103 protein-coding genes and 1 pseudogene are annotated in these 115,343 nt (G+C 55.7%); 58 read left to right on the top strand and 46 right to left on the bottom strand.

The annotated features are described in order from the left end of the window. The first annotated feature begins 298 nt into the window (after positions 1–298). The 3 genes from secM (at position 299) to mutT (ending at position 4,138) form a co-directional block, all read left to right on the top strand. Positions 299–805, top strand: a complete 507-nt coding sequence (gene secM, locus GVJ63_RS07370; protein ID WP_231113919.1) for a secA translation cis-regulator SecM — start codon at positions 299–301, stop codon at positions 803–805. Between the two features lie 74 nt (positions 806–879). Then, positions 880–3,588, top strand: coding sequence for a preprotein translocase subunit SecA (gene secA / locus GVJ63_RS07365; protein ID WP_010671827.1), 2,709 nt, complete (start codon positions 880–882; stop codon positions 3,586–3,588). A 154-nt stretch (positions 3,589–3,742) separates the two neighbouring features. After that, a complete protein-coding gene (gene mutT / locus GVJ63_RS07360; protein WP_010253900.1) occupies positions 3,743–4,138 on the top strand; it encodes an 8-oxo-dGTP diphosphatase MutT in 396 nt (131 codons plus the stop codon). A 35-nt stretch (positions 4,139–4,173) separates the two neighbouring features. On the opposite strand, the gene yacG is transcribed toward mutT, so the two are convergent. Genes yacG through coaE form a run of 3 tightly spaced genes read right to left on the bottom strand, consistent with a single transcriptional unit; the run spans position 4,174 to position 5,736 of the window. Beyond that, the gene (gene yacG / locus GVJ63_RS07355) at positions 4,174–4,371 is read right to left on the bottom strand and encodes a DNA gyrase inhibitor YacG (protein WP_010253903.1); all 198 of its coding nucleotides are present in this window, start codon (positions 4,369–4,371) and stop codon (positions 4,174–4,176) included. Between the two features lie 8 nt (positions 4,372–4,379). Continuing rightward, positions 4,380–5,123, bottom strand: a complete 744-nt coding sequence (gene zapD, locus GVJ63_RS07350; RefSeq protein ID WP_033767916.1) for a cell division protein ZapD — start codon at positions 5,121–5,123, stop codon at positions 4,380–4,382. Between the two features lie 4 nt (positions 5,124–5,127). Further along, positions 5,128–5,736, bottom strand: coding sequence for a dephospho-CoA kinase (gene coaE, locus GVJ63_RS07345; RefSeq protein WP_159226639.1), 609 nt, complete (start codon positions 5,734–5,736; stop codon positions 5,128–5,130). Positions 5,737–5,970: 234 nt separating this feature from the next. Between coaE and GVJ63_RS07340 the strand changes: the two genes are divergently transcribed. Beyond that, a complete protein-coding gene (locus GVJ63_RS07340) occupies positions 5,971–7,011 on the top strand; it encodes a GMP reductase (protein ID WP_159226638.1) in 1,041 nt (346 codons plus the stop codon). A 25-nt stretch (positions 7,012–7,036) separates the two neighbouring features. Here GVJ63_RS07340 and hofC read toward each other — a convergent pair whose 3' ends face one another. The 4 genes from hofC to nadC all read right to left on the bottom strand — a co-directional run bounded on the left by hofC (position 7,037) and on the right by nadC (position 11,127). Continuing rightward, positions 7,037–8,236 (bottom strand): protein transport protein HofC, encoded by a 1,200-nt coding sequence (gene hofC, locus GVJ63_RS07335; RefSeq protein WP_159226637.1) that lies wholly within the window; start codon positions 8,234–8,236, stop codon positions 7,037–7,039. Next, a complete protein-coding gene (gspE, locus tag GVJ63_RS07330) occupies positions 8,229–9,614 on the bottom strand; it encodes a type II secretion system protein GspE (protein WP_033770961.1) in 1,386 nt (461 codons plus the stop codon). Before gspE ends, hofC begins: the two co-directional genes overlap by 8 nt. After that, entirely contained in the window at positions 9,601–10,056 is a 456-nt protein-coding gene (gene ppdD, locus GVJ63_RS07325; protein WP_010253922.1) for a prepilin peptidase-dependent pilin, read from the bottom strand. The genes gspE and ppdD overlap by 14 nt, the downstream gene beginning before the upstream one ends. A 174-nt stretch (positions 10,057–10,230) precedes the next feature. Then, complete coding sequence (gene nadC, locus GVJ63_RS07320; protein WP_010671835.1) at positions 10,231–11,127, bottom strand: carboxylating nicotinate-nucleotide diphosphorylase; 897 nt, start codon at positions 11,125–11,127, stop codon at positions 10,231–10,233. 197 nt (positions 11,128–11,324) lie between these two features. Here nadC and ampD point away from each other — a divergent pair, with 197 nt between their 5' ends. Continuing rightward, positions 11,325–11,876 (top strand): 1,6-anhydro-N-acetylmuramyl-L-alanine amidase AmpD, encoded by a 552-nt coding sequence (gene ampD, locus GVJ63_RS07315; RefSeq protein WP_010671836.1) that lies wholly within the window; start codon positions 11,325–11,327, stop codon positions 11,874–11,876. A gap of 16 nt (positions 11,877–11,892) precedes the next feature. Then, positions 11,893–12,747 carry a beta-lactamase regulator AmpE gene (gene ampE / locus GVJ63_RS07310; RefSeq protein ID WP_031593556.1) on the top strand — a complete coding sequence of 285 codons (855 nt, stop codon included), beginning with the start codon at positions 11,893–11,895 and terminating at the stop codon, positions 12,745–12,747. On the opposite strand, the gene GVJ63_RS07305 is transcribed toward ampE, so the two are convergent. The 3 genes from GVJ63_RS07305 to aroP all read right to left on the bottom strand — a co-directional run bounded on the left by GVJ63_RS07305 (position 12,729) and on the right by aroP (position 16,651). Continuing rightward, positions 12,729–13,688 (bottom strand): family 43 glycosylhydrolase, encoded by a 960-nt coding sequence (locus GVJ63_RS07305; protein ID WP_129062789.1) that lies wholly within the window; start codon positions 13,686–13,688, stop codon positions 12,729–12,731. The two genes, ampE and GVJ63_RS07305, sit on opposite strands and share 19 nt — an antisense overlap. Continuing rightward, on the bottom strand, positions 13,685–15,097 hold the full coding sequence (locus GVJ63_RS07300) for a glycoside-pentoside-hexuronide (GPH):cation symporter (RefSeq protein ID WP_010671837.1): 1,413 nt from the start codon (positions 15,095–15,097) through the stop codon (positions 13,685–13,687). Before GVJ63_RS07300 ends, GVJ63_RS07305 begins: the two co-directional genes overlap by 4 nt. A 198-nt stretch (positions 15,098–15,295) precedes the next feature. Further along, on the bottom strand, positions 15,296–16,651 hold the full coding sequence (aroP, locus tag GVJ63_RS07295; protein ID WP_033756570.1) for an aromatic amino acid transporter AroP: 1,356 nt from the start codon (positions 16,649–16,651) through the stop codon (positions 15,296–15,298). A 515-nt stretch (positions 16,652–17,166) separates the two neighbouring features. Here aroP and pdhR point away from each other — a divergent pair. The 8 genes and pseudogenes from pdhR (at position 17,167) to GVJ63_RS07255 (ending at position 26,350) form a co-directional block, all read left to right on the top strand. Then, positions 17,167–17,931, top strand: a complete 765-nt coding sequence (gene pdhR / locus GVJ63_RS07290) for a pyruvate dehydrogenase complex transcriptional repressor PdhR (protein ID WP_010253942.1) — start codon at positions 17,167–17,169, stop codon at positions 17,929–17,931. A 101-nt stretch (positions 17,932–18,032) separates the two neighbouring features. Next, positions 18,033–20,699: a pyruvate dehydrogenase (acetyl-transferring), homodimeric type gene (gene aceE, locus GVJ63_RS07285; protein ID WP_010253944.1), complete on the top strand. Its 2,667-nt coding sequence runs from the start codon at positions 18,033–18,035 to the stop codon at positions 20,697–20,699. Between the two features lie 14 nt (positions 20,700–20,713). Beyond that, on the top strand, positions 20,714–22,615 hold the full coding sequence (aceF, locus tag GVJ63_RS07280) for a pyruvate dehydrogenase complex dihydrolipoyllysine-residue acetyltransferase (protein WP_159226636.1): 1,902 nt from the start codon (positions 20,714–20,716) through the stop codon (positions 22,613–22,615). Positions 22,616–22,775: 160 nt separating this feature from the next. Further along, positions 22,776–24,200, top strand: a complete 1,425-nt coding sequence (gene lpdA, locus GVJ63_RS07275; RefSeq protein WP_010253950.1) for a dihydrolipoyl dehydrogenase — start codon at positions 22,776–22,778, stop codon at positions 24,198–24,200. A gap of 181 nt (positions 24,201–24,381) precedes the next feature. Next, entirely contained in the window at positions 24,382–24,561 is a 180-nt protein-coding gene (locus GVJ63_RS07270; protein ID WP_071941068.1) for a type II toxin-antitoxin system HicA family toxin, read from the top strand. A gap of 26 nt (positions 24,562–24,587) precedes the next feature. Further along, positions 24,588–25,013 (top strand): type II toxin-antitoxin system HicB family antitoxin, encoded by a 426-nt coding sequence (locus tag GVJ63_RS07265; protein WP_010253955.1) that lies wholly within the window; start codon positions 24,588–24,590, stop codon positions 25,011–25,013. Between the two features lie 81 nt (positions 25,014–25,094). Beyond that, positions 25,095–25,184 (top strand): annotated as a pseudogene (locus tag GVJ63_RS22330) (CRISPR-associated protein Cas1); the annotation flags it as partial. A 236-nt stretch (positions 25,185–25,420) separates the two neighbouring features. Continuing rightward, entirely contained in the window at positions 25,421–26,350 is a 930-nt protein-coding gene (locus GVJ63_RS07255; protein ID WP_045140772.1) for an Rpn family recombination-promoting nuclease/putative transposase, read from the top strand. Between the two features lie 428 nt (positions 26,351–26,778). On the opposite strand, the gene GVJ63_RS07250 is transcribed toward GVJ63_RS07255, so the two are convergent. Further along, the gene (locus tag GVJ63_RS07250) at positions 26,779–27,678 is read right to left on the bottom strand and encodes a LysR family transcriptional regulator (RefSeq protein ID WP_159226635.1); all 900 of its coding nucleotides are present in this window, start codon (positions 27,676–27,678) and stop codon (positions 26,779–26,781) included. Between the two features lie 105 nt (positions 27,679–27,783). Here GVJ63_RS07250 and GVJ63_RS07245 point away from each other — a divergent pair, with 105 nt between their 5' ends. The 3 genes from GVJ63_RS07245 to yacL all read left to right on the top strand — a co-directional run bounded on the left by GVJ63_RS07245 (position 27,784) and on the right by yacL (position 32,012). Continuing rightward, positions 27,784–28,293, top strand: a complete 510-nt coding sequence (locus GVJ63_RS07245; RefSeq protein ID WP_010253965.1) for a phenolic acid decarboxylase — start codon at positions 27,784–27,786, stop codon at positions 28,291–28,293. A 553-nt stretch (positions 28,294–28,846) separates the two neighbouring features. Beyond that, on the top strand, positions 28,847–31,444 hold the full coding sequence (gene acnB, locus GVJ63_RS07240; protein WP_159226634.1) for a bifunctional aconitate hydratase 2/2-methylisocitrate dehydratase: 2,598 nt from the start codon (positions 28,847–28,849) through the stop codon (positions 31,442–31,444). Between the two features lie 190 nt (positions 31,445–31,634). Next, the gene (gene yacL, locus GVJ63_RS07235; RefSeq protein ID WP_010253973.1) at positions 31,635–32,012 is read left to right on the top strand and encodes a protein YacL; all 378 of its coding nucleotides are present in this window, start codon (positions 31,635–31,637) and stop codon (positions 32,010–32,012) included. Between the two features lie 61 nt (positions 32,013–32,073). On the opposite strand, the gene GVJ63_RS07230 is transcribed toward yacL, so the two are convergent. The 5 genes from GVJ63_RS07230 to GVJ63_RS07210 all read right to left on the bottom strand — a co-directional run bounded on the left by GVJ63_RS07230 (position 32,074) and on the right by GVJ63_RS07210 (position 37,491). Further along, complete coding sequence (locus GVJ63_RS07230) at positions 32,074–32,745, bottom strand: SDR family NAD(P)-dependent oxidoreductase (protein ID WP_157353553.1); 672 nt, start codon at positions 32,743–32,745, stop codon at positions 32,074–32,076. A gap of 8 nt (positions 32,746–32,753) precedes the next feature. Beyond that, the gene (locus GVJ63_RS07225) at positions 32,754–33,950 is read right to left on the bottom strand and encodes an exo-alpha-sialidase (protein WP_124889696.1); all 1,197 of its coding nucleotides are present in this window, start codon (positions 33,948–33,950) and stop codon (positions 32,754–32,756) included. A 1-nt stretch (position 33,951) separates the two neighbouring features. After that, positions 33,952–35,367: a sodium:solute symporter family protein gene (locus GVJ63_RS07220; RefSeq protein ID WP_031292876.1), complete on the bottom strand. Its 1,416-nt coding sequence runs from the start codon at positions 35,365–35,367 to the stop codon at positions 33,952–33,954. Between the two features lie 79 nt (positions 35,368–35,446). Continuing rightward, entirely contained in the window at positions 35,447–36,331 is an 885-nt protein-coding gene (locus tag GVJ63_RS07215) for a dihydrodipicolinate synthase family protein (protein WP_159226633.1), read from the bottom strand. An 11-nt stretch (positions 36,332–36,342) separates the two neighbouring features. Beyond that, positions 36,343–37,491 (bottom strand): iron-containing alcohol dehydrogenase, encoded by a 1,149-nt coding sequence (locus GVJ63_RS07210; protein WP_159226632.1) that lies wholly within the window; start codon positions 37,489–37,491, stop codon positions 36,343–36,345. 187 nt (positions 37,492–37,678) lie between these two features. Between GVJ63_RS07210 and GVJ63_RS07205 the strand changes: the two genes are divergently transcribed. Genes GVJ63_RS07205 through GVJ63_RS07195 form a run of 3 tightly spaced genes read left to right on the top strand, consistent with a single transcriptional unit; the run spans position 37,679 to position 40,682 of the window. Beyond that, positions 37,679–38,938 carry a four-carbon acid sugar kinase family protein gene (locus GVJ63_RS07205; protein WP_159226631.1) on the top strand — a complete coding sequence of 420 codons (1,260 nt, stop codon included), beginning with the start codon at positions 37,679–37,681 and terminating at the stop codon, positions 38,936–38,938. After that, entirely contained in the window at positions 38,931–39,911 is a 981-nt protein-coding gene (locus GVJ63_RS07200) for a D-threonate 4-phosphate dehydrogenase (protein WP_022625433.1), read from the top strand. Before GVJ63_RS07205 ends, GVJ63_RS07200 begins: the two co-directional genes overlap by 8 nt. 6 nt (positions 39,912–39,917) lie before the next feature. Further along, on the top strand, positions 39,918–40,682 hold the full coding sequence (locus tag GVJ63_RS07195; protein WP_159226630.1) for a DeoR/GlpR family DNA-binding transcription regulator: 765 nt from the start codon (positions 39,918–39,920) through the stop codon (positions 40,680–40,682). A gap of 248 nt (positions 40,683–40,930) precedes the next feature. On the opposite strand, the gene speD is transcribed toward GVJ63_RS07195, so the two are convergent. From speD to GVJ63_RS07180, 3 genes are all read right to left on the bottom strand, one after another. Continuing rightward, complete coding sequence (gene speD / locus GVJ63_RS07190; RefSeq protein ID WP_010253978.1) at positions 40,931–41,740, bottom strand: adenosylmethionine decarboxylase; 810 nt, start codon at positions 41,738–41,740, stop codon at positions 40,931–40,933. 28 nt (positions 41,741–41,768) lie between these two features. Next, entirely contained in the window at positions 41,769–42,632 is an 864-nt protein-coding gene (speE, locus tag GVJ63_RS07185) for a polyamine aminopropyltransferase (RefSeq protein ID WP_010253980.1), read from the bottom strand. A 102-nt stretch (positions 42,633–42,734) separates the two neighbouring features. Further along, positions 42,735–43,082, bottom strand: a complete 348-nt coding sequence (locus GVJ63_RS07180; RefSeq protein ID WP_003854673.1) for a YacC family pilotin-like protein — start codon at positions 43,080–43,082, stop codon at positions 42,735–42,737. 182 nt (positions 43,083–43,264) lie between these two features. Here GVJ63_RS07180 and cueO point away from each other — a divergent pair, with 182 nt between their 5' ends. Further along, the gene (gene cueO, locus GVJ63_RS07175; protein ID WP_159226629.1) at positions 43,265–44,860 is read left to right on the top strand and encodes a multicopper oxidase CueO; all 1,596 of its coding nucleotides are present in this window, start codon (positions 43,265–43,267) and stop codon (positions 44,858–44,860) included. On the opposite strand, the gene GVJ63_RS07170 is transcribed toward cueO, so the two are convergent. Continuing rightward, entirely contained in the window at positions 44,861–46,144 is a 1,284-nt protein-coding gene (locus tag GVJ63_RS07170; RefSeq protein WP_022625436.1) for a cystathionine gamma-synthase family protein, read from the bottom strand. Between the two features lie 235 nt (positions 46,145–46,379). On the opposite strand from GVJ63_RS07170, the gene hpt reads away from it, so the two are divergent. After that, entirely contained in the window at positions 46,380–46,916 is a 537-nt protein-coding gene (gene hpt, locus GVJ63_RS07165; protein ID WP_010254010.1) for a hypoxanthine phosphoribosyltransferase, read from the top strand. An 80-nt stretch (positions 46,917–46,996) separates the two neighbouring features. On the opposite strand, the gene can is transcribed toward hpt, so the two are convergent. Beyond that, positions 46,997–47,653, bottom strand: coding sequence for a carbonate dehydratase (gene can, locus GVJ63_RS07160; protein ID WP_029519477.1), 657 nt, complete (start codon positions 47,651–47,653; stop codon positions 46,997–46,999). A 108-nt stretch (positions 47,654–47,761) separates the two neighbouring features. Between can and GVJ63_RS07155 the strand changes: the two genes are divergently transcribed. From GVJ63_RS07155 to GVJ63_RS07145, 3 genes are all read left to right on the top strand, one after another. Further along, entirely contained in the window at positions 47,762–48,691 is a 930-nt protein-coding gene (locus GVJ63_RS07155; RefSeq protein WP_010254017.1) for an ABC transporter ATP-binding protein, read from the top strand. Next, positions 48,688–49,458 (top strand): ABC transporter permease, encoded by a 771-nt coding sequence (locus GVJ63_RS07150; protein ID WP_010254018.1) that lies wholly within the window; start codon positions 48,688–48,690, stop codon positions 49,456–49,458. The genes GVJ63_RS07155 and GVJ63_RS07150 overlap by 4 nt, the downstream gene beginning before the upstream one ends. 424 nt (positions 49,459–49,882) lie before the next feature. Beyond that, positions 49,883–50,896, top strand: a complete 1,014-nt coding sequence (locus GVJ63_RS07145; protein WP_010671846.1) for an acyltransferase family protein — start codon at positions 49,883–49,885, stop codon at positions 50,894–50,896. 65 nt (positions 50,897–50,961) lie between these two features. Here the strand turns inward: GVJ63_RS07145 and panD are convergent, their stop codons facing one another. The 9 genes from panD to thpR form a co-directional block, all read right to left on the bottom strand. Next, positions 50,962–51,342 (bottom strand): aspartate 1-decarboxylase, encoded by a 381-nt coding sequence (gene panD / locus GVJ63_RS07140; RefSeq protein WP_010254022.1) that lies wholly within the window; start codon positions 51,340–51,342, stop codon positions 50,962–50,964. 47 nt (positions 51,343–51,389) lie between these two features. After that, positions 51,390–52,244, bottom strand: coding sequence for a pantoate--beta-alanine ligase (gene panC, locus GVJ63_RS07135; protein WP_022625439.1), 855 nt, complete (start codon positions 52,242–52,244; stop codon positions 51,390–51,392). 15 nt (positions 52,245–52,259) lie between these two features. After that, positions 52,260–53,054: a 3-methyl-2-oxobutanoate hydroxymethyltransferase gene (panB, locus tag GVJ63_RS07130; protein ID WP_010254026.1), complete on the bottom strand. Its 795-nt coding sequence runs from the start codon at positions 53,052–53,054 to the stop codon at positions 52,260–52,262. Between the two features lie 83 nt (positions 53,055–53,137). Next, positions 53,138–53,623 carry a 2-amino-4-hydroxy-6-hydroxymethyldihydropteridine diphosphokinase gene (gene folK / locus GVJ63_RS07125; protein ID WP_159226628.1) on the bottom strand — a complete coding sequence of 162 codons (486 nt, stop codon included), beginning with the start codon at positions 53,621–53,623 and terminating at the stop codon, positions 53,138–53,140. Beyond that, the gene (gene pcnB, locus GVJ63_RS07120) at positions 53,620–55,038 is read right to left on the bottom strand and encodes a polynucleotide adenylyltransferase PcnB (RefSeq protein ID WP_203583884.1); all 1,419 of its coding nucleotides are present in this window, start codon (positions 55,036–55,038) and stop codon (positions 53,620–53,622) included. Before pcnB ends, folK begins: the two co-directional genes overlap by 4 nt. A gap of 86 nt (positions 55,039–55,124) precedes the next feature. After that, positions 55,125–56,003, bottom strand: coding sequence for a tRNA glutamyl-Q(34) synthetase GluQRS (gluQRS, locus tag GVJ63_RS07115; RefSeq protein WP_010254032.1), 879 nt, complete (start codon positions 56,001–56,003; stop codon positions 55,125–55,127). 73 nt (positions 56,004–56,076) lie between these two features. Beyond that, entirely contained in the window at positions 56,077–56,532 is a 456-nt protein-coding gene (gene dksA / locus GVJ63_RS07110) for an RNA polymerase-binding protein DksA (protein WP_010254035.1), read from the bottom strand. A 247-nt stretch (positions 56,533–56,779) separates the two neighbouring features. Further along, complete coding sequence (gene sfsA, locus GVJ63_RS07105; protein WP_050679564.1) at positions 56,780–57,484, bottom strand: DNA/RNA nuclease SfsA; 705 nt, start codon at positions 57,482–57,484, stop codon at positions 56,780–56,782. Next, the gene (thpR, locus tag GVJ63_RS07100) at positions 57,462–58,019 is read right to left on the bottom strand and encodes an RNA 2',3'-cyclic phosphodiesterase (RefSeq protein ID WP_010671851.1); all 558 of its coding nucleotides are present in this window, start codon (positions 58,017–58,019) and stop codon (positions 57,462–57,464) included. Before thpR ends, sfsA begins: the two co-directional genes overlap by 23 nt. A 36-nt stretch (positions 58,020–58,055) precedes the next feature. On the opposite strand from thpR, the gene hrpB reads away from it, so the two are divergent. The 6 genes from hrpB (at position 58,056) to fhuB (ending at position 69,284) form a co-directional block, all read left to right on the top strand. Further along, a complete protein-coding gene (gene hrpB, locus GVJ63_RS07095; RefSeq protein ID WP_159226627.1) occupies positions 58,056–60,539 on the top strand; it encodes an ATP-dependent helicase HrpB in 2,484 nt (827 codons plus the stop codon). Between the two features lie 98 nt (positions 60,540–60,637). Further along, the gene (mrcB, locus tag GVJ63_RS07090) at positions 60,638–63,178 is read left to right on the top strand and encodes a bifunctional glycosyl transferase/transpeptidase (RefSeq protein ID WP_010671853.1); all 2,541 of its coding nucleotides are present in this window, start codon (positions 60,638–60,640) and stop codon (positions 63,176–63,178) included. A 199-nt stretch (positions 63,179–63,377) separates the two neighbouring features. Next, positions 63,378–65,582, top strand: coding sequence for a ferrichrome porin FhuA (gene fhuA / locus GVJ63_RS07085; RefSeq protein ID WP_159226626.1), 2,205 nt, complete (start codon positions 63,378–63,380; stop codon positions 65,580–65,582). 39 nt (positions 65,583–65,621) lie between these two features. Further along, positions 65,622–66,416, top strand: coding sequence for a Fe3+-hydroxamate ABC transporter ATP-binding protein FhuC (gene fhuC / locus GVJ63_RS07080; protein WP_159226625.1), 795 nt, complete (start codon positions 65,622–65,624; stop codon positions 66,414–66,416). Positions 66,417–66,426: 10 nt separating this feature from the next. Then, on the top strand, positions 66,427–67,305 hold the full coding sequence (gene fhuD, locus GVJ63_RS07075; protein WP_022625447.1) for a Fe(3+)-hydroxamate ABC transporter substrate-binding protein FhuD: 879 nt from the start codon (positions 66,427–66,429) through the stop codon (positions 67,303–67,305). Then, positions 67,305–69,284 carry a Fe(3+)-hydroxamate ABC transporter permease FhuB gene (gene fhuB, locus GVJ63_RS07070; RefSeq protein ID WP_159226624.1) on the top strand — a complete coding sequence of 660 codons (1,980 nt, stop codon included), beginning with the start codon at positions 67,305–67,307 and terminating at the stop codon, positions 69,282–69,284. The genes fhuD and fhuB overlap by 1 nt, the downstream gene beginning before the upstream one ends. Positions 69,285–69,639: 355 nt before the next feature. Here the strand turns inward: fhuB and hemL are convergent, their stop codons facing one another. After that, a complete protein-coding gene (gene hemL / locus GVJ63_RS07065) occupies positions 69,640–70,920 on the bottom strand; it encodes a glutamate-1-semialdehyde 2,1-aminomutase (RefSeq protein ID WP_010254062.1) in 1,281 nt (426 codons plus the stop codon). A gap of 203 nt (positions 70,921–71,123) precedes the next feature. On the opposite strand from hemL, the gene erpA reads away from it, so the two are divergent. Beyond that, positions 71,124–71,471 carry an iron-sulfur cluster insertion protein ErpA gene (gene erpA / locus GVJ63_RS07060; protein ID WP_010254064.1) on the top strand — a complete coding sequence of 116 codons (348 nt, stop codon included), beginning with the start codon at positions 71,124–71,126 and terminating at the stop codon, positions 71,469–71,471. A gap of 30 nt (positions 71,472–71,501) precedes the next feature. On the opposite strand, the gene GVJ63_RS07055 is transcribed toward erpA, so the two are convergent. From GVJ63_RS07055 to mtnN, 3 genes are all read right to left on the bottom strand, one after another. Then, positions 71,502–71,753: a hypothetical protein gene (locus tag GVJ63_RS07055; protein WP_010254068.1), complete on the bottom strand. Its 252-nt coding sequence runs from the start codon at positions 71,751–71,753 to the stop codon at positions 71,502–71,504. A 123-nt stretch (positions 71,754–71,876) separates the two neighbouring features. Then, entirely contained in the window at positions 71,877–72,671 is a 795-nt protein-coding gene (gene btuF / locus GVJ63_RS07050) for a vitamin B12 ABC transporter substrate-binding protein BtuF (RefSeq protein ID WP_159226623.1), read from the bottom strand. After that, positions 72,664–73,362, bottom strand: coding sequence for a 5'-methylthioadenosine/S-adenosylhomocysteine nucleosidase (gene mtnN, locus GVJ63_RS07045; protein ID WP_010254075.1), 699 nt, complete (start codon positions 73,360–73,362; stop codon positions 72,664–72,666). Before mtnN ends, btuF begins: the two co-directional genes overlap by 8 nt. 92 nt (positions 73,363–73,454) lie before the next feature. Between mtnN and dgt the strand changes: the two genes are divergently transcribed. The 3 genes from dgt to GVJ63_RS07030 all read left to right on the top strand — a co-directional run bounded on the left by dgt (position 73,455) and on the right by GVJ63_RS07030 (position 77,867). Further along, positions 73,455–74,945: a dGTPase gene (gene dgt, locus GVJ63_RS07040; RefSeq protein WP_010254077.1), complete on the top strand. Its 1,491-nt coding sequence runs from the start codon at positions 73,455–73,457 to the stop codon at positions 74,943–74,945. A 134-nt stretch (positions 74,946–75,079) separates the two neighbouring features. Next, positions 75,080–76,525, top strand: a complete 1,446-nt coding sequence (gene degP / locus GVJ63_RS07035; protein ID WP_010671858.1) for a serine endoprotease DegP — start codon at positions 75,080–75,082, stop codon at positions 76,523–76,525. Between the two features lie 184 nt (positions 76,526–76,709). Further along, complete coding sequence (locus GVJ63_RS07030) at positions 76,710–77,867, top strand: CdaR family transcriptional regulator (RefSeq protein WP_010254083.1); 1,158 nt, start codon at positions 76,710–76,712, stop codon at positions 77,865–77,867. Positions 77,868–77,927: 60 nt separating this feature from the next. On the opposite strand, the gene GVJ63_RS07025 is transcribed toward GVJ63_RS07030, so the two are convergent. From GVJ63_RS07025 to map, 4 genes are all read right to left on the bottom strand, one after another. Then, positions 77,928–78,320, bottom strand: coding sequence for a DUF3461 family protein (locus GVJ63_RS07025; RefSeq protein WP_010254085.1), 393 nt, complete (start codon positions 78,318–78,320; stop codon positions 77,928–77,930). A gap of 224 nt (positions 78,321–78,544) precedes the next feature. Continuing rightward, positions 78,545–79,369, bottom strand: a complete 825-nt coding sequence (dapD, locus tag GVJ63_RS07020; protein ID WP_159226622.1) for a 2,3,4,5-tetrahydropyridine-2,6-dicarboxylate N-succinyltransferase — start codon at positions 79,367–79,369, stop codon at positions 78,545–78,547. Between the two features lie 83 nt (positions 79,370–79,452). After that, on the bottom strand, positions 79,453–82,107 hold the full coding sequence (gene glnD, locus GVJ63_RS07015; protein ID WP_010671860.1) for a bifunctional uridylyltransferase/uridylyl-removing protein GlnD: 2,655 nt from the start codon (positions 82,105–82,107) through the stop codon (positions 79,453–79,455). 66 nt (positions 82,108–82,173) lie between these two features. After that, the gene (map, locus tag GVJ63_RS07010; RefSeq protein WP_010254092.1) at positions 82,174–82,968 is read right to left on the bottom strand and encodes a type I methionyl aminopeptidase; all 795 of its coding nucleotides are present in this window, start codon (positions 82,966–82,968) and stop codon (positions 82,174–82,176) included. 318 nt (positions 82,969–83,286) lie between these two features. On the opposite strand from map, the gene rpsB reads away from it, so the two are divergent. The 21 genes from rpsB to GVJ63_RS06905 all read left to right on the top strand — a co-directional run bounded on the left by rpsB (position 83,287) and on the right by GVJ63_RS06905 (position 107,313). Beyond that, a complete protein-coding gene (rpsB, locus tag GVJ63_RS07005; protein WP_008925636.1) occupies positions 83,287–84,012 on the top strand; it encodes a 30S ribosomal protein S2 in 726 nt (241 codons plus the stop codon). A gap of 181 nt (positions 84,013–84,193) precedes the next feature. Further along, entirely contained in the window at positions 84,194–85,045 is an 852-nt protein-coding gene (gene tsf / locus GVJ63_RS07000; RefSeq protein ID WP_010254097.1) for a translation elongation factor Ts, read from the top strand. A gap of 157 nt (positions 85,046–85,202) precedes the next feature. Next, positions 85,203–85,928 (top strand): UMP kinase, encoded by a 726-nt coding sequence (gene pyrH / locus GVJ63_RS06995; protein WP_010254099.1) that lies wholly within the window; start codon positions 85,203–85,205, stop codon positions 85,926–85,928. Positions 85,929–86,071: 143 nt separating this feature from the next. Further along, positions 86,072–86,629, top strand: coding sequence for a ribosome recycling factor (gene frr, locus GVJ63_RS06990; protein ID WP_010254103.1), 558 nt, complete (start codon positions 86,072–86,074; stop codon positions 86,627–86,629). A gap of 111 nt (positions 86,630–86,740) precedes the next feature. After that, positions 86,741–87,937 (top strand): 1-deoxy-D-xylulose-5-phosphate reductoisomerase, encoded by a 1,197-nt coding sequence (gene ispC, locus GVJ63_RS06985; RefSeq protein WP_010254105.1) that lies wholly within the window; start codon positions 86,741–86,743, stop codon positions 87,935–87,937. Positions 87,938–88,118: 181 nt separating this feature from the next. Continuing rightward, positions 88,119–88,871 carry a (2E,6E)-farnesyl-diphosphate-specific ditrans,polycis-undecaprenyl-diphosphate synthase gene (ispU, locus tag GVJ63_RS06980; protein WP_010254107.1) on the top strand — a complete coding sequence of 251 codons (753 nt, stop codon included), beginning with the start codon at positions 88,119–88,121 and terminating at the stop codon, positions 88,869–88,871. Positions 88,872–88,889: 18 nt separating this feature from the next. After that, positions 88,890–89,747 (top strand): phosphatidate cytidylyltransferase, encoded by an 858-nt coding sequence (cdsA, locus tag GVJ63_RS06975; RefSeq protein ID WP_010254111.1) that lies wholly within the window; start codon positions 88,890–88,892, stop codon positions 89,745–89,747. 12 nt (positions 89,748–89,759) lie between these two features. After that, a complete protein-coding gene (gene rseP, locus GVJ63_RS06970) occupies positions 89,760–91,106 on the top strand; it encodes a sigma E protease regulator RseP (protein ID WP_010671861.1) in 1,347 nt (448 codons plus the stop codon). A 51-nt stretch (positions 91,107–91,157) separates the two neighbouring features. After that, the gene (gene bamA, locus GVJ63_RS06965; protein WP_010254119.1) at positions 91,158–93,569 is read left to right on the top strand and encodes an outer membrane protein assembly factor BamA; all 2,412 of its coding nucleotides are present in this window, start codon (positions 91,158–91,160) and stop codon (positions 93,567–93,569) included. Between the two features lie 110 nt (positions 93,570–93,679). Continuing rightward, complete coding sequence (gene skp / locus GVJ63_RS06960) at positions 93,680–94,177, top strand: molecular chaperone Skp (protein WP_010254125.1); 498 nt, start codon at positions 93,680–93,682, stop codon at positions 94,175–94,177. A 3-nt stretch (positions 94,178–94,180) separates the two neighbouring features. After that, on the top strand, positions 94,181–95,206 hold the full coding sequence (lpxD, locus tag GVJ63_RS06955) for a UDP-3-O-(3-hydroxymyristoyl)glucosamine N-acyltransferase (protein WP_010254128.1): 1,026 nt from the start codon (positions 94,181–94,183) through the stop codon (positions 95,204–95,206). A gap of 152 nt (positions 95,207–95,358) precedes the next feature. Beyond that, on the top strand, positions 95,359–95,814 hold the full coding sequence (gene fabZ / locus GVJ63_RS06950) for a 3-hydroxyacyl-ACP dehydratase FabZ (RefSeq protein WP_003852639.1): 456 nt from the start codon (positions 95,359–95,361) through the stop codon (positions 95,812–95,814). A 3-nt stretch (positions 95,815–95,817) separates the two neighbouring features. Then, entirely contained in the window at positions 95,818–96,606 is a 789-nt protein-coding gene (lpxA, locus tag GVJ63_RS06945; RefSeq protein WP_010254134.1) for an acyl-ACP--UDP-N-acetylglucosamine O-acyltransferase, read from the top strand. A gap of 3 nt (positions 96,607–96,609) precedes the next feature. Further along, positions 96,610–97,758, top strand: coding sequence for a lipid-A-disaccharide synthase (lpxB, locus tag GVJ63_RS06940; protein WP_010254138.1), 1,149 nt, complete (start codon positions 96,610–96,612; stop codon positions 97,756–97,758). Continuing rightward, positions 97,751–98,377, top strand: coding sequence for a ribonuclease HII (gene rnhB / locus GVJ63_RS06935; RefSeq protein ID WP_022625455.1), 627 nt, complete (start codon positions 97,751–97,753; stop codon positions 98,375–98,377). The genes lpxB and rnhB overlap by 8 nt, the downstream gene beginning before the upstream one ends. Positions 98,378–98,408: 31 nt before the next feature. Further along, positions 98,409–101,891 (top strand): DNA polymerase III subunit alpha, encoded by a 3,483-nt coding sequence (dnaE, locus tag GVJ63_RS06930; protein ID WP_159226621.1) that lies wholly within the window; start codon positions 98,409–98,411, stop codon positions 101,889–101,891. 12 nt (positions 101,892–101,903) lie between these two features. Beyond that, positions 101,904–102,860: an acetyl-CoA carboxylase carboxyl transferase subunit alpha gene (gene accA, locus GVJ63_RS06925; protein ID WP_010254150.1), complete on the top strand. Its 957-nt coding sequence runs from the start codon at positions 101,904–101,906 to the stop codon at positions 102,858–102,860. Between the two features lie 168 nt (positions 102,861–103,028). After that, positions 103,029–105,179, top strand: a complete 2,151-nt coding sequence (locus GVJ63_RS06920) for a lysine decarboxylase LdcC (RefSeq protein WP_159226620.1) — start codon at positions 103,029–103,031, stop codon at positions 105,177–105,179. 64 nt (positions 105,180–105,243) lie between these two features. Then, the gene (locus GVJ63_RS06915; RefSeq protein WP_010671867.1) at positions 105,244–105,633 is read left to right on the top strand and encodes a VOC family protein; all 390 of its coding nucleotides are present in this window, start codon (positions 105,244–105,246) and stop codon (positions 105,631–105,633) included. 52 nt (positions 105,634–105,685) lie between these two features. Continuing rightward, positions 105,686–107,005: a tRNA lysidine(34) synthetase TilS gene (tilS, locus tag GVJ63_RS06910; RefSeq protein WP_159226619.1), complete on the top strand. Its 1,320-nt coding sequence runs from the start codon at positions 105,686–105,688 to the stop codon at positions 107,003–107,005. Further along, the gene (locus tag GVJ63_RS06905) at positions 107,005–107,313 is read left to right on the top strand and encodes a cytochrome c (RefSeq protein ID WP_033787335.1); all 309 of its coding nucleotides are present in this window, start codon (positions 107,005–107,007) and stop codon (positions 107,311–107,313) included. Before tilS ends, GVJ63_RS06905 begins: the two co-directional genes overlap by 1 nt. Before the next feature lie 40 nt (positions 107,314–107,353). Here GVJ63_RS06905 and rof read toward each other — a convergent pair whose 3' ends face one another. Further along, entirely contained in the window at positions 107,354–107,614 is a 261-nt protein-coding gene (gene rof / locus GVJ63_RS06900) for a Rho-binding antiterminator (protein WP_010254167.1), read from the bottom strand. Continuing rightward, positions 107,601–107,801, bottom strand: coding sequence for a YaeP family protein (locus GVJ63_RS06895; RefSeq protein WP_010254172.1), 201 nt, complete (start codon positions 107,799–107,801; stop codon positions 107,601–107,603). The genes rof and GVJ63_RS06895 overlap by 14 nt, the downstream gene beginning before the upstream one ends. A gap of 217 nt (positions 107,802–108,018) precedes the next feature. Between GVJ63_RS06895 and arfB the strand changes: the two genes are divergently transcribed. Beyond that, a complete protein-coding gene (gene arfB / locus GVJ63_RS06890; RefSeq protein WP_010254175.1) occupies positions 108,019–108,429 on the top strand; it encodes an alternative ribosome rescue aminoacyl-tRNA hydrolase ArfB in 411 nt (136 codons plus the stop codon). A gap of 232 nt (positions 108,430–108,661) precedes the next feature. Here arfB and proS read toward each other — a convergent pair whose 3' ends face one another. From proS to metN, 6 genes are all read right to left on the bottom strand, one after another. Next, positions 108,662–110,380: a proline--tRNA ligase gene (gene proS / locus GVJ63_RS06885; protein WP_022625458.1), complete on the bottom strand. Its 1,719-nt coding sequence runs from the start codon at positions 110,378–110,380 to the stop codon at positions 108,662–108,664. An 89-nt stretch (positions 110,381–110,469) separates the two neighbouring features. After that, complete coding sequence (gene tsaA, locus GVJ63_RS06880) at positions 110,470–111,174, bottom strand: tRNA (N6-threonylcarbamoyladenosine(37)-N6)-methyltransferase TrmO (protein ID WP_010254180.1); 705 nt, start codon at positions 111,172–111,174, stop codon at positions 110,470–110,472. Beyond that, positions 111,171–111,569: an Rcs stress response system protein RcsF gene (rcsF, locus tag GVJ63_RS06875; RefSeq protein ID WP_010254182.1), complete on the bottom strand. Its 399-nt coding sequence runs from the start codon at positions 111,567–111,569 to the stop codon at positions 111,171–111,173. The genes tsaA and rcsF overlap by 4 nt, the downstream gene beginning before the upstream one ends. 128 nt (positions 111,570–111,697) lie before the next feature. Beyond that, on the bottom strand, positions 111,698–112,513 hold the full coding sequence (locus GVJ63_RS06870) for a MetQ/NlpA family lipoprotein (protein WP_010254184.1): 816 nt from the start codon (positions 112,511–112,513) through the stop codon (positions 111,698–111,700). A 34-nt stretch (positions 112,514–112,547) separates the two neighbouring features. Then, entirely contained in the window at positions 112,548–113,201 is a 654-nt protein-coding gene (locus GVJ63_RS06865; RefSeq protein ID WP_003852613.1) for a methionine ABC transporter permease MetI, read from the bottom strand. Further along, on the bottom strand, positions 113,194–114,225 hold the full coding sequence (gene metN / locus GVJ63_RS06860) for a methionine ABC transporter ATP-binding protein MetN (protein ID WP_033756655.1): 1,032 nt from the start codon (positions 114,223–114,225) through the stop codon (positions 113,194–113,196). The genes GVJ63_RS06865 and metN overlap by 8 nt, the downstream gene beginning before the upstream one ends. 189 nt (positions 114,226–114,414) lie before the next feature. Between metN and gmhB the strand changes: the two genes are divergently transcribed. Further along, positions 114,415–114,975: a D-glycero-beta-D-manno-heptose 1,7-bisphosphate 7-phosphatase gene (gene gmhB / locus GVJ63_RS06855; RefSeq protein ID WP_031591190.1), complete on the top strand. Its 561-nt coding sequence runs from the start codon at positions 114,415–114,417 to the stop codon at positions 114,973–114,975. Positions 114,976–115,343 lie beyond the last annotated feature (368 nt).

The following is a 115,343-nucleotide window of genomic DNA, read 5'->3' as shown; positions in this document are numbered from 1 at the left end:
ACCCCGGAACGTGAAACGGCTGGTTATGCTGACACCCTCTCCGGTCAGCGGCGCCAGCCGTTTTTTATTGCCTCTTATCACACGCCTGATGACTGCGACCTCGCTCGCAAAGCGTTGTCTGTTCTGCTGATTTGCTGAACAATCACACGCGTTTTCTCTCGCCATCACTTTAATCCCAGGTGTGGATGCCCCACATTAATGATACTATCTGTGGCGCTTTTACAGGCCGAAATCCGTTGCGGCTCGCGGCGGGTACCAGAAAACAAGAGCGCAACAGAGCATGCGCGATGGAAAGGTTGTGATCGGGATTCTTCTGCGCTGGCGACAATTAGGTAGACGCTACTTCTGGCCTCATCTCCTGTTAGGGATGGTAGCGGCCAGCTTTGGCCTGCCAGCCTGTGCGCAAAGCTCCGAACTCAACGCGTCGTCTGAATCTCCGGCCAGCAGTCTCTTTCTTGGCAATGCCACACGCTTTGATCACCTGATCCGGCTGCAGGAAGCGTCCCGACGCCCGAGCTTCAGCGTGGATTACTGGCATCAGCACGCCATCCGCACCGTTATTCGTCATCTCTCTTTCACGCTGGCGCCCCAGGCGCAGGCGGAGCAACAGGCATTACCGCTGGCGGCACAAAAGCTGGCGCTGATCGACTCACTGCATAGTTTACTGACATCACATTCTGCGCTGCACACTGCACCGCAGCAGATCTCTACGCCGCCTCTTTTCACGGCCGTTACCCGTTCATGGGTAGAGTGGCATGCCAGCGTGCATGGCATTCGCGCCGGACCTGCCCGATTGTTCTGCTAATATTTTTGGTTTTATTCACTCTGTTAAGATTTCGCAGTCCGGAATGCTCCGGCTGAATTGAGAATATATTTACTATGTTAAGCAAAATTTTAACCAAGGTTTTTGGTAGCAGTAACGATCGTACCCTGCGTCGTATGCGTAAAGTGGTGGATGTCATCAATAAGATGGAGCCCGATTTTGAGAAGCTCTCTGATGATGAACTGAAAGCGAAAACTGATCTGTTCCGCGAACGCCTGAAAAAAGGTGAATCGCTGGAAAGCCTGATCCCGGAAGCGTTCGCAACCGTGCGTGAAGCGAGTAAACGCGTGTTCGGGATGCGTCACTTCGACGTGCAGCTGATCGGCGGTATGGTGCTGAACGATCGCTGCATTGCTGAGATGCGAACCGGTGAAGGTAAAACGCTGACCGCAACGCTGCCAGCCTACCTGAATGCGCTGTCCGGCAAAGGCGTTCACGTGGTTACCGTCAACGACTATCTGGCACAGCGTGATGCGGAAAACAACCGTCCGCTGTTTGAGTTCCTGGGTTTAACCATTGGTATCAACATGTCGGGCCTGCCGGCGGTGGCAAAGCGTGAAGCTTATGCAGCAGACATCACCTACGGCACCAACAACGAATATGGCTTCGACTACCTGCGCGACAACATGGCTTTCAGCCCGGAAGAGCGTGTACAGCGTAAACTGCACTATGCGCTGGTGGATGAGGTCGACTCCATCCTGATCGATGAAGCGCGTACGCCGCTGATCATCTCTGGTCCGGCGGAAGACAGTTCTGAGCTTTACACCAAAGTGAACAAGATCATCCCTCATCTGGTGCGCCAGGATAAAGAAGATACCGAAACCCATCAGGGTGAAGGCGACTTCTGGGTCGATGAAAAAGCGCGTCAGGCTCACATGTCTGAGCGCGGTCTGGTCAAAGTGGAAGAGCTGCTGGTCAGCGAGGGCATCATGGAAGCGGGCGAGTCACTCTACTCTCCGACCAACATCATGCTGATGCACCACGTCACCGCGGCGCTGCGTGCGCACGCACTCTTTACCCGCGATGTTGATTACATCGTGAAAGATGGCGAAGTGGTGATTGTTGATGAACACACCGGCCGTACCATGCAGGGTCGTCGCTGGTCTGATGGTCTGCATCAGGCGATTGAAGCGAAAGAAGGCGTTGAGATCCAGAACGAGAACCAGACGCTGGCCTCTATCACCTTCCAGAACTACTTCCGTATTTACGAGAAGCTGGCCGGTATGACAGGTACCGCAGATACCGAAGCATTTGAATTCAGCTCCATTTATAAGCTCGACACCATTGTCGTGCCGACCAACCGTCCGATGGTGCGTAAAGATCTGGCTGACCTGGTCTACATGACCGAGAAAGAGAAGATCGATGCCATTATCGAAGATATCCGTGAGCGCACCGCCAATGGTCAGCCGGTGCTGGTGGGAACCATCTCGATTGAGAAATCAGAAGTGGTCTCTAACGAACTGACCCGTGCCGGTATCAAACATAACGTTCTGAACGCCAAATTCCACGCCCGCGAAGCGGATATCGTTGCGCAGGCCGGTCAGCCGGGTGCGGTCACTATCGCCACCAACATGGCCGGACGTGGTACAGATATTATGCTGGGCGGCAGCTGGCACGCTGAAGTGGCCGAACTGGAAGAGCCAACTGAAGCGCAAATCGAAGAGATTAAAGCGGCATGGCAGATTCGTCATGATGCGGTTCTGGCGTCAGGTGGTTTACACATCGTTGGTACTGAGCGTCACGAATCGCGTCGTATCGACAACCAGCTGCGTGGTCGTGCAGGTCGTCAGGGTGACGCCGGTTCTTCTCGCTTCTACCTGTCGATGGAAGATGCGCTGATGCGTATTTTTGCCTCAGACCGCGTCTCGAATATGATGCGTAAACTGGGCATGAAGCCAGGCGAAGCGATTGAGCATCCGTGGGTCACCAAAGCGATTGCCAATGCCCAGCGCAAAGTTGAAAGCCGTAACTTCGATATTCGTAAGCAGCTGCTGGAATATGATGATGTGGCTAATGACCAGCGTCGCGCCATCTACAGTCAGCGTAACGAGCTGCTGGATGTGTCTGACGTTAGCGAAACCATCAACAGCATTCGCCACGACGTCTACAAAGTCACCATCGATACTTACATTCCGCCGCAGTCGCTGGAGGAGATGTGGGACGTGCCAGGCCTGGAAGAGCGTCTGCGCACTGACTTCGATCTGAACCTGCCGATTGCAGAGTGGCTGGATAAAGAGCCTGATCTGCATGAAGAAGTGCTGCGTGAGCGCATCATGACCCATGCTATGGAAAGCTACGCGGAGAAAGAAGAGATCGTTGGCGCAGAGATGATGCGCAACTTCGAAAAAGGCGTGATGCTTCAGACGCTGGATTCGCTGTGGAAAGAGCATCTGGCCGCGATGGACTATCTGCGTCAGGGCATCCATCTGCGCGGCTATGCGCAGAAAGATCCGAAGCAGGAGTACAAGCGTGAATCCTTCGCCATGTTTGCCGCGATGCTTGAATCACTGAAATATGAAGTGATCAGTACACTGAGCAAAGTCCAGGTGCGCATGCCAGAAGAAGTTGAAGCGATGGAGCAACAACGTCGCGAAGAAGCTGAACGTCTGGCACAGCAACAGCAACTGAGCCATGTTGAAGAGGATCTGCTGGCAGCCGCAGAGCCTGTGGCGGAGCAGAGTGGTGAACGCAAAGTCGGCCGCAACGATCCCTGCCCATGTGGTTCCGGTAAAAAGTACAAGCAGTGTCATGGCCGCATCGCCTGAGACTGAATGCTAATAAAAAAGGAGCCGCTGGCTCCTTTTTTCATGGTCTCTGCCACCCAGGCAACAGCGACTCCGCTGAGCTAAAGCGGTTAACATCCGCTACGGCATGCTCTAAAATCAGGCTTCATTCACCCATTACTACCGGATAGTCTCCATGAAGCACCTGCAGGTTGCAGTTGGCATCATTCGCAATGCCAGTAAACAAATTTTCCTTGCCCAGCGCGCGGCGACCTCTTACATGGCGAACAAGTGGGAGTTTCCTGGCGGTAAGATTGAAGCGGGCGAAAGCGCCGAACAGGGATTGATAAGGGAACTTCAGGAAGAGACCGGGATTGAGGTCACCGAGGCACGCCCGATTGGTCATGCAGACCACAGCTATGACGATCTGCGCGTGACGTTGCATTTCTTTCTGGTTGAAGGGTGGAAAGGAGAGCCGTGGGGCAAAGAGGGTCAGCCGCAGCGTTGGGTTGATCAGCATGCGTTGGTCGCGGAGGAGTTTCCGCCCGCGAATCATCAGCTGATTGCGCGTCTGATCGCCGGCGAACTCTGAGCGGATGGGGCAGCGCGCCCCATCCGGTTCGGCTATCAGCGATCTTCTTCACTCCAGTTGTCACTGTCGTTCATATCGTCGCGGCTGGGAATGCGTTTCTCTTCTGCGGCCCACTCACCTAAATCAATGAGCTGGCAGCGCTTACTGCAAAAGGGGCGCCACGGGCTGAGTTCATCCCAGATCACATCTTTGCCGCACTGCGGACAGGCAACGGTCATCACTTCTTGCTGCATTTTTACCTCTAACAACAGGCCAGTTGAAAATTAAGGCGGGCCGGAACTTCACCACGCTCATTATCAAGCGGCATAAAACGAATGGCGTAGCGGCTTTTATGTCCGGACACCTGTGGATAGAGCGCATCCTCCAGCGACAACTGCAGTCGCAATAGATCGGCGCCTTCGGCATTATCCTGATAAAAACCATTAAGGCTGGTCTGCACATGAAACGCGCCGGACTGGCGGATCAGATCCAGTATCATCGCCAGCGCATGATGCAGTGGCTCCAGCGTCAGCATCCAGGCTTCGACCTGCGCATCGCGTGCTTCCTGCGGCAGATGGAGCCAGATGTGCAAACCTGGCAAATCAAAGCTGCAGCATCCTCCAGGGATGCTCAGACGCTGCCGCACCAGGGCAATCAGACGGTCCTCGCGGAGTTGCTGGCCCATACGTGGGGCATTCATCAACTGCGTTGACTGAATTTTGAGTTTATCGCGCAGGGCATTAACCAGCGTCATATCAACACCTGGCACATCAGCCCATGCACGTAACTTTTGCTGCTGACGCTCCAGCTCTTTTAACAATTCAGTACGCATATCGCCCCGCTCAAAAATGTCGAGCAGCTCGCTAATCAGGCGAAAAAAGGTCAGCGCATTAACGGTTTTATCCAGTGGGACAATTTCATCTAACTGATTGATTAAAAACTCAACCCGTAACCAGGTTCGCATTTTTTCATTCAGTGGGTGTTCAAACAGAACGGGTGTGCTCATGGTATTAATCCTGTTTCGTTGCCGCCAGCCTGAGATAGCGCTGATGGAGTTCGGCAACCTGCGGCAAGGCGTCGTCGGGCTCGCCACTGTTATCAATAATGTCATCGGCACAGGCGAGGCGCTGCTGGCGCGTCGCCTGTGCGGCAAGAATGCGTTTCGCCTGCGCGTCGGAAAGATGATCACGCTGCCGGGTGCGCGCTAACTGCGTTGCCTCATCAACATCCACCACCAGTACCCGATCAGCCTGGTGCTGTAACTGATTTTCCACCAGTAGCGGCACCACCCAGAGCACATAAGGTGTGGTGGCTTCGGCGATCAATTTACGCGTCCGGGCATTAATCAGTGGATGCAGCAGCGCGTTTAACCAGCTTTTCTCTTCCGGCTGCTGAAAAATAATGTCGCGAAGCCGGCTACGATCAAGCTTCCCCTCATCAGTCACTATCGACGAGCCATAGCGCGCCTGAATGGCCTGCAAAGCGGGTGTGCCGGGTTCGACAACTTCACGTGCTATCAGGTCAGCATCAATAATTTCCACGCCAGACGCTGCGAATGCCTGGGCAATCGTACTTTTACCACTGCCGATCCCCCCTGTAAGCGCGACGATATAGGGCATGTTTCTCACCTGACTTCTCTTTTCGACAGGGCTTCAGGGTAATGATCTGTATAAAAAACGCAAAAATGCGCGTCAGATCACACCGATAAACCACAATTAAATTTAACGGATTGTAGCGTAAATAAAGTGAAATTCGCAGTCTTGTCGCGCAGCGAGAGGCGCGTATCATAACGTCACTGGAGCTGTGCTTACTTCGTGAACGACGATTCATTGCCACTTACCAGGACACTGTTTATGCGTATTGAAGAAGATTTAAAACTGGGCTTTAAAGATGTCTTAATCCGCCCCAAACGCTCCACGCTGCAAAGTCGCTCACAGGTTGAGCTGGAACGCAGCTTTACCTTCAGACATTCGGGCCTGAGCTGGAGCGGCGTACCGATTATCGCCGCCAACATGGATACCGTCGGCACATTTTCAATGGCTGAGGCGCTGGCCAGCTTCAATATCCTTACAGCAGTCCATAAGCATTACATCGTAGATGAGTGGCGCGCGTTTATTCAGCGCGTCCCCGCGACGGTATTGAAACATGTGATGGTTTCAACCGGCACCTCGGAGGCCGATCTCAATAAACTGGTCGCGATTATGGCGCTGTCAGACGATCTGCAGTTTATCTGCATCGACGTGGCCAACGGTTACTCTCAGCATTTTGTTGATTTTCTGCAGCGCGCCCGTGAAACCTTCCCGGCTAAAACCATCTGTGCCGGTAACGTGGTAACGGGCGAAATGGTGGAAGAGCTGATTCTCTCTGGCGCGGATATCGTTAAAGTCGGCATTGGCCCGGGTTCGGTCTGTACAACCCGGGTGAAAACCGGCGTGGGCTATCCGCAGCTTTCCGCTGTCATTGAATGTGCCGATGCGGCGCATGGCTTAAGCGGACAGATTGTCAGTGATGGCGGCTGTTCAGTGCCTGGCGATATTGCGAAAGCGTTTGGCGGCGGTGCCGACTTCGTGATGCTGGGTGGTATGCTGGCGGCACATGATGAGTGTGAAGGGCAGGTGGTCGAAGAGAATGGCGAAAGCTTTATGCTGTTTTACGGCATGAGTTCCGAATCGGCGATGAAGCGTCACGTTGGCGGTGTGGCGCAATATCGCGCAGCAGAAGGTAAAACGGTGAAGCTGCCATTGCGTGGCCCGGTAGCTGACACCGCGCGCGATATTCTGGGTGGACTGCGTTCCGCCTGCACCTACGTGGGCGCGGAGCGGCTGAAAGAGCTGACCAAGCGCACCACCTTTATCCGGGTTAATGAACAGGAAAACCGCGTTTTCAACCGATAGTCATCCGGGGCGCAGCCTGCGCCCCTTAATGCATCGCATCACCCAGCCCGAACACTGGCAGATACATCGCAATCACCAGCGTGCCGACAATGCCGCCAATCACCACCATCATCATCGGTTCCAGCGAAGCAGCCAGTGTGTCAGCGCGCTCACGGGTTTCTGCCTCATGCCATTCCGCCAGACGAGCCAGCATTAAATCCAGCGCGCCCGCCTCTTCGCCGACGCGAACCAGCTGACCGCATAATGGTGTGAACAGCGGATGATACATCAGCGCCTGATGCAGAGGATTCCCCTGAGCAATGTGCTGCTGCAGTCCGGCCATTGCTTCCCGCCATAGCAATGATGAGAGCGTCACTTCAACGGCAGCCAGTCCCTGTAGCAAAGTTAACCCGGCGCGCTGTGTCAGATTCAGAATGGTGTAGATCTGCATCAGCTGCGTGCCACGCCATAACCCGGAAAGCAGCGGGATGCGCAGGAAAATCGCCTGCTCACGGCGCTGCCAGCCCGCAGAGCGTCGTCGTAACTGATGCCAGGCTGCCAGCATCAGCGATACGCTGATGGCTAACACCGCTCCCCACTCCTGAAGCGCGGCAGATAACTGCATTACCGCTGCCGTAAAGGCGGGCAGAGGGGCATCAAAGGAGTCATAGACGGCAACGAACTCTGGCAGAACGAACAGCAGCATGCCGCAGGTGACCGCAATCGCCACCAGCAGAATGAACAGAGGATAACGCAGCGCCTTCGTCACCTGATGCCATAACTGCTGTTGCCGGATCTGCTGCCGGGCCAGCTCACTGCAACAGGTATCCAGCTGACCGGTCAGTTCGCCCACCTCCATCAGGGCCGGATAGAGTGCCGGAAAAATCTGCGGCCATTCACGTAAAGCCTGAGAAAAAGGGGCACCGCTGAGTACCCGATGATGCAGGGCGAGCATCAGAGCACGCCAGCCTGCATGCGGATGGCCCTCAGCCAGCAAAGCCAGACTCTCTGCCAGCGGCAGTCCCGCTTTGAGCAGGGTTGCCAGCTGACGAATCAGATCGGTTTTGTGCTGCCACTTCCACTCCCTCTGACGCCACACTTTTTCTCGCTTCCAGCTCACCGGCAGAAGATCGCGCTGCGCCAGCATCAGCAGCAGGTTATCACTGTCGATAGCCAGTAGCTGGCCACTGACTAACTGGCCCTGGCTATCGACCGCCTGCCAGCGAAATAAAGACGCATCAGCCATCGTCCAGCCCAATCACCCGTTGCATCTCTTCCAGCGAGGTATCGCCCCGGCTTACTGCCTCCAGGCCGGACACCAGTAGGGTGCGTAATCCCTGCTGTTTCGCCAGGCTGAGCAGATTCTCCAGCGGCATTTCGGCGGCGATCGCATTTTGCAGCCTGGCATTGATCGGCAGCAGTTCAAACAGCGCCAGCCGGCCAAAATAGCCGGAAAAACAGTGGTCGCAGCCGGGTGCCCGCCAGGTTTGCAAGGTACCGGGCCAGAGTTCCGCAGGATAGTGCGCCACCGCCTGAGCGGGCTGACGGCAGTGGGGACAGAGGCGTCGAACCAGGCGCTGAGCAACAATCAGTTTCAGCGCCGACCCCAGAAGATAACCGGGAATACCCATCTGTCGTAGCCGGGTCAGGGTCTCGGCGGTGGAGTTGGTGTGCAGCGTCGACAGCACCAGATGCCCGGTCTGTGCCGCTTTAACCGCAATCTCCGCCGTTTCAGCATCGCGGATCTCCCCAACCATGATTACATCCGGATCCTGTCTCAGCAGCGCCCGCAGCACGCGGTTAAAATCGAGGCCGTTTTTAGCATGGATCTGCGTCTGGTTAATGCCGGGCAGGGGGATCTCAATCGGATCTTCAACGCTGCACAGATTTTTTTCCGGCGTATTCAGGGCACTGAGTCCGCTATAGAGCGTAAACGTCTTGCCGCTGCCGGTAGGCCCGGTGACCAGAATCAGCCCCTGCGGCTGCGCCAGCGCGGCGCAGAACAGGCGCAACTGCGCGGCGGGTAAGCCGAGCTTATCCAGCGACAGCGCCGCGCTTTCACTCTGCAACAGCCGGACCACCGCTTTCTCACCACCGTAGATGGGTAAGGTCGCCAGGCGAAAAGAGGCGGGTTTACCGGCGATCTCCAGACTGAACTGACCATCCTGCGGTAACCGGCGTTCGGCGATATCCAGTCCGCCGAGGATCTTCAGTCGCGCCAGCAGAGCAGCAGGCTGGGTGACGGGCAGGGAAGATAGAGGGTGCAATACGCCATCGATACGCAAACGCACCCGCAGGCCATCACGGCCGGGTTCGATATGGACATCAGAGGCGCGACGCTCCAGCGCCTGACGCAGGATCAGCTGTGTCGCTTCGATCGCTGATTCTGTGGGCGCCTCTTCGCGCGCCACCAGCGGTGTGTCAGCGTGCTGAAGCTGGTCGAGCCGGGCCTGCGGCCAGCATTCAATTTCAATCTGACACTGGCTGGCAAAATGGAGGGCTTCAGCCAGCCCTGGCGGCACGCTCTCCGCGACGGCAACACGCAGCTGGCTGGCATCATGGTGCAAAACCAGGGCACGATAGCGCTGACATAATGCCGCGATCGCCTCATCAGGCTTGCTCATCGCTGGCTCCTTTATCCGCAAAGCGGAACTGCTGCAGGCAATTGTCACGCAGGCTATTGTTGCTGCTGGTACAGCTGCGTTGCCAGCTGATGCCGCCCTCGGTGCTGTCCCAGAGAGGCAGCATTTCAACGCTCAGCCCATTCAGGCTCTCCTGGCCGGTCAGCGTAATGACCCCGTTGGTCACGCTCAGTGCTGAGACATAGCGCGATCCCCTGGCAGCAGGAATACCCGCTTCTCCGGCCTGGCACTGCGTCGGGCCGCCGCGCTCCATGGCGCAAAGCTCAACAGCGGTTTTATAGGGCACCATGGTTTGCAGCATGTCAGTAAGGGCAGCACGTTGCAGATAATTTTGATAAGCGGGCAGGCCGATGGCACTTAAGATTGCCACAATACCCACCACAATCATCAGTTCAACCAGCGTAAATCCACGTTGATAATTCATCACATCGTCTCCGTATTAAGAAGGCGACAGGTTAAAAAGCGGCGGCAGTAAAAGACAGGCAGAGATGGGCAAACTGGAAAGCGTGATGTGAACAGATTCCGGACTTACAGCGCAGTCGAAACTGCGCCGGAAGCAGGGTCGCAAAATCGCCGTGTTGAGTGACGGCGAGGCAGGCTATTTTTGTTTAAAGCGCATCGAGAGATCCAGCGCCCGCACATGTTTGGTCAGCGCGCCAACCGAAACATAGTCCACGCCGGTCAGGGCGATCTGTGGCAGGGTAGTTTCGGTGACGTTACCGGAGACCTCCAGCAACGCCCGACCCTGATTAAGTTCGACGGCGGCACGCATCGCTTCCAGGCTGAAGTTATCCAGCATCACGATATCGGCTTCCGCTTCCAGCGCCTGACGTAACTCCTCCAGCGATTCCACCTCAACTTCAACCGGCACATCGGGCTGCAACCATTGCGCTCTTTCCACTGCCTGCCGAATCGAACCGCTGGCAATAATATGGTTCTCTTTGATGAGATAAGCGTCAGAGAGGCCCAGCCGATGGTTGCTGCCACCGCCGCACAACACGGCATATTTCAGCGCAGTCCGCAGTCCGGGCAGGGTTTTACGCGTGTCCAGCAGTTGCGTCTGGCTTCCCGCCAGCAGCGCGACATAGCGGCTGACTTCGGTAGCAACGCCTGAGAGCGTCTGCACAAAATTAAGCGCCGTTCGCTCGGCGGTCAGCAGCAGCCGGGCAGGCCCCTCGATTTCAAACAGCAGCTGGTCAGCCTCGATCTGATCACCATCTTCGACATGCCAGATCAGGGTCGCGTGCGAGCCGAGCTGAATGAACACCTCTTCAACCCAGCGTTTACCACAGAAAACACCGGCTTCGCGGGTGATGACCTGCGCATCGGCCTGGGTATCGGCGGGTAACAGCTGCGCGGTGATATCGCGGTCAGCGTCGATCTCGCCCCCAAGATCCTCTTTTAACGCCAGCGCAACGCTATCCGGAATGTCACTTTCAATGCGTTTAATCAGCGCCTGACGACGGCTGTCGGGATCATAACCACGGGATGACATAGGCGTTTTACTCCAGAAAGGGAAATGACAGAGGCGGTCACAATAGCCTGAACCGCCATTCGGTTCCAGCAACTGATAGCATTTTGTTTAGTATCCTTAACACGCAGTGCGTGAATGTCATCAGACCGGCACACTAAGAAGCAAGAATCCTTTATTATTCATGCTATTCTCAGCCAGGTGAAATAAGGAAAACCGCTATGAAAATCAAACAGGGCTGGCTGACCCGCGTGCGTCATGTGCCGTCGCCGCATTGCAACGAACGCCCTGATAATGAGGCACCTTCACTGCTGGTGATCCACAATATCAGCCTGCCACCCGGTGAATTTGGCGGGCCTTGGATCGATAAACTGTTCACCGGCACCTTACCGCCCGATGCCCATCCCTATTTTGCGGATATCGCCGCGCTGAAAGTGGCGGCACACTGCCTGATTCGCCGTGACGGGGAGATCGTGCAGTATGTCCCCTTTGATAAACGCGCCTGGCATGCAGGCATTTCGCAGTTCGAAGGACGTGAGAACTGCAACGACTTCTCCATAGGCATCGAACTGGAAGGGACAGACAGTGAGCCTTATAGCGAGGCGCAATATCGGGCCTTGCAGCAGGTGACGCAATTACTGCTGCAACACTACCCGTTAACGCCGGCACGTATCACGGGGCACAGTGACATCGCACCGGTACGCAAAACCGATCCCGGACCTGCTTTTGACTGGGACTACTACAAACAGCTGTTAACGCAGCAAAAATCCTGATTTTTGCGGAGTCAGTATGACGTTGTTTACCTTGTTGTTGGTTTTAGGCTGGGAGCGCCTGTTTAAACTGGGCGAGCACTGGCAGCTCGAACACCGGCTGGAGCCGATCTTTCGCCAGCGCCACCATTTCTCAATGATGCGCACCCTGCTGATGACCGTGCTGGCGATGGCGCTGACCGCGCTGGTGATCTGGAGTCTGAAAGGGCTGCTGTTTGGCGTGCTGCAACTGCTCTTCTGGATTGTTGCCGGACTGCTCTGTATCGGTGCGGGGTCGGTGCGACAGCACTACCACAGCTACCTGAAAGCGGCCAGTCATGATGACGACGCTGCGCATCAGGCGATGGCGGCTGAACTGACGCTGATTCATGGCGTGCCGGTGGAATGCAGCGAGCGCGAGTTCCTGCGTGAGCTGCAGAATGCCCTGATCTGGATAAACTTCCGTTTCTACCTTGCGCCAATGTTCTGGCTGGTGGTAGGCGGTCCGTGGGGGCCGGTGCTGCTGGTGGGTTACGCTTTTCTGCGGGCCTGGCAAGGCTGGCTGGCAAAGCACGGAACACCGATGGCGCGTTCACAATCTGGCGTGGATGCCATTCTGCATCTTCTCGACTGGATCCCGGTGCGGCTGGCGGGTGTGGCTTACGCCCTGCTGGGTCATGGCGAAAAAGCGCTGCCCGCCTGGTTTGCTTCGCTGACCGATCGGCATCGTTCTCAGTATCAGGTGCTGACGACCCTGGCGCAGTTCTCACTGTCACGCGATCCGCACACCGATAAAGTCGAAACGCCACGGGTTGCCGTGGCGTTAGCGAAACGTACCTCACTGGTACTGGTTGTCGCTGTCGCGTTGCTGACGATTTACGGCACGCTGGTGTAATCGGCAGGCGGCACGCCGAAATCAGGCGTGCCATCTTCCCGCCAGCTGAAATATTTCAGTCGGGTATGGCGGTTCGGATCCCATAACGGATCGCCTTCAATTTCAGTGTAGTTACGCGCGTGGTATACCAGCACGTCGCGTCCCGCCTCATCCTGGGTAAAACTGTTGTGACCCGGCCCATACTGATGGTTGTCCCAGCTGGAGACAAATACCGGCCGTGCAGACTTTTGCCATGCGGCAACATCAAGCGGATCGGCATCAGCAGCAATCGACAGTATTCCCAGACAGTAATTCTCATCGGTGGCGCTGGCAGAGTAGGTCACAAACAGCCGATCCCCGTGACGGATAACCGCCGGTCCTTCATTAACGCTAAAGCCTGCGCACTCCCACTCATATTCTGGCCGGCTCAGCATCACCGGCGTGCCTTTCAGCGTCCAGGGATTAAGCAACTCAGCCAGATAGAGGTTAGAGTTGCCGGGAATCAATGGATCTTTCTGCGCCCAGAGATACCAGTTTTTACCCTGATGCACGAAGTGGGTGGCATCCAGTGAGAAGCTGTCGAACTGGCTGAACACCCGGCGGCAGGGCTGCCATTCCCCCTGCAGCGGATTTTCCGCCTCACACACCAGCGCATACATCCGGTGCTGAAACAGTCCCTCTTTGATTTCACGCGTCGGTGCTGCCGCGAAATAGATGACCCACTGTCCGTCAATGTAGTGCAGCTCAGGTGCCCAGATTAACTCGCTAAAGGGGCCGCTCTCGGGCTTGCGCCAGACGACTACCGGCTCGGCGCTGCGCAGGCCAGCCAGCGTCGTGGCGCGACGGATCTCCAGCCGGTCATACTCTGGCACCGATGCTACAAAGTAATAGAACTGTTCATGGCGCAGGATAAAGGGGTCGGCACGCTGCTCGATAAAAGGATTCGGCAAGATTGCGGTCATTTAACATCTCCGGTTGGCGTGACAACACCGTCGCGCAGGCGAACGGTGTGTAACTCATGGAAGTTTTCGCGGCGCAGCGCGAGATCCTGCTGGATGGTAATCATCATTTTGCGGTCGACCTTCATCAGTCGTACCACACCGGCGGTAATCAGATAGCCGACGCCAGGAATAATGGTGAACAGCAGCATGATGCCGTTAATCGCCTCAGGCGACTGCTGTTTAGCGCCCGCATTGTAGCCATAGATCGACAGCAGAAAGCCGACCATCGCACCGGCAACCGCCAGTCCCACCTTGAGGAAGAACAGGTTGCCGGAGAAGCTGATGCCGGTGATGCGTTTGCCGGTTTTCCATTCGCCGTAGTCATCCACATCGGCCATCAGTGACCAGTGCAGCGGAGAGGGGATCTGATGCAGGATATTCAGCACAAAGTAGGCGACCACGACCATCACGGTGGCATGGGGATCGATCCAGTAGAACCCGCTGGAGAAGAGTGCCAGCGCGATATTGGTCCAGAAGAAGACTTTGAGTTTGCACCAGCGATCGGTGAGCAGTTTCGCCAGCGTGCTGCCGACCATCATGCCAATCACACCCAGGCTGATAAACAGCGTGGCGAAATGCGTTGACTGGCCCATGACCCAGGTCACGTAATACATGGTGGCCGCCATGCGGATGAAGCCGGGACAGACGTTACAGAAGGTCAGCAGGAGAATGCGTACCCACTGGTCATTCTTCCAGACGTCACGCAGATCTTTTTTCAGGTCATCATTGCTCGGCACGGCAGGGCGGATACGTTCACGTACCGTGGCAAAGCAGAACAGAAACATCGCCAGGCCAATGGTTGCCAGTACCGCCATCGCCATCTGGTAGCCGCGCGCTTTGTCTTCGCCACCGAACCACTCTGCCATCGGCAGCAGGGACAGAGAGAGTATCAGCGTGGCGATGCCGACCATGACAAAGCGATAAGACTGGCAGGAGACGCGCTCACCGGGATCGTTGGTAATCACGCCGCCCAGAGAGCAGTAAGGAATGTTAATCGCCGTGTAGGTCAGTGACATCAGGAAGTAGGTGACGAAGGCCCAGATCACCTTGTTGTGATAGGTCCAGTCTGGCGTGGTGAACATCAATACGCTGAACACGACGTAAGGTACGGAAACCCACAGCAGCCAGGGACGAAAGCGACCCCAGCGACTCTGGGTGCGATCGGCGATCGCGCCCATAATCGGATCGGTTACCGCATCGAGCACTCTGACCGAGAGCAGCAGGGTTCCCACCAGCGCCGGGGCCAGGCCGAAAACGTCGGTATAGAAGTAGTTCAGGAACAGCATGATGGCACCGCCAATCATGTTGCATCCGGCATCGCCCATGCCATATCCCAGTTTTTCCCGAAACGGGAGGGCTGTACCTTTCATGGTTTTCTCCTGCGCATCCAGTGTGAACAGGAATTATTGGCAGGAAATCAGCGAGATGAACGGGAGTAATTCGTTATGAAGATGGACAAAACAGTTGCGGGGAGAGAAGTGTGAACTGGATCGGGGCAGTTGAGACGGGCAGGGAGGCGCGGATGACGTGCTGCAACCCCGCAGGAGGTCGCAGCACGTGGTAAAGCATCAGGCTTTCTGTGTCTGGTTCTTGATAAAGTAACCCACGCCCAGAATCACCAGCCAGACCGGAATCAGCCAGACAGAGATCGCCATGCCCGGCGTGGTCGCCATCAGTACCAGAATCGCCGCCAGGAAAATCAGGCAAATCCAGTTACCCGCCGGATAGAGCAGCGCTTTAAAGCGGGTGGTTACGCCCTGCTTATCTTTCTTACGACGGAACTTAAGGTGCGCCAGGCTGATCATCGCCCAGTTGATCACCAGCGCAGAGACGACCAGCGACATCAGCAGGCCAAACGCTTCACCCGGCATCAGATAGTTGATCAGCACACACAGCGCAGTGGCGACAGCAGAGACCAGAATCGTTAATACCGGCACACCGCGACGGTCGACCTTCAGCAGCGCTTTCGGCGCATTACCCTGCTGTGCCAGACCAAACAGCATACGGCTGTTACAGTAAACGCAGCTGTTATAGACCGACAGCGCCGCTGTCAGGATGACCACGTTGAGCGCATTCGCCACCATGGCATCGCCCAGCTCGTGGAAGATAAAGACAAACGGGCTGACTTCTGACGTGACACGCGTCCACGGCATCAGTGACAGCAGCACCGCCAGCGAACCAATGTAGAAAATCAGAATACGCCACAGCACCTGGTTGGTCGCTTTTGGAATGCTCACTTCCGGGTTATCCGCTTCAGCGGCGGTGATACCTACCAGCTCCAGACCACCAAACGAGAACATGATAATCGCCATGACCATCACCAGACCGCCGATGCCATGCGGGAAAAATCCGCCCTGTTCCCACAGGTTGCGCACGGTAGCCTGCGGACCCGCGTGTCCGCTGAACAGCAACCAGCCTCCGAACAGGATCATGCCAATCACCGCAACCACTTTAACGATGGCGAACCAGAACTCCATCTCACCAAACACTTTCACGTTGGTCAGGTTGATAGCATTAATCATCACGAAGAAGATGGCAGCCGAAGCCCAGGTCGGAAAGTCTGGCCACCAGAACTGGACATATTTGCCAACGGCGGTGAGTTCCGCCATGGCGACCAGCACATAGAGCACCCAGTAGTTCCAGCCCGAGGCGAAGCCTGCAAAGTTGCCCCAGTATTTATACGCGAAGTGGCTGAAGCTGCCGGCGACCGGCTCTTCCACGACCATTTCGCCTAACTGGCGCATGATTAAAAAGGCAATAAAACCGGCAATCGCATAGCCCAGAATTACGGCCGGTCCGGCGGATTCAATGACCGATGCACTGCCCAGAAACAGGCCGGTTCCCACTGCACCACCCAGCGCGATGAGCTGAATATGGCGGTTCTTGAGACCACGTTTCAGCGCTTCGCCTTGCTGTTGTTCCATACAAACCTCGTGATGTTTTTATTCTTCGTTCGCAGCGCAGGACGCTGTAATGAAGTAGTTACAATAACGTATTGATTATTTTACGGTATCTGGCGTGCTGAATAGTGCCATCTGCTACCCTGGCGACAAGAATAGTGATAAGCGAATCGCTTTGCACCTGCTTTCGCCTTTCGTGCTGAGAGTTGACTGAAAAAACGCCGTCCTGGTCACGTCTGCCCACAGCAACTTCTGCCATGAAATTCCGTTAATGACGAATAGCTTTCACTTATGTCTGCCGCTGCGCTAACGCGCTAAGCGGGTGTAAGGTTTGGTAAAAGTGAAATTATTTAACATTTGCGGTAACGCGAATTTTTCATTTTTTTAACCGCAAGTTAGCGCCAGCACAGGCTTTGCGGGCAGGTGAATGTCGCAGACACCATATAGACACAAGGTGAATACTTTGTTACTTTACCGGCACCTCTTTGCAATTGGTATTACCAATTTACTCCGGACGATTGGCTTAATAAGAAGGGACGATGGCTTACAGTAAGATTCGCCAACCTAAACTCTCCGACGCTATCGAGCAACAGCTCGAATCGCTGATTATGGAAGGGACCCTGCGTCCGGGAGAGAAGCTGCTGCCTGAGCGCGAACTCGCCAAACAATTCGATGTCTCACGTCCGTCTCTCCGCGAAGCGATCCAGCGCTTAGAAGCCAAAGGATTATTGCTGCGCCGACAGGGTGGCGGAACGTTCGTGCAGGAGAATCTCTGGCAAAGCTTAAGCGATCCACTCGTTGAGCTTCTCGCCGACCATCCGGAATCACAGTTTGATCTGCTGGAAACGCGCCATGCCTTAGAAGGCATCGCCGCCTATTACGCGGCGCTGCGCGGCACAGAGGAAGACCTGCTGCGCATTCGCGACTGCCATGTGAATATCCAGCAGGCGCAGGACAGCGGCGATTTAGACGCCGAAGCGGACGCAGTGATGCAGTATCAGATCGCTGTCACAGAAGCGGCCCATAATGTTGTGCTTTTACATTTGCTACGCTCAATGGGCCCTATGCTGGAACAAAACGTTCGCCAGAATTTCGAATTGCTCTACTCGCGCCGGGAAATGCTGGCAAAAGTGAGCGGTCACCGCGCCAGAATCTTTGAGGCGATTGTGGCTCGTGAGCCAGAAAAAGCGCGCGAGGCTTCACACCGTCACCTGGCGTTCATAGAGGAAATCTTGCTGGACAGAAGTCGGGAGCAGAGCCGTCGAGAACGCTCCCTGCGTCGTTTACAGCAACGTAAGGAATAACGTGCGACAAAGATCGTACTGACATCAGACGAGCCTGCCTGCATCTGCTTTAACAGGCTCCCGATTATTCAACGTATTAGACACAGATAAGGAACACACCCATGTCAGAACGTTTACACAATGACGTGGATCCGATTGAAACTCGTGACTGGCTACAGGCGATCGAATCGGTCATCCGTGAAGAAGGTGTTGAACGTGCACAGTATCTGATTGATCAGGTACTGGGTGCAGCCCGCAAAGGCGGCGTAAACGTGGCTGCAGGATCTTCTGCAATCAGCAACTACATCAACTCTATTGCCGTTGAAGATGAACCCGATTATCCGGGCAATACCTCTCTTGAACGTCGTATCCGTTCCGCAATTCGCTGGAACGCCATCATGTCGGTGCTGCGCGCATCGAAGAAAGATCTGGAACTCGGCGGCCACATGTCCTCCTTCCAGTCTTCTGCGACGATTTATGAAGTGTGCTTCAACCACTTCTTCCGCGCGCGCAGTGAGAAGGATGGCGGCGATCTGGTCTATTTCCAGGGCCACATCTCTCCCGGCATCTATGCCCGTGCGTTCCTTGAAGGTCGTCTGACCGAAGACCAGATGAATAACTTCCGTCAGGAAGTTGATGGTAAAGGCCTCTCTTCTTATCCGCACCCGAAATTAATGCCGGAATTCTGGCAGTTCCCGACCGTATCAATGGGTCTGGGTCCGCTGTCGGCTATCTACCAGGCGAAGTTCCTGAAGTATCTGGAACACCGTGGTCTGAAAGATACTTCTGCTCAGACCGTTTACGCCTTCCTGGGTGACGGTGAGATGGATGAGCCAGAATCTAAAGGCGCGATCACCATCGCGACCCGTGAAAAACTGGATAACCTGGTCTTCATCATCAACTGTAACCTGCAGCGTCTGGATGGTCCGGTTACCGGTAATGGCAAGATCATCAACGAGCTGGAAGGCATCTTTGCCGGCGCTGGCTGGGAAGTGATCAAGGTCATCTGGGGCGGTCGCTGGGATGAGCTGCTGCGCAAAGATACCAGCGGCAAGCTGATTCAGCTGATGAACGAAACCGTCGACGGCGATTACCAGACCTTCAAATCCCGTGATGGTGCCTATGTGCGTGAGCACTTCTTTGGTAAATATCCGGAAACCGCCGCGCTGGTTAAAGATCTGTCCGATGATGAAATCTGGGCATTGAACCGTGGCGGCCACGATCCGAAGAAAATCTACGCGGCACTGAAAAAAGCGCAGGACACCAAAGGCAAGCCAGTACTGATCCTGGCGCATACCATCAAAGGTTATGGTATGGGCGACACCGCGGAAGGCAAAAACATTGCCCACCAGGTGAAGAAGATGAACATGGATGGCGTGCGCTATATCCGTGATCGCTTCAACGTGCCAGTCGCAGATGACAAAATTGAATCCCTGCCGTACGTGACCTTTGAAAAGGGCTCTGAAGAGCACACGTATCTGCACGGTCAGCGTGAGAAGTTAGGCGGCTACCTGCCAACACGTCAGCCGAAGTTCACTGAAAAGCTGGAAATGCCAGCACTCGAAGAGTTCAGTGCGCTGCTGGATGAGCAGAACAAAGAGATCTCAACCACCATCGCCTTTGTGCGTGCCCTGAACGTGATGCTGAAGAACAAGTCGATCAAAGATCGCCTGGTTCCGATCCTCGCTGATGAAGCGCGTACCTTTGGTATGGAAGGTCTGTTCCGTCAGATTGGTATCTACAGCCCGAACGGTCAGCAGTACACCCCGCAGGACCGCGAGCAGGTTGCTTACTACAAAGAAGATGAGAAAGGCCAGATTCTGCAGGAAGGGATCAACGAGCTGGGCGCAGGTTCATCCTGGCTGGCTGCGGCGACCTCTTACAGCACCAACAACCTTCCGATGATCCCGTTCTACATCTATTACTCGATGTTCGGCTTCCAGCGTATCGGCGATCTGATGTGGCTGGCGGGCGACCAACAGGCGCGCGGCTTCCTGGTCGGCGGCACCTCAGGTCGTACTACCCTGAACGGCGAAGGTTTGCAGCATGAAGATGGTCACAGCCACATTCAGTCGCTGACTATCCCGAACTGTATCTCCTACGATCCTTCTTACGCCTATGAAGTCGCTGTCATCATGCATGACGGTCTGGTGCGTATGTATGGCGAAGCGCAGGAGAACGTTTACTACTACATCACCACGCTGAACGAAAACTACCATATGCCAGCAATGCCCGCTGGTGCAGAAGAGGGTATCCGTAAGGGTATCTACAAACTGGAAACGGTAGACGGCAGCAAAGGCAAAGTGCAGCTGCTGGGCTCAGGTTCTATCCTGCGTCATGTGCGTGAAGCTGCGCAGATCCTGGCGAAAGATTACGGTATCGGCTCTGATGTCTACAGCGTCACCTCGTTCACTGAACTGGCACGTGATGGCCAGGATTGTGAGCGCTGGAACATGCTGCATCCGACAGAAGAAGCGCGCGTACCTTACATCGCTCAGGTGATGAACGACGCACCTGCTGTCGCCTCAACCGACTACATGAAACTGTTCGCTGAGCAGGTTCGTAGCTATGTCCCGGCCAGCGATTATCGCGTGCTGGGTACCGATGGCTTTGGTCGCTCTGACAGCCGTGAGAACCTGCGTCATCACTTTGAAGTTGATGCATCTTATGTGGTGGTTGCCGCGCTGGGTGAGCTGGCTAAACGCGGCGAGATCGAGAAGAAAGTGGTGGCCGATGCGATCACCCGATTCAATATCGATGCCGATAAAGTTAACCCGCGTCTGGCTTAAGAGGTAATAGAGTAATGGCTATCGAAATTAAGGTACCGGATATCGGGTCTGACGAAGTTGAAGTCACCGAGATTCTGGTGAAAGTTGGCGACAAGGTGGAAGCCGAGCAGTCGCTGATCACCGTGGAAGGCGACAAAGCCTCAATGGAAGTGCCGTCGCCGCAGGCTGGCGTAGTGAAAGAGATCAAAATCTCTACCGGTGACAAAGTTGAAACCGGCTCACTGATCATGGTGTTTGATGCTGAAGGCGCTGCGGAAGCAGCACCTGCCGCCGCCGAAGAGAAAAAATCGGACGCGGCGCCAGCGCCAGCCGCTGCTGCGGCCACTGCCAGCAAAGAAGTGGCTGTGCCGGATATCGGCGGTGACGAAGTTGAAGTCACTGAGATCCTGGTTAAGGTTGGCGACAAAGTCGAAGCCGAGCAGTCACTGATTGTGGTGGAAGGCGATAAAGCGTCGATGGAAGTCCCGGCTCCGTTCGCGGGCGTGGTCAAAGAGATCACTATTTCCACCGGCGACAAGGTCAGCACCGGTTCAGCCATCATGGTCTTTGAAGCAGAAGGCGCAGCACCGGCCTCTGACGCGAAGCCAGAAGTGAAAGAAGAAGCGGCATCGGCACCTGCCGCGGCTGCAGGCGCAAAAGACGTTAACGTACCGGATATCGGCGGTGATGAAGTTGAAGTTACCGAGATCCTGGTCAAAGTTGGCGACAAAGTTGAAGCTGAGCAGTCACTGATTGTGGTTGAAGGCGACAAAGCCTCTATGGAAGTGCCTGCGCCGTTTGCAGGAACCGTCAAAGAGCTGAAAGTGGCGACCGGCGATAAAGTCAGCACCGGCTCACTGATCATGGTGTTCGAAGTCGAAGGTGCTGCTCCGGCTGCCCCTGCGGCCGCGAAACAGGAAGCCGCACCGGCTCCTGCTGCCAAATCTGACGCTAAAGCCGCGGCACCCGCTCCAGCTAAAGCGGAAAGCAAAGGTGAGTTCGCAGAGAACGACGCTTACGTTCACGCTACCCCGGTGATCCGTCGCCTGGCGCGCGAGTTCGGTGTTAACCTGGCGAAAGTCAAAGGCACCGGCCGTAAAGGTCGCATTCTGAAAGAAGACGTGCAGACTTACGTGAAAGAGGCCGTGAAACGCGCTGAAGCGGCACCAGCTGCAGCCAGCGGCGGCGGTCTGCCAGGCATGCTGCCATGGCCGAAAGTTGATTTCAGTAAATTTGGCGAAATCGAAGAAGTCGAACTGGGTCGTATCCAGAAAATTTCTGGCGCGAACCTGAGCCGTAACTGGGTAATGATCCCGCACGTTACGCATTTCGACAAAACCGATATCACCGATCTGGAAGCTTTCCGTAAGCAGCAGAATGCTGAAGCAGAGAAGCGTAAGCTGGATGTGAAGTACACCCCGGTGGTGTTCATCATGAAAGCGGTCGCGGCGGCGCTTGAGCAGATGCCACGCTTCAACAGCTCGCTGTCTGAAGATGCGCAGAAACTGACGCTGAAAAAATATATCAACATCGGTGTGGCGGTTGATACGCCAAATGGCCTGGTAGTTCCGGTCTTTAAAGACGTGAACAAGAAAGGCATCACCGAGCTGTCGCGTGAACTGATGGCGATTTCGAAGAAAGCGCGTGACGGTAAGCTGACAGCGGGCGACATGCAGGGCGGATGTTTCACCATCTCCAGCCTTGGCGGCCTGGGCACTACGCACTTCGCGCCGATCGTGAACGCGCCGGAAGTGGCTATCCTGGGTGTCTCTAAATCGGCGATGGAGCCGGTGTGGAACGGTAAAGAGTTTACTCCGCGTCTGATGATGCCGATTTCTCTCTCCTTCGACCACCGCGTAATCGACGGTGCTGATGGTGCACGATTCATCACCATCATCGGCAATATGTTGTCTGACATTCGTCGTTTAGTTATGTAAATGTAAAGAAGGCCGGCGGAAGCCGGCCTTCCTGTAACGATTCGTCGCGCCGCGGTTGGCAGTTTGTTAACAATTCTGTAAACTCTTGCGGTGAAAGTCCCGGTGGAACAAGGGCATTATAAGAAAGTCTGACCCGCCGGATATCAATTAAGAGGTCATGATGAGTACAGAGATTAAAACCCAGGTCGTAGTACTTGGGGCAGGTCCTGCAGGTTACTCTGCAGCCTTCCGTTGTGCGGATTTAGGTCTGGAAACCGTACTGGTAGAGCGTTACAGCACCCTGGGTGGTGTTTGTCTGAACGTCGGTTGTATCCCATCTAAAGCGCTGCTGCACGTTGCTAAAGTGATTGAAGAGGCGAAAGCCCTTGAAGAGCACGGCATTGTGTTTGGCCAGCCATCTACTGATATCAACAAGATTCGCAGCTGGAAAGAGAAGGTTATCAACCAGTTGACTGGCGGCCTGTCAGGAATGGCAAAAGGTCGTAAAGTCACCGTGGTTAACGGCCTCGGCAAATTCACCGGTGCTAACACCCTGGTGGTTGAAGGAGAAGGCGGCGCGACCACCATCAACTTCGATAATGCCATTATCGCTGCGGGTTCACGTCCAATCGAACTGCCATTCATTCCACATGAAGATCCACGCGTCTGGGACTCTACCGATGCGCTGGAACTGAAAGAAGTGCCGAAGCGCTTGCTGGTCATGGGCGGCGGCATCATCGGTCTGGAAATGGCGACGGTTTATCATGCGCTGGGTTCAGAGATTGATGTGGTTGAGATGTTCGACCAGGTTATCCCGGCTGCGGATAAAGACGTGGTGAAAGTCTTTACCAAGAAAATCAGCAAGAAATTTAACCTGATGCTGGAAACCAAAGTGACCGCCGTTGAAGCAAAAGACGATGGCATTTACGTTTCAATGGAAGGTAAAAAAGCACCAGGCGAAGCGCAGCGTTATGACGCGGTGCTGGTGGCCATCGGTCGTGTGCCGAACGGTAAAGGTCTGGATGCCGGTAAAGCGGGCGTGGAAGTGGACGATCGCGGCTTCATTCGCGTCGACAAGCAGATGCGCACCAACGTGCCACACATCTATGCTATCGGCGACATCGTCGGTCAGCCAATGCTGGCGCACAAAGGCGTGCACGAAGGCCACGTGGCGGCAGAAGTGATCTCCGGTCTGAAGCACTACTTCGATCCGAAAGTGATCCCTTCAATTGCCTATACTGAGCCAGAAGTTGCCTGGGTCGGTCTGACCGAGAAAGAAGCGAAAGAGAAGGGCATCAGCTACGAGACCTCCACCTTCCCGTGGGCAGCCTCAGGCCGTGCTATCGCTTCTGATTGTGCAGACGGTATGACCAAACTGATTTTCGACAAAGAGACGCACCGGATTATTGGTGGCGCGATTGTCGGTACTAACGGCGGCGAGCTGTTAGGCGAAATCGGTCTGGCGATTGAGATGGGTTGTGATGCGGAAGATATTGCGCTGACCATCCACGCTCACCCGACCCTGCATGAGTCAGTCGGTCTGGCGGCAGAAATCTTCGAAGGCAGCATCACCGATCTGCCTAACGCGAAAGCGAAGAAGAAATAACTTTCTGCTACTAAAGAAGAAAGCTCCCGTTATGGGGGCTTTTTTTTCGCCTGGAGTTTGGTGCTGTATGGCAAGAATCGATTTGGGTTAAGACTAAAGGTAACCCCAATAACCCTGAAAACGTTGCCTGTGAGAGTTATTAGAGTTATCGTGCTTTCATCAGGACGCGACAGGACACAGGATGGATAGCAGCACGTTAATTTCCGAAATGAAGGCTGATGGCTGGGTTCTGACAAGGATTAACGGTAGCCATCACCATTTCACACATCCGACAAAACCGGGGCTGGTTACAGTACCCCATCCTAAAAAAGACTTACCGATCGGTACGGTAAAGAGCATCAGGAAACAAGCGAGAATTTAATCCCGCTTGCCCGTAGAGGTATGAATATGTTTTATCCAATCGCGATTGAAGCGGGTGATCACGAACACGCATACGGCGTAATCGTTCCCGATTTACCAGGGTGTTTCTCTGCCGGGGATACTCTTGATGAAGCCATTAAAAACGCCAAAGAGGCTATCACAGGGCATATCGAATTATGTGTAGAGCTCGGTCATGAGATCCCTGCCGTGTCCACCATTGAGACTCTGGCCACGAATCCTGACTATCAGGGTTATATCTGGGCATTGGTTGATGTAGATGTCATTCGCTTGCTGGGCGGCTCTGAAAAAATCAATGTCACTTTACCCAGGTCGTTAATTGATCGGATTGATCGTTGTGTGGCTTCACACCCCGAATACAAAAGTCGCTCGGGCTTTCTGGCTCAGGTAGCGCTTGAGCGTATTACTGCTCCGATTAACAGGCCTCAAAAGTAAGTCTGAGTGATAGCTAAATTTATTGGTGGCAGAGGAATCAAAAGGCACCGTTTATGAGTTTTTACCCCTTAAGCCGTTGCTATGATCTTTCTCCCGTATGGTCAGGTTGATGTCTTTGATGATGCTTTTATCCAGATTGATAAAACCGGCGTAAGAATGCATATTCCGGTGAATCTGGATGGACTGCAGCTGATTCTCTTCCTGACTCTTACAAATCAGTGAGTTACTGATCTTTAAATACGTGAATTTAGTGGTGATTTTTTTATGAGGGTAAAATCATCATATTTTACAGCTACATACATTAAGAGTGTTCCCCGCGCTAGCGGGGATAAACCGCATTGATGATGGAGGTGGCCAGACATCTGGCCTGTAATCCCCTACGAATGTGAATATCAGAGTCAGGCCCGATGAAAAAAAAGAACAGCACTCCCACACCTCACGATGCCACTTTCCGCCAGTTTCTCTCACAGCCGGACATTGCCCGCGACTTCATGGAACTGCATCTGCCCGCCGAACTGCGCGCTATATGCGACCTCAGCACCCTGAAACTTGAATCCGGTTCGTTCGTTGAAGACGATCTTCGCCAGTATTTCAGCGATATCCTCTACAGCCTGAAGACCAGTAACGGGGATGGGTACATACACGTCCTGGTTGAGCATCAGTCTACGCCGGACAGGCATATGGCATTCAGGCTGATGCGATACGCTGTGGCGGCTATGCACCGCCACCTTGAAGCGGGCCATAAGCAGCTGCCGCTGGTTATACCGGTACTGTTCTATACCGGCAAACGCAGCCCTTATCCGTATTCAACACGCTGGCTCGACGAATTTGAAGACCCTTCGCTGGCGGAAAACCTCTATGGCAGCGCCTTTCCACTGGTGGATGTCACGGTGATCCCGGATGAGGAAATCATGGGGCACCGCAGCATGGCGGCGCTGACGCTGTTACAGAAGCACATTCATCAGCGTGACATCGCGACTCTCACCGATCGGCTGGCCACGTTACTGATGGCTGATTATCTTTCTTCACCCCAGGTAACAGCGCTGATACACTATTTACTGCAGGCAGGCGAGTCGGCTGACTCCGAAGCCTTCGTGCGCGAACTGGCACAGCGAGTGCCGCAACACGGAGACGCACTTATGACCATCGCACAGCAGCTGGAGCAGAAGGGCATCGAGAAAGGTATTCAGCTTGGTGAACAGCGTGGAATCGAGAAAGGCCGAAATGAAGGCAAACTCGAGGTTGCCCGCACTATGCTGCAGAACGGCATCGACCGTAACACCGTCATGAAAATGACCGGTCTCTCAGAAGATGATCTTTCACAGATTCGTCACTGATTTTGATGTCAGAAAACGGCTCGGCAACGTAAAGCCCTGCACTACAGGGCTTAACAAATTTAATGAAACGCAGGCGCTGCTCATCAGACAGTGCGCTGATGCAGTCTCCCGGGTTAACTGACTATAAGTACGAGCGTGCTTTTCTGCCATTCCCGAAACTCATCACAAAGCAATTCGACTGTTATGACAAAATTACCGGGTCTCCTGGCTGAAACATCAGGATAGGTGGCGCTCCTGGGAGGAAGCGAAGAGGGCTGCAGATCAGCAGGGCATAACCTTCCTGGATGCTAAAATTCAGGGTTCGGCTAAGGTCTGGCTTATCCCTTTCACTGTTTCCAGTAAACCCGATAAAACACAATATGGGATGCTGGACGGTGGCACTCTGACAGTCAAATTCTCAGAAGATTAGGCAGCAAGCTAACCTTCATCTAACCACGCATCTCCCATGCAGCCACTCGTTCAATAAACATCTGTGCCAGGGCAGTAATGGCGCTGTTGCCGGGCAGTCTTTCTTCATTGATATACATCACCAGCGAACTACTGCGTCGGCGGCCCTGTAACAGCGGCAGGGGACGGAGCTCACCGCTCTCTAACAGCGCGGCGATATTCTGTTCCGGCAGCCAGCCATAACCTAACTGATGCTGGACCGCTTCAATGGCTGCCGACAGCGTCGTGAATGACCAGTTCTCCGCCTGATCGCCATTGACCTCCGACTGCTGCTGTTGCTGACGATCCAGAATGGTAATGCAGGGCCAGCGTGCCAGCGTAGCAGCATTAAGCGGGGCGGATTCGCGGTGCAGCGGGTGGTCGCGATGGGCGACGGCGACGAAATCGACACTCATCAGGCTTTCGCCTGCTAACGGCGTGTCACCATATTGCGCTACCAGCCAGAGATCAGCCTGATGCTCCGCCAGTCTGTCAGGCGTTTCGCTTCGGACGATTTCGCTAAACCAGATGCGGACATGCGGATAGCGTTGCTGAAAGGTCTGAAGCACATCGAATAGCAAGGGTTTGGGTAGAGTCGCATCGACCATCAGATCGATGCGCGAACGCTCGCCGCGTTGCAGTGCACTGGCCTGCGCCTCAAGGGCGCCGAATCCCTCCAGCAGCGGACGCACCTGTGCCAGCAACTGATGTCCCTTTGCACTCAGGACAGCGCGGCGGCCCTCCTGCTGTAATAGGGTCAAACCCAGCCGCTGCTGTAACAGGCTCAGCTGATAACTCAGTGAGGACTGGCTGCGATTGTTCTTCTCCGCTGCCAGCGCAAAACTCCCCTCATTCACTACTGCGTCGAGCAGATACCACTGTTCGAGTGTTGTCTTGTACATGATAACTCATCTAAAAATTAAATTATTTAGTGCTAAAAATAGCGTTATTCATCTGTTTTGTAACGCGCAATAATCTCCTCAAGGAAAACAAATGAGGAATTAACCATGAGCACTTTCGATAAACATGACCTGTCTGGCATCGTCGGCAAACATCTGGTTTACACCTATGACAACGGCTGGAATTACGAGCTCTACATTAAAAATGCCAGCACCATCGACTATCGCATTCACAGCGGTATGGTCGGTAATCGCTGGGTTAAAAATCAGCATGTCTATGTCGTTCGTCTGGCGCAGGATGTCTATAAAGTTTCCTGGACTGAACCAACCGGAACCGATGTCAGCCTGGCCGTTAATCTGGCTGATAAAATTTTCCACGGCACCATCTTCTTCCCGCGCTGGGTAATGAATAATCCGGAGAAAACCGTCTGCTTCCAGAATGATCATCTGGAAGAGATGGCAAAATTCCGCGAAGCGGGTCCGGCTTATCCAACCGAAGTGATTGATGAGTTCGCGACGCTGACCGTAATCCGTGATGTGGGTGAAAATAACGAAAGCGTGATCGACTGTCCGCCTGACCAGTTGCCCGCCAATTTTCCGGAAAATCTGAAAAATTAAGCATGCACAGAAGAGGTCATAACGACCTCTTCTGAATAGCAGTCTCTGTCTTGTAGCTTCTGACGTGCAACTTGTGAGGATGAAAAGGAGATTTACCGACCAGGGTTTTATCAGTAGTAATCAGCAGGACGGATTCGGTGTCAGTTGCATCAGGCTGATTTCCGGCCTGGTGTTGTTATCCTTCTGAGCTCACCTCCGCTGTACCCCATAAACACGCCGGCTTCTATTCCTGCCAGTTATCTATTTCCCTGAATCACTTCGCTAAAGCCACGGCAAAACTGACATAAACCTGCAGCCATTTGTGTGGAATGCGGTACGCTGCAGAGAGACCCATTCAGCCGACTCAGCTGGCTGATGCAGGGAGTTAAGCGGGCAGAATGGCCGTAGTGGATTATGTTGTATTTTTGTAAACAGATTAACAAACAGACGAAATACTGCTATTCTGCCCTCCGCGAAACCGGGCACCTCAACCTGGACGAGAAAGGGAAGATTGTTCTCCATAAGTGAGCAAGGTGGTCGGAAAGCCCTACATAATGAGAGCGAGGATAACGTCGTGCTAGAAGAATACCGTAAGCACGTTGCCGAGCGTGCTGCCCAGGGAATTGTACCTAAGCCTTTAGAGGCTTCCCAAATGGCCGCGCTGGTTGAACTGCTAAAAAATCCACCTGCGGGTGAAGAAGAATTTTTGATCGATTTATTGGTCAACCGCGTCCCACCTGGCGTCGATGAAGCGGCGTATGTCAAAGCCGGTTTCCTGGCGGCTGTCGCCAAAGGCGAAGCAACCTCTCCTCTGATATCTTCTGAAAAAGCGGTTGAACTGCTTGGCACCATGCAGGGCGGTTACAATATTCATCCGCTGATTGAGGCGCTGGACGATAGCAAACTGGCTCCGATTGCCGCGAAAGCCCTTTCACACACGCTGCTGATGTTCGACAACTTCTATGATGTCGAAGAGAAAGCGAAAGCGGGTAATGAATACGCGAAGCAGGTGATGCAATCCTGGGCAGATGCGGAATGGTATCTGTCACGGCCTGAACTGGCAGAGAAGATCACGGTTACCGTGTTTAAAGTCACTGGCGAAACCAACACCGACGATCTCTCTCCGGCCCAGGATGCCTGGTCACGTCCAGACATTCCTCTGCACGCCCTGGCGATGCTGAAAAATGCCCGTGAAGGCATTGAGCCTGATGACGCGGGCAATATCGGCCCGATCAAACAGATCGAAGCTCTGAAGACCAAAGGTTTCCCGCTGGCGTATGTCGGTGATGTTGTCGGAACCGGTTCTTCACGTAAATCCGCCACCAACTCGGTGCTGTGGTTTATGGGCGACGACATCCCGAACGTGCCAAATAAAAAAGGCGGCGGCGTGGTGCTGGGCAGCAAAATTGCACCCATCTTCTTCAACACCATGGAAGATGCGGGCGCACTGCCCATTGAAGTGGACGTAAACAACCTGAACATGGGCGATGTGATCGACATCTATCCATTCAAAGGCGAAGTCCGCAACCACGAAACCAATGAGCTGCTGGCCAGCTTCGAGCTCAAAACCGAAGTAGTGATTGACGAAGTGCGCGCCGGTGGCCGTATTCCGCTGATCATCGGTCGCGGTCTGACCACCAAAGCGCGCGAGTCGCTGGGTCTGCCGCACAGCACCGTATTCCGTCAGGCGAAAGATGTCGCGGAGAGCACCCGTGGTTTCTCGCTGGCGCAGAAAATGGTTGGCCGCGCCTGTGGCGTGACCGGCGTTCGTCCGGGTGCCTATTGCGAACCTAAAATGACCTCGGTTGGCTCGCAGGATACCACCGGCCCGATGACCCGTGACGAGCTGAAAGATCTGGCTTGCCTGGGCTTCTCTACCGATCTGGTGATGCAGTCGTTCTGCCACACCGCCGCGTATCCGAAGCCGGTGGATGTGAGCACGCACCATACGCTGCCAGACTTCATCATGAACCGCGGTGGTGTGTCACTGCGTCCGGGTGACGGCATTATCCACAGCTGGCTGAACCGTATGCTGCTGCCGGATACCGTCGGTACCGGTGGTGACTCGCACACCCGTTTCCCTATCGGCATCTCTTTCCCGGCGGGTTCAGGCCTGGTGGCGTTTGCCGCCGCGACTGGCGTAATGCCGCTCGACATGCCGGAATCGGTTCTGGTGCGCTTCAAAGGTAAGATGGAGCCGGGCATTACCCTGCGCGATCTGGTTCACGCCATTCCGCTGTATGCCATCAAACAGGGTCTGCTGACCGTTGAGAAGAAAGGTAAGAAAAACATCTTCTCTGGTCGCATCCTGGAGATTGAAGGTCTGCCGGATCTGAAAGTCGAGCAGGCGTTTGAGCTGTCCGATGCGTCAGCAGAACGTTCCGCTGCGGGCTGTACCATCAAGCTGGATAAAGCGCCGATTATCGAATACCTCAGCTCTAACATCGTGCTGCTGAAGTGGATGATCGCAGAAGGCTACGGCGATCGTCGTACGCTGGAGCGTCGCATTGACGGTATGGAGAAATGGCTGGCCGATCCTCAGTTGCTTGAGCCGGATGCCGATGCTGAATATGCCGCCGTGATCGAAATCGATCTGGCTGAAATCAAAGAGCCAATCCTCTGTGCGCCAAACGATCCGGACGATGCACGTCTGCTCTCTGACGTTCAGGGTGAGAAGATCGACGAAGTGTTTATCGGCTCATGCATGACCAACATTGGTCACTTCCGTGCTGCGGGTAAACTGCTGGATAGCCACAAAGGCCAGCTGCCAACCCGTCTGTGGGTGGCACCGCCAACCAAGATGGATGCGGCACAGCTGACCGAAGAGGGCTACTACAGCGTATTCGGCAAAAGCGGTGCGCGTATCGAGATCCCGGGCTGTTCACTCTGCATGGGTAACCAGGCACGTGTTGCAGATGGTTCGACGGTGGTCTCTACCTCGACCCGTAACTTCCCGAACCGTCTGGGTAACGGCGCTAACGTCTACCTGGCGTCAGCGGAGCTGGCTGCGGTCGCGTCTCTGCTTGGCAAACTGCCAACGCCTGATGAGTATCAGCAATTCATGGCGCAGGTCGATAAAACGGCCAGCGACACGTATCGCTATCTCAACTTCGACCAGCTGACGCAGTACACCGACAAAGCTGATGGTGTGATTTTCCAGACCGCGGTCTGATTCTTCACCTTGCAGGCATGAATAAGGGGCGATGATTCGCCCCTTTTTTTCGTCTCAGCATGGGGTAGAGAGACGATCAAAAGCTGGCTTTCGGCAGACAGCCTGTAATAATGCGCGACGTGTCACACTTTGCCGCGAGAGCAGCACGGACACTTACCAGGTGAGACGACGACGTTGAGAGGAACGGGCGATGGAATATGAATTTTTACGCGATGTGACCGGACAGATTAAGGTTCGCATGTCGATGGATCATGAAGCGGTCGGCCACTGGTTCAACGAAGAGGTCAAAAACGATCCGGGATTGCTGGATGAAGTTGAAGCCGCCATTGAAGATGTCAAAGGCAGCGTACGTCAGTGGCAGCGGATCGGCAGCGAGTACACCATTCTGCTGGATGAAGAGGAGGTGATGATCCGCGCCAACCTGCTGGCTCTGGAAGATGACGGTATGGAAGAGGGGATGAACTACTATGACGAAGAGAGCCTCTCGTTCTGCGGCATTGAAGATTTTCAGCTGGTGATCGCTGCTTATCGCCAGTTTATGAACCAGTACGGCAAACCCGTACGGTAAGACAGTAAGGCAATCCTTTACGGTTATAAGGCCGGGCGAACTCAGCAGCCCGGCCTGTTAACTAACTCAGCGATGCACCGCCACACATTACCAGCTGCTGGCCGGTGATCGCCGCCGCCGCAGGGGAGAGCAGGAAATCGACCAGCCCGGCCACTTCCTGCGGCTGAATATAGCGGCCTATCGGTGGCAGACGGGGCGGTGAACTGGCACGGCCCGGTTGTTGCAGCATCGGCGTTTCGGTGGCGCCTGGCGCCACAATATTGGCGGTAATGCCGCGCGGAGCGAGTTCCGCCGCCCAGCTGCGCACCATACCGATCATCGCCGATTTGGTGGCGACATACTGACTGCGGCCCGCCGCACCGCCTGATGTCCGGCTGCCCAGCAGCACAATTCTGCCGCCCACACGCATCCGCGGTGCAAAATGATTCGCCAGCTGCTCAGCAGCGGCAACGTGCAGTTGCCATAAGCGTGTACTGGCGCTCAGATCCAGCTCCCCAAGCGGCGCGGCCTGCATCATACCGGCTGCATGGATCACCGCCTGCGGTACCGGTAGCGCGTCCAGTAAAGCCTGCAATGCCGCGCTGTCGCTGATATCGATCTGATGACTCTGCCAGCCCGCTTCTGCCCGGCTTATCGCCGAGCGGCTCAGGCCGATAACCTGCCAGCCCTCATCGAGTAAACGGTCAGCAATCGCCTGACCGATGCCGGAGCTGGCCCCGGTCACCAGCGCCATCCGTTCAATCACGCATCACCTCCCTTCACCCATGACTCCGCGACCCGCACATACTTAATCGCCTGACGATACCAGGTGTAGGCGATATGCAGTTCGCCATCCAGGCCTTGTTTAATGCTGGGATAGGAGAACTCACGGTTTAATTTCTGCTGGGAGTTATTGGTCATGCAGTAGCCATCGCCCTCGTCCAGATTGCGCTGCAGCGGCCAGCTTTTACCGCCATCCGTTGAGATAGCCAGCGTCATCGGCGCACGTGGCGCACCCCAGAAAGCGGTGCGACCACTGTGCATCACCGGCTCAGCGGCGACGGCAACATCACTTTCCTCTTCATCATCTTCAATTTCGTCATACAGCGACAACCGGCGTTCGCTGGCACCTTCGGCGCTCATGGCATTGAACACCAGCGCCAGATGACCATTGCGCAGTGTTGTGACCTGAATTGAGGAGTTATTGTTGGGCAGCGATAACGGCTGTGGCGCGCTCCAGCTTTCGCCCTGATCAAATGAGCGGCTCTGGTAAATGTGGTCGGCCCAGCGGCTGCGGTAGAGCGCCAGCAGCGAGCCATCATCCAGCAGGGTAACGTTCATATGAACGCAGCCGGTGCTGTCAGGCACGCTGACGTCACGCCAGCTCTGGCCTTTATCTTCAGAGATTTTTACCGCGCTCACGTCATAGCTGCCGACCCACTTTTCGCCAGGCTGGGTCAGGCAGTAAAACACCGGCAGCAACCAGTTACCGTTGGGCAGCACCACAATCGGCTGGCGAATAAAGGTGCCAGGCTTATCCAGCAGCGTTTTGATCTCCCCCCAGCTCTGGCCCAGATCGTGAGACTGGCGATAGCGCACAATTGCGGTGTCCTGATTGCCCGATTTCTGCGCCGTCCACAGCAGCCACAGCACCTGGTCGGGATCGAGAAACAGCACCGGATTCTGTTCTGAACGGCCCGGATCGTCAGAGAGTTTTTGTGCTTCACTCCAGCGATCGCTGCCTTTTCGCAGCCGTGAACACCAGACAGAGATATCGGCAATCCCTTCCTGCGTGCCGCCAAACCAGACGCATAGCAGATCGCCATCGGGCAGCGGCAGCAGGTTAGCCGCGTGGTTTTGCGGGCAGGAGGAGGGCAGCATCGCAACCTGCTGCGCGCTATCCTGCGGGTGAGGCGCAAGCAGGCCGGTGCGTTCTGCGGTGACGGTTTCCTGAGTCATTTTAGGCTCCACTATTTTGTGCATTGTGTTGCGATTGAGGCTGAGACTGGCGTGATGGGATACAGCGGTCAATCACCATAATAATTGCCGGGGTGATCAGCGCCACGTACATATTGTCGATACCAAACGGGTTACCCATCAGGAACCAGACGGAAGTGACAACGCAGGCGCCAATCAGACCGGCATTGGCGCCGCGTGTGCTCTTAAACCACGGCAGGTAGAACGCCATGATCGCCACAACAGTAATCGACAGACGAATCGCACGGGTAAAGAACGAGAGCTTCAGCACTTCCGGGAAGAACAGAACAAACAGCAGCGGGAAGAAGCCGATGCCAATCGAGATCCAGCGTGTCATTTTAAATTCGCGCTCTGGGGTCGGGTTACGATAAGGCACGTAAAAGTCTTTCACCACCAGCGAGGCGATGGCCAGCGCCACGGTACCGACGCTAACGAAAATCGAGGCCACCAGCGAGGTGGTGACAATGCCCGCCAGCCACGGTGACATATCCTGCAGAAACACCGGCAGCGCATAGAGGCTCTTGATATCCGGGTGAGCAAACTTCGCTGCCACGCCAATCAGCGCCATCGCCAGACCAATCGGCAGGCAGAAGAAGAAGGCGACCCAGGTGGCGCGCTTCGCTGACTTCACATCTTTGGTGGAGGAGATCGCCTGAATCACAAACTGGGTACAGAAGATCGAACCTACGGTCCCGATCAGCCAGGCCACAATGGTACTGGCACCGACGTGACCATCCCATGTCCAGTAGAACGCCGGCATTTTTTCCATCATCGGGGCGACGCCGCCGGTCATCTTCAGCGCCACATAGAGGATAATCAGGATCCCCATATACTTGATGGCGCTGTGCAGCAGCGTGACCCAGGCCACGCCTTTCATGCCGCCAAATGCAAAGTAGAAGGTGCTGACCACCGCAGTGATAAAAGCCGCCTGGGTCAGGTCGATCTTGAGTACGGTGGAGATCGCCGCCGCGCCGCTGATGTAGTTACCGACGTTCACCAGCAACAGCGCATAGATCATGATCAGCGAAATAATATTTTTGGTCGAACTGCCATATTTCTCGGCGATAGCACCGGAGATAGTGATCTTGCCGGTGTTGTAGATGCGTTTGACCAGTATCAGGCCAAACAGCGGGAAGCCAATTGCCGCGCCAATCACCGACCACGAGGCGGCGAAGCCATCTTCAAAGGCCGCCTGCGCGGTGCCGATGGTGGATTTTGCCCCGATATATTCAGACATCAGCATAATGCCGACGATAAAAGCAGGCATGGCGCGCGAGCCTTCCATAAAGTCGCCGCTGGTTTTACTGCGCAGCCGCCAGGTGAGCCAGGTGGTGAACAGGATATAGGCGACCACCATGCCGACGATCAGTAAGGTGCTCTCAGTTGAAAATGCTTTCATCATGACCTCGATTGTTCTGGCAGATGGCGACCAGCAGGTTCGTTCTCATCTGACCGGTAGGGTGCAAAGGTGATGGACGTTATTGCAGGTAGTGGTTCACGATTTGACGGATCTGCTGCTGCTCTTCGGCGCTGAACTGCACCGCATAGCGGCTTTCACCCACCTCAAAGCCCTGCAGGCTGACCGCTTTTTTCACGGCGGCCGGTGAGAAACCGATGCTGTACAGTGCGGTGCGCAGGCCGGTGACGTTCTCCTGTGCCTGATGCGAACCGGCAATATCGCCCGCATGGAAGCGCGCCCAGATGGCGTTAATCGCCTCCGGTGCCACGTTTGCCAGCCCGGAAATTGAGGCGGAGCAGCCATCCACGAACCCCTGGTGGATCAGCGAATCCGGGCCGTTCAGCACATCAAAGTCCTGACAGTCGGCGGTAGCCTGCAGAAAGCCGCTCAGACTTTCATAGCTGCCTGCTGAATCTTTAATGCCGATGATGTTCGGGTGCACGGCCAGCGTACGAACGGTCTCTGGCTGCAAGGTATTGCCGGTACGCGCCGGGATGTTGTAGAGGAACAGCGGCACCGTAAGCGCGTCAGCCACGCGCTGATAGTGATCGATCAGCTCCTGCTGTTTAAGCGGAACAAACCACGGCGTGATCGCGGAAACAGCATCTACGCCAAGGCGGGCAATCTGTTTGCCGAGCCGGATAGTTTCACGGGTCGAAATCTCCCCGATATGCGCCACCACCGATGCCCGGCCGTTAACTTCATCGACGCAGGTGGTGGTAACCGCGATCTTCTCCTGCTCGTTCAGCACAAAGAATTCGCCGTTGGTTCCGCCACAGAAGATGCCGTTACCGGCGTTGATCTGGCGTCTGACCTGTTCGCGCTGCCTCTCCGGATCAAAGGCACCTTCCCGGTCAAAAGTGGTGACGATGGCGGTCAGTACGCCATTTATTTTCTTATTCATGACAATCCTCATTACGCCTGGCAGGAAGGGAAAAGCGTCAGGTAGACGGCGTGCACATCGTCGGCGGTGACCGTCATCGGCACGTTGTTCATCAGACGCTGGACGTCGAGCGCGGCTTCCACTAACCAGGGCAGGTGATCCGGGCTGATGCCCAGTGCTTCCAGGCTGGCAGGCAGCTGCAGCCGCGCCACCAGCGCGGTGAAGTAGTCGACCAGCGCGTGTGATTTCGCTTCATCGCTTAAACGGACGTCGGCGTCGGGCAGCAGATCATAGGCCTGAGCGAATTTGCTCACCGCCGCCGGACGGACAAAGCGCATGCAGGGAGCCAGCAGGATGGCGTTGGCAACGCCGTGTGGCAGATGATATCTGCCGCCGAGCGGGTAAGAGAGGGCATGCACCAGATGTGTCCCGGCATGGGCAATCGATGCACCGCCATAATAAGAGGCCCAGAGCATCTCCAGGCGTGCCTGCAAATTTTCTGGCTCGCGCAGGGTGGTTTCGAGATTAGCGAACAGTTTCTTCATCCCAGTCAGCGCATAGTTGTCGCTGACCGGGTTGGCGACATTGGCGGTAAAGCACTCAATCAGATGGCAGAGGGCGTCAATACCGGTTGAAGAGGCAATATGTGGCGGCATGCTGGTGGTCAGTTCCGGCACCAGGGCCACCACATCGGGCAGCATCACCGGTGAAATAATGCCGACTTTGGTCTCTTTCTCCGGGATCGCCAGGATCGCATTGGGCGTCGCCTCAGAACCCGTGCCTGCGGTGGTAGGGATCAGTATTGAACGGGTACGGCGCTGCGGTTTTTCGCCTGCCAGCAGGGCGTCCAGCGAAGGCGCGGCGTCGATGCACAGCACTGAGAGCAGCTTCGCCACATCCAGCACGCTGCCGCCGCCGATGCCAATCACCATATCGACATGGGGCCGGGAGAGCGTCGCGATAATCGCTGCCACATCATGCTGGCTTGGTTCAGGCGGGACGCTGTTGACCACGCTGATACCCGGAATCTGATCCCGAAGTTGACCCATCAGCGCCTGCACTGCCGGAATCGCCTCAATGTTCCGGTCAGTGACCACGACCGCTGTCGATATCCCCTTCAGCAGATAGCGCATGTCGTTTAACGCCTGATAACCGCTAATCACCGTGCTATTAATGTTCATTTCATACCCTTATTTCTGTCCTGTCTGAGCGGATGATTAATCTTGCTCAGCGCAATGCGAAGTCAGTCACTCTCTGTGGCTAATTTTATAAGGCATATCGATTTCGATTAATTTGAACTTGCTCACATATAATCAATCATGATTGAATATAATCAAATGCAGCGGCAATCGCCTGACAGGAGTGAGGATGGGCTCATCATTATGGAAAACCCCGGTGCTGGTCATCGCCGATGACTTTACCGGTGCCAACGATGCGGGTAGCGGACTGGCACAGGCTGGCGCCCGCGTACATGTGCTGTTTGGCACTGAGGCGCCGTTGCCAGAGGACGCTGCGGATGTGCTGGTTATCAGCACCGACAGTCGGGCAGTCAGCGCCAGCCAGGCCGCAGAACGTGTGGCTCAGGTGGTACAGCACTTCGCCGCACAGCTTCAGCAGGGCTGGCTGTTTAAAAAGATCGACTCCACGCTGCGCGGCAACGTCGGTGCTGAAACCGCGGCTGCGCTGCGGGCCAGCGGCAAAAGGCTGGCGCTGGTTGCGCCGGCTGTGCCACGACTGGGCCGCACCACACGCGAAGGTAAAGTGTGGGTCAATCAGCGGTTACTGACAGACACCGAATTTGCCAGCGATCCTAAAACCCCGATCCTCAGCGCCCGCGTAGTCGATCAGATGCAGATCGACGGCACGGAGATCGATCTCCCGACGCTGCGCAGCGATCGGCTTGATGCGGTGTTAGCGGCGGTGCACGGCGTCGTGGTGGTGGATGCCGAAAATGAAGCCGATCTGGCGCGACTGATAACCGCTGCGGCGCGGCTGGCAGAGAAGCCGCTGCTGGTGGGAGCCGCCGGATTAAGCGATGCGCTGGGCGCAGCGCTCTCTGTTCGCCCGTCGCGGCCCGTGCTGGCAGTAGTGGGATCGATGAGTAGCAGCGCGCAGCAGCAGATCGCCACGCTGCTTAAACAGCGGGCAGTTGAGATAGTGGATGTCGATATCCGTCAGCTGTTTCAGCAGCCCGCCTGGCCCGACCGGGATCGCTGGATCCAACAGGCTGAAACCGCACTGCGTGCCGGTCGCCATACGGTGATCCGCACCTGCCAGCATGAATCCCAGCGTCACGACATCGGGCATCTCAGCCAGCAGCACAGCGTGACCCGCCAGCAGCTGGGCGAGGGGATCAGTCAGTTGCTGGGCGAAATAACCCACAGCCTGTGCCGGACACAGCTGCCGCATGCGCTCTATCTGTCGGGAGGCGACGTGGCGATTGCCGTTGCCCAGGCACTGGGGGCCAGCGGCTTTAAAATTCAGGGTCTGGTGGCGGGCTGTGTGCCGCACGGGGTTCTGCTTAACAGTGAATTTACTCTGCCGGTGATGACCAAAGCGGGTGGCTTTGGTGATGAAAATACCCTGGTAGCAGCCATTGGTTTTATTGAGGAGAAGTCGAGTGAGTAAAATTATTGCGATCACCATGGGCGATCCGGCGGGCATCAGCCCGGAAATCATCATTAAGTCACTCTCTGAAGGTGAGCTGAATGGCATTCCTGCGGTGGTGATAGGCTGTGCCAGTACGCTGCGCCGCATTATGGCGATGAACATTACGCCACAGGCCGAGCTGCGGGTGCTGGACCGGGTGCAGGATGCGCGGTTTGCACCCGGCATCATCAACGTCATCGATGAGCCCCTGGCCGATCCCGACGCGCTGAAACCTGGCGTGGTGCAGAAAGAGGCGGGAGATCTGGCGTGGCGTTGCGTGAAGCGTGCTACCGAGCTGGCACTGGCGGGCGACGTGCATGCCATTGCCACCGCGCCGCTGAACAAAGAGGCGCTGCATGCGGCGGGCCATCTCTATCCTGGTCACACCGAACTGCTCGCGCATCTTACCGGGACCAAAGATTACGCCATGGTCCTCTACACCGATAAGCTGAAAGTGATTCATGTCACGACCCACATTGCGCTGCGTAAGTTCCTGGACACGCTGAACCAGACGCGCATCAAAACCGTGATTGGTATGGCGGACACTTTCCTGCGTCGTGTCGGTTACAGCGCCCCGCGTATCGCCGTGGCGGGCGTTAATCCGCACGCCGGAGAGAACGGCCTGTTTGGCGATGAGGAGATCACCACCGTGGCACCCGCTATTGAGGCGATGAAAGCGCAGGGGATTGATGTCTACGGGCCTTGTCCGCCGGACACGGTGTTCCTGCAGTGCCAGGATGGACGGTATGACATGGTGGTCGCGATGTACCACGATCAGGGGCATATTCCGCTTAAACTGCTGGGCTTTTATGATGGCGTCAACATCACCGCAGGCCTGCCGTTTATCCGCACCTCTGCTGACCATGGCACCGCATTTGATATCGCCTGGACAGGTAAAGCGAAGTCTGACAGCATGGCGATCTCTATTAAACTCGCGATGCAGCTCGCATAGGGATATATGAAGGGACAGAGCCGTCTTGACCAGATTATGGATTACCTGAAAAGCCATAATCTGGTGACTGTTGAGCAACTGGTCAGTGCGATTTCCGCCTCACCCGCCACGATTCGCCGTGATTTGATTAAGCTGGATAAAGAGGGCGTGATCAGCCGCAGTCATGGCGGCGTTACCCTGAATCGTTTTATTCCTGCCCAGCCGACCACGCTGGAGAAGATGCAGCGTAACCTGGCCGAGAAGCAGGCGATTGCAGAATGTGCCGCCAGCTTTGTCCGGGCGGGCGATGCGGTCGTGCTGGATGCGGGCACCACGATGCTGGAGCTGGCGCGGCAGCTCACGCATCTGCCGCTGCGGGTCATCACTGCCGATCTGCACATTGCACTGTTTTTGTCTGAGTTTAAGCAGATCGAAGTGACGATTATCGGCGGACGTATCGACGACTCCAGTCAGTCCTGTGTGGGCGAACATGGACGGCGGTTGCTGCGCAGCATCAATCCTGATATCGCCTTTGTCAGCTGTAACTCCTGGAGCCTTGAGCGCGGCATTACCACGCCGACTGAGGAGAAAGCGGGGCTGAAACACGATCTTCTGGCCAATGCGGCTCGCCGGGTCTTGCTGGCGGACAGCAGTAAATATGGCTCCTGGTCGCTATTCTGCGCTTCTCCGGTGGATGACCTGACCGATGTGGTGACCGACAGCCGGTTAGATGAGACTGTCTGCCGCACGCTGCGCGAGCGCGGGATTACGCTGGCGCTGACCTCCGCCTGAACAGAACGCGCCGTGTTGCTCTGACCTGATCAGCAGGACGAGAGCAGCACCGCGCGTTTATCTTTATCTCTCGCCGTTAAAACGCGCCGTTAACGCGCGTACGCATCATTCTCTTCGCGCGTAGTCGCGGGTGCGTCCACCGAAACCCGTTCAAACCTCAGTCAGGCAGTTGCCGTGATGAAAAAGCAGGGGGAACAAGAGGGAAGGAGACGCGCAGGTTATGAGCTATAACGCTGCGCGCCTGATAATCAGAGGGTCTTCAGGCCCACTGAGGGGATATTTCTGCCGTAGTAGATCTCGCGCATCTCTTTCCAGAGCAGATCGGTAATGCGCTTGTGCTCCTGCGGAGTGAGATCTTCCGGGCGGGTGTTAAACAGGTAGTGTTTAAGGTCGAACTCTTTCAGCAACATCTTGGTATGGAAGATGTTTTCCTGATAGACATTCACATCCACCATGTCATACATCGCTTTCATATCTTCAGACATGAAGTTCTGAATCGAATTGATCTCGTGATCGATGAAGTGCTTCATCCCTTTCACGTCACGGGTAAAACCGCGCACCCGGTAATCGACGGTGACAATATCGGACTCCAGCTGGTGGATCAGATAGTTCAGCGCTTTCAGGGGCGAAATGACGCCACAGGTTGAGACTTCAATGTCTGCACGGAAGGTGCACAGGCCGCCTGCCGGATGGCTCTCCGGATAGGTGTGCACGCAGATATGACTTTTATCGAGATGAGCCACCACCGAGTTGGGCAGCGGACCGGGGTGCTCTGAGTTATCGATATCTTTCGGATCGATCGGCTCTTCGCTGACCAGAATCGTGACGCTGGCCCCCTGCGGTTCATAATCCTGGCGCGCAATGTTGAGCACGTTAGCCCCGATAATGGAGCAGGTCTCAGTCAGAATTTCCGTCAGACGGTTAGCGTTATATTGTTCGTCAATGTAGGCGATGTAACCATCGCGTTCAGCTTCAGTATTCGCATAGCAAATATCGTAAATACAAAAACTCAGGCTTTTCGTCAGGTTGTTGAAGCCATGTAGTTTTAGCTTTTGCAATTTCGTTCACCCCCTTAGAAATGCACTATCAGCACGCGGCGGATAACGCATTCAACAGATATTGCGGCAGGGCAAAGCTGCCGGTATGGATTGCTGGCGTGTAATAACGGCAGGTCAGGCCAGCGGCCTCGAAACGCGCCTTTAAAGTCGCGGTGTCGAGCTGGCGCAGCGCCGGATTATCACTCGCCCAGGCAAAGGTCATAATGCCGCCGTAGTAGGTCGGAATCGCCGCCTGATAGAAACTGACGTCCGCAAAGTAATGTCCCAGCTTGCGATGGCTGTTAACGGCCTCATCCTGCTGCAGGAAGCAGACGCCATTCTGCGCCACAAAGATGCCATTTTCATTAAGGGCCGCTTTGCACCCGGCATAAAATTCCGAGGTAAACAGACTCTCGCCCGGACCAATCGGATCGGTGCAGTCGGAGATAATGACATCAAACTTTTCCTGCGTCTGATTAACGAAGTTCACCCCGTCATCAATCACCAGCGTAAAGCGCGGATCGTCATAGGCACCCGCGCTGTGGTTCGGCAGATACTGGCGGCAAAAGGTCACCACGCCCGCATCGATCTCCACCATGGTAATCTTTTCGATCCCGGGATGACGTGACACTTCACGCAGCATTGCGCCGTCACCGCCACCGATAATCAGAACGCTCTTCGCCGCGCCGTGCGCCAGCAGCGGAACGTGGGTCATCATTTCATGGTAGATAAATTCGTCGCGTTCGGTGGTCTGAACGACGCCGTCCAGCGCCATTACGCGGCCCATCGCGGCATTTTCGAAAATGATTAAATCCTGATGCGCAGTCTTCTCACGGTACAGCTCTTTATCGACCGTGAAATACTGGCCAAAACCGGCATGAAGGGTTTCATACCACGTTTCATTGTGGGCCATGGTGCTCTCCTCTGATGACATCGCCATGAAGATGGGCGGCATATGATAGCTAACACTGACCGTGGTTGCACGGTCAATGTCCGGCTGCAGAGGGAAGAATCGTTACCTGACGTAGGCCAGCAGGCTCAGCGAATCGCGGGCCAGTGACTTGCACTTTTTGTCGTTGGTGATGGCGATGCCGCTGAGATCGCGATAGCTATCTTCACCCAGCGCTTTCATGTTGTAGTTGCTGTAGTTGCTTAAATCCCAGCGGTTCTGCTGAGCAAAAAAGACCAGCGCTTTGCGAATCTGCGCGTCCGGTAAATCCTGATAGCCACAATCATTTTTCAGATAGACGAAAACCGCCGTGAGATCGGCCAGATCTTCCGCTTCGGATTCGCTCAGGGCAAAACTGGTGGAGGAGAAGCCAAGGAGTCCCGTCAGCAGCAGGATCCTGATACTTTGCTTCATAGTCGTTCTCTTCAATGGATATTGCTAATGACGTTAGCACAGTTGCTCTCAGGTTTTCGATTAATTTGCCGCTGTGGGCCGCTGCACCGCCTTTTTTTCGTCAGATTCGCACGGTCAGGACTTGACCTTCCCATAAGGTCAGGGTTTAGGCTGTGCGCTCTGATGCCACAAGGATGATCACCATGCAACGTCGCCATTTCCTGAAACTCACTGCCGCACTGAGTGCAGCCGGAGCATTACCGCTCTGGAGCCGTTCGCTGATGGCAGCCACCCGTCCGCTGCTGCCGATTCCGTCTCTGCTGGAACCCGATGCCAGGGGCAGCTACAGCCTCACCGCGATGCAGGGTACCACCCAGTGGAACGGCAACGCGGTGCCGACCTGGGGCTATAACGGCAGCCTGCTGGGGCCGGTGCTGAAGATGCAGAGTGGTAAACCGGTGACGGTGAACATCCATAACCGGCTCAGCGAAGCGACCACTCTGCACTGGCACGGGCTGGAAATCCCCGGCGCAGTGGATGGCGGCCCGCAGGCAGTGATTGCGCCTGGCGGCTCGCGTCAGGTCTCTTTTACGCCCGATCAGCCCGCTGCAACCTGCTGGTATCACCCGCATCTGCATGGCAAGACCGGGCATCAGGTGGCTCAGGGGCTGGCGGGACTGATCCTGCTGGAAGATAAAGAGAGCGGAACGCTGCGTTTGCCCTCGCAGTGGGGTGTGGATGATGTGCCGCTGATTTTTCAGGATAAGCAACTGACCAAAGATGGCAGCCGCATTGATTATCAGCTCGACGTGATGCGCGCCGCGGTAGGCTGGTTTGGCGACATGATGCTGACCAACGGCATGCACTATCCGCAGCATGCGGTGCCGCGCGGCTGGCTGCGTCTGCGCCTGCTCAACGGCTGCAATGCCCGTTCGCTGCATATTGCCGCCAGTGATAAACGTCCTCTCTACGTGATCGCCAGCGATGGTGGCCTGCTGGCCGAGCCGGTAAAGCTCGACTCGCTGCCGATCCTGCCGGGCGAGCGTTTTGAGGTGATGATCGATACTTCTGACGGTAAGAGCTTCGATCTGGTGACGCTGCCGACAGAGCAGATGGGCATGACGCTGCCGCCCTTTGACCAGCCGCTGCCGCTGGTGCAGATCCTGCCGCTGCGGGTGATGGCCAGCGCCACGCTGCCGGATCAGCTGGCGACGCTGCCAGCGCTACCCTCAACCGACGGCCTGACGACACGCTGGCTGCAGCTGATGATGGACCCGCAGCTGGACCAGCAGGGCATGCAGGCGCTGATGCAGCGCTACGGCGAGAAAGCGATGGGCAAGGGCGGTCATCACACGATGCCGGAAAAAACGGCTGCCGAGCCGATGCCACCAATGGAAAATATGGCAAGCATGGATCACAGCATGCACGGCAATACGCCGCCCGCCGGTTACGATTTCCGCAACGGCAATAAGATTAATGGCCAGGCCTTTGATATGACGAAGCCGTCGTTTGCGGTGAAGCTGGGTGATTACGAGAAGTGGACGATTTCAGGTGAAGGCGATGCGATGCTGCACCCGTTCCACATTCACGGCACCCAGTTCCGTATTCTTTCAGAAAACGGCAAACCGCCAGCCCCGCACCGGCAGGGCTGGAAGGATATGGTGAATGTCGACGGCTGGCGCAGTGAAGTGCTGGTACGCTTCAACTATGTCGCCGCCGCAGAACACGCTTACATGGCCCACTGCCATCTGCTGGAGCATGAAGACACCGGCATGATGCTGGGCTTTACCGTCAGTTGATTACGCCTGATCCAGCGCCAGCTTCACATCTTCAATCAGGTCGCCGGCGTTTTCGATGCCAATCGACAGCCGCACCGTGGCGTCAGTGATCCCAATACGCTGACGCACCGCCTGCGGCACGCCGGAGTGGGTGGTGCTGCCAGGATGGCTGGCCAGCGACTCGGTCCCGCCCAGGCTTACCGCCTGCTTAAACAGCGACAGCGCATTAAGAAAACGGAACGCAGCGGGCTGATCGCCGACGATATCAAATGAGAAGGTTGAACCGGCACCGCTGCACTGCTCGCGATAAGTTTTCCCTTCGGCGCTCTCCGCATCCAGATAGGGCAGCCAGTGCAGCTTCGCCACTTTCGGGTGATCGCGCAGAAACGCCGCGACCGCTTCCGCATTCTGCCAGGCTTTCTCCATGCGTAGCGACAGCGTTTCCAGCGAGCGGCTGAGCATCCAGCTGGAGTGTGGATCCAGCTGCGTGCCGATTGCGCTGCGCAGGGCGCGCACTTTCGCCATCAGCGCTTTACTGCCCATCGCCGCGCCTGCAATCAGGTCAGAGTGACCGCCAACATACTTGGTCAGCGAGTAGAGTGACAGGTCAGCGCCCAGCGTTAGCGGCTGCTGGAACAGCGGGCCGAGCAGCGTGTTGTCACAGGCGATAATCGGTCGTGAACCCTGCTGCTGATCAATCTCATCAGCGATACGCGCCATCAGACGGATATTGACCAGGCTGTTGGTGGGATTCGCTGGCGTTTCAATCAGGATCACCGCTACCCGGCCCTGGGCCATCGCCTGCTGAGCGGCTTCACGCACTTTGACTTCATCATTGCCGTCGCTGAAACCCACCGCTTTGATGTCCAGATTGTGCAGCGTCTTGCTAAGCAGGGTTTCGGTGCCGCCATACAGCGGCTGGGAATGCAGGATCACCTCGCCCGGACGGGCAAACGTCAGCAGGGCAGTGGAGATGGCGGCCATACCGGAAGAGAAGAGCGAACAGCTCTCCGCCTGCTCATAGACCGCCAGCCGATCTTCTACAATTTCGCTGTTAGGGTGGTTAAAGCGGGAATAGACCAGCCCACCCGATTTGCCTTCCGGCGGCTCACGTCGGCCAGAGACGTAATCAAAGAAATCCCGTCCCTCTTCGGCGCTGTCAAAGACAAAGGTTGATGTCAGAAACACCGGCGGCTTCACCGCACCCTCAGAGAGGCGGGGATCATAGCCATAGTTCAGCATCTGGGTTTCAGGGTGCAGCGGCCTGTCGCCGATATGCGTTTTTTTGCTTGAAGATGAAGTCATTGTGATCTCCGGCCAGCGGCGCGAGTAGGGTAACGATCTGTTGGATAAAGGCTACCATGCAGCGAATCATGCTGGTAAATGCCAGAATGTTCTAAGGTAATGCGCATTTCAGCGAGCCGCAGGCGGCGGGTAATAATTTTCGCGACGTAATCGTTTGCTTATGGGGCCGCGCAGCCGTCGCTGCTGCGTCTGTGATAGACTCCGGGGCTTTTCTGACGTAACCGGGCTGAACGCAATGAAACACACTGTTGAAGTGATGATCCCTGAACAGGCAATCGCCACGCGCATCGCTGAACTGGGCAAAGAGATTAACGACCACTACCGCGACAGCGGCAGCGATATGGTGCTGGTGGGGCTGCTGCGCGGCTCCTTTATGTTCATGGCTGATCTCTGTCGCGCCATCGATGTGCCGCATGAAGTCGACTTTATGACGGCTTCCAGTTACGGCAGCGGGATGTCCAGCACGCGTGATGTGAAAATCCTGAAAGATCTGGATGAAGACATTCGTGGCAAGGATGTGCTAATCGTCGAAGATATCATCGACTCCGGCAACACCCTGAGCAAAGTGCGTGAGATTCTGCAACTGCGTCAGCCAAAATCCCTGGCGATCTGTACGCTGCTGGATAAGCCAGAGCGCCGTGAAGTCGAAGTGAACGTCGAATATGTCGGCTTTGCGATTCCGGATGAGTTCGTGGTGGGCTTTGGTATCGACTATGCTCAGCACTATCGCCATCTGCCTTATATTGGCAAAGTGGTGCCGCTGGAATCCTGATACCGCTCTACCGCACATTCTTCCAAGGCCTGCACCTGTTGCCTGGTGTAGGCTATGCCGCGCTTTACGCTGCGATCGGCTCAGGCCTCGCCGTTCTTCCGCAGATTAGCAATGCCGTGGCGGTAGCGCTGTTCGAGGATCTCCCGGCTGTTTGCCGTCACATCAAGGTTACGCAGACAGCCGTCCTGAATGCCGTATACCCAGCCGTGCAGGGAGACATCCTTTCCGCGTTTCCAGGCAGATTGCAGTACGGTGGAGTGCCCCAGGTTATAGACTTGTTCAATAACGTTGATTTCGCACAGTTTGTCCAGGCGCTTATCCGGCGGGAGTTCCCCCAGCAACACGCTATGCTTGTACCAGAGGTCGCGGATGTGCAGCAGCCAGTTGTCGATTAATCCCAGTTCCGGGTTATCCATCGCCGCCTGCACGCCGCCGCAGCCGTAATGGCCGCAGACGATAACGTGTTCCACTTCCAGCACTTCGATAGCGTACTGCACCACGGACAGACAGTTCAGGTCGGTGTGGATCACCAGATTGGCCACGTTGCGGTGAACAAAGAGTTCGCCGGGTTCCAGTCCGGTCAGACGTTCGGCAGGAACACGGCTGTCAGAACAGCCAATCCACAGGAAGCGCGGTTTTTGTGCCTGGGCGAGCCGCTCAAAAAAGCTGGGATCTTCTTCAACCAGTAATTTTGACCATTCGCGGTTGTTTCTGATCAGGGTGTTGATGTCTGTCATGGTGTTGAGCGACCGGTTACTGCGCAGAGTGCGCGCGCGTACTATATGACAGGGCCTGATAAATTTAAACGGCATTGCAATGCCATCAAAACAGGGTATGGATGCAGAATGACTTATGCACTGGAACTTTCCCGGCTGACCAAGACCTATCCCGGCGGCGTGCAGGCGCTGAAGGGCATCGATCTTAACGTTGAAGCGGGTGACTTTTATGCGCTGCTGGGGCCAAACGGTGCCGGTAAATCGACCACCATCGGAATTATCAGTTCGCTGGTTAACAAATCCGAGGGCAGCGTGCGGGTGTTTGGCTACGATCTCGAAAAAGATGTGGTGAATGCCAAGCGCCAGCTCGGCCTGGTGCCGCAGGAGTTTAACTTCAACCCGTTTGAGACGGTGATGCAAATCGTTGTTAATCAGGCGGGTTACTACGGCGTTGAGCGTCGTGAAGCCAATGAGCGGGCAGAAAAGTATCTGAAGCAGCTCGATCTGTGGGGAAAACGCGCTGAACGTGCACGCATGCTTTCCGGCGGGATGAAGCGTCGCCTGATGATCGCCCGTGCGCTGATGCATGAGCCTAAGCTGCTGATTCTGGATGAACCCACCGCTGGCGTGGATATCGAACTGCGACGCTCAATGTGGGTGTTCCTGAAAGATCTCAATGCCAAAGGCACGACCATTATTCTCACTACCCACTATCTGGAAGAGGCGGAGATGCTGTGCCGCAACATCGGCATCATCCAGAGCGGTGAGCTGGTGGAGAACACCTCAATGAAAGGGCTGCTCTCCAAGCTCAAATCAGAAACCTTTATCCTGGATCTGGCACCCCGCAGTCCGCTGCCCACGCTGGAAGGGTTCCAGTACCGGCTGACCGATACCTCAACGCTCGAAGTGGAAGTGCTGCGTGAGCAGGGGCTCAACAGCGTCTTCAGCCAGCTTAGCGCGCAGGGTGTGCAGGTGCTGAGTATGCGCAATAAAGCCAACCGTCTTGAAGAGCTGTTTGTGGGTCTGACGACGCAGGGAAAAACAGGAGCAAAAGCATGACACATCTCTACTGGGTGGCGCTGAAAAGCATCTGGGCCAAAGAGGTTAACCGTTTCGCCCGCATCTGGATCCAGACGCTGGTGCCGCCGGTCATCACCATGACGCTCTATTTCATCATTTTTGGCAACCTGATCGGGTCGCGCATCGGTGAAATGCACGGCTTCAGCTATATGCAGTTCATCGTGCCGGGATTGATCATGATGGCGGTCATCACTAACGCCTATGCCAACGTGGCGTCGTCGTTCTTCAGCGCCAAGTTCCAGCGCAACATTGAAGAGCTGCTGGTCGCGCCGGTGCCGACCCACATCATCATTGCCGGCTATGTTGGCGGCGGCGTGGCGCGTGGTGTCTGCGTGGGTATTCTGGTGACGGCCATCTCGCTGTTCTTTGTGCCGTTCCACGTGCATTCCTGGACGATGGTGGCGGTCACGCTGCTGCTGACCGCGATTCTGTTTTCACTGGCAGGTCTGCTGAACGCTGTCTTTGCGCGCACCTTTGACGATATCAGCCTGATCCCGACCTTTGTGCTGACGCCACTGACTTATCTGGGCGGCGTATTCTATTCACTGAGTTTGCTGCCGCCGATCTGGCAGGCTGTCTCTAAACTCAATCCAATCGTTTATATGATTAGCGGATTCCGTTATGGCTTCCTCGGCATTAATGATGTGCCGCTGGTGTTTACCCTCTCGGTGCTGGTGGCCTTTATTCTGGTGTTCTACTGGCTGGTCTATGCGCTGATACAGCGCGGGCGCGGATTACGCACCTGACGTTAAGCTGAATGGTAAGGGCCACGCTGCGATAAGGGCGTGGCTTTTTTTTGGGTGGAGAGCAAATCACGCTGACTACGGTTCTGCCTGGCCTTAAAAATCACCTTAAAACCCGCCTCATTCGTTATATTTTGTCTCTGAAGCCGCCCGACGCCTCGCTTACACCCTTGCTCACAAAAAATAACCCTAAGTATTATCTGATAATACTCTGACATCTTTCGCTATCTGAATGATTCTTAACTATTAAATATTTTTTAAGAATAGCCTTAAAGTCTGGCTGTTGTTTATTTGATTATGAATTATCAGAATAGCGCCGGAATAAGGTTATTCCTCTGCTCAGGGACGAATGAGTAGGCTAAGAGTCTTCTTAATAAGAAAAATGGCAACCGAATCAGGGCCAGTTTTTAATCAAAGGCAGGAAAAGATGAATCGTATAACGTGGATCGATAATCTGCGGGGATTGAGTATTCTCGCAATCATTTTTTTGCACAGCACTATTGCCGTACATAATAACGCCGGACACTTTACCGCCTTCAGCGGCCTGTTAAATGAGATGCTGGCACCGGTAAGGCTGGGGCTGATGTTCTTTGTTTCGGGTTTATTTGTCGATGCCGGGTTAAGAAAAGGCCTGGGTCCTTTTTTTAATAACAAGGTGCGCAGTATTCTCTATCCATTTGTGGTCTGGGTTGCCGTCTACGGCGGGTTGAAAATCCTGTTCAGCTCGATGGCTAATACGCCGCAATCACCGATGAATATTATTCTCTCCCACCTGACCGGTGGCGGTGATATGACCTGGTTCCTGCATTCGCTTTTTATCTTCTTTATTGTGATTATCTTTGCCCGTCACTTGCCGTTCCTGCTGGTGTTTGCCATCTGTATGACGCTGAGCTGGGCGCTGCCAGCGATTGAGGCGGATGGGGTGTTTGCCAGCTTCGACAATACCCACATCAATAAATCGCTTTATCTGTTTGTATTCTTCTATCTCGGCGATTACGTCGTGAGGAAGCAGGTGGATATCGCGGAGAAAGTGCAGCATGGCCCGACGCTGTTTATCTCAGTAATTAGTTTTGTGCTGCTCTCCTGCCTGAATATCTTTGTGCTGGAGCGTCATTCCCAGGCGTTATTGTCACCGCTGGCACTATTATCGGTTCCGTTCTTTGTCTGGATTGCGCTGAAACTGAAGTCTGAACTGGTCTACTACATAGGCGTCAATTCTATCGTCTTCTATCTGTCGCATTATCTGGCGATTCAGTTCTTCAGTAAGATTGTGAAGTTTGAAAGCCCGTCAGCCTGGGTAAATGACCTGAAGTTTATTTCGGCGTTCCTGGTGGCGCTGGCGTTACCGTGGACATTATGTCTGATGAGAAAACGCGGCTGGTTTAATTTCCTCTTTACGATGAAAAAGTCATCGAAGCCGATGACAACCAAACCGGTTTAATTACTGCAGCAGAAATAAAAAGGGCCGCCCGTTTTACCGGCGGCCCTTTTTTAATCAGGTTTTAATCAGGCGATCTGCACCGGCAGCGCTTTCGCCAGACGCTTCATCTGGTTGTCACCTTCAAAATAGGCGACCTTAGGCTGCCACTGACGCGCCTCGGCATCGTCTACCTGCACATAGGAGCAGATAATTAAAATATCGCCTTCGCAGGCGCAGCGGGCGGCCGCACCGTTGACCGAGATGATTTTCGAGCCACGCTCAGCCGCGATAGCGTAGGTGGAAAAGCGCTGACCGTTGGTGACGTTATAAATATCGATCGCTTCATATTGCAGAATGCCGGAAGCATCCAGGAAATCCTGATCGATAGCGCAGGAACCTTCATAATTGAGGTCCGCCTGCGTCACCTTCACGCGGTGCAATTTGCCTTGCAGAACTGTGCGAATCATAGCCAGAAACCTTGTCAGAGAAATAAAATAACCTGCAGCGGGATGAATTACTGCGTCAGGTCAACGGTTTGATTATCAATCAGGCGGGCCTTGCCCAGCCAGGCGGCCATCAGCACCACCGCGCGCTGGCTGTCCACCGTCAGCGGTTGCAGCGTTTCCGCATCACAGATCGCCAGGCCATCAGGACGCAATCCCTGCGCCAGCAGTGCCTCACTGGCTGCCTCAATGATCTCGTCAACATGACGCTCGCCATTCTCCAGCTGCGTCGCCATCTGATGCATCACCTGGCTCAGGACCGGTGCCAGCTTACGCTCATCTGCCGTCAGGTAGCCGTTGCGCGAACTCAGCGCCAGGCCATCTTTAGCGCGCACCGTAGGCACACCAACAATCTCAATGTCGAAGCCCATATCGGCCACCATCTTACGAATGATAGCCAGCTGCTGAAAATCCTTTTCACCGAAACAGGCAATATCGGGCTGTACCAGATTAAACAGTTTGCTGACGATAGTGGCCACACCGCGAAAATGACCTGGACGTGTGGCCCCTTCCAGCAGGGAAGAGAGCACCGGCACCTCAACAAAGGTCTGATTCTGCGCGCCCTGCGGATAGACTTCAGCAGGTGAGGGGGCGAAGACCACGTCAACCTGGTGGCGATTCAGCTTTTCACAATCTTCCTGCAGCGTGCGCGGGTAGCGCGCTAAATCATCGGCGCGATCGAACTGCATCGGATTGACAAAGATCGAGACAATCACGATGTCGCCGCGCGCCCGTGCTTCATCCACCAGCGTCAGGTGACCTTCATGCAGGTTGCCCATGGTCGGCACCAGCGCAATGCGTTTACCCTGCTGGCGCCAGCGTCGGACTTCCTGGCGCAGCATCAGCAGCGTTTCAATGATCAACACGGTGACTCTCCTGGATTACTGGAAACTGTGCTCTGCCGCCGGATAGGTTCCGGCCTCGACTTCGGCGATATAGTGGCGAATCGCCGCGCGAACATCGCCGGTCTCCGCCAGGAAATTTTTGGCAAATTTGGGAATGTGGCCGCCGGTCACGCCCAGCGCGTCATGCATCACCAGAATCTGACCATCGGTGACATTGCCGGCACCGATACCGATCACCGGGATGGTGAGCGCGTCGGTAATCCGCTGCGCTACCGACACCGGCACACACTCCAGCACCATCAGCTGTGCACCTGCGGCTTCCAGCGCCAGCGCATCGGCCAGCAACTGCTCTGCACCGGCTTCATCCCGGCCCTGTACTTTATAGCCGCCAAAGATATTGACCGACTGCGGTGTCAGGCCCAGATGACCACATACCGGAACGGCCCGCTCGGTCAGCATCTGCACGGTCTCAGCCAGCCAGCTGCCGCCTTCCAGCTTCACCATGTTAGCACCGGCACGCATCAGCTGCGCGGCGTTGTCAAAGGTCTGCTGTGGCGTGGCATAACTCATAAACGGCAGGTCGGCGAGCAGCAGTGCCTGTGGTGCGCCACGGCGCACGGCGGCGGTGTGATAGGCGATGTCGCTGACCGTGACCGGCAGGGTGGAATCATGCCCCTGCACCGTCATCCCTAAAGAATCACCAACCAGCAGCACCTGAATGCCTTCATCGGCAAACAAGCGGGCAAAACTGAAATCGTAGGCGGTCAGGGTCGCGAATTTTTTACCGCTGGCTTTCGCCTGACGCAGATGTGAAATCGTGGTGGGTTTCATGGCGCTCTCAACTCAGGAATTCTGATGGGCGCAGTTTACTGGATAGCGTGAAAGAGCGGAATCAGAGATGTGCGTTTGTCTGCTCAGCCGTGCCACAGCACGATGCTGCTACTGTCGAGGTTAGCCAGGATTGTGCTGAGTGCGCGACCGTCGGGCAGGCGGGCGTCTGGCGCAATCGCCAGCAGGGGCACCAGCATAAACGCGCGATTCAGCAGATCATAGTGCGGCACGATCAGCCGCTCCGTGTTGATGTGCGCCTCGCCAAACAGCATCAGATCGATATCCAGCGTGCGCGGACCCCAGCGTTCTGCCTTGCGCACCCGGCCATGCTCCTGCTCGATCCGCTGGGTATGGTCAAGCAGCGCTTCTGCACTGAGATCGGTCTCCAGCGCCACGGCGGCATTGAGAAAATCGGGCTGATCGGGCGGGCCATAAGGCGGCGTGCGGTAGAACGGCGAGGTAGCGATGCGTTGCGTCTGCGGCAACGCATCCAGTGCGGTCAGCGCTGCATCAACCTGATGCAGCGGATCGGCCAGGTTACTGCCTAACGCGAGGTAAACCCGTGTCATGAGACGTTCTGGTTGTCACGACGCGGTGCGGAAGGACGGCGGCGCGGACGACGCGATTTATTACGCGGCACCGGATCGTCACCCAGGTTATTGAGCATGTTTTTCTGATGCGGCGGCGCAGCCACCTGGAATTCACCCCACCACTGGCTCAGGCGCAGCAGCTCCGGGTTATTTTCCACTTCCGCCCGCAGCGCCAGCAGATCGTAAGCGGCGCGGAATTTCGGATGCTCCATCAGTTTCCAGGCGCGTTTACCGTGACGGCGGGACATGCGTAACTGCAGCAGCCAGATATCGCGAATTAGCGACGTAATACGTTTCGGAATCGCCAGCGCACGGCAGGCTTCGTCCAGCGTATCATTCATCGCCATCGCAAAAGCTTCGAAGTAGGTCAGGCCACTCTCCTGCGCAATGCGTTCTGCCGTTTCAAGCTGCGGATACCAGAACATCGCGGCAAACAGGAACGCCGGGTTAACGCGCATGTCGTTGTGAATGCGGTTATCGGTGTTTTTCAGCACCTGCGCCAGCATCCGCTCCATGTGACTGTCGCTGTTTTCGGTGAAGTTGCGCGCCAGCGTCGGGAACAGTGGCTGGAACAGCTGATATTCACACAGCTTGAGATATGTGCTGTAGCCGTAGCCAGCCTGCAACATCTTCAGCGACTCTTCAAACAGGCGAGCAGGCGGAATATCACGCAACAGCGAGGCCAGACGTGGGATCGGCTCGGCGGTTTCCGGCGCAATGCTCATATTGAGTTTGGCAGCAAAGCGCGCGACGCGCAGCATGCGGACCGGATCTTCGCGGTAGCGGGTTTCCGGATCGCCAATCAGGCGAATGATGCCCTGTTCGAGATCGCTGATGCCGCCGACATAGTCACGCACGCTGAAATCAGCCACGCTGTAGTAGAGGCTGTTGATGGTGAGATCGCGTCGCTGGGCATCATCTTCGATTGAGCCGAAGATGTTGTCGCGCAGCAGCATACCGCTCTGGGCACGCTGCGAGCTGTTGCGATCCTCTTCCGGCTCTTCCGCCTGATGATGTCCACGGAAGGTGGCGACTTCGATCACTTCAGGGCCAAACATCACGTGCGCCAGACGGAAACGACGGCCAACCAGGCGACAGTTGCGGAACAACTTACGCATCTGCTCAGGCGTGGCATTGGTGGTCACGTCGAAATCTTTGGGTTTTTGCCCCAGTAGCAAATCGCGCACGCCACCGCCTACCAGATAGGCTTCATAACCGGCTTTGTTCAGGCGATAGAGCACTTTGAGGGCATTTTCGCTGATGTCTTTACGTGAGATGGTATGGCTTTCACGAGGAATGATGGTCATCAGACGCTCTGGTTCAACCTCTGCTGGGGCTTCCTCTTCATCACGCTTCAGGACTTTCCGGCAAAAATTAGCTACTCGGGTAAAAATGGGACACCTCGACAGTGGCAATTAGGGTGTAGGTAAAATCAGCGGCTAATCATAGCCTGTTGAGAACCGTTTGAGAATGCTGTTGTCTATGCATCCGGTTTCAGGGCGTTCTCTTGCGGCATCAAAGCGATATTCCACTGCGACACCGCATCAGACAGCAGTTTGTCCTGCGTTAAGTCCTGCCAGCCGCCTGAAACCGGCTGTCCGAGGAAGCGTAACGCCGCCACCAACAGGGGTCTGGCATCGCCATCCGGCAGCGCAGGTGCATGATTCTGCTTCGACAACTTATGACCATCGTGGTTAAGCGCCAGCGGCAGATGCAGCCAGTCAGGCACCGGCCAGCCAAATTGCTGGCAGAGCGCAATCTGTCGCACCGTCGGCTCAATCAAATCTGCGCCGCGAACCACTTCGGTAATGCCCTGAAAATGATCATCGACAACGACCGCCAGGTTATAGGCAAACAGGCCATCACGGCGGTGAATAATAAAATCTTCCTGTGCCAGACGCCTGTCCGCCTCCACACGGCCACGCAGACGATCGTCAAACGCAAAGACCGGCGCATGCTGGCGTAAACGCAGCGCGGCATTCTCCGGTCCGCGTTGCCGTTCACGGCAGTAACCATCATAGAAACCGCCAATCTGCTGAATGCGACGCCGGGGGCAGGTGCAGTAATAGCTCTGACGATGCTGCTGCAGCCAGGCCAGCGCGTCACGGTAGGCCTCATGACGTTGTGACTGCCACAGAACCTCGCCATCCCACTCTAAACCGTAGTGCTCCAGCTGATGCAGGATACGGCTGGCGGCACCCGGCACTTCCCGTGGCGGATCGATATCTTCAATCCTCACCCGCCAGACGCCGTTTTGCGCACGCGCGCTCAGGTAACTGCCCAGGGCAGCAATCAGCGATCCGAAGTGGAGTTCACCAGAGGGAGAAGGGGCGAAGCGACCGATACAGGAGGATGACATAGGTTTCAGAAGTGACCACGCAGCGGACAAAACAGCAGTTGTTCCACTGCGTGGTAACAGGCTGGACGCGGCATCAGCCGGCCATTTGTTTCTCACGAATTTCTGCTAACGTCTTACAGTCGATGCAGAGATCGGCAGTAGGACGGGCTTCGAGACGGCGGATACCAATCTCAACGCCACAGGAATCGCAATAGCCGAAGTCGTCATCTTCAACTTTCTTCAGCGTCTTCTCGATCTTTTTGATCAGTTTACGTTCGCGATCGCGGTTACGCAGCTCCAGGCTGAACTCCTCTTCCTGCGCGGCACGGTCAACCGGGTCCGGGAAGTTAGCGGCTTCATCCTGCATATGAGAAACGGTACGATCGACTTCGTCCCGTAATTGATTACGCCAGGCTTCCAGAATCTTGCGAAAATGGGTCAGCTGCGCATCATTCATATACTCTTCGCCAGGCTTCACCTGATAAGGTTCGACGCCAGCAATAGAGAGAATACTCAGGGACGATGTTTTACGGTTTTGACCTTCTTGCATGTTGCTTCTCCTGGATAACACGCACTATACCCTTCGAATTTCGTCTCGCAGGGGCCTTGCTGCCAGCCTGCATTTGACGTCTGCGGGGTACATCGATCCCCCATTGGGGAAAAAAACAGGCCGCTATAAATAACAGAAGCAGTCAGGGTTGGCAATTCTTCATGAACACACCTTGACAAGCCTGTGAGGAACAGCGTAATTGGCCCTTAGCTCAGAACATTCTTAACACATAAAATTGCAAAAGATATTACAAGGTTACGTTGATCGGCGATTTAAGAAACATTCCCTCCGCCGATAAGTCTGCCTGATACGCTAAAACCTCTACGCCCTCCTGCTGCGCCTGAGCCAGTTGTTCTGCATACGCCACATCAATGTGCCGTGCCGGGGAAACGTCCTCAATCCCCGAGTGCAAAACGGCAAACAACAAAACGGCCCGATGACCCTCTGCCGCAACTGTTGCCAGTTCACGCAGGTGTTTCTGTCCTCGAATCGTCACCGCATCCGGAAAATACCCTTTTCCTTCATGTAGAAGGGTTACGGATTTCACCTCAATATAGCAGTTGCGCCGGGCCTCTGCTTTGAGCAGGAAATCAATTCTGCTTTTTTCAGTGCCATATCTCACTTCCGCCTGACGATGCGTATAACCGGCCAGCGCCGGCAGCCGTTCCTGCTTCAGCGCCTCAGCCACCAGTTGGTTGGCGCGCAGCGTATTCACGCAGATCCAGTGGCCCTGTTGCGTTTCGGTCAGCTCCCAGCTGTGGGGGTATTTGCGCGTCAGGCTATCGGACGTCGAATACCAGACCCGATCGCCCGGCGTGGCGCAGCCGGTCATGGCGCCGGTATTGGCGCAGTGAATCGTCAGAACGTCGCCCTCTGGCGTCACCACATCGGCCAAAAAACGTTTGTAACGGGCAATCAGACGGGCGGGTTTAAGGGGCGGAGAGAAGTGCATGTGGATCCTGAGAATGTAATGGCCAGCTAGCCAGGGCGCGATAGCGGGTGCGGCCCCGGGCATATTCAGAGGCGAACAGAGAAAAGGTAGAGACGCGAAAACGCCAGTGAAAGCCGCGCGGCGGTAACGTCACCGGCTGCGTGGCGTGGCGTAACAGCGTGATGTGCGGATGAAACGGCTGGGGGCTCTGGTAACAGCCATGCCGGGCGGCCTGGGCCCGCAGCAGGCTGGCGAGCTGCAACAGACCGCGTGGCGCGCGCTGGCAGCCGAGCCAGACCACGCCGGGGCGCGGCCAGTGTCCGGCATCATCAAGGTCGAGATCAAAACCGGGCTGCACAATACGGGAGGCCAGCGTCTGCAGGCGCTGTGAGGTTTCCGGCGCAACTTCACCCAGAAACGCCAGCGTCAGGTGCAGATTCGCCGCGACCACCGGCTGGCCCGCCTCCGCAGGAAAGGTATCGGCCCGCCAGCGCACCAGCTCTTGCTGCATCTCGTCAGGCAGGCTGATGGCAAAAAATAAGCGTTGTGTCGCCATGGCGCTCTCCGGCAAATATCACGGATGGATGCTACAATGCGCGCCATCTTAGCACAGGCAGAAGCGGAGTTTGCTGTGAGCGATTTACCGGTCAGCGCGGTGCTGCCTGACATCCTGGCGGCGCTGAGTGACGCCCCACAAATCCTGCTGGCTGCACCAACCGGCGCGGGCAAATCGACCTGGCTGCCGCTGCAGTTGTTACAGCAGGCGGCGCTGCCAGGACGGATCATCATGCTGGAGCCACGTCGGCTGGCGGCGCGTAATGTGGCGCAGCGGCTGGCGGAGCAACTCGGCGAGCAGCCGGGTGGCACGGTGGGATTCCGGATGCGTGGCGAAAGCTGCGTCGGGCCGCAGACCCGGCTGGAAGTGGTGACCGAAGGCATGCTCACGCGCATGCTTCAGCACGACCCGATGCTGGAAGGCGTGTCGCTGGTGATCCTCGATGAATTTCACGAGCGCAGCCTGCAGGCCGATCTGGCGCTGGCGCTGCTGCTTGATGTACAGCAGGGGCTGCGCGACGACCTTAAAATCATGCTGATGTCCGCCACGCTGGACAACGCCCGGCTGGCGGCGCTGCTGCCGGATGCGCCACTGATCGTCTCAGAAGGGCGCAGCTATCCGGTTGAGCGGCGTTACGCGTCACTGAATCAGAATGTGCGTTTTGAAGAGGCGGTCGCGCGTGAAGTCGCCCAGCTGCTGCGGGATGAGAGCGGTTCGCTGCTGCTGTTTCTGCCGGGTGTGGCGGAGATCGAACGGGTGAAGCGCGAGCTGGAATCACGCATCAGTGACGACGTTGATCTGACGCCGCTCTATGGCGCACTGCCGCTGGCGGCGCAGCGCCGGGCAATTCTGCCTGCCGCCGACGGCCGCCGCAAAGTGGTGCTTGCCACCAATATCGCCGAAACCAGCCTGACCATTGAGGGGATTCGGCTGGTGGTCGACAGTGCGCTGGAACGCAGCGCTCTGTTTGACGCCCGCAGCGGCGTGACGCGTCTGCAGACCCAGCGAATCAGCCAGGCATCGATGATCCAGCGAGCGGGTCGCGCCGGGCGACTGATGCCGGGACTCTGCCTGCATCTGGTGCCGCAGGAGCAGGCATCACGAGCGGCGGCGCAGAGCGAACCGGAAATCGTTAACAGCGATCTCTCGTCACTGTGGCTGGATCTGCTGCAGTGGGGCTGTACCCAGCCGCAACAGCTGCAGTGGCTGGATCTGCCGCCCGCCAGAAATCTGGATGCGGCGCAGCAGCAGCTGACCCGACTGGGAGCACTGGACAACAACGGCCTGCTCAACACGCTGGGACGGCGCATGGCGCAGCTGGGATGCGATCCCCGACTCGCCGCCATACTGTGTGCCGCAGGCGATGAGCCGGATGCGGTCGCCAGCGCCGCGCTGCTGGTGGCGATTCTGGAAGATCCTCCCCGCAGCGGCAGCGCCGACCTGCGTGATGCGCTGCATCGGCCGCAGGCGCAATGGCAGCGGCGGGCGCAGCAGTGGCAGCAGCGGCTTAAAATCCGTGGCGGGCGCATCGATGAAGATCGTTTCGCCGGATTGCTGGCGGTGGGCTTTGGCGATCGGCTGGCGCGGCGACGCGATCAGAGTGGTCGCTATCAGCTGGCCAACGGGCTGGGCGCCAGACTCGATGAGCAGGATGGCCTGACGCGTAATGAATGGCTGATTGCGCCTGCTCTGTTGCAGGGCAGTGCCACACCGGATGCCCGGATGTTGCTGGCACTGCCGGTCGATATTGAAACGCTGTGCCAGCAGCAGCCCGCCCTGATTGAGCGCCGGACCGAAGTAGAGTGGGACGAAGAGAAAGGCACGCTGCGTGCTTTCAGACGTGAGCAGATTGGCGCGCTGATACTGAAAACCCAGCCGATGGCGCGCCCGGAACCGGAGGTGCTGCACGCGGCCATGCTGCGCTGGATCGCCGAAAAAGGTCTGTCGGTACTGGGCTGGACGCCGGAGGCCGAACAGCTGCGCCTGCGCATCCAGTGTGCGGCCCGGTGGCTGCCGGAAGAGAGCTGGCCCGTGACCGACGATGAAACCCTGCTTGAGAGCCTGTCGCAGTGGCTGTTGCCGCAGATGTCAGCGGTACGCGATCTCCGCAGCCTGCAGGCGGTGAACCTGACCACGGCACTCTTACATTTACTCACATGGTCACAGCGTCAGCGGCTGGATACTGTGCTGCCAACTCATTACACTGTGCCCACCGGAAGCCGGCTGCCAATCCGCTACGATGCGGAGAAGCCGCCCGCGCTGGCGGTAAGGATTCAGGAGATGTTTGGCGAAGCGCAGAATCCCACCGTAGCGGAAGGACGTATTCCGCTGGTGCTGGAGCTGTTATCGCCCGCCCAGCGCCCGTTGCAGATCACCCGCGATCTGGCGGCGTTCTGGCGCGGTGCCTGGCCGGAGGTCAGGAAAGAGATGAAGGGACGTTATCCTAAACATCCCTGGCCCGAGGATCCGGCCACCGCCTTGCCAACAAGGCGAACCAAAAAAATGTCCCCGCAGGGTTGAGTCCGCTGGATCGAATTCAGAGGGTTCTGCCATGCGGCACGCGAGAAAGCAGTTAGAGTAGCGGCGCTGCCGTAAGCACTGCCTGGAGAAGAAAAGTAATGTCTGGGAACGATCGCGAACCAATAGGGCGCAAAGGTAAACCGTTGCCGCCGCGCAGCAGTGCGGGCCGGGGACGACGCAGGGATATCGAACAGGATATCGATCAGGACGATTTTAATGATGACGAGGAGGAAGCGCCGGTGCCACGTAAAGGTAAAGGTGGAAAACCGCCGCGCGGCAAACGCCGTTGGCTGGGATGGGTAATCAAACTGTTCCTGGTGTTTGTGGTGGTCATGGCCGCGTGGGGCATCTACCTCGACTCGGAAATTCGCAGCCGGATTGACGGTAAAGTGTGGCAACTGCCCGCCACCGTCTATGGCCGCATGGTCAGCCTGGAACCCGGCATGGCCTACAACAAAAGTGAAATGGTGGCGCTGCTGGAAGGTACTCAGTATCGCGAAGTCTCCCGTATTACCCGCCCTGGCGAGTTTTCGGTGAAGGGCAACACCATCGATCTGCTGCGTCGCCCGTTTGATTTCCCCGACAGTAAAGAGGGGCAGATCCACGCGCGCATGAGCTTCAGTAAAGATGAGCTGAGCGAGATTAAAAACCTTGAAACCGGTCGTGATTTTGGCTTTTTCCGCCTCGATCCTCGCCTGATCACCATGCTGCAGTCGCCGAACGGTGAACAGCGACTCTTCGTACCGCGCGCCGGTTTCCCGGATCTGCTGGTCGATACGCTGATCGCCACCGAAGATCGCCATTTCTATGAGCATGATGGCATCAGCCCTTACTCCATTGGCCGCGCCTTCCTGGCGAACATCACGGCCGGGAAAGCGGTGCAGGGCGGCAGTACGCTGACGCAGCAGCTGGTGAAGAACCTGTTCCTCACCAACGAGCGTTCGCTGTGGCGTAAAGCGCGTGAAGCCTACATGGCGGTGATCATGGATGCGCGCTACAGCAAAGATCGCATCCTGGAGCTCTACCTGAACGAGGTCTATCTCGGTCAGGCTGGCAGCGATCAGATCCGCGGTTTCCCGCTGGCCAGCCTCTACTACTTTGGCCGTCCGGTTGATGAGCTGAGTCTGGATCAGCAGGCGATGCTGGTCGGCATGGTGAAAGGCGCGTCGCTCTATAATCCGTGGCGTAACCCGAAACTGGCGCTGGAACGACGCAACCTCGTGCTGCGCCTGTTGCAGCAGCAGAAAGTGATCGACCAGGAGCTGTATGACATGCTGTCGGCCCGTCCGCTGGGCGTGCAGCCGAAAGGCGGCGTGATTACGCCGCAGCCGGCCTTTATGCAGATGGTGCGTAACGAGCTTCAGGCAAAACTGGGCGACAAGGTGAAAGATCTCTCCGGGGTGAAAATCTTCACCACGCTGGATCCGGTGTCGCAGGATGCGGCCGAAAAGGCGGTGATCGATGGCATTCCGACGCTGAAAAAACAGCGTGGTCTGAAAGATCTGGAAACCGCGATGGTGGTGGTTGACCGTTTCAGCGGCGAAGTCCGCGCTATGGTCGGCGGTGCCGATCCACAGTATGCCGGTTACAACCGCGCGCTGCAGGCACGCCGCTCTATCGGCTCACTGGCGAAACCGGCGACTTACCTGACCGCGCTGAGCCAGCCAAACAGCTACCGGCTGAACAGCTGGATCGCCGATGAGCCGATTGCGCTGAAGCAGCCAAACGGCAGCATCTGGAAACCGATGAACGACGATCGTCGCTTCAGCGGCAAAGTGATGCTGGTGGATGCGCTGACCAACTCAATGAACGTGCCGACCGTAAACCTCGGCATGACGCTGGGGCTGGATGCGGTAGTGGATACCTGGAATAAGCTGGGCGTGCCGAAAGAGCAGCTGCATCCGGTGCCATCGATGCTGCTGGGTGCCTTAAACCTGACGCCGGTTGAAGTGGCTCAGGCGTTCCAGTCGATTGCCAGCGGCGGCAACCGCGCGTCGCTGTCAGCGGTGCGTTCGGTGATTGCGGAAGATGGCAGCGTGCTCTATCAGAGCTATCCGCAGGCGCAGCGTGTTGAGCCGGCGCAGGCCGCTTATCTGACGCTCTACACCATGCAACAGGTGGCTGACCACGGTACCGCCCGTGCACTGGGCGCGCGTTTCCCGAATGCGCATCTGGCGGGCAAAACCGGTACCACCAACGATCTGGTGGACAGCTGGTTTGCCGGTATTGATGGTAAAGAAGTGGCGATCACCTGGGTGGGACGCGATAACAACCAGCCGACCAAACTCTATGGTGCCAGCGGCGCGATGCAGCTCTACCGTCGCTACCTGGACATTCAGGCCCCGATGCCGTTACAGCTGACGCCGCCGGAAGATGTGTCGCTGATGAATGTGGATTCTGCCGGTAACTTTGTCTGCGGCACGGGCAGCAGTACCTGGCGTTCTCTGCCGGTGTGGGCGCTGGATCCGAATGCGCTGTGTCAGCAACAGCAGCAGCAGGTTCAGCAGCAACAACAGCTCTTCGATCAGCAGCAGCAACAACAGCAACAGCAGCAGCCGCAACAACCGGCCCAGCAACAGCAGGAGCAGAAAGATAGCGACGGCGTAGCAGGGTGGATAAAAGATATGTTTGGCAAATAAATCAGTCAGACAGGTTAAAAAGGGCGCTTCGGCGCCCTTTTTTTGTTCCTGATCAATACGCGTCAATCGGCCTGCAAACGGCGTCACTACTGGGATTTCTTCTTGCAGTGCCTGCTGAATTTCGCATATTATCTAAGCGTTATAATAATCATTATCGTTTCGATTCGCCTGCCTGAGCCTATTGTTAAGAGACACTTTTATGAATGCGCGAACGACTTTTTCTGACAACACCAAAAAAACATTTTCCCGACCGCTTCTGGGCATCATGATCTCACTGAGCCTGAGCTCCTCTCTTTACGCCGCGCAGACGGAGACGATGGTCGTCTCGGCTGATGGCGGCAGCGGCGTCGAGGCGGAAAGCGCCTGGGGACCAGCACCCACCGTGGCAGCGAAACGCAGCGCCACCGGGACCAAAACTGATACCCCCATTGAAAAAAATCCGCAGTCCATCTCCGTGGTCACCCGTGAAGAGATGGAGATGCGTAACGTAACCAGCGTGAAAGGGGCGTTTAACTACACGCCTGGCGTGCTGACCGGTAACCGGGGCAGCTCAGACGTGATTGATGCGCTGTCGATTCGCGGTTTCAGCGAAACCAACACCAATCAGTATCTGGATGGTCTGAAACTGCAGGGTGACAACTACTCTGAGTTTGCCATCGATCCTTACTTCCTGGAACGCGCTGAACTGCTGCGCGGCCCGGTTTCGGTGCTCTACGGTAAGAGCAATCCCGGCGGGGTGGTCTCGCTGGTGAGTAAGCGTCCGACCCAGGAAACCCTGCGCGAAGTGCAGTTCCAGATGGGCAACGACAACCTCTTCTCGACCGGTTTTGACTTTGGCGGCGCGCTGGACGACGACGGCGTCTACAGCTATCGCCTGACCGGCCAGGCGCGCAGTCAGGATGCGCAGCAGGCGATGAACAAAGAGAAGCGCTACACCATCGCACCGGCTTTCAGCTGGCGTCCCGACGATCGGACCCGCATTGACCTGCTGACCTATTTCCAGAACGAGCCAGAAACCGGTTATTACGGCTGGCTGCCGCGTCAGGGCACGGTGGTACCGATCACCCGCGCTGATGGCAGCCAGTACAAACTGCCAACCAACTTTGATGAAGGCGAGCAGAGCAACAAGATTTCACGCAACACCAAAATGGTCGGTTATAACGCCGAGCACAGCTTTAACGACACCTGGACGCTGCGCCAGAACCTGCGTTATGCCGACCTGCGCACCGATTACCGCAGCATTTACGGCAATGGTTTCCTGCCGGAGACTCAGCAAATCACGCGCGGTTCGGCGGTTTCAGAAGAGAAGCTTAACCAACTGGCGGTCGATACCCAGGCGCAGGCGAAATTCGCCACCGGCCAGGTTGATCATACGCTGCTGCTGGGCGTGGACTTCCAGCGTACCCGCAATGATATCGATGCACAGTTTGGCACTGCCTCCAGCCTGAATGCGGTTAATCCGCAATATGGCGATAACAGCGTAACGCCATTTGCCGATCCCTATCAGCATCTCAACAAACAGCGTCAGACCGGCCTCTATGCTCAGGACCAGATGGAGTGGAACCGCTGGGTGCTGACGCTGGGTGGCCGCTACGACTATGCCATGAACTCGGTTTACGATCGGGTAGCGGATAGCGTTGATCGCCAGAACGATCAGGCCTTTACCTGGCGCGGCGGCCTGAACTATGTGTTTGATAACGGCATCGCGCCTTACTTCAGCTACAGCGAAGCTTTTATTCCGAATGCGGGTTCGACCTATGAGGGTCAGGCATTTGATCCGTCACGCGCTAAGCAGTATGAAGCGGGCGTGAAATATGTACCGAAAGATCGTCCGGTGGTGCTCACCGCAGCGCTTTATCAGCTGACCAAAACCAAAAACCTGACTGCCGATCCCGATCCTGACAGAACTCTTTTCAGCGTTCAGAGCGGTGAAATCCGGTCACGGGGCGTAGAGCTGGAAGCTAAAGCGGCGCTGAATGCCAACGTTAACCTGACGGCGTCCTACACCTACACCGATGCGGAATATACCGAAGATACGCTGCTGAAAGGCAAAACGCCGGTGCAGGTGCCGAAGCACATGGCCTCACTGTGGAGCGACTACACCTTCCACGAGACCGCTTTGTCAGGCGTAACGCTGGGCGCAGGTGTGCGTTATGTCGGTGAGAGTCAGGGCCTTTACAGCACTGGCACTGAGCAGAACCAGAACTTTAAAGTTGCCGGTTACACCACGGTGGATGCGGCGCTGAAATATGATCTGGGTCGTTTCGGTTTGCCGGGTTCGACAGTGGGCGTCAACGTCAACAATCTGTTTGACCGCGACTACGTCGCCAGCTGCTATCGTGAATACGCCTGCTACTGGGGTGCGGAGCGCCAGATTGTCGGCACCGCGACCTTCAGATTCTGATTTAACCGGGCGCTTCGGCGCCCGTTCACAGGGATAACCATGCCGCATCCGCACGCAGAAGAGGCGACCTTTACGCTGAAAAACGCCAGTTTTGAAGTGCCGGGCCGGACGCTCCTTCAGCCACTGTCGCTGACCTTTCCGCCGGGAAAAGTGACCGGGCTGATCGGTCACAACGGCTCGGGCAAATCAACACTGTTAAAAATGCTGGGTCGTCACCACGCGGCCAGCAGCGGAGAAGTGCTGTTGAATCAGCAGCCCGTCGGGCGCTGGAACAGCAAAGCCTTTGCCCGTCAGGTAGCCTATCTGCCGCAGCAGTTACCGGCAGCCGAAGGGATGACGGTGCGTGAACTGGTGGCGATTGGCCGCTATCCCTGGCACGGCGCGCTGGGGCGCTTTGGTCAGGAAGATCGCGACCGGGTAGAGGATGCGATTGCCCAGGTCGGGCTTAATGCCTTTGCCGGACGGCTGGTAGATAGCCTGTCGGGCGGCGAGCGTCAGCGCGCCTGGCTGGCGATGATGGTGGCGCAGAACAGCCGCTGTCTGCTGCTGGATGAACCGACGTCGGCGCTGGATATTGCCCATCAGGTTGAGGTGCTGGCGCTGATAAAAGCGCTGAGCCAGCAGCACGGCTTAACCGTGATTGCGGTGCTGCATGATATCAATATGGCAGCACGCTACTGCGATCATCTGGTGGCACTGCGTCAGGGCGCGATGATTGCCGAAGGTGACGCAGAGGCGATTATGCAGCCTGAGGTGCTCGGTGCGATTTATGGCATTCCGATGGGCATTTTACCGCACCCGCAGGGCGGCGCGCCGGTCAGTTTTGTCTGTTAAGGAGAGGATGATGCCCGATCTTAATCGCCGCCGACTGATGCTGGCGCTGGCAGTCTCTCCGCTGTTTTGTGCGCTTCCCCTGCGTGCCGCCACGCCAAATCCGGGTCGGATTATTGCACTGGAGTGGTTACCCACCGAACTGCTGATAGCACTAGGCGTCACGCCCTGGGGCGTGGCCGATCTGCACAACTACAACATCTGGGTAGGGGAGCCGCCGCTGCCTGAAGGCGTGATCGATGTAGGTCTGCGCACTGAACCCAATCTTGAGCTGATGGCGCAAATGCAGCCGTCGCTGATCCTCTGCTCCAACGGCTACGGCCCGCCTAAAGAGAAACTGACGCGCATCGCGCCCATTATGGGCTTCGACCTCCACAGCGGCGACGGGAAACCTCTCACTGCCGCGCGCGCATCGCTGCGTCAGCTGGCGGCGCGCCTTGGATTAAGCGCGCGAGCGGAACAGCATCTGCGCGAGGTCGATGATCAGCTGGCGGCGGCGCGCCAGCGGCTGGCTCCCTATGCCGGACGCACTATCCTGCTGATGTCGCTGCTCGACAGTCGTCACGCCATTACCTTCGGCAAAAACAGTCTGTTTCTGGAAGTGATGACTCTGCTGGGCCTGAAAAATGGCTGGCAGGGCGAAACAAATTTCTGGGGCAGCGCGGTGATCGGCATTGAAAAGCTGGCGCAGGTCGGGGATGTGGATGTCATCTGCTTTGATCATGATAACGATGCGGAGATGCAGCAACTGATGCGCAGCCCGCTGTGGCAGTCGCTGCCGTTTGTACGCACCGGACGCTTTCAGCGCGTCCCGGCCGTCTGGTATTACGGTGCGACGCTCTCGGCGCTGCACTTTGTTCGCGTGCTGGAACGCGCGCTGGAGACGCACTGATGCGCCATGCTCTGTTTCCCGCAGGCCTCCTCAGCCTGCTGTTTCTGCTGGCGCTCAGCCTGACGCTGGTCAATCTGCATCAGGCGTTGCCACAGGCTGAATGGTGGCAGGCACTCTGGTCACCGGTGGTCGATAGCCTGCCGCAGATGGTGTTTCACTACAGCCTGCTGCCGCGCACGGTACTGGCGCTGCTGGTGGGTGCCGGGCTGGGCTTAGCCGGTCTGCTGTTTCAGCAGATATTGCGTAATCCGCTGGCGGAGCCAACCACGCTGGGCGTCTCTTCCGGTGCACAGCTGGGCATTACCGTGGCGACGCTGTGGCATCTGCCGGGCGGGGCGCTGACACAGCAGTTTGCCGCGCTCAGTGGCGCGCTGCTGGTGGGCGCGCTGGTGTTTGGTGTGGCCTGGGGCAAACGTCTGTCGCCGGTAACGCTGATTCTGGCCGGGCTGGTGCTGAGCCTCTACAGCGGCGCGGTGAATCAAATCTTCGCTATCTTCAATCACGATCAGCTGCAGAACATGTTTCTGTGGAGCACCGGCGCGCTGAATCAGATGAGCTGGGAAAATGTGCAGCAACTCTGGCCGCGCCTGCTGCTGGCGTTTGTGCTGGCGCTGGCGCTGCTGCGTCCGCTGACGCTGATGGGGCTGGATGATGGCGTAGCGAAAAACCTTGGCCTTGCGCTCTCCGTGGCGCGTGTCGGTGGCCTCGGGCTGGCGATCCTGCTCAGCGCACAGCTGGTCAACGTCGCCGGTATCATCGGCTTTATCGGGCTGTTTGCGCCGCTGCTGGCGAAGATGCTGGGTGGACGACGGCTCATCACCCGGATGCTGCTGGCTCCGCTGACTGGCGCGCTGCTGCTGTGGCTGGCGGACAGTTGCGTGTTGTGGCTCAGCACTCACTGGCGCGATATCCCGACCGGCACCGCCACGGCGCTGCTCGGCGTACCGATTCTGCTGTGGCTGCTGCCGCGACTGCGCACCGGTTCGGTGCCGCCCGCGCTGAATCAGGGTGATAAGGTGCCCGTCGAGCGACAGAACCTGCTGCGCTGGGCGCTGACCGGGCTTGCCATCCTGGCACTGCTGGGGTGGGGCGGTCTGGCGTTTGGGCGAGATGCGCAGGGCTGGGTCTGGTCTGCGGGTGAGATGCTGCAATCGCTGCTGCCGTGGCGCGCACCGCGCGTGCTGGCCGCGCTGGTGACCGGCCTGATGCTGGGCGTGGCGGGGAGTCTGATTCAGCGGCTAACCGGCAATCCCATGGCCAGCCCGGAAGTGCTGGGCATCAGTTCGGGTGCCGCTTTTGGCGTGGTGATGATGATGTTCTTTGTGCCGGGCGATGCGCTGGCCTGGCTGCTGCCCGCCGGTGCGCTGGGCGCGGCGCTGACGTTGCTGGTGATCATGGCGGTAGCCAGTCGGGGCGGCTTCTCGCCGGAACGAATGCTGCTGGCGGGCATGGCGCTTAACAGCGCCTTTGTCACCCTGCTGATGCTACTGCTGGCGAGTGGCGATCCGCGTATGGGCGGGCTGCTGAGCTGGATCTCCGGCTCGACCTATAACATCAGCGGCACTCAGGCGGTTCAGAGCGCAATCTGCGCGCTGGTGCTGGTGTCGCTGGCACCGCTGGCCAGTCGCTGGCTGACGTTGCTGCCGCTGGGAAGCGCTACCGCACGCTCGGCCGGTATGGCGTTGACGCCTGCGCGGCTGAGTCTGCTGCTGCTGGCGGCCGCGCTGACCGCCAGCGCGACACTGACTATCGGTCCGCTGAGTTTTGTCGGACTAATGGCGCCCCATATGGCGCGCATGCTGGGATTCCGGCGGGCGTTACCGCAACTGCTGCTGTCAGGATTACTGGGGGCGGGATTGATGGTGCTGGCTGACTGGTGCGGACGGATGCTGGCATTCCCGGATCAGATCCCAGCCGGGCTGATGGCGACCTTTTTAGGCGCGCCTTACTTTATCTGGCTGCTGCGGCGTTCAGGTTAAGAGGAAAAAGCAGGCTGGTTTCAGACGCCGGCCAGATCCAAAGTAGGGTGAATCTGACAACAACGAAGAAGCTCAATGCGCAGGAAATTGGGTCAGAGGAGGAAAGCGTCCCGCGCCAGGGACAAAAACGCCGGGAGCGTTTTTGAACAACGCGAAGCGTTGGCCCGGCAACGGGCGCACCTCATGGATGAGGTGCGTAATCGCCCGGGCCGAGCGAGTCATGGATGACGGCTTTCGCGCCTTTCCGATCTGACCCTGTTTCCTGTGCGTGCACCCTCTCACAACAGAGCGGGGCAAGCCTCATCAATAACAAAAGACCGGCTGCTGCCGGTCTTCATCTTTAACGCTGCCGCAATTACAGCTTCGCGAAACAACGACGCGCGGCGTCGACAGTGCGCTGAATATCCTCTTCGCTGTGCGCCAGCGACATAAAGCCCGCTTCATAGGCTGAAGGCGCAAAGTAAACGCCCTCCTCAAGCATCAGGTGGAAGAAGGTTTTAAAGCGCTCCACATCGCAGCGGGTTACATCGGCGTAACAGGTCACACTGTCAGCATCGGTGAAGAACAGGCCGAACATCCCGCCAACATGGTTAATCACCAGCGGGATATTTTGCTGTTGTGCTGCTTCACGCAGACCCTCTGCCAGCTTGCGGGTCAGGGCATCCAGCTTCTCATGGGTGCCCGGCTGCGCGATCTGCGTCAGGCAGGCGAAACCCGCCGCCATGGCGATCGGGTTACCGGATAGCGTTCCTGCCTGATAAACCGGACCGGTCGGAGCCAGCGCCGCCATCACTTCGCGACGGCCACCGAACGCACCGACGGGCATGCCGCCACCAATGATTTTCCCAAGGCAGGTCAAATCAGGGCGCACATTGTAATGAGCCTGCGCGCCACCCAGCGCGACACGGAAACCGGTCATCACTTCATCGATAATCAGCAGTGCGCCGAACTCATCACACAGTGAACGCAGACCCGGCAGGAACTCCGGCTGCGGTGGGATGCAGTTCATATTGCCAGCCACCGGCTCAACGATGATGGCCGCAATCGACTCGGGATATTGCTCAAAAGCGCTGCGCACTGAGTCGAGATCGTTAAAGGTGCAGGTCAGGGTATGTTTAGCGAAATCAGCGGGTACGCCCGGCGAGTTCGGCTGACCCAGTGTTAACGCACCGGAGCCGGCTTTCACCAGCAGATGATCGGCGTGGCCGTGGTAGCAGCCTTCAAACTTGATGATTTTATCGCGGCCGGTAAAGCCACGCGCCAGACGGATAGCGCTCATGGTCGCTTCGGTGCCGGAGTTGACCATCCGCACCATCTCCATGCTCGGCACCAGCTCACACACCAGCTGTGCCATGGTCACTTCCATTTCGGTCGGTGCGCCAAAACTTAAGCCGCGCTGTGCCGCTTCAATCACGGCGTTACGAATCGCCGCGTTGTTATGACCCAGCACCATCGGACCCCATGAGCCGACATAGTCGATATAGGCTTTGCCGTCAGCGTCATAGAGATAGGCGCCATCAGCGTGTTCAATAAACAGCGGAACGCCGCCCACACCGGTAAATGCGCGTACTGGCGAGTTTACCCCACCCGGGATCAGGCGTTGTGCCTCGGCAAACAGTTGTTCGGACTTACTCATTTTCGGCTCCAGCGGTTCAGAAAAATATTGCGCCATTCTACGGAAGAGGGGCAGCAGACGAAAGGTGGATTCGCCCCCTGTGCCCTTAACCGGAGTGAAAGCGGCACAGAGTGCGAAGGGCAGAGCTTGATTGCGCTGAGGTGCTGGCTGATAATAGCGTAATTAAGGTCGTTTTCTGACCTGGGCGTTTACCGGAGTAAAACATGAGTGATGAAGTAGTAGCACTGCCGTTGCAGTTTACCGACGCCGCAGCCACCAAGGTGAAGAACCTGATTGCCGACGAAGAGAACCCGGCGCTGAAACTTCGCGTCTATATCACCGGTGGCGGTTGCAGTGGTTTCCAGTACGGCTTCACCTTTGATGACCAGATGAATGATGGCGACATGACGATTGAAAAGCAGGGCGTCTCACTGGTGGTTGATCCGATGAGCCTGCAATATCTGGTGGGCGGTTCAGTGGATTACACGGAAGGTCTGGAAGGCTCACGCTTTATCGTGACCAACCCGAATGCCAAAACCACCTGTGGCTGTGGCTCTTCCTTCAGTATCTGATAATGCAGGCCGTCATACAGACGGCCTCGTTTACCATTCTATTGTGACCAGCCGGTTACTTTGCTTCACACTTCCCTGCGATTGAATCTGGCCGTTTGTTACGCGCGGCTGCGCGCTTGCCTGTCTGCCGCAGTTGATCTGCGGCGCGGGCTGACCGTTAGCCGTGTTGATTTCACAGCGTGAATAGATGACAAGTCTGGCGCCAATAGAGCCATTTATCGATCCTGCAAAGGCAGAACCGGCGATCGACAGCCCTATGGCCAGCAGCAGTGCTCTGGTCATATAAGGTTCCTGGTGTTTTAAAAAAGCGCCGGAGCGCTAAAAGGACGGCGAGCATACGTGGCGCGTTCGTCTCTGGTATTGATCAACGGCAAAAATCGCAGTGACTTTAATCAATTCGCCGATTTATTCATCGGGATGCAGGGCCGCACAGAGTTGCTGCGCGGCCAGCAGCAGTCGCGGGCCTGGCCGGCTAAGCCAGTCCTCGTTGATGGCAATCACCGGTACATCCAGCTGCGGTCGCCAGAACACACGGATGTTTTCCGCCTGCTGCGCACTGCCACCCGTCACAACGGCCTGAGGATGGCGCATCAGCACCTGCTCACGGCTGACCTGCGGCCAGCTGACGCGGCTGTCAGCAAAGATGTTCCTGCCACCACATAACGTAATAATTTCATTCTGCAGCGTGGCTCTGGCGGCGGTAAACAGGGGCTGCTGACCAAATTGCAAAAAAAGCGGAACCGCAGTCAGATGAGCATAGCGCTGACGCAGCGCGGCTTCCTGCTGACGTAACTGGCGGGCAGCGCGAGTTGCCTGCTCCGGTCTGGGACTCCAGTGGCCCAGATCGGCCTGCGCCGTGAACATCTCATCCAGCGTCAGCGGATCAATCCATTTAACCGGCACGCCGAGCTGCTGTAGCTGGTCAATCTGCCGCTGCGGATTACCGCCTCGCCAGGCTAATACCAGATCCGGCTTAAGCTGCAGAATACGTTCAGCCTTGATGCCCTGCCAGTTTGCGACCTGCTCAATCTGTTTGGCCTGCGGCGGATAGTCGGACCAGGCGCTGACCGCAATCGGGGTAATCCCGGCAGCAAAGGCGAGTTCGGTAAGGTGAGGGGAGAGGGTAATCACGCGTGGCGGGGAAGCCAGCAGGCTGCCGCTTAACAGCAGCAGCCAGCAGAGGAGTCGCGTTTTAGCCACGCGCCAGATGCGCCAGCAGGTTCTCCACCATCAGCGAAGATTGCTTCGCCGCAACGCTTAAGAACTCATCAAAGCTGAGGTGAGATTGCTTATCAGCCACGTCGGAAATGGCGCGAACGACCACAAAAGGCACCTGGAACTGATGACAGACATGGCCGATAGCGGTGGCTTCCATCTCAACGGCAATCGCCTGCGGGAACAGATTACGAATGCGCGCCAGCGGTTCGGCACCATTGATAAAGGCATCACCGCTGACCACCAGACCGCGTACGGCATTCAGATCCAGCTGCTGAATACAGGCTTCTGCAGCGGCGATAAGCTTGCTGTCTGCCACAAACGCCGCCGGACAACCCGCCATCTGACCCGGCTCATAACCAAAAGCGGTGACGTCAGCATCGTGATAACGCACTTCTTCTGACACCACGATATCACCGACGCTGAGCGACGGCGCTAAACCGCCAGCCGAACCGGTGTTGATCACCACATCCGGCTTGCAGAGCTGCAGCAGCAGCGTGGTACCCAGCGCTGCAGAGGTTTTACCAATGCCCGATTTCAGCAGAGCCACCTCGACGCCCTGCAGGGTGCCGGTATAAATTTCACAACCCGCCAGCGACAGCGTTTGACGGTTTTCAATTTTGTCGCGCAGCAGTGTGACTTCCTGCTCCATCGCGCCAATAATGCCTGCTTTCATAGTGAGTTCCGCTAATGTAAAGAATCAAAATTTAGGGCATAGTCTACCATGGCATTCAGGGGATTAATTCACGAAAAAATAAGGGGTAATCCATGTCAGCGATCAATTTCAGGAAGAAGATCAGCTTCTCGCGCCCTTATAACAGCCGCAAGGAACCGGAAGGCGAATATTACATTACGCGCCATTTTGAGAGCGATCGCGGACGGATTATAAACTCCGCCGCAATCCGGCGTTTGCAGCAAAAAACGCAGGTGTTTCCGCTGGAGCGTAACGCTGCCGTTCGTTCCCGCCTGACGCATTCGCTGGAGGTGCAGCAGACCGGGCGTTACATCACCAAAGAGATCCTGCAAACCCTGAAGATGCAGGGCGGGCTGGCGCAGTATGGTCTTGATGAACTGGAAGGCGCGTTTGAAAGTCTGATTGAGATGGCCTGTCTGATGCATGATGTCGGTAATCCACCTTTTGGCCATTTTGGCGAGGCGGCGATTAACGACTGGTTTGAAGAGAACCTCTCTGCCGAGCTGGTGGATCCGCTGGTGGCCGGCGTGGAAGGAGAAGCACAGCGTAAAGCCTTTGATCAACTCAACGCCATGATCCGCCAGGATCTCTGTCACTTTGAAGGCAATGCGCAGGCGATCCGGATGGTGCATACGCTGCTGCAACTGAATCTCAGTTATTCTCAGGTCGCCTGCATCCTGAAATATACCGCGCCTGCCTGGTGGCAGGGGGAAAAGCCCGCCGAATTTAGCGTACTCATGAAGAAGCCTGGGTTTTATCTCTCTGAGCAGGATTATATTGCCGACCTGCGTGCTGCCACCAATATGGAAGAACACCACCGTTTTCCGCTGACTTATATAATGGAAGCTGCGGATGATATCTCCTATTGTATTGCCGATTTGGACGACGCTGTAGAAAAAGATATCTTTAATGTTGAAAGTTTGTATGAGTTTCTCAATAAAGCCTGGGGGCCGGTTAAAAATAATGACGCTTTCAGCCGGACTATTGGCGAAGCCTGGCGTGAAGCCTGCAGTAAAAAACGCCGAAGCCGCAGCGATCAATTTTTTATGTCACTCCGCGTAAATGTTCAGAGCGTGCTGGTAAGCTATGCGGTGAAACGTTTTGTTGATAATCTTCCTGCTATATTCGATGGAAGTTTTAACCATGCGCTACTGGAAGATGAGGGTGAAGAGGGCCGCTTACTGCAATTGTTTAAAACCGTTGCGCGCCAGCAGGTCTTTAATCATTCTGAAGTAGAGCAGCTGGAGTTGCAGGGTTACCGGGTGATTAAAGGGCTGCTGGAGATCTATCAGCCGCTGATGCGCCTTAATTACGAAGCCTTTACCACGCTGATAAATGAAGATTTCCTGCGTCAGCATCCGATCGAAACCCGGCTTTTTCATAAGCTCTCGGGTAAACACCGTAAAGCCTATTTGCATAAGATGCGTAATCTGGTTGTAGAACATAAATATCAGCGTCTGTTGTGGGAACGTTATTATCGCTTCCGGCTCATTCAGGATTATATCAGTGGTATGACCGATCTCTATGCCTGGGATGAGTACCGACGACTGATGGCGGTAGAATAAGCCGCCAATTGTAAAGAGCGCGAATAAATTTTTACTTTTGCCTTAAACTTTTAAAGGAACTTCGCGCTAAAACATTTATCTCACCTTTCGACCACAGCAATGGTCTGAACAGTAATCTTATTGAGAAACGAAAAATGAAAAAAAAGACCTTAATGTTAAGTGCGCTGGCGTTGAGCCTGAGCATGGCGCTCGCCCCTGTTACTGTTTCTGCTGCGCAAACGGCCTCTTCCGATAGCCTGCAACAGCCAAGTCTGGCACCGATGCTGGAGAAGGTGATGCCGTCTGTGGTCAGTATCAGCGTCGAGGGGACCACCACGGTGAAAACCCCGCGTATGCCGCAGCAATTTCAGCAATTCTTTGGCGACAATTCGCCATTCTGCCAGGATGGTTCCCCGTTCCAGGGTTCACCGATGTGCCAGAACGGCGACGGTGCAGGCGGTAACGGCGGCGCGCCAGTGCCTGATACACAGCAGGAAAAATTCCGTGCTCTGGGATCGGGTGTCATCATTAACGCTGACAAAGGCTATGTGGTAACTAATAACCACGTCGTGAATAATGCCACCAAAATTCAGGTACAGCTCAGCGACGGTCGTCGCTATGACGCCAAAGTCATCGGTAAAGATCCCAGCTCTGACATTGCCCTGATTCAGCTGCAGGAAGCCAAAAATCTTACCGCAGTCAAAATCGCTGACTCTGACAACCTGCGCGTCGGCGATTATACCGTGGCGATCGGCAACCCTTATGGTCTGGGTGAAACGGTCACCTCAGGTATCGTCTCCGCGCTGGGACGCAGTGGCCTGAACGTGGAAAACTACGAAAACTTTATCCAGACAGATGCGGCCATTAACCGGGGCAACTCCGGTGGTGCGCTGGTTAACCTCAACGGTGAACTGATCGGGATTAACACCGCCATTCTGGCGCCCGATGGCGGCAACATCGGTATCGGCTTTGCTATCCCCAGCAACATGGTGAAAAACCTGACGGCACAGATGGTCGAGTTTGGTCAGGTGAAACGCGGCGAGCTGGGCGTGCAGGGGACTGAGCTGAACTCCGAGCTGGCAAAAGCGATGAAGGTCGACGCACAACGTGGTGCCTTTGTCAGCCAGGTGCTGCCAGACTCGGCTGCCGCCAAAGCCGGTATTAAGGCGGGCGACGTCATTGTCTCGATGAACGGTAAACCGCTGAGCAGCTTTGCTTCGCTGCGTGCGGAAGTGGGCTCACTGCCGGTTGGCACCACCCTGAAACTGGGGCTGCTGCGTGACGGCAAACCGGTCGATGTCTCTGTTAAGTTGCAGCAGAGCAGCCAGTCAAAAGTGCAGTCCGCGACCATCTACACTGGCATTGAAGGCGCCGATCTCAGCAATATCGAAGCGGGTACCAAAGGTGTCCGGGTTGATAACGTGAAACCGGGCAGTGCTGCGGCGCGTATCGGCCTGAAAAAGGGCGATGTGATCCAGGGTGTTAACCAGCAGGTAGTGACCAACCTGGGTGAGCTGCGCAAAGTTCTCGACAGCAAGCCGTCCGTTCTGGCGCTGAATGTGAAACGCGGCGACAGCAGTATCTATCTGCTGATGCAGTAAGCGAACAGCAACGGATGAAGAGGCGGACTGCGGTCCGCCTTTTTTATGTCCACTTTCTGCCTCGTCAGAGTGTGATGCTCACCGCAAATTCGGCAAATGACGGCCTGGCTCTGTGCAATTGCACAATGTTCTGCGTGCTGTGCATGCGTATTCTGTTTCTCCCCCCTCTTTTCAGGAGTAATGGATGGCTACCTATCACCTTGATGCCCGGCTGGCACAGGATATCGTGGCGCGCACCATGAAAATTATTGACAGCAATGTCAACGTGATGGATGCGCGGGGCCGGATTATCGGCAGCGGTGACCGGGAACGTATTGGGGAGTTGCACGAAGGTGCACTGCTGGTGCTCTCTCAGGGGCGCGTTGTCGACATCGATGAGGCCGTGGCTAAACATCTTCATGGCGTGCGGCCTGGCATTAACCTGCCGCTGCGCATTGATGGTGACATCGTCGGGGTGATCGGCCTGACCGGCGAGCCGCTGGCGCTGCGGCATTATGGCGAGCTGGTCTGCATGACCGCGGAGATGATGCTGGAGCAAGCCCGGCTGCTGCATATGCTGGCGCAGGACAGCCGTCTGCGTGAAGAGCTGGTGCTGAACCTGATCCGCAGCGATACCCTGTCGCCACAGCTGACCGAATGGGCGCAGCGGCTCGGGATCGATCTCAATCAGCCGCGTGTGGTCGCCGTAGTGGAAGTGGATAGTGGTCAGCTCGGCGTCGACAGCGCGATGTCAGAGTTACAGCAGTTGCAAACGCTGCTGACCACGCCGGAGCGGGACAATCTGATCGCGATTGTGTCACTGACCGAAATGGTGGTGCTGAAACCGGCCCTGAATGGGCATGGGCGTCACGATCAGGAAGATCATCGCCGCCGCGTAGAGCAGTTACTACAGCGGATGAAAGAGAGCGGTCATCTTCGGATGCGTATCGCGCTGGGCAACTTCTTTACCGGACCCGGCAGCATCGCACGCTCTTACCGGACGGCGCGCACCACGATGATGGTGGGCAAGCAACGTATGCCCGAGGTGCGCAGCTATTTTTATCAGGATCTGGTGCTGCCCGTGCTGCTCGACAGCCTGCGGGGTGGCTGGCAGGCCAATGAGCTCGCCCGGCCACTGGCGAAGCTCAAGAGCATGGATAACAACGGCTTGCTGCGCCGTACGCTGATCGCCTGGTTCACCCACAACGTCCAGCCGAGCGCCACCGCGCGTGCGCTGTTCATTCATCGTAATACGCTGGAATACCGGCTGAACCGGATTTCTGAACTGACCGGACTGAATCTTGGCCATTTTGATGACAGGCTGTTGCTCTATGTTGCTTTGCAACTGGATGAGCAGGGCTGAAGTGCAGATTTGCAGCATAAAAAAGGCCAGCAATGCTGGCCTCTCTGGTCGGGCAGGAAATTAACGACCGTTACGGGTTAATTTTTCCAGATCCGATTCAATTTCAGTGATCTTGTGAGAAACCACGCTTTCCAGGTGACGCAGGTCATCCAGAATTTTGCGTTTCAGATCCACTTCAACCTGATCGCGCTGGCAAATCTGGTCCAGTTCATCGATGACATAACGCAGATTCGGGCTGATTTCCTGAACTTCTTTGTAGCCCTGGGTCGCGTGATCGGCAACAACCGTTTTGCGCTGGCGCGGATATTTGAATTTGACGCTCTTCGCGAAAAACTCACCTTTATCTTTGCGGAAGTAGATTTTCAGAATGTCGTTATTGGCTTCCTGACGCAGGCTATAGCGGTCGATGTCGTCCGGGTTACTGATACCTAAGCTTTTCAGATTGTCATACATAGCGTTGTTTCCATCAAAAGTGAGAAGCGCGCAGACTTGTTCATGACGTCCGTCAACTGTAGACATAAATAAGCGGGATGAACATTGCGCGACAGGATTTAACTGGCGCGGATTATGACCTGGATAAAAACTAAACGCACCAGTTAATTCGCGACGCGAAGCATGTTATTTGGGAATCACTGTAAAGAAAAGATGACGGGCTGGAAACCAGCCCGTCACTTAAATCAGTCGATGGTGCGCAGCAGTTCGTTGATGCCGGTTTTGCCCAGCGTTTTCGCATCCACTTTCTTCACGATTACGGCACAGTAGAGGCTGTAGCTGCCATCTTTAGAGGGCAGGTTACCTGAGACCACCACGGATCCCGCAGGAACACGGCCGTAATGCACTTTGCCGGTCTCGCGGTCATAGATTTTGGTGCTCTGACCGATGTAAACGCCCATTGAGATCACGGAACCTTCTTCAACAATCACGCCTTCAACGATTTCAGAGCGCGCGCCAATGAAGCAGTTATCTTCGATGATGGTCGGGTTCGCCTGCAGCGGCTCCAGCACGCCACCGATACCCACGCCGCCAGAAAGGTGAACGTTTTTACCAATCTGTGCACAGGAGCCAACGGTCGCCCAGGTGTCCACCATGGTGCCTTCATCCACAAAGGCGCCAATGTTGACGTAAGAAGGCATCAGCACCGTGTTGCGGGCGATATAGGCACCCTGGCGCACAGCCGCAGGCGGCACGACGCGGAAACCGGCTTCTTTGAAACGCGCTTCATCCCAGCCTGCAAACTTCATCGGCACTTTGTCGTAAAAGCGGGTTTCTGCACCTTCCATCACCTGATTGTCATTGATGCGGAAAGAGAGCAGTACGGCTTTCTTCAGCCACTGATGCGTTACCCACTCGCCGTCGATCTTCTCAGAAACGCGCAGTGCACCGCTGTCCAGCAGGGCGATCACCTGGTTGATGGCATCACGGGTTTCGCTGTCGACGCTGGCGGGTGTGATGTCAGCGCGACGTTCGAAGGCGGATTCAATAACGCTCTGTAACTGTTGCATATTTTTTTCCTGATCTGTCATGTGCGATGCCGGGCAATACCCCGACACAAGTAAAGAGATTAATGTTTACAAATCGAGTCTGGTCACACTTTATCGTTTGGATTAAGGGCCTCTGTCAACCGTTGTCGCAACGCTTTTCGCATTTCTTCGTCCAGTGCCTGACGTTCACTGTTGGCCAGAATAAACAAATCTTCGACCCGCTCGCCGATGGTGCTGATGCGTGCGCCATGCAGTGAGACCCCGAGATCGGCAAAGACTTCACCGACCCGCGCCAGCAGGCCTGGCTGATCCAGCGCCACCAGTTCCAGATAGCTGCGACGATCGGTATGCGTCGGCAGGAAATTGACCTCGGTATCGACGCTGAAATGCCTGAGTTTGGCCGACGGACGGCGTGTACGCGGCGGCGCCCACTCTGACTGGGTTATCGCCTGCTCCAGCGCCTGAATGATCATTGGATGGCGATCCGGAGAGAGCGGGCTGCCATCCGGCTCCAGCACAATAAAGGTATCCATCGCCATGCCGTCGCGGCTGGTAAAGATTTGCGCATCGTGCACGCTGAGATTACGGCGATCGAGTTCACCCGCAACGGCGGCAAACAGGTGCGGGCGATCGGGACTCCAGATAAAGATTTCGGTCCCGCCGCGCGTGGCCTGCGGACTGACCAGCACCAGCGGTTTTTTCAGATCGTGAACCAGTAAGTGGCGGGCATGCCAGGCGATCTGATTCGGCGTATGGCGCAGGAAGTAGTCAGCGCGGCAGCGATTCCAGATCTGGTGCAGACGCTCTTCATCGATGTTGTCCATCCGCAGCAGCGCCAGCGCCTGCAGGCGATGATGACGCACCCGCTCACGCAGATCCGGACTGTTTTCCATGCCGCGTCGCAACTGCTTCTCGGTGGCGAAAAAGAGCTCACGCAACAGGCTCTGCTTCCAGCTGTTCCACAGACTTTCATTGGTGGCACAGATATCGGCTACGGTCAGGCAAACCAGATAGCGCAGCCGGTTCTCATTCTGCATCACCTCGGCGAACTGCTGTATCACCGTCGGGTCCTGAATATCGCGCCGCTGTGCTGTCACCGACATCAGCAGATGATGACGCACCAGCCAGGCCACCAGCTGGGTTTCACGTGAGTTAAGACCGTGCATTTCAGCAAAATCGAGCGCATCCTGCGCGCCGAGAATGGAGTGATCGCCGCCGCGCCCTTTGGCGATGTCATGCAGCAGCGCGGCCATCAGCAACAGCTCCTGCTGCGGCAGGCGCGGCCATAACTCGACGCACAGTGGATGCTGCGGACGGGTGCTTTCATTGGCAAAACTTTCCAGCTTCTGCAGCACCCGAATGGTGTGCTCATCCACGGTGTAGGCGTGAAACAGATCGAACTGCATCTGTCCGACGATATGGCCCCACAGCGGCGTATAAGCCCACAGCACGCTGTAGCGATGCATCGGCACCAGCGCCCGGCTTACCGCGCCAGGATGGCGCAGAATCGACATAAAGGTGCGGCGCGCTTCCGGGATCTGACACAGCGGCTGTTTAAGATGACGACGCGCATGGCGCAGGTGACGCAGGGTGGTGGAGTAGATCCCTTTGATGCTGTCGTTACGCACCATGACGTAGAACATGCGCAGAATCGCCTGCGGCTCTCGCCGGAACAGCGTTTCGTCGCGCAGGTCGATCAAATCGCCACGCAGCTGGAAATCGTCATCAATAGGCCTGGGCTTTTCGCTGGTGGAGAGCGCCAGAATCGCCTCATCAAACAGCTGCAGCAGCATCTGATTCAGTTCGCCGATACGCCGCGTGACCCGATAGAAATCTTTCATCATCCGCTCGACCGGCTCATTGCCCTCGCCCTGATAATTCAGGCGTTGTGCCACGCTGAGCTGGCGATCAAACAGCAGGCGGTTATCGTAACGGGGCAGGGAGAGGTGCAGGGCAAAGCGGATGCGCCAGAGAAATGCCTGACATTCGTTGAGTTCGCTGCGCTCCGCGTCGGTGAGGAAACCAAAGCCGACCATCTCATCGAGCGTGGTGGCGCCAAAATGGCGTCGGGCGACCCACTGCAGCGTATGAATGTCCCGCAGGCCACCTGGGCTGCTTTTAATGTCCGGTTCGAGGTTATAGCTGGTGCCGTGATAACGCTTGTGGCGCTCCTGCTGCTCTTCAATTTTGGCGGCGAAAAAGCAGGATGAGGGCCAGAAACCGTCGCTGAAGATGTTTTTCTGTAATTCCAGAAACAGCGCCACATCGCCGGTCAGCATGCGTGACTCAATCAGATTGGTGGCAACGGTCAGGTCAGATAACCCCTCCAGCAGGCACTCTTCCAGCGTGCGGACGCTGTGACCCACTTCCAGCTTAAGGTCCCACATCAGCGTTAACAGATCGCTGGTGCGCTGCGCAGCCTGTTCATTCAGCGGCTGGCGGCTCAGGATCAGGACGTCAATATCAGAGAGTGGATGCAGCTCGGCACGGCCATAGCCGCCAACGGCGACCAGCGCGATAGCTGGCATCTCATCAAAGCCAAAAAAGCGCCACAGGCGACGCAGCAGCCGATCGATAAACAGCGTGCGGGCATCAATCAGCGGCTCAACGGGTTCACCGGCATCAAAAGCGGCGGCCAGATGTTGCTGAAACTGCTCCAGCCGCGGCTTCAGAATGTCACGCGTCAGCTGGTCGTCACCCCATTCGGCTGGCGAATCGACCAGACCGTTTTTCACATCTTCTGACAGACTCACGCTCATGCAGCTCTTCTCTTTTTTAGCCAAAAAAAAGCCGGCTCAGCGCCGGCTTGATCTGTAATGGGGGAATTACCCTTCGGCGACAAGCACAGCGGGCAGCGTATCGTCTTTGCGCAGGGTTAAAATCTCACAGCCGTTCTCCGTCACCACAATAGTATGCTCATACTGCGCGGACAAGCTGCGATCTTTGGTTTTTACCGTCCAGCCATCTTTCATGGTGCGGATGCGGTAATCCCCGGCATTGACCATCGGTTCTACCGTAAAGGTCATGCCCGCCTGGAGTACCACGCCGCCATCATCGGCATCGTAATGCAGCACCTGAGGCTCTTCATGGAAACCCTTGCCGATACCGTGACCGCAATATTCGCGCACCACAGAGAAGTCGTTGGCTTCGACATATTTCTGGATGGCGCGACCCAGTTCGCGCAGGCGGATGCCGGGCTTGATCAGACGCAGTGAGAGATAGAGGCTCTCCTGCGTGACACGGCACAGGCGTTCACCCTGAATGGTCGGCTTACCGACGATAAACATCTTTGAGGTATCGCCGTGGTATTCATCTTTAATTACGGTGACATCGATATTCACTACATCACCATCTTTTAACGGACGATCATCGCTGGGGATCCCGTGGCACACCACTTCATTCACCGAGATGCAGACCGACTTCGGAAAGCCGTGATAGCCGAGGCAGGCGGAGACAGCCTGCTGCTTTTGAGTAATGTGATCGTGGCAGATACGGTCCAGTTCACCGGTGGTCACACCCGGTTTTACGTAAGGCTCGATCATCTCCAGCACTTCGGCGGCCAGTCGGCCCGCGACGCGCATTTTTTCGATTTCTTCAGGGGTTTTAATTGAAATTGCCATTAAATTAATCCGCAGCTGTCGAAATTTTCGACAATAATAAGTTCTGTGCTGTCATGTTAGCAGCCAGCAAATGGGCTGCCAAATAGAGAACGCGCTGACCTCCGTCAGCGATCATTTATTGGCGTCCCTGGGCTGGTTGTGGTATAAAGCGCGCCGACGATTCTCTGTATGGCCGTTTCGGTCAGCAGGAAACGCATAACTCTCATTATGTGTAATAAAACACACATGTATCGACACATACGCCGGGGTGCCTTGAAAGAGGTCGGTCGTATGGGATACATGGAGGCCCAACCCCAATCAAACTTTAGAGGTTTTATCATGGCAACTGTTTCCATGCGCGACATGCTCCAGGCTGGTGTTCACTTCGGTCACCAGACCCGTTACTGGAACCCAAAAATGAAGCCATTCATCTTTGGTGCTCGTAACAAGGTTCACATCATCAACCTGGAAAAAACTGTACCTATGTTCAACGAAGCTCTGGCTGAACTGAACAAGATCTCTTCCCGTAAAGGTAAGATCCTGATCGTAGGTACTAAGCGTGCTGCTGCTCAGGCGGTAAAAGAGTCTGCACTGAGCTGCGACCAGTTCTTCGTAAACCACCGCTGGTTGGGTGGCATGCTGACTAACTGGAAAACCGTGCGTCAGTCAATCAAGCGTCTGAAAGATCTGGAGATTCAGTCTCAGGATGGTACTTTCGACAAACTGACCAAAAAAGAAGCGCTGATGCGTGCGCGTGAGCTGGCCAAGCTGGAAAACAGCCTGGGCGGTATCAAAGATATGGGCGGTCTGCCAGACGCGCTGTTTGTTGTCGATGCTGACCACGAACACATCGCAATCAAAGAAGCAAACAACCTGGGTATCCCGGTATTTGCTATCGTTGATACCAACTCAGATCCAGATGGCGTTGATTTCGTTATCCCAGGTAACGACGATGCAATCCGTGCTGTAAACCTGTACCTGACTGCCGTTGCGACCACCGTTCGCGAAGGCCGCTCTCAGGACCTGGCTGAGCAAGCTGAAGAAGCGTCTTTAGAAAACGCTTAATAAGGTTTGCTCTGCATAAGAGCCCTTAGCATTCAGATGTGATCTGTAAGGGGCCTATACTGGCCCCTTTATTTTATCTAAGTCTGTCACGCTCCCAACCGGACGGCGGGACAGAGTAAATTTTCCGCAAATAAGTGTCTGCTGGTGCAAACGTACACAGGCACGAACCGAGGATTCTGGAATGGCTGACATTACCGCTGCATTGGTAAAAGAACTGCGTGAGCGTACTGGCGCTGGCATGATGGATTGCAAAAAAGCGCTGACTGAAGCGAACGGCGACATTGAGCTGGCGATTGAGAACATGCGTAAGTCTGGCGCAATCAAAGCAGCGAAAAAAGCAGGCAACGTTGCTGCTGATGGCGTAATCAAAACCAAGATCGTTGGCGACTACGGCGTGATTCTGGAAGTAAACTGCCAGACTGACTTCGTTGCAAAAGATGGCGGTTTCCAGGCGTTCGCAGACAAAGTTCTGGATGTGGCTGCAGCTGATCGCGTTACCGACGTTGAAGTTCTGAAAGCGCAGTTCGAAGAAGAGCGCGTTGCACTGGTTGCTAAAATCGGTGAGAACATCAACATCCGTCGCGTTGCTATCCTGGAAGGCGCAGAGCTGGGCAGCTACCTGCACGGCGCACGTATCGGCGTTCTGGTTTCAACCAAAGGCGCTAACGAAGATCTGATCAAACAGATCGCGATGCACGTTGCGGCAAGCAAGCCTGAATTCGTTAAGCCAGAAGACGTTTCTGCTGACGTGGTTGATAAAGAGTACCAGGTTCAGCTGGACATCGCGATGCAGTCTGGCAAGCCAAAAGAGATCGCAGAGAAGATGGTTGAAGGCCGTATGAAGAAATTCACCGGCGAAGTCTCTCTGACTGGTCAGGCTTTCGTTATCGACCCAAGCAAAACCGTTGGCCAGGCTCTGAAAGAGCAGGGCGCTGACGTTATCAACTTCATCCGCTTCGAAGTTGGTGAAGGCATCGAGAAAGTTGAGTCTGACTTCGCTGCAGAAGTTGCAGCAATGTCCAAACAGTCTTAATGCTTTGAAAGAACCGCCAGATGGCGGTTCTTTTTTGTCTGTGAATCGCAACAGATACGTTTTCAGTTTCATCCCAATAGCAATTTCATTGCGGTAAGCGGATGATCGATCAGAATTTACTTCTCCTTTACACCCAATCTTCCAGGAAGAACTGACCATGGCGACCAACGCAAAACCTGTTTATCAACGTATCCTGCTTAAACTCAGCGGCGAAGCCCTGCAAGGCGCTGAAGGTTTTGGTATCGACGCGAGTGTGCTTGACCGCATGGCACAAGAGGTAAAAGAGCTGGTTGAACTGGGCATCCAGGTTGGCGTGGTGATTGGCGGAGGGAACCTGTTCCGTGGAGCGAGCCTGCAACAGGCCGGCATGAACCGCGTTGTGGGTGACCACATGGGTATGCTGGCAACCGTGATGAACGGCCTGGCGATGCGTGATGCACTGCACCGCGCCTATGTGAATGCACGCCTGATGTCAGCGATTCCACTGAATGGCGTCTGTGACAACTACAGCTGGGCAGAAGCAATCAGCCTGCTGCGTAACAACCGCGTGGTGATCTTCTCCGCCGGTACCGGTAACCCGTTCTTCACCACTGACTCTGCAGCGTGTCTGCGCGGCATTGAGATTGAAGCGGACGTCGTGCTGAAAGCGACCAAAGTGGACGGCGTCTACTCTGCGGATCCAGTGAAAAGCCCGGACGCAACGCTGTATGAGCAACTGACCTATGCTGAAGTGCTGGATCAGGAGCTGAAAGTGATGGATCTTGCGGCCTTTACCCTGGCGCGTGACCACAAATTACCTATCCGTGTTTTCAACATGAATAAGCCTGGCGCACTGCGTCGCGTAGTGATGGGTGAAAAAGAAGGCACCCTGATTACGCATTAATACCCGAGGCGAGATAAAATAAGGTATATTCTGTCAGCGCGATGATAATGCATCGCGCACCAGTCAGGATTATCGATGATTATCGATCCCGCTTCCGGTTACGCCGGAACTGGCCAGGTCAAACCGAATCCAAGGGTTTCAACGTGATTAACGACATCAAAAAAGATGCTGACACGCGCATGGAAAAATGCGTTGAAGCATTCAAAACCACCATCAGCAAAGTGCGCACCGGTCGTGCTTCACCTTCGCTGCTCGACGGCATCGTCGTCGAATATTACGGCACGCCGACGCCACTGCGTCAGCTGGCTTCTGTCACTGTGGAAGATTCACGCACGCTGAAAATCAACGTGTTTGATCGTTCACTGAGTCCGGCAGTCGAAAAAGCGATCATGAAGTCCGATCTCGGTCTGAACCCAAGTTCAGCCGGTACCGACATCCGTGTTCCGCTGCCTGCGCTGACAGAAGAGCGTCGTAAAGATCTGATTAAAATCGTGCGCGGCGAAGCCGAGCAGGGCCGTGTGTCGGTACGTAACGTCCGTCGCGATGCCAACGATAAAATCAAAGCGCTGCTGAAAGATAAAGAGATCAGCGAAGACGACGAACGTCGTGCGCAGGATGAAGTGCAAAAAATGACCGATGCGTACATCAAGAAAGTTGATGCTGCACTGTCAGAAAAAGAGACGGAGCTGATGGATTTCTAATCCCATCACTGCCGGACAAAACGCCGTACAGAGAGGTATTCGTATGAATGCGACATCTGGCGGCGTTTTACATTGTGCCTGTGGGCACGCTGACTTCACACGGATAGCTTCATGAAGCGATTAACTCTGCTGGGATCCACCGGCTCTATCGGCACCAGTACGCTGGCGGTGGTGCGCGCCAACCCGGCGCTTTATCAGATTACGGCGCTGGTTGCCGGCCATAACGTGGCGCTGATGGCCGAGCAGTGTGCGGCCTTTACACCGCGCTTCGCCTGCATGGCAGACGAGGCATCCGCCGCTGCGTTGCGTGAGCGACTGAGAGCAATCAGGGTCAATACTGAAGTGCTCTCCGGCGTTCAGGCAGCCTGTGAGCTGGCCGCGCTGGATGAGGTGGATCAGGTGATGGCGGCGATCGTTGGCGCATCGGGTTTGCTGCCGACGCTGGCGGCCATTCGCGCCGGAAAAACGGTGCTGCTGGCCAACAAAGAATCGCTTGTCACCTGCGGCCGTTTGTTTATGGAGGCCGTGCGTCATCATAACGCACAGTTACTACCGGTCGACAGCGAGCATAACGCCATTTTTCAGAGTTTACCGGCTACCATCCAGCATCAGTTAGGTTACGCTGACCTGCGGGATAATGGCATTGAGTCGATTATCCTTACGGGATCGGGTGGTCCTTTTCGTGACACAGATTTAGCGGATCTCAGCGCCATGTCGCCAGATCAGGCCTGTGCACATCCGAACTGGTCGATGGGGAGAAAAATCTCTGTCGATTCGGCCACCATGATGAATAAAGGTCTTGAGTACATTGAAGCCCGTTGGTTGTTTAATGCCAGCGCAGCGCAGATGGAAGTGATACTCCACCCACAGTCGGTGATTCACTCCATGGTGCGATACTGCGATGGCAGCGTGCTGGCTCAATTAGGTTCTCCTGATATGCGTACGCCGATTGCCCACAGCATGGCCTGGCCTTCGCGCATCAATGCAGGCGTGACGCCGCTGGATTTTACCCGCATGTCGGCGCTCTCCTTTGCAGAACCTGATTTTAGTCGCTACCCCTGTCTGAAACTGGCCATTGATGCCTGTGATGCAGGGCAGGCGGCGACCACCACGCTGAATGCAGCCAACGAGGTTGCCGTCGCGGCTTTCCTGAATCACCAGATCCGCTTCACCGACATTGCCGCGCTTAATAGTGAGGTGATGGCGGCACAAGTGTGTCCGGAGCCGGATTCGGTGGACGCTGTCCTTGAAATCGATCGCACTGCGCGCGCGCTGGCGACAGAAATGTTGCCGCGTTTCACGTCGTGATGCCGATCGTTATGAGGCCATTTGTTCGCTTCAGGTGAAAATGATATAGTCGCTGGCTCGCGTTTCACGGTCTGTCACCGAATTCGGTGTGGCCCGGCACTGAGAGTGTGTCGGGATTTGAATCGGGCGCAATGTATTCAGAAACCACAGCATTTCTGATGAAAGGAATTGGTTAAGCGTTATGTCGTCTAACAATCACAACAACACTGATGACCAGCAGGGAAACGGTCCGCGCCACGTCGCTATCATCATGGATGGCAATGGCCGCTGGGCCAAAAATCAGGGGAAATTGCGTATTTCAGGCCATAAAGCTGGCGTTAAATCGGTACGTCGTGCCGTCAGCTTTGCGGTCAGTAACAATCTTGAAGCCCTGACGCTTTACGCTTTCAGCAGTGAAAACTGGAGTCGTCCGCCGCAGGAAGTCACCGCGTTAATGGAACTCTTTGTCTGGGCGCTTGATAGTGAAGTGAAGAGCCTGCACAAACACAATGTTCGCTTACGCGTCATTGGCGATACCAGCCGTTTCAGCCCGCGTATTCAGGAACGTATTCGCCGTTCTGAGACGCTGACCGCAAATAATAGTGGCCTGACGCTCAACATTGCTGCCAACTATGGCGGCCGTTGGGATATTATCGAAGGCGTGAAAAAACTGGCTGAACAGGTTCAGGAAGGATTACTGCGACCTGACCAGATTACCGAAGAGAGCCTGACGTCGCAGCTCTGTATGCAGGAGCTGGCGCCAGTGGATTTAGTGATAAGGACCGGGGGAGAGCATCGGATTAGCAACTTCCTGCTGTGGCAGATTGCCTATGCTGAATTCTATTTTACCGATGTGCTCTGGCCGGATTTCGATGAACACGTTTTTGAAGGTGCACTGAATGCATTCTCTCTGCGGGAGCGTCGTTTTGGCGGCGCTGCACCAGGCGGCGCCTGAGCAATCTGGGGGTAACCTTTGCTGAAGTCTCGTCTGATTACCGCGTTGATATTAATTCCGCTGGTAATAGCTGCACTGTTCTGGTTACCGCCTGTTGGCTTCGCCCTGACAACTATCGTTATCTGCATGCTGGCAGCCTGGGAATGGGGTCAGTTTGCAGGGATGGCATCACGGCAACAGCGCGTCTGGCTGGCTGTACTTTGTGGTCTGCTGCTGGCGCTGATGCAGTTTACGCTGCCACCTTATCAACACACGGTGCATCTGCCACAGATCGCGACATCGCTTTGGGCGTCGCTGGTGTGGTGGGTCGTTGCACTGCTGCTGGTGCTCTCCTATCCCGCTTCTGCGGCCTTCTGGCGCCATTCGCGTCCCCTTCGCTTACTGTTTGGCGTGTTAACGCTGGTCCCTTTTTTCTGGGGCATGGTGGCGCTGCGCCAGTATCACTATGACACCGACCACTTCGCCGGTGCCTGGTGGCTGCTGTTTGTGTTGCTGCTGGTGTGGGGAGCGGATTCAGGTGCCTATATGTTTGGCAAGATGTTCGGCAAGCACAAGCTGGCGCCAAAGGTCTCACCAGGCAAAACCTGGGAAGGCTTCCTGGGCGGTCTGGTCACCTCGGCGCTGATTGCAGTGCTGTTTGCGACGCTGGCGCCACTGACGGTTTCCACCGGTACGCTGGTGATTTGCGCGATTATCGCGACGCTGGCCTCCGTGCTGGGCGACCTCACTGAGAGCATGTTTAAACGTGAAGCGGGCATCAAAGACAGTGGTAATCTGATTCCTGGTCACGGTGGCATTCTTGATCGTATTGATAGTCTGACTGCGGCGGTGCCGGTGTTTGCCTGTTTATTGCTGCTGGTGTTTCGCACCCTTTAAGGACAGGCAAAGATGTTGAGCATACTCTGGAGTTTCGTCGCCTTTATCGTTGCGCTGGGCGTATTAATTACCGTTCATGAGTTTGGCCATTTCTGGGTCGCTCGTCGCTGTGGCGTCAAAGTTGAGCGCTTTTCCATTGGTTTTGGTAAGTCGCTCTGGCAGCGCCGTGATCGCCACGGCACCGAATTTGTCATCGCGCTGATTCCCCTTGGCGGCTACGTTAAAATGCTCGACGAGCGTGTTGAAAGCGTGCCAGCCGAATTTCGTCATCAGGCTTTTAACAACAAAGCCGTCTGGCAACGCGCCTCCATCATTGCGGCAGGTCCTGTCGCTAATTTCATCTTTGCCATCTTTGCCTACTGGGTTGTGTTTATTCACGGCGTGCCCGGCGTGCGCCCGGTAATCGGTGAAATTTTAAACGGTTCGGTGGCTGCGGAAGCTCAAATTACGCCCGGCATGGAACTTAAGGCTGTTGACGGTATCGAAACGCCTGACTGGGATGCTGTGCGTATGGCGCTGGTGGGTAAAATCGGCGACAGCAGCACCACCTTAACAGTGGCTCGATTTGGCGAGGACGCAACCCAGCAGAAACAGCTGGATTTGCGTAACTGGCAGTTTGAGCCTGATAAGCAGGATCCGGTCGTCGCGTTAGGGATTCAGCCACGCGGTCCGCAGATTGAGACCACGCTGGCAGAAGTGCAGGCGAACTCGCCAGCCAGTGAAGCCGGTTTGCAAGCAGGCGACAGGATCGTTAAAGTCGATGGTCAGCCATTATCGCAGTGGCAGACTTTTGTCACGCAGGTCCGGGATAACCCCGGCAAAAGCATGGCGCTTGAGGTGGATCGCGGCGGTGAGTCTATTGCGCTGACGATGACGCCAGAAGCGAAATCTGGCAGTAAAGCGGGATTTGCGGGTGTCATTCCGCGCATTGTTCCTCTGCCAGAAGAGTACAAGACGGTAAGACAGTATGGCGCGTTTGCGGCTATCGGTGAGGCTAGTGTAAAAACCTGGCAACTGATGAAGCTCACCGTCTCCATGCTGGGCAAGTTAATAACCGGTGATGTGAAGCTGAACAACCTGAGCGGGCCAATTTCGATTGCGCAGGGTGCAGGGTTGTCAGCAGAGTATGGGTTGATTTACTACCTGATGTTCCTGGCGTTGATTAGCGTCAACCTGGGCATCATCAACCTGTTCCCTCTGCCGGTTTTAGATGGTGGGCACTTGCTCTTCCTGGCGATCGAAAAGATCAAGGGTGGACCGGTGTCCGAGCGAGTTCAGGACTTTAGTTATCGCATCGGTTCAATTTTACTGGTGCTGTTAATGGGGCTTGCACTTTTCAATGATTTCTCACGTTTGTAACCGCTGGAACGCGAACATTCGAGGGATGTGTTAGGAAAACGCATAACAACGATGGCGATGAAAAAGTTGCTCATAGCGTCGCTGCTGTTTAGCAGCGCCACCGTTTACGGTGCAGACGATTTCGTAGTGAAGGATATTCATTTCGAAGGGCTGCAGCGAGTCGCCGTCGGCGCGGCTCTGCTGAGCATGCCAGTACGGGTTGGCGATACGGTGAATGACGATGATGTCAGAAATACCATTCGCTCGCTGTTCGCTACTGGCAACTTTGAGGATGTTCAGGTCCTGCGAGACGGTACAACGCTGATTGTCCAGGTCAAAGAACGTCCTACCATTGCCAGCATTACCTTCACCGGTAACAAAGCGGTGAAAGAGGATCAGCTCAAACAAAATCTGGAAGCCTCAGGTGTCCGTGTCGGCGAAGCGCTGGACCGTACCACCATCTCCTCTATCGAGAAGGGACTTGAGGATTTCTACTACAGCGTAGGTAAATATACCGCCAACGTGAAAGCCGTGGTCACGCCACTGCCGCGTAACCGTGTGGATCTGAAGCTGGTCTTTACTGAAGGTGTCTCTGCAAAAATTCAGCAGATCAACATCGTCGGTAATAAAGCCTTTAGCTCCGATGAGCTGATTTCCCGCTTCCAGCTGCGCGATGAAGTGCCATGGTGGAACGTGGTCGGCGATCGTAAATATCAGAAGCAGAAACTGGCGGGTGACCTTGAAACCCTGCGCAGCTTCTATCTGGATCGTGGCTATGCACGCTTTAACATCGATTCAACGCAGGTCAGCCTGACGCCTGATAAAAAAGGCATCTACATCACGGTGAACATCACCGAAGGTGACCAGTACAAAATCGCAGGCGTGATCGTCAATGGCAGCATGGCGGGCCATTCAGCAGAAATTGAACATCTGACCAAGATTCCGGCGGGCGAGCTTTATAACGGCGCCAAAGTCACGAAAATGGAAGATGACATCAAGAAACTGCTGGGCCGCTACGGCTATGCTTATCCGCGCGTGGCAACACAGCCAGAAATCAACGACGCCGACAAAACCGTAAAACTGCATATTAATGTGGATGCGGGTAACCGTTATTATGTCCGTAACGTCCGTTTCGAAGGCAATGACACGTCGAAAGACTCCGTGTTACGTCGCGAAATGCGTCAGATGGAAGGCGCGTGGCTGGGCAGCGATCTGGTTGAACAGGGTAAAGAGCGTCTGAACCGTACCGGTTACTTTGAAACCGTTGATGTGGATACTCAGCGTGTGCCAGGTTCGCCAGACCAGGTTGACGTGGTCTACAAGGTTAAAGAGCGTAACACCGGTACCTTTAACTTCGGCGTCGGCTACGGCACCGAAAGTGGTGTGAGCTTCCAGGTCGGCGTCACGCAGGATAACTGGCTGGGCACCGGTAATACCGTGGGCATCAGCGGGACCAAGAACGATTACCAGACCTATGCTGAATTCTCGCTGACTGACCCTTACTTCACCGTTGATGGTGTCAGTCTGGGTGGTCGTCTGTTCTACAACGACTTTAAAGCAGATAACGCGGACCTTTCTGACTATACCAACAAAAGTTATGGTCTGGATGGCACGCTTGGCTTCCCGGTTAACGAAAACAACACCCTGCGTGTCGGTCTGGGCTATGTCCACAATGACCTGTCAAACATGCAGCCTCAGGTGGCGATGTGGCGTTATCTTGACTCGGTCGGCAAGCCGCAGCAGCTCAATGATGAAGGTGATTTCTCAGCAGATGACTTCACCTTTAACTACGGCTGGACTTATAACACCCTGGACCGCGGCTTCTTCCCGACGTCCGGTAACCGTACCAACCTGAACGGTAAGGTGACGATTCCGGGCTCGGATAACAGCTTCTATAAGGCCACGCTGGATACTCAGCAGTATGTGCCGATTAACCAGGATCGTACCTGGGTGCTGTTAGGCCGTGGTCGCGTAGGTTATGGCGATGGTCTCGACGGCAAAGAAATGCCGTTCTACGAGAACTTCTACGCCGGTGGTTCAAGCACCGTGCGTGGCTTCCAGTCCAACACCATTGGACCGAAAGCAGCCTACTTAAATAACAACTCGTCGAACTGCCGAATCGCCGATCCAAATGGCGTCTGTAAGTCTGACGATGCGGTGGGCGGTAACGCCATGGCGATTGCCAGCCTTGAGCTGATTACGCCAACGCCGTTCCTGAGCGAGAAGTATGCTAACTCGGTTCGTACCTCGGTGTTTGTCGATGCCGGTACAGCGTGGGATACCCATTGGGAAAATACCGCGGAAACGCGTGCGGCGGGCATTCCTGACTACAGCGATCCAAACAATATCCGTGTATCCAGCGGTGTTGCGCTACAGTGGATGTCACCGCTCGGCCCGCTGGTGTTCTCTTACGCCCAGCCGATGAAGAAAGTCGATGGAGACAAGTCAGAGCAGTTCCAGTTTAACATTGGTAAAACCTGGTAATGTTCTGAGCATGGATGCATAGCTGAAGTATTGCTGCCGGACAGCACCTGTTGCTGTTCCGGGGCAAACACTGTGTCGCTGACACAAACGTTGATGGTAAGGAGTTTATAGTGAAAAAGTTGTTGTGTGCCGCAGGTCTGGGTCTTGCTTTAGCGGTCTCCGCTGGTGTTCAGGCTGCCGACAAAATTGCAGTGGTAAACGTGTCCAGCATTTTCCAACAGTTACCGCAACGTGCGACTGTTGCTAAACAGCTGGAAAACGAGTTCAAAGGCCGTGCAACTGAGTTGCAGAGCCAGGAGCGCGATCTGCAAACCAAAATGCAGCGTCTGCAGCGTGACGGTTCTACCATGAAGGCGAGCGAACGCAGCCGTATGGAAAAAGATGTCATGTCTCAGCGTGAAGCTTTCTCTACAAAAGCCCAGTCTTTTGAGCAGGATAATCGCCGTCGTCAGATGGAAGAGCGTAACAAGCTGCTGAGCCGTATTCAGGATGCCGTGAAGAAAGTCGCTGACAGCGATGGTTACGACGTCGTGATCGACGCTAACGCGGTGGCTTATGCGTCAAACGCAAAAGACATCACTGCTGACGTGCTGAAACAGGTTAAATAATTCATGTCATCTATTCGACTGGCTGATTTAGCCCAGCAGTTGGATGCAGAATTGCACGGAGATGGCGATATCGTCATCTCCGGCATTGCTTCTATGCAATCCGCCACAACTGGCCAAATCACTTTTCTTGCAAACAGCCGTTACCGCGAGCAACTCGCCCTGATTAAGGCCTCAGCCGTGGTGCTGACGGAAGCGGATCTGGAGTGGTGCAATACCGCAGCGCTGGTGGTGAAAGATCCCTACCTGACCTATGCGCGTATGGCACAAATACTCGATACCACGCCACAGCCAGCGCAAAATATTGCCCCCAGTGCAGTGATCGACCCCTCAGCCCGACTCGGCAGCAACGTCGCCATTGGCGCCAATGCGGTGATCGAAGCGGATGTTGAGCTGGGCGATAACGTGGTCATTGGTGCAGGATGTTTTGTTGGCAAAAAAACCCGTATCGGCAGCGGTACCCGTCTCTGGGCCAACGTCTCTGTTTATCACGAAATTGAAATCGGTCAGGATTGCCTGATTCAGTCAGGTACCGTCATCGGTTCTGATGGTTTCGGCTATGCCAACGATCGTGGTAACTGGGTGAAAATCCCGCAGTTAGGCGCGGTGATAATCGGCGATCGCGTAGAAATAGGTGCCTGCACCACTATCGATCGCGGTGCGCTGGATAACACTCTGATCGGCAATGGTGTTATCATAGACAACCAGTGCCAGATCGCTCACAACGTAGTTATTGGCGACAATACTGCGGTTGCAGGCGGTGTGATCATGGCGGGTAGTTTGAAAATTGGGCGTTACTGTATGATTGGCGGTGCCAGCGTCATTAACGGCCATATGGAAATCTGTGACAAAGTAACGGTGACCGGTATGGGTATGGTCATGCGTCCTATCACAGAGCCTGGTGTCTATTCATCTGGCATTCCGCTGCAACCCAACAAAACCTGGCGCAAAACTGCAGCGCTGGTGATGAACATCGATGACATGAGCAAACGCTTAAAAGCCATCGAGCGCAAGGTCGGCAAAGACGACTAACCGCCATCCCAAAACTGACCGGCTTTCATAATAAAAATGTTAAGCAGGGAAGCCCGGCGCCACAGAACCTATTTGCGGCCTGCGGAAGATCATTTTGATCTGTGCAGGCCGTGTTATTGATGTCATCAGATTTTTAGGACAGGAAGAGTATTTTGACTACTGAAACTCATACTCTGAAAATTGAAGAGATTTTAGAGCTGCTGCCGCACCGCTATCCGTTTCTGCTGGTAGACCGCGTGCTGGAATTTGAAGAGCACAAATACCTGCGTGCAGTGAAGAACGTTTCTGTTAATGAACCGTTTTTCCAGGGGCACTTCCCTGGTAAACCGATTTTTCCTGGCGTTCTGATCCTGGAAGCGATGGCGCAGGCTACCGGTATTCTGGCGTTTAAAAGCGTAGGTAAACTGGAGCCAGGCGAACTCTACTACTTTGCCGGTATCGACAGTGCCCGTTTCAAGCGCCCTGTGGTACCAGGCGACCAAATGATCATGGAAGTCACTTTCGAGAAAACCCGCCGTGGTCTGACCCGCTTTAAAGGCGTAGCGACTGTCGACGGGAAAATCGTTTGTGAAGCGACCATGATGTGTGCCCGCAGCCGGGAGGCATAATTCGTGATTGATCCAACAGCCACTATCCATCCCAGTTCTGTCATCGAAGAGGGCGCTATTATTGGCGCCCGCGTTCACATTGGCCCGTTTTGCTTTATTGGTGCGAATGTTGAGATCGGTGAAGGAACGGTACTGAAGTCACATGTTGTGGTGAACGGCCACACGCGCATCGGTAAAGATAATCAGATTTATCAGTTCGCCTCAATTGGCGAAGTGAATCAGGATCTGAAATATGCCGGTGAGCCAACACGGGTTGAGATCGGTGATCGTAACCGCATCCGTGAAAGCGTGACGATTCATCGCGGCACCACGCAGGGTGGCCAGGTCACCACAGTGGGCAGCGATAATCTGCTGATGGTTAATGCTCACATCGCGCATGACTGCGTGATTGGCAACCGCTGTATCTTCGCCAACAACGCCACCCTGGGTGGTCACGTGACGGTCGATGATTTCGCCATTATTGGCGGCATGACAGCGGTACATCAGTGGTGCATCATCGGTGCTCACGTGATGGTTGGCGGCTGTTCGGGCGTGGCGCAGGATGTGCCGCCTTACGTTATTGCGCAGGGCAACCACGCTACGCCGTTCGGGATCAATATCGAAGGTCTCAAGCGTCGTGGCTTCAGCAAAGAGTCGTTGCACGCTATCCGCAACGCCTACAAGTTGCTCTATCGCAGCGGCAGAACGCTGGAGGAAGTGAAACCGGAGATCGAAGCCATCGCACAGCAGCACAGCGAAGTGCAACCTTTCTACGATTTCTTCACCCGTTCAACCCGTGGATTAATTCGTTAATCCATGTCAGCGCGTCCCTTAACGATTGCCCTGGTCGCCGGAGAAACCTCCGGCGATATTCTTGGTGCAGGTCTGATCCGTGCCCTGAAAGCCCGTCATCCGGATGCACGCTTTGTCGGCGTGGCGGGTCCCCTGATGCAGGCAGAAGGGTGTGAAGCCTGGTATGAGATGGAAGAGCTGGCGGTGATGGGCATTGTCGAGGTGCTCGGTCGCCTTCGACGCCTGCTGACAATCCGTCGCGATCTCACCCGGCGTTTTACCGAACTCCGACCCGATGTCTTTGTCGGGATTGATGCGCCCGATTTCAATATCACGCTGGAAGGCAATCTTAAACGCACTGGCATTCGCACTATCCACTATGTCAGCCCCTCGGTGTGGGCATGGCGGCAAAAGCGTGTCTTTAAGATTGGTCGTAACACCGACCTGGTGCTGGCGTTTCTGCCATTTGAAAAAGCTTTTTACGATCGCTATAACGTTCCCTGTCGTTTTATCGGTCACACCATGGCGGATGCCATGCCGCTGCAACCCGATAAGCTGGCTGCACGCCGTCATCTGGGCATTGCCGATGATGCGCTCTGCCTGGCCTTGCTGCCCGGCAGCCGGGGTGCGGAAGTGGAAATGCTCAGCGCCGATTTTCTGAAAACCGCTCAGTTGCTGCGTCGTCACTATCCGGCACTGGAAATCGTGGTGCCGCTGGTCAACGCCCGTCGCCGCGAACAGTTTGAGAAGATTAAAGCCGAAACCGCCCCCGAACTGCCGATGCATCTGCTTGATGGTCAGGGACGTGAGGCGATGATTGCGAGCGATGCCGCACTCCTGGCGTCAGGCACTGCCGCACTGGAGTGTATGCTGGCAAAATGCCCGATGGTCGTCGGTTATCGCATGAAGCCGGCCACCTTCTGGCTGGCGAAACGGCTGGTCAAAACCCCTTACGTCTCGCTGCCAAACCTGCTGGCAGGGCGTGAGCTGGTCAAAGAGTTACTGCAGGATGAGTGTCAGCCTGAAGCCCTGGCCGCAGCATTAGATCCGCTGCTGCATGCCGGGCCTGAGCGAGAAACACTCCTGCAGACGTTTCATGAATTACATCAACAGATCCGCTGGAACGCCGATGAGCAGGCAGCGGATGCGGTACTGGAGCTGGTGAATGCCTGATTTTATCTATCCTGTCGCCAGACTGATTGCCGGTGTGGACGAAGTGGGGCGCGGTCCGCTGGTTGGCGCGGTCGTTACTGCCGCGGTGATCCTCGATCCGGCAAACCCGATTACCGGCCTGGCCGACTCGAAGAAACTGTCTGAAAAGCGCCGCCTCGCGTTGTATGACGAAATCAAAGAGAAAGCGCTGGCATGGAGTCTGGGACGCGCAGAGCCTGAAGAGATCGATCAGCTCAACATTCTGCATGCCACTATGCTGGCGATGCAGCGCGCCGTAGCTGGCCTCGGCATTCAGCCCGATTATGTGCTGATTGATGGTAATCGTTGCCCGGCACTGCCAATGCCTTCACAGGCGGTAGTTAAAGGGGATAGTCTGGTTGCCGAAATCAGTGCAGCATCGATCATCGCCAAAGTGTCGCGTGACCAGGAGATGACCGAACTCGATCTGCTGTTCCCGCAGTATGGTTTTGCGCAGCACAAAGGTTATCCGACGGCGCTGCATATGGAAAAACTGACGCAGTATGGCGTCACGCCGCACCACCGTCGCAGTTTTGCGCCCGTTCGCAATGCGCTGCTCGATGCTGAAGTACTGGCTGCACGCCAGACCCTTACGCTTTAATAGCCTGACGCTGTTTTAACCGGAAACTGATATGGCTGAACCCCGTTTTATACATCTGCGTGTCCACAGTGACTATTCGATGATTGATGGCCTGGCGAAAACCGGGCCGTTAATCAAGAAGGCGGCTGCCCTTGGCATGCCGGCTATCGCGATTACCGACTTCACTAACCTCTGTGGCCTGGTGAAATTTTACGGTGGCGCACATAGCGCAGGGATAAAGCCGGTCATTGGTGCCGATTTCAACGTTGCCAGTGAGCTGATGGGGGATGAGCTGACACAGCTTACCGTGCTGGCGTCCAGTAATACCGGATACCAGAACCTGACGCTGCTGATCTCCCGTGCCTATCAGCGTGGGTATGGCGTGGACGGACCGATCATCGACCGCGACTGGCTGATTGAATTGCAGGAAGGATTAATCCTGCTGTCGGGCGGACGGCGTGGCGATGTGGGTCGCAGCCTGCTGCGCGGCAACAATGCCCTGGTTTCGCAATGCCTGTCGTTTTACCAGCAACATTTCCCCGATCGCTACTACCTGGAGCTGATTCGTACCGGCCGTCAGGACGAAGAGAGCTATCTGCATGCGGCAGTTGAACTGGCGATTGCAGAGGGAATACCGGTGGTTGCCACCAATGAAGTCTGCTTTATCAATGCAGAAGATTTCGATGCGCACGAAATTCGCGTTGCCATTCATGATGGCTATACTCTGGATGATCCCAAGCGTCCGCGCAACTACAGTCCTCAGCAATATATGCGCAGCGAAAAGGAGATGTGCGAGCTCTTCTCGGACATCCCGGAAGCGCTGGAAAACAGCGTAGAGATTGCTAAGCGTTGTAATGTCACGGTCCGGCTTGGCGAGTACTTCCTGCCGCAGTTCCCGACCGGTGACATGACCACCGAAGATTATCTGGTGGTGAAATCCCGTGAGGGTCTGGAAGAGCGTCTTGAGTTCCTGTTCCCGGACGAAGCCGAACGCCTTGAGAAACGCCCGGAATATGATGAACGTCTGGAGATTGAACTCAACGTTATTAACCAGATGGGTTTCCCCGGCTACTTCCTGATCGTAATGGAGTTCATCCAGTGGTCCAAGGACAACGGCGTGCCGGTCGGGCCGGGGCGTGGTTCCGGTGCCGGTTCGCTGGTGGCCTATGCGCTGAAAATCACCGATATCGATCCGCTGGAATTTGACCTGCTGTTCGAACGCTTCCTGAACCCGGAACGCGTCTCGATGCCCGATTTCGACGTCGACTTCTGCATGGAGAAGCGCGATCAGGTGATCGAACACGTTGCAGATATGTACGGACGTGAAGCGGTTTCCCAGATTATTACCTTCGGCACCATGGCGGCGAAAGCGGTCATTCGCGATGTGGGCCGCGTGCTGGGACATCCTTACGGCTTCGTTGACCGCATTTCAAAACTGATCCCGCCCGATCCCGGCATGACGCTGGAAAAAGCTTTTATTGCTGAACCGCAGCTTCCCGCCATGTATGACGCGGACGAAGAGGTTAAAGCGCTGATCGACATGGCGCGCAAGCTGGAAGGGGTCACGCGTAACGCCGGTAAACATGCGGGCGGCGTGGTCATTGCGCCAACGAAGATCACCGATTTTGCGCCGCTCTATTACGATGAGCATGGGCAGTTCCCGGTGACCCAGTTCGATAAAAATGATGTGGAATATGCCGGCCTGGTGAAGTTCGACTTCCTGGGTCTGCGTACGCTGACCATCATCGACTGGGCGCTGAAGATGATCAACCCGCGCCGGGAAAAGCAGGGACTGGAGCCGATCGATATCGCCTCTATCCCGCTGGACGATAAGAAAAGCTTCGATATGCTGCAGCGCTCGGAAACCACCGCGGTGTTCCAGCTTGAATCGCGCGGCATGAAAGATCTGATTAAGCGTCTGAAGCCCGACTGCTTCGAAGATATGATCGCACTGGTGGCGCTGTTCCGTCCTGGCCCACTGCAGTCCGGCATGGTGGATAACTTCATTGACCGTAAGCATGGCCGTGAAGCAATCTCCTATCCCGACATTCAGTGGCAGCACGAGAGCCTGAAACCGGTGCTGGAACCGACCTACGGCATCATCCTCTATCAGGAACAGGTGATGCAGATCGCCCAGGTTCTCTCCGGTTACACGCTGGGCGGTGCGGATATGCTGCGTCGCGCCATGGGTAAAAAGAAACCCGAGGAGATGGCCAAACAGCGTTCTGTATTCCGCGACGGTGCTGAAAGTATGGGCATCGACGGGGAACTGTCGATGAAGATCTTCGATCTGGTAGAAAAATTTGCAGGTTATGGCTTTAACAAGTCACACTCTGCGGCCTACGCACTCGTCTCCTACCAGACGTTGTGGCTGAAGGCGCACTATCCGGCTGAGTTTATGGCTGCGGTCATGACCGCCGATATGGATAACACCGAGAAAGTGGTTGGCCTGGTCGATGAGTGCTGGCGGATGGGACTGAAAGTCCTGCCGCCTGATATCAACTCCGGTCTCTATCAGTTCCATGTTAATGACGCGGGCGAGATCGTTTACGGCATTGGCGCGATTAAAGGCGTCGGTGAAGGTCCGATCGAAGCGATCATCGACGCCCGTAACGAAGGCGGTTATTTCCGCGAGTTGTTTGATCTCTGCGCCCGTACCGACACCAAAAAGATCAACCGTCGGGTAATGGAAAAATTGATCATGTCCGGGGCCTTTGATCGCCTTGGACCGCATCGTGCTGCGCTGATGAGTTCACTCAGTGACGCGTTAAAAGCGGCCGATCAGCACGCGAAAGCGGAAGCGATTGGCCAGGCTGATATGTTTGGCGTACTGGCGGAAGAGCCGGAACAGGTTGAGAAATCGTACGCCAGCGTCACGCCGTGGCCTGAGCAGGTGCAGCTGGATGGCGAACGGGAAACGTTGGGGCTTTACCTTACCGGCCACCCGATTAATCAGTACCTGAAAGAAATTGAGCGTTACGTTGGCGGGGTGCGGCTGAAAGATATGCATCCTACCGATCGGGGTAAAATTACCGTGGCGGCCGGTCTGGTGATCGCGGCACGGGTAATGGTCACCAAACGCGGCAACCGAATTGGTATCTGTACTCTGGACGATCGCTCCGGTCGTCTTGAGGTGATGTTATTTACCGATGCGTTAGATAAATACCAGCAGTTGCTGGAGAAAGACCGAATTCTGATCGTCAGCGGACAGGTCAGCTTTGATGACTTCAGTGGTGGCCTTAAAATGACCGCTCGTGAAGTCATGGACATCGACGAAGCTCGCGAAAAATACGCGCGCGGACTTGCTATCTCGCTGACGGACAGGCAAATTGATGACCAGCTATTAAACCGACTCCGTCAGTCTCTGGAACCTCATCGATCAGGGACTATTCCGGTGCATCTCTACTATCAGAGAGCCGACGCGCGAGCGAAGCTGCGCTTTGGTGCAGCGTGGCGAATTTCGCCCAGCGATCGTTTACTTAACGATCTGCGCTCGTTGATTGGATCGGAGCAGGTGGAACTGGAGTTTGACTAGAACAGGAACATTATGAGTCTTAATTACCTGGATTTTGAACAGCCAATTGCAGAACTGGAAGCGAAGATCGATTCGCTGACCTCAATTGGTCGTCAGGATGATAAACACGTTAATCTGGATGAAGAAGTTCAGCGTCTGCGTGAGAAAAGCGTTGAGCTGACCCGTAAGATCTTCGCCGATTTGGGCGCATGGCAAATCGCTCAGCTGGCGCGTCATCCTTTGCGTCCTTACACCTTTGACTACGTGCGCAACGCCTTCGACGATTTCGATGAGCTGGCGGGCGACCGTGCTTATGCCGATGACAAAGCGATTGTGGGCGGGATTGCACGTCTTGATGGACGTCCGGTGATGATCATCGGGCACCAGAAAGGCCGTGAAACCAAAGAGAAAATTCGCCGTAACTTCGGCATGCCAGCACCGGAAGGCTATCGCAAAGCGCTGCGCCTGATGGAGATGGCTGAGCGTTTCAAAATGCCAATCATCACCTTCATCGACACACCGGGTGCCTATCCGGGTGTGGGCGCGGAAGAGCGTGGGCAGTCTGAAGCGATTGCCCGCAACCTGCGTGAAATGTCTGGCCTGAAAGTGCCGGTGATCTGTACGGTCATCGGTGAGGGCGGTTCAGGTGGTGCGCTGGCGATTGGCGTGGGCGACAAAGTGAATATGCTGCAGTACAGCACCTATTCAGTGATCTCGCCGGAAGGCTGTGCATCTATTCTGTGGAAAAGCGCTGACAAAGCGCCGCTGGCCGCTGAAGCGATGGGCATTACCGCTCACCGTCTGAAAGAGCTGAAGCTGATTGACTCCGTGATCCCTGAGCCGCTGGGTGGCGCGCATCGCCGTCCGGTTGATATGGCGCAGTCACTGAAGCAGCAGCTGCTGGCCGATCTGGCCGATCTCGATGGATTTAGCACTGAAGAGCTGCTGGATCGTCGTTATCAGCGCCTGATGAGCTACGGCTACGCCTGATTTAGCCCCATCAATAAAAGCGGACTCCGGTCCGCTTTTTTATGCCGCCGGTTTATCTCCGCACGCTATTCCCCTCTCTTTCAGCGCCATCCGATAGCCGCCTTGCTACACCTTCCGCGGGTTAGCGGTTATGCTTGTCCGGTTCCACAATAATCAGGGAGATGGGCATTGAATATTCTGGCGATCATGGGCGCGCACGGCGTGTTTTATAAAGATGAACCGTTACGCGAACTCGACGCGGCGTTAAATCTGCAAGGCTTCAGGCTGCTTTACCCGAAAAACAGTGACGATCTGCTGAAACTGATCGAGCACAATCCGCGTATCAGTGGCGTCATCTTCGACTGGGACGCGCACAACAGCCCGGAACTCTGCGGTGAGATTAATCAGCTCAACGAATACCTGCCGCTGTACGCCTTTATCAACACCCACTCGCAGATGGACATCAGCGTCAATGAGATGCGCATGCCGCTGCACTTTTTTGAGTACGCGCTGAATGCCGCCGACGATATCGCGCTGCATATCCGGCAATATACCGATGACTATCTCGACCACATTACGCCGCCGCTGACTAAAGCGTTGTTCACCTATGTGAAAGAGGGCAAGTACACCTTCTGCACGCCGGGCCATATGGCGGGTACCGCGTTTCAGAAGAGCCCGGTGGGCTGCCTGTTCTACGATTTCTTCGGGGCCAATACCCTGAAATCGGACATCTCAATTTCCGTTACCGAACTGGGTTCGCTGCTTGATCACACCGGCCCGCACCTTGAAGCGGAGGAGTACATTGCACGCACTTTTGGTGCCGAGCAGAGTTACATGGTGACCAACGGGACCTCAACGTCGAACAAAATTGTCGGCATGTATGCCGCACCGGCGGGCAGCACCGTGCTGATCGATCGCAACTGCCACAAGTCACTGACCCATCTGCTGATGATGAGCGATCTTATCCCCATCTGGCTGAAGCCGACCCGCAATGCGTTGGGTATTCTCGGCGGTATCCCGAAGCAGGAGTTCACCCGCGAGAGCATTTCGCGCAAGGTGGCTGCCACCGACCGTGCCACGTGGCCGGTTCATGCGGTGATCACCAACTCCACCTATGATGGGCTGCTCTACAATACCCAATACATCAAAGAGACACTGGATGTACCGTCGATTCATTTCGATTCAGCGTGGGTGCCTTACACCAATTTCCATCCGATCTACGCCGGTAAAAGTGGCATGAGTGGCGACCGCATCCCGGGCAAAGTGGTGTATGAGACGCAATCGACCCACAAACTGCTGGCGGCGTTTTCGCAGGCATCAATGATTCACATTAAGGGCGACTACGACGAACAGACGTTTAACGAAGCCTACATGATGCACACCACCACCTCGCCCAATTACGCCATCGTCTCCTCTATTGAAACTGCTGCTGCCATGCTGCGTGGCAATCCCGGTAAACGACTGATCAATCGCTCGGTGGAGCGCGCGCTGCACTTCCGTCGGGAGATCCAGCGCCTGCGCGAAGAGTCCGACAGCTGGTTCTTTGATATCTGGCAACCGGAAGAGGTTGATGAAGCGCAATGCTGGCCGATCCAGCCCGGCGACGAAGAGTGGCACGGATTTACTCAGGCCGATCGCGATCACATGTACCTGGATCCGATCAAAGTCACCATTCTGACGCCGGGCATGAGCGAACTGGGGAAGATGGCGGAAGAGGGGATCCCGGCGGCGCTGGTGGCGAAGTTTCTGGATGAGCGCGGCATCGTGGTGGAGAAAACCGGTCCCTATAACCTGCTGTTCCTGTTCAGCATCGGCATCGACAAAACCAAAGCAATGAGCGTGCTGCGCGGACTGACCGAGTTCAAACGCGCCTACGATCTTAATCTGCGGGTGAAAAACATGCTGCCGGATCTCTATGCCGAAGATCCTGACTTCTATCGCAATATGCGCATTCAGACACTGGCGCAGGGGATCCATCAGCTGATCCGCCATCACGATCTGCCGCGTCTGATGCTGCAGGCATTTGATGTCCTGCCCGAAATGAAGATGACGCCGCATCAGGCGTTTCAGCAGCAGGTGAAGGGCAATATCGAAACGGTGGAACTCAGCGAGCTGGTCGGGCGGGTGTCAGCCAATATGATTCTGCCTTATCCGCCAGGCGTTCCACTGGTGATGCCAGGCGAGATGATTACTGAGAAGAGCCGCGCGGTGCTCGATTTTCTGCTGATGCTGTGCAGCATTGGACGGCATTATCCGGGCTTCGAAACGGATATTCACGGTGCCAGCCTGACCGAAGAGGGCGAGTATCGCGTCCGCGTGCTGAAAAACGACCTCGCATAAACCTTTAAACAACTATCAGCGGCAGGGTGTCTGCGGACAGTCTGCCCGAATCAGGGAATTGAACATGTTGCAGTTAACCGCTATTCACCACATCGCCATCATCGCCTCTGACTATCAGCGCAGCAAAGCATTCTATTGTGACGTACTGGGTTTCCGTCTGATGGGCGAATATTACCGCGAAGCGCGGGACTCCTGGAAAGGCGACCTTGCCCTACAGGATCGCTATACCATTGAGCTGTTCTCTTTTCCTGAGCCGCCGGCGCGGGTCAGTCATCCTGAAGCGTGTGGCCTGCGTCATCTGGCCTTTACCGTGCCGGATGTTGCCGCTGCCGTCGCGACGCTGGCCGATAAAGGCGTTATCTGCGAGCCGATTCGCATTGATGACCTGACCGGTAAACAATGCACTTTCTTTGCCGATCCGGATGGTTTGCCGCTGGAGCTTTATCAGGCGTAAAATAGCGCGCTCAGCGGGCGACATTCAGTGGCCCGATTTTCTGGATTCTGCCATGTCTTTGCCCGCTTTTGACACTCTGTTGCAACCTGATGCCGCCCTGGTGGTCGCATTCAGCGGTGGACTGGATTCAACCGTGCTGCTGCATCAGCTTCGCGGCTGGCAGCAGCAGCATCCTCAGTTGCGCCTGCGGGCACTGCATGTTCACCATGGGCTTAGCCCGAATGCCGATCGCTGGGCAACCCATTGCCAGACGATTTGCGCGCAGTGGCAGCTGCCCTGTGTAGTGCTCCGCGTTAACGTTGATGGTCGGGAAAACGGCATTGAAGCAGCCGCCCGCACTGCCCGTTATCAGGCGCTGAGTGCGGCACTGCAGCCGGGCGAAGTGTTACTCACAGCGCAGCACCTCGACGATCAGTGCGAAACATTCCTGCTGGCGCTGAAGCGCGGCAGTGGTCCCGCCGGGCTGGCAGCGATGCCCGCTACACGCACGCTGGGTTCTCATCAGCTGGTGCGTCCGCTGCTGAATCAGACGCGACAGTCGCTTGAAGCCTATGCCGACGCGCATCAGCTGGCGTGGATTGAAGATGAGAGCAATCAGGATCTTCGCTACGACCGCAACTTTCTGCGTCAGCGGCTGCTGCCTGAGCTTCACCAGCGCTGGCCCCATTTTGCCGAGGCAGCGGCCCGCAGTGCGGCGTTATGCAGTGAGCAGGAGCAGTTGCTGGATGAACTGCTCGTCGGGCAACTGGCAGAGCTGATCCAGCCTGATGGCAGCCTGCACTTTCCACCCATAATGGCCATGAGTGAGCTGCGTGCTAATGCCTTATTGCGGCGCTGGATCGCCGGACAGGGTGGGGCGATGCCGTCCCGTGAAGCGCTGAAACGCATCCACGACGAAGTGATGGCGAGCCGGGAGGATGCGCAGCCCCGGCTGCGATTCGGTCAGGCTGAACTCCGTCGTTACCGTCAGCAGCTCTACTGGCTGCCGTTGTTCAGTTCACTGCGCGACACCGTGCTGGCATGGCCCGATCTCTGCCAGCCGCTGGCGTTACCGCAGAACCTTGGCACGCTGCGTGCCAGCCAGTCAGAGAGCCTGTTGCGCTATCCTGAGCCGGATGAGCAGGTCAGCGTGCGGTTTCACGCACAGGGTCATGTCCATCTGGTGGGCCGTCGTGGCGGAAGGGAAATGAAAAAACTGTGGCAGGAGTTACAGATACCGCCGTGGCAGCGTGAACGGCTGCCGTTAATTTTTTATAACCAGACGCTGGTCTGCGTTCCGACTCTTTTTGTCACCCGTGATGGCGCGGCCACTGATCAGCAGGGCTGGCAGATAGTCTGGGACGGAGCATGCGGCGCAGGAGAACAACAATAATGAAACAGTGGCTTATTGCCTGTTTAGCGGTCACCGTGTTACCGGCATGGGCAGCGGGTGATGCGCAGCGCGGCGCACAGAAAGCGGGCAGTTGCATGGCCTGTCATGGCGCAGCAGGAAAAGCGGCGGTGCCGCTCTATCCTGACCTGGCCGGGCAGCACGCACCTTATCTGGAACATGCGCTGCAGGCCTATAAAAATGGCGAACGCAGTGGCGGTCAGGCTGAAGTCATGAAGGCGTTTGTGGCGGGATTGAGTGACAGCGATATGGCGGATTTAGCGGCGTACTACAGTTCGTTGCAGCCCTGAAGTTTAACAGGGCGGAAAGGTCCCGCCCTGAATGCGTAGGTTACTCTGCGCTGACAACCACCGTACCCAACTCGGGATGGGTGAAGCTTGCGATATGGTCGAGACGTAATTCGCGATGTTCACCGGAAAGATCGATAGCCAGATATTCAACGTTCTTACGTGAAAAGATCTCTTTGGCTTTTGCCTTAAGCTGCTCGCCATCTTTCATTTCCAGCGACAGCATCCAGTTGTTCTGGCAGGCGAGTTCCAGATTATCGTAATCATCGCAATTGATAGGTTGGTACGCTTCATTTATCAACATAGTCGCTCACCAATAAGTTAGCAGCGGCGTAGGCCGCCTGTTCCCTGACAGAAGAGTTTAGCTCAGTATTTGCGGCAACATCATTAAGTGCCTTCAATGCGCAGCCAATCGCATCCGGTATGTAACCTAAATCCCCGCTGCCGATTTCGGCATACTTCCGGCGAACTAACTCACAATAATTTTGCACGTGGCCCTCCTCGGCAGAGCGTAAATACTCTGGTTAACTGGCGACTATATCATAGCCATTTAGAGGAAATCAGCCTGCGTAAAGCAGGAACAGTGCGCGAATCACTGCTAAAGTGACAGATTCCGCTGTCTGAGGCGGAATAAATCAGAGCACAAAAGGTTAATTTGATGAACAGGTTATCGGAGGTCAACGTGGTTAAGGTGTGGGGAGCGAGCTTATGATTATGCTATCCCGTTCGGTTGAGATTCCGGAGAGTGAGATTGAGCTGACGGCGATTCGTGCTCAGGGCGCAGGCGGACAACATGTCAATAAAGCCAGCACCGCCATTCATCTGCGCTTCGATATCGCTGCCTCTTCACTGCCCGCGTTTTATAAAGAGCGGCTGCTCACCGCCACTCATCATTTGATTACCGGTGATGGCGTTGTGGTGATCAAGGCGCAGGAGTATCGCAGTCAGGAGATGAATCGTGAAGCGGCGCTGCAACGTCTGGTTAATCTGATCCAGGAGCTGAGTACCGTGGAAAAAGCCCGGCGCGCCACGCGGCCGACCCGCGCCTCAAAAGAGCGCCGTCTTGAAGGAAAAGCCCGCCGCAGTTCAACTAAATCGATGCGCGGCAAGGTACAATAAAAAACGCCCCGCAGGCGGGGCGTTTGAGTACTTACAACGTCAGGGGCGAGCGGCGAAGAGATCGAGCCTGCTCAGGGAACGGGGTCAGATCGGAAAGTCGCTAAAGCCATCCATGGCCGCTCGGCCCGCACCGTCCCTGGCGCGGGACGCTTTCCTCTCCTGACCCGGTTCCCTTCGCGTTGAGCTCATCTGTTGCGGCCAGATTCAGCCCGCTTTGATTAACGCTAAGAACTTACTTATTCAGAGCCTTCAGCAGGAATTCAACAATTTCATCCTGCTTAATCATCTGCTTCTCACCGGCACGACGTGATTTGTACTCAATCTCCTGATTATCGAGATTGCGATCACCAATGACGATGGTGTGTGGCACACCGATCAGTTCCATATCAGCGAACATCACGCCCGGACGCTCTTTACGGTCATCCAGAATAACCTCAACGCCTTTAGCACGCAGGGTGGCATACAGCTCTTCCGCCAGCTCTTTAACCCGGAACGATTTCTGCATATTCATTGGCAGAATCGCAACTTCGAAAGGTGCCAGTGCGGCTGGCCAGATGATGCCGCGGTCGTCATGGTTCTGCTCAATGGCTGCCGCAACAACGCGGGTGATGCCGATGCCGTAGCAGCCCATGCTCATCACCTGATTGCGGCCATCTTCGCCCTGAACAGACGCTTTCAGCGCGTCAGAATACTTGGTGCCGAGCTGGAAAATATGACCGACTTCGATGCCACGCTTAATCTGCAGCGTGCCTTTACCATCCGGGCTTAAATCGCCTTCGACCACGTTACGAATATCCGCAACGCTGGCCAGCGGCAGATCGCGCTCCCAGTTAATGCCGAAGTAGTGCTTACCATCGACGTTGGCACCGGCGCTGAAGTCGCTCATCTTCGCCACGGTACGGTCAGCAATCACAGGCATCTGCAGACCAACCGGGCCGATTGAACCCGGTCCGGCACCCACTGCGGCGCGAATCTCTTCTTCGGTCGCGAACACCAGCGGTGACGCAACGATCTCTGACTTCTCCGCTTTGATCTCATTAAGCTGATGATCGCCGCGTACCAGCAGGGCAACCAGCGCGTGGCCGCTCTCTTCGGCACCTTTAACAATCAGCGTTTTCACTGTTTTTTCAACAGGCACATTGAATTGCTCAACCAGCTCCGCGATGGTTTTTGCGTCTGGCGTCTCGACCAGTTGCATCTCCTGCGACGGCGCTGCGCGCTCACCGGCGGGTGCGACGGCTTCGGCCAGCTCAATATTGGCCGCGTAATCAGAATCGGTAGAGAAGATCACATCATCTTCACCGCTCTGCGCCAGAACCTGGAACTCATGGGAGGCGCTGCCGCCAATCGAGCCGGTGTCGGCCTGCACGGCGCGGAAATCCAGACCCATACGGCTGAAGATCTGGCTATAGGCGCGGTACATCGCGTCATACGTTTCCTGCAGCGACTCCTGCGAAACGTGGAACGAGTAAGCATCTTTCATGATGAATTCACGTGAACGCATCACGCCAAAGCGCGGACGGACTTCATCACGGAATTTGGTCTGGATCTGATAGAGGTTGAGCGGCAGTTGCTTATAAGAGCTCAGCTCATTGCGGATCAGGTCAGTGACCACCTCTTCATGCGTCGGACCCAACACGAACGGACGCTCGTGGCGATCTGCAATACGTAACAGTTCCGGGCCATACTCCTCCCAGCGACCGCTCTCCTGCCACAGGTCGGCGGGCTGCACAACCGGCATTAAAATCTCAACCGCGCCCGCGTTGTTCATCTCTTCGCGCACGATGTTTTCGACTTTTTTCAGCACGCGAACCCCGGTCGGTAACCAGGTGTACAAGCCAGAAGCCAGTTTGCGGATCATACCGGCGCGCAGCATCAGCTGGTGGCTGATCACTTCAGCGTCGGAAGGCGTCTCTTTCTGAGTAGAGAGCAGATATTGAGTAGTACGCATTGATTACGGTTCCAGTTGATCGGAAAGTCACAGACAGAATTTTGCTGGCGGCTAGTGTACCAGTGAGATCACCGGCTCAAAAGCGGGTTTTAACGCGGGTCGATGGCGATCACTTCAGTACCGGCATCGTCAATGCGCCAGCGTACATTAAAATCCATCAGCCAGGCCGCATATTCCCGCGCCTGCGTTTCGCCCTGACGGTAAGCGGGACGGGGATCCTGTGCCAGCACTTCACTGATAAAGCGAGCCAGATTGGGGTAGCGCGACTGCTGGTGAAGCTGCTGTTGTGCCAGCGCGGAGAAGCGAACCGGCATATCAGCCGCAGGTGCCGCCTGAGCAAAACCCGCCTGGGCATGCGGCAATGCTTCGGCAAAAGGCAGATAAGGTTTGATATCCACCACCGGGGTGCCATCGACCAGATCCAGACTGCCAAGCTGCAGGATCACCTGCTGTTTTTCAATCCTGATACCTTTTAGCTCAACCAGCGACATGCCAATGGGATTGGGACGGAACGTTGAACGTGTCGCAAATACACCCATGCGCGCATTGCCGCCCAGCCGGGGAGGGCGAACCGTGGGACGCCAGCCGCCCTCCATCGTCTGATGGAAGACAAACAGCAGCCAGAGGTGGCTGAACGCTTCCAGTCCACGCACCGCTTCCGGCTGATTGTAAGGTGGCTGCAGGTGCAGTTCGCCGCCGCCATCCTGCACCAGCCCTGGCTGGCGCGGCACGGCAAACTTCTCCTTCCATGGTGAGCGGATTACCCCAATTTGCGCAAAGGCGAATTCACTCATTGATTGCTGACTTTCAGTGCCGAACCCTGACACACCGCCTGACGATAGCAGCCTGGCGTGCCGGTGACGATTTCACACTGATGCAGCAGCACCGCATTGGCTTTCATCTGTGACGCTTTGATCTGCAGGCGTTTACGTGCAGTAGCGATGTTGGCTGGGGAGTTCTGATTACTCATCTGGCAATCTTCAGCGGAGACTTCACCCAGATCGCGGAACGGCTTGCTGACCAGATCGGCGGCATCGGTATAGAGCTTAACCGGTGCCGGTCGTGACACAGGCTTGCGGGTGGGTTCACTGGATTGCTGCGGCCGGGACGGTGCGCTGCTTATCGGGTGATACTCATGAACACACCCTGTCAGCATCAATGCTAACAAGCAGAGCGGTAAAAAACGCATGGCAACATCCTCAGGTTTCAAAAAGTGGCGTTATTGAAACAAGGACAAGAATAAATAACAAGTCGGGCAGGGCACCCAATAACAGAAAGGGCGGCATAGCGCCGCCCTTAAGGAGATGAACAGCTGAATTACCAGCCTTTAACCGCGCCGCCGTTAAAGACTTTGTTAGCGGCATCGTAGACTTCGTCAGACTGGTAAGCCTTGACGAATTTCTTCACGTTTTCCGCATCTTTATTATCTTCGCGCGCCACAATCAGGTTCACGTACGGTGAATCTTTATCTTCGACGAAAATGCCATCTTTGGCTGGCGTCAGGCCAATCTGGCTGGCGTAGGTGGTGTTGATAACCGCCAGCGCGATCTGCTGATCGTCCAGTGAGCGTGGCAGCTGCGGCGCTTCCAGCTCAACAATTTTCAGATGCTTAGGGTTTTCAGTGATATCCAGCGAGGTTGGCAGCAGGCCCACGCCATCTTTCAGCTTGATCAGACCCACTTTCTGCAGCAGCAGCAGCGTACGGCCCAGGTTGGTCGGGTCGTTTGGAATGGCAACCTGAGCGCCATCCTGCAGCTCATCCAGTGACTTAATCTTTTTCGAATAGCCCGCGATTGGGTAGACGAAGGAGTTACCCACTGAAACCAGCTTGTAGCCACGATCTTTGATTTGCTGATCCAGATACGGTTTGTGCTGGAAAGCGTTGACGTCGATATCGCCTTTGCTCAGCGCTTCATTCGGCAGTACGTAATCGTTGAAGGTGACCAGCTCAACGTCCAGACCATATTTCTCTTTGGCAACTTTCTGCGCTGCTTCAGCAACCTGCTGCTCAGCACCGACAATCACACCCACTTTGATGTGGTTAGGGTCTTTCTCTTTTTGATCGCATCCTGCCAGCGCAATCGCGCCAATCAGTGCACCCACAGCGGCAATTTTCTTGAATCTGAAAGACATATCCTTTCCTTCTTAATAATGTGATATTGCTGGCTTATTTATGGGACACCGCATGCACGATGCGGTCGCCACAGAATTGAATGAGATACACCAAAACTACTAACAACACCAATACCGTATTCATCACAGTGGCGTTATATCCGATATAACCATACTGATAACCGATCTGGCCCAGACCACCGGCACCCACCGCGCCACCCATGGCGGAGTAACCAACCAGGGTAATCAGGGTGATGGTCGCAGCATTCACCAGGCCAGGCATCGCTTCCGGCAGCAGAACCTTACGGATGATCTGCATTGGCGTGGCGCCCATAGCTCGTGACGCTTCAATCAGTCCGGTTGGCAGTTCCAGCAAGGCATTTTCAACCATACGTGCGATAAACGGTGCCGCGCCAACGGTCAACGGCACGATGGCCGCCTGCAGTCCGATTGAGGTGCCGACGATTACGCGAGTAAAAGGAATCATCCAGACCAGTAAGATAATGAAAGGAATGGAGCGGAAGATATTCACCAGCGCGGAGAGCACGCGATAAAGTCCCTGATTCTGCAGAATCTGGCCCGGACGGGTGACATAGAGTAAAACGCCGACCGGCAGACCCAGCACAAAACCGAAAAAGCCCGAGACGAAGGTCATCATCAGCGTTTCCCACACGCCCCGTCCCAGCAACCACATCATCGCTTCAGACATAACCTAACACCTCTACTTTCACATGATTCTCCTTCAGCCAGGCTATCGCCTCGCGGGTATCGCTTTTTGTGCCGTGCATTTCGGCCAGCATAATGCCGAACTTCACGCCACCGGCGTAATCCATCTGGGCACTGATAATGTTGTTATTCACGTTGTAACGGCGGGCAGCTTCAGACAGCAGCGGCGCATCAACCGATTTACCGGTGAATTCCAGTCGCAGCAGGGGCACGGTGCCTTCAGCGGCGGTGGCAGAAAGGCGCTGCTGGTAATCATCCGGAATATCCAGATGCAGCGTAGACTGAATAAACTGCTGCGCCAGCGGTGTCTTAGGATGAGAGAAGACCTCACTGACGCTATCTTTCTCAATCAGCTCACCGTGACTGATGACCGCAACCTGATCGCAGATGCGTTTCACTACATCCATTTCATGGGTGATCAGCAGAATCGTCAGCCCAAGCCGGCGGTTAATGTCTTTAAGCAATTCCAGAATAGAGCGGGTCGTCGCGGGATCCAGTGCACTGGTAGCTTCATCACACAACAGAACCTTGGGATTGCTGGCCAGGGCGCGGGCAATCGCGACACGCTGCTTCTGACCGCCCGAGAGATTCGCAGGCCAGGCATCATGCTTATCTGATAATCCCACCAGTTCCAGCAGTTCAGTTACGCGAGCCGTGATCTGAGCGCGGGAGAGATTACCGAGTTCCAGTGGAAGAGAGACGTTACCCGCGACGGTACGGGAGTTCATCAGATTAAAGTGCTGGAAGATCATGCCGATCTGGCGGCGCGCCTGGGTTAACTGACGTTCGTTGAGTGCGGTTAAATCAGCACCGTCTACCAGTACGCGGCCCGAAGTAGGGCGCTCCAGCAGGTTAACGCAACGAATCAACGTACTTTTACCGGCACCGGAAGCACCGATAACGCCATAAATCTGTCCGGCAGGCACGTGCAGGCTGACATCCGTTAGCGCCGGAACAGACCGCGTACCTTGCTGAAACACCTTGGTAATATTTTCTAGTTTAATCATTATGTTATTTATTATCGTGTTGCGTTGTCCGTGGTGTGGGAAGCCTCGTCGCTTTTATTCGGTATAAAAGCTGGATGGATGTTAAGGCATCCAGACGTCTAAATCAATGGAAGTGATTCAATCTGACATTCTCCCTTTTATAGCAATCATGCGATACTGATCGGCAATTTTTACAGCAGGAGTTTCTACGTGGCGAATAAAGTCCCCGCTATTTTTCTTGATCGTGATGGCACCCTTAATGTCGACAATGGCTATGTCCATGAGATCGATGACTTCCAGTTTATTGACGGCACGATTGAAGCGCTGCAACAACTAAAGGCAATGGGTTTTGCGCTGGTGGTTGTGACCAATCAGTCTGGCATCGCGCGCGGTATGTTTACTGAAGATACCTTTATGCGGCTGACAGAATGGATGGACTGGTCGCTGGCCGATCGCGATGTTGATCTTGATGGCATCTATTTCTGTCCTCACCATCCTGAAGCAACAGTAGCAGAGTTCCGTCAGGCCTGTGACTGCCGCAAGCCTCAGCCAGGTATGCTGCTGACGGCACAGGAAGAACTGAATATTGATATGGCCGCTTCTTATATGGTGGGTGACAAGCTGGAAGACATGCTGGCAGGGCAGGCTGCCGGTGTCGGCATGAAAGTCCTGGTGCGCAGCGGCAAACCGGTCACCGCTGAAGGTGAAGCAGCAGCAGATTGGGTGATTAATAGCCTGGCAGAGCTTCCGGCGCGCATTAAAAAGGGGTAAAACGGCGCTTTTGTGCAAATTTCAGACGAACAGAAAAAAAGTCTCAATTTGCACTTGCGCTATCTGAGCCGTTCCCTATAATGCGCCTCCATCGACACGGAACACCGGCAACGGGAAGCGGGTTGAGAGGCACAGGAGACTGCGCCGCCGGAGAAAAACTTCTGAAATAGAGGTTGACTCTGCAGGAGGAAAGCGTAATATACGCCACCTCGCGACAGGACGCTAACGCACTGTTCGCACTGCTCTTTAACAATTTATCAGACAATCTGTGTGGGCACTCGCAGGATTGATATCAGCGTCTCCGGACGTAAAAAAACATCAAGCCTCACGAGTGAACACATAATGAAATTCATTATGACGTTTTACAG

The sequence above is a fragment of the Pantoea sp. 18059 genome (assembly GCF_902706165.1).
GTDB classification, from domain to species: Bacteria; Pseudomonadota; Gammaproteobacteria; order Enterobacterales; family Enterobacteriaceae; genus Pantoea; species Pantoea agglomerans.
This window is presented reverse-complemented; position numbering and strand designations above follow the sequence as displayed.

Bases quoted from the DNA above. Each gene is read 5' to 3' on its own strand.
- secA (WP_010671827.1), top strand. From the start codon at position 880: ATGTTAAGCAAAATTTTAACCAAGGTTTTTGGTAGCAGTAACGATCGT.
- mutT (WP_010253900.1), top strand. From the start codon at position 3,743: ATGAAGCACCTGCAGGTTGCAGTTGGCATCATTCGCAATGCCAGTAAA.
- yacG (WP_010253903.1), bottom strand. From the start codon at position 4,371: ATGCAGCAAGAAGTGATGACCGTTGCCTGTCCGCAGTGCGGCAAAGAT.
- zapD (WP_033767916.1), bottom strand. From the start codon at position 5,123: ATGAGCACACCCGTTCTGTTTGAACACCCACTGAATGAAAAAATGCGA.
- coaE (WP_159226639.1), bottom strand. From the start codon at position 5,736: ATGCCCTATATCGTCGCGCTTACAGGGGGGATCGGCAGTGGTAAAAGT.
- GVJ63_RS07340 (WP_159226638.1), top strand. From the start codon at position 5,971: ATGCGTATTGAAGAAGATTTAAAACTGGGCTTTAAAGATGTCTTAATC.
- hofC (WP_159226637.1), bottom strand. From the start codon at position 8,236: ATGGCTGATGCGTCTTTATTTCGCTGGCAGGCGGTCGATAGCCAGGGC.
- gspE (WP_033770961.1), bottom strand. From the start codon at position 9,614: ATGAGCAAGCCTGATGAGGCGATCGCGGCATTATGTCAGCGCTATCGT.
- ppdD (WP_010253922.1), bottom strand. From the start codon at position 10,056: ATGAATTATCAACGTGGATTTACGCTGGTTGAACTGATGATTGTGGTG.
- nadC (WP_010671835.1), bottom strand. From the start codon at position 11,127: ATGTCATCCCGTGGTTATGATCCCGACAGCCGTCGTCAGGCGCTGATT.
- ampD (WP_010671836.1), top strand. From the start codon at position 11,325: ATGAAAATCAAACAGGGCTGGCTGACCCGCGTGCGTCATGTGCCGTCG.
- ampE (WP_031593556.1), top strand. From the start codon at position 11,893: ATGACGTTGTTTACCTTGTTGTTGGTTTTAGGCTGGGAGCGCCTGTTT.
- GVJ63_RS07305 (WP_129062789.1), bottom strand. From the start codon at position 13,688: ATGACCGCAATCTTGCCGAATCCTTTTATCGAGCAGCGTGCCGACCCC.
- GVJ63_RS07300 (WP_010671837.1), bottom strand. From the start codon at position 15,097: ATGAAAGGTACAGCCCTCCCGTTTCGGGAAAAACTGGGATATGGCATG.
- aroP (WP_033756570.1), bottom strand. From the start codon at position 16,651: ATGGAACAACAGCAAGGCGAAGCGCTGAAACGTGGTCTCAAGAACCGC.
- pdhR (WP_010253942.1), top strand. From the start codon at position 17,167: ATGGCTTACAGTAAGATTCGCCAACCTAAACTCTCCGACGCTATCGAG.
- aceE (WP_010253944.1), top strand. From the start codon at position 18,033: ATGTCAGAACGTTTACACAATGACGTGGATCCGATTGAAACTCGTGAC.
- aceF (WP_159226636.1), top strand. From the start codon at position 20,714: ATGGCTATCGAAATTAAGGTACCGGATATCGGGTCTGACGAAGTTGAA.
- lpdA (WP_010253950.1), top strand. From the start codon at position 22,776: ATGAGTACAGAGATTAAAACCCAGGTCGTAGTACTTGGGGCAGGTCCT.
- GVJ63_RS07270 (WP_071941068.1), top strand. From the start codon at position 24,382: ATGGATAGCAGCACGTTAATTTCCGAAATGAAGGCTGATGGCTGGGTT.
- GVJ63_RS07265 (WP_010253955.1), top strand. From the start codon at position 24,588: ATGTTTTATCCAATCGCGATTGAAGCGGGTGATCACGAACACGCATAC.
- GVJ63_RS07255 (WP_045140772.1), top strand. From the start codon at position 25,421: ATGAAAAAAAAGAACAGCACTCCCACACCTCACGATGCCACTTTCCGC.
- GVJ63_RS07250 (WP_159226635.1), bottom strand. From the start codon at position 27,678: ATGTACAAGACAACACTCGAACAGTGGTATCTGCTCGACGCAGTAGTG.
- GVJ63_RS07245 (WP_010253965.1), top strand. From the start codon at position 27,784: ATGAGCACTTTCGATAAACATGACCTGTCTGGCATCGTCGGCAAACAT.
- yacL (WP_010253973.1), top strand. From the start codon at position 31,635: ATGGAATATGAATTTTTACGCGATGTGACCGGACAGATTAAGGTTCGC.
- GVJ63_RS07230 (WP_157353553.1), bottom strand. From the start codon at position 32,745: ATGGCGCTGGTGACCGGGGCCAGCTCCGGCATCGGTCAGGCGATTGCT.
- GVJ63_RS07225 (WP_124889696.1), bottom strand. From the start codon at position 33,950: ATGACTCAGGAAACCGTCACCGCAGAACGCACCGGCCTGCTTGCGCCT.
- GVJ63_RS07220 (WP_031292876.1), bottom strand. From the start codon at position 35,367: ATGAAAGCATTTTCAACTGAGAGCACCTTACTGATCGTCGGCATGGTG.
- GVJ63_RS07215 (WP_159226633.1), bottom strand. From the start codon at position 36,331: ATGAATAAGAAAATAAATGGCGTACTGACCGCCATCGTCACCACTTTT.
- GVJ63_RS07210 (WP_159226632.1), bottom strand. From the start codon at position 37,491: ATGAACATTAATAGCACGGTGATTAGCGGTTATCAGGCGTTAAACGAC.
- GVJ63_RS07205 (WP_159226631.1), top strand. From the start codon at position 37,679: ATGGGCTCATCATTATGGAAAACCCCGGTGCTGGTCATCGCCGATGAC.
- GVJ63_RS07195 (WP_159226630.1), top strand. From the start codon at position 39,918: ATGAAGGGACAGAGCCGTCTTGACCAGATTATGGATTACCTGAAAAGC.
- speE (WP_010253980.1), bottom strand. From the start codon at position 42,632: ATGGCCCACAATGAAACGTGGTATGAAACCCTTCATGCCGGTTTTGGC.
- GVJ63_RS07180 (WP_003854673.1), bottom strand. From the start codon at position 43,082: ATGAAGCAAAGTATCAGGATCCTGCTGCTGACGGGACTCCTTGGCTTC.
- cueO (WP_159226629.1), top strand. From the start codon at position 43,265: ATGCAACGTCGCCATTTCCTGAAACTCACTGCCGCACTGAGTGCAGCC.
- GVJ63_RS07170 (WP_022625436.1), bottom strand. From the start codon at position 46,144: ATGACTTCATCTTCAAGCAAAAAAACGCATATCGGCGACAGGCCGCTG.
- hpt (WP_010254010.1), top strand. From the start codon at position 46,380: ATGAAACACACTGTTGAAGTGATGATCCCTGAACAGGCAATCGCCACG.
- can (WP_029519477.1), bottom strand. From the start codon at position 47,653: ATGACAGACATCAACACCCTGATCAGAAACAACCGCGAATGGTCAAAA.
- GVJ63_RS07155 (WP_010254017.1), top strand. From the start codon at position 47,762: ATGACTTATGCACTGGAACTTTCCCGGCTGACCAAGACCTATCCCGGC.
- GVJ63_RS07150 (WP_010254018.1), top strand. From the start codon at position 48,688: ATGACACATCTCTACTGGGTGGCGCTGAAAAGCATCTGGGCCAAAGAG.
- GVJ63_RS07145 (WP_010671846.1), top strand. From the start codon at position 49,883: ATGAATCGTATAACGTGGATCGATAATCTGCGGGGATTGAGTATTCTC.
- panD (WP_010254022.1), bottom strand. From the start codon at position 51,342: ATGATTCGCACAGTTCTGCAAGGCAAATTGCACCGCGTGAAGGTGACG.
- panB (WP_010254026.1), bottom strand. From the start codon at position 53,054: ATGAAACCCACCACGATTTCACATCTGCGTCAGGCGAAAGCCAGCGGT.
- folK (WP_159226628.1), bottom strand. From the start codon at position 53,623: ATGACACGGGTTTACCTCGCGTTAGGCAGTAACCTGGCCGATCCGCTG.
- gluQRS (WP_010254032.1), bottom strand. From the start codon at position 56,003: ATGTCATCCTCCTGTATCGGTCGCTTCGCCCCTTCTCCCTCTGGTGAA.
- dksA (WP_010254035.1), bottom strand. From the start codon at position 56,532: ATGCAAGAAGGTCAAAACCGTAAAACATCGTCCCTGAGTATTCTCTCT.
- sfsA (WP_050679564.1), bottom strand. From the start codon at position 57,484: ATGCACTTCTCTCCGCCCCTTAAACCCGCCCGTCTGATTGCCCGTTAC.
- thpR (WP_010671851.1), bottom strand. From the start codon at position 58,019: ATGGCGACACAACGCTTATTTTTTGCCATCAGCCTGCCTGACGAGATG.
- hrpB (WP_159226627.1), top strand. From the start codon at position 58,056: ATGCGCGCCATCTTAGCACAGGCAGAAGCGGAGTTTGCTGTGAGCGAT.
- mrcB (WP_010671853.1), top strand. From the start codon at position 60,638: ATGTCTGGGAACGATCGCGAACCAATAGGGCGCAAAGGTAAACCGTTG.
- fhuA (WP_159226626.1), top strand. From the start codon at position 63,378: ATGAATGCGCGAACGACTTTTTCTGACAACACCAAAAAAACATTTTCC.
- fhuC (WP_159226625.1), top strand. From the start codon at position 65,622: ATGCCGCATCCGCACGCAGAAGAGGCGACCTTTACGCTGAAAAACGCC.
- fhuD (WP_022625447.1), top strand. From the start codon at position 66,427: ATGCCCGATCTTAATCGCCGCCGACTGATGCTGGCGCTGGCAGTCTCT.
- fhuB (WP_159226624.1), top strand. From the start codon at position 67,305: ATGCGCCATGCTCTGTTTCCCGCAGGCCTCCTCAGCCTGCTGTTTCTG.
- hemL (WP_010254062.1), bottom strand. From the start codon at position 70,920: ATGAGTAAGTCCGAACAACTGTTTGCCGAGGCACAACGCCTGATCCCG.
- erpA (WP_010254064.1), top strand. From the start codon at position 71,124: ATGAGTGATGAAGTAGTAGCACTGCCGTTGCAGTTTACCGACGCCGCA.
- GVJ63_RS07055 (WP_010254068.1), bottom strand. From the start codon at position 71,753: ATGACCAGAGCACTGCTGCTGGCCATAGGGCTGTCGATCGCCGGTTCT.
- mtnN (WP_010254075.1), bottom strand. From the start codon at position 73,362: ATGAAAGCAGGCATTATTGGCGCGATGGAGCAGGAAGTCACACTGCTG.
- dgt (WP_010254077.1), top strand. From the start codon at position 73,455: ATGTCAGCGATCAATTTCAGGAAGAAGATCAGCTTCTCGCGCCCTTAT.
- degP (WP_010671858.1), top strand. From the start codon at position 75,080: ATGAAAAAAAAGACCTTAATGTTAAGTGCGCTGGCGTTGAGCCTGAGC.
- GVJ63_RS07030 (WP_010254083.1), top strand. From the start codon at position 76,710: ATGGCTACCTATCACCTTGATGCCCGGCTGGCACAGGATATCGTGGCG.
- GVJ63_RS07025 (WP_010254085.1), bottom strand. From the start codon at position 78,320: ATGTATGACAATCTGAAAAGCTTAGGTATCAGTAACCCGGACGACATC.
- dapD (WP_159226622.1), bottom strand. From the start codon at position 79,369: ATGCAACAGTTACAGAGCGTTATTGAATCCGCCTTCGAACGTCGCGCT.
- glnD (WP_010671860.1), bottom strand. From the start codon at position 82,107: ATGAGCGTGAGTCTGTCAGAAGATGTGAAAAACGGTCTGGTCGATTCG.
- map (WP_010254092.1), bottom strand. From the start codon at position 82,968: ATGGCAATTTCAATTAAAACCCCTGAAGAAATCGAAAAAATGCGCGTC.
- rpsB (WP_008925636.1), top strand. From the start codon at position 83,287: ATGGCAACTGTTTCCATGCGCGACATGCTCCAGGCTGGTGTTCACTTC.
- tsf (WP_010254097.1), top strand. From the start codon at position 84,194: ATGGCTGACATTACCGCTGCATTGGTAAAAGAACTGCGTGAGCGTACT.
- pyrH (WP_010254099.1), top strand. From the start codon at position 85,203: ATGGCGACCAACGCAAAACCTGTTTATCAACGTATCCTGCTTAAACTC.
- ispC (WP_010254105.1), top strand. From the start codon at position 86,741: ATGAAGCGATTAACTCTGCTGGGATCCACCGGCTCTATCGGCACCAGT.
- ispU (WP_010254107.1), top strand. From the start codon at position 88,119: ATGTCGTCTAACAATCACAACAACACTGATGACCAGCAGGGAAACGGT.
- rseP (WP_010671861.1), top strand. From the start codon at position 89,760: ATGTTGAGCATACTCTGGAGTTTCGTCGCCTTTATCGTTGCGCTGGGC.
- bamA (WP_010254119.1), top strand. From the start codon at position 91,158: ATGGCGATGAAAAAGTTGCTCATAGCGTCGCTGCTGTTTAGCAGCGCC.
- lpxD (WP_010254128.1), top strand. From the start codon at position 94,181: ATGTCATCTATTCGACTGGCTGATTTAGCCCAGCAGTTGGATGCAGAA.
- lpxB (WP_010254138.1), top strand. From the start codon at position 96,610: ATGTCAGCGCGTCCCTTAACGATTGCCCTGGTCGCCGGAGAAACCTCC.
- rnhB (WP_022625455.1), top strand. From the start codon at position 97,751: ATGCCTGATTTTATCTATCCTGTCGCCAGACTGATTGCCGGTGTGGAC.
- dnaE (WP_159226621.1), top strand. From the start codon at position 98,409: ATGGCTGAACCCCGTTTTATACATCTGCGTGTCCACAGTGACTATTCG.
- accA (WP_010254150.1), top strand. From the start codon at position 101,904: ATGAGTCTTAATTACCTGGATTTTGAACAGCCAATTGCAGAACTGGAA.
- GVJ63_RS06915 (WP_010671867.1), top strand. From the start codon at position 105,244: ATGTTGCAGTTAACCGCTATTCACCACATCGCCATCATCGCCTCTGAC.
- tilS (WP_159226619.1), top strand. From the start codon at position 105,686: ATGTCTTTGCCCGCTTTTGACACTCTGTTGCAACCTGATGCCGCCCTG.
- GVJ63_RS06905 (WP_033787335.1), top strand. From the start codon at position 107,005: ATGAAACAGTGGCTTATTGCCTGTTTAGCGGTCACCGTGTTACCGGCA.
- rof (WP_010254167.1), bottom strand. From the start codon at position 107,614: ATGTTGATAAATGAAGCGTACCAACCTATCAATTGCGATGATTACGAT.
- arfB (WP_010254175.1), top strand. From the start codon at position 108,019: ATGATTATGCTATCCCGTTCGGTTGAGATTCCGGAGAGTGAGATTGAG.
- proS (WP_022625458.1), bottom strand. From the start codon at position 110,380: ATGCGTACTACTCAATATCTGCTCTCTACTCAGAAAGAGACGCCTTCC.
- tsaA (WP_010254180.1), bottom strand. From the start codon at position 111,174: ATGAGTGAATTCGCCTTTGCGCAAATTGGGGTAATCCGCTCACCATGG.
- rcsF (WP_010254182.1), bottom strand. From the start codon at position 111,569: ATGCGTTTTTTACCGCTCTGCTTGTTAGCATTGATGCTGACAGGGTGT.
- GVJ63_RS06870 (WP_010254184.1), bottom strand. From the start codon at position 112,513: ATGTCTTTCAGATTCAAGAAAATTGCCGCTGTGGGTGCACTGATTGGC.
- GVJ63_RS06865 (WP_003852613.1), bottom strand. From the start codon at position 113,201: ATGTCTGAAGCGATGATGTGGTTGCTGGGACGGGGCGTGTGGGAAACG.
- metN (WP_033756655.1), bottom strand. From the start codon at position 114,225: ATGATTAAACTAGAAAATATTACCAAGGTGTTTCAGCAAGGTACGCGG.